The sequence below is a fragment of the Streptomyces spirodelae genome (assembly GCF_017676385.1).
In the GTDB taxonomy this organism is placed as follows: domain Bacteria; phylum Actinomycetota; class Actinomycetes; order Streptomycetales; family Streptomycetaceae; genus Streptomyces; species Streptomyces spirodelae.
This window is the reverse complement of the sequence record NZ_JAFFZN010000016.1, coordinates 1-115,343: the sequence shown is the minus strand read 5'-3', so window position 1 is coordinate 115,343 and position 115,343 is coordinate 1. Positions and strand designations below refer to the sequence as shown.

85 protein-coding genes, 1 tRNA gene and 4 pseudogenes are annotated in these 115,343 nt (G+C 71.4%); 53 read left to right on the top strand and 37 right to left on the bottom strand.

The window, feature by feature from the left end; translation table 11 throughout:
• Nucleotides 1-257: 257 nt before the first annotated feature.
• A complete protein-coding gene (locus tag JW592_RS18415) occupies nt 258-2,807 on the bottom strand; it encodes a bifunctional SulP family inorganic anion transporter/carbonic anhydrase (protein ID WP_209266222.1) in 2,550 nt (849 codons plus the stop codon).
• 260 nt (nt 2,808-3,067) lie between these two features.
• On the opposite strand from JW592_RS18415, the gene JW592_RS18410 reads away from it, so the two are divergent.
• A complete protein-coding gene (locus JW592_RS18410) occupies nt 3,068-4,336 on the top strand; it encodes a polysaccharide deacetylase family protein (RefSeq protein WP_209266221.1) in 1,269 nt (422 codons plus the stop codon).
• Nucleotides 4,337-4,476: 140 nt separating this feature from the next.
• On the opposite strand, the gene JW592_RS18405 is transcribed toward JW592_RS18410, so the two are convergent.
• Nucleotides 4,477-5,478, bottom strand: a complete 1,002-nt coding sequence (locus tag JW592_RS18405) for an ATP-binding protein (protein WP_209266220.1) — start codon at nt 5,476-5,478, stop codon at nt 4,477-4,479.
• A gap of 106 nt (nt 5,479-5,584) precedes the next feature.
• Here JW592_RS18405 and JW592_RS18400 point away from each other — a divergent pair, with 106 nt between their 5' ends.
• Nucleotides 5,585-6,460, top strand: coding sequence for a Fic family protein (locus JW592_RS18400; RefSeq protein ID WP_209266219.1), 876 nt, complete (start codon nt 5,585-5,587; stop codon nt 6,458-6,460).
• Nucleotides 6,461-6,966: 506 nt separating this feature from the next.
• Here JW592_RS18400 and JW592_RS18395 read toward each other — a convergent pair.
• On the bottom strand, nt 6,967-7,794 hold the full coding sequence (locus tag JW592_RS18395) for an HAD family hydrolase (RefSeq protein ID WP_209266218.1): 828 nt from the start codon (nt 7,792-7,794) through the stop codon (nt 6,967-6,969).
• 453 nt (nt 7,795-8,247) lie between these two features.
• Here JW592_RS18395 and ssd point away from each other — a divergent pair, with 453 nt between their 5' ends.
• From ssd to JW592_RS18360, 7 genes are all read left to right on the top strand, one after another.
• Complete coding sequence (ssd, locus tag JW592_RS18390) at nt 8,248-9,423, top strand: septum site-determining protein Ssd (protein WP_209266217.1); 1,176 nt, start codon at nt 8,248-8,250, stop codon at nt 9,421-9,423.
• Nucleotides 9,424-9,518: 95 nt separating this feature from the next.
• Nucleotides 9,519-10,892: a TadA family conjugal transfer-associated ATPase gene (locus JW592_RS18385; RefSeq protein ID WP_372446533.1), complete on the top strand. Its 1,374-nt coding sequence runs from the start codon at nt 9,519-9,521 to the stop codon at nt 10,890-10,892.
• Between the two features lie 20 nt (nt 10,893-10,912).
• Nucleotides 10,913-11,923 (top strand): type II secretion system F family protein, encoded by a 1,011-nt coding sequence (locus JW592_RS18380; RefSeq protein WP_209266216.1) that lies wholly within the window; start codon nt 10,913-10,915, stop codon nt 11,921-11,923.
• 203 nt (nt 11,924-12,126) lie between these two features.
• The gene (locus tag JW592_RS18375; protein WP_307805455.1) at nt 12,127-12,789 is read left to right on the top strand and encodes a type II secretion system F family protein; all 663 of its coding nucleotides are present in this window, start codon (nt 12,127-12,129) and stop codon (nt 12,787-12,789) included.
• Between the two features lie 142 nt (nt 12,790-12,931).
• Nucleotides 12,932-13,150, top strand: coding sequence for a DUF4244 domain-containing protein (locus JW592_RS32820; RefSeq protein WP_372446539.1), 219 nt, complete (start codon nt 12,932-12,934; stop codon nt 13,148-13,150).
• A gap of 49 nt (nt 13,151-13,199) precedes the next feature.
• Nucleotides 13,200-13,598 (top strand): TadE family type IV pilus minor pilin, encoded by a 399-nt coding sequence (locus tag JW592_RS18365; RefSeq protein ID WP_372446538.1) that lies wholly within the window; start codon nt 13,200-13,202, stop codon nt 13,596-13,598.
• Nucleotides 13,582-13,998 (top strand): Rv3654c family TadE-like protein, encoded by a 417-nt coding sequence (locus tag JW592_RS18360; protein WP_209266214.1) that lies wholly within the window; start codon nt 13,582-13,584, stop codon nt 13,996-13,998. Before JW592_RS18365 ends, JW592_RS18360 begins: the two co-directional genes overlap by 17 nt.
• Nucleotides 13,999-14,080: 82 nt before the next feature.
• Here the strand turns inward: JW592_RS18360 and JW592_RS33600 are convergent.
• Both JW592_RS33600 and JW592_RS33595 read right to left on the bottom strand, forming a co-directional pair.
• Nucleotides 14,081-15,486: pseudogene (locus tag JW592_RS33600) on the bottom strand (Zn-binding domain-containing protein); the annotation flags it as partial.
• Nucleotides 15,487-15,591: 105 nt separating this feature from the next.
• Nucleotides 15,592-16,632: pseudogene (locus tag JW592_RS33595) on the bottom strand (DEAD/DEAH box helicase); the annotation flags it as partial.
• A gap of 189 nt (nt 16,633-16,821) precedes the next feature.
• Here JW592_RS33595 and bldG point away from each other — a divergent pair.
• The 5 genes from bldG to JW592_RS18325 all read left to right on the top strand — a co-directional run bounded on the left by bldG (nt 16,822) and on the right by JW592_RS18325 (nt 23,593).
• A complete protein-coding gene (gene bldG, locus JW592_RS18345) occupies nt 16,822-17,163 on the top strand; it encodes an anti-sigma factor antagonist BldG (protein ID WP_016473000.1) in 342 nt (113 codons plus the stop codon).
• A gap of 137 nt (nt 17,164-17,300) precedes the next feature.
• Nucleotides 17,301-17,861 carry an ATP-binding protein gene (locus JW592_RS18340; RefSeq protein WP_209266213.1) on the top strand — a complete coding sequence of 187 codons (561 nt, stop codon included), beginning with the start codon at nt 17,301-17,303 and terminating at the stop codon, nt 17,859-17,861.
• Between the two features lie 587 nt (nt 17,862-18,448).
• Nucleotides 18,449-20,908, top strand: coding sequence for a sodium-translocating pyrophosphatase (locus tag JW592_RS18335; RefSeq protein ID WP_209266212.1), 2,460 nt, complete (start codon nt 18,449-18,451; stop codon nt 20,906-20,908).
• A gap of 268 nt (nt 20,909-21,176) precedes the next feature.
• Nucleotides 21,177-21,749: a small secreted protein gene (locus tag JW592_RS18330; protein WP_209266211.1), complete on the top strand. Its 573-nt coding sequence runs from the start codon at nt 21,177-21,179 to the stop codon at nt 21,747-21,749.
• A gap of 179 nt (nt 21,750-21,928) precedes the next feature.
• Nucleotides 21,929-23,593: a DUF7059 domain-containing protein gene (locus JW592_RS18325; RefSeq protein WP_209266210.1), complete on the top strand. Its 1,665-nt coding sequence runs from the start codon at nt 21,929-21,931 to the stop codon at nt 23,591-23,593.
• Nucleotides 23,594-23,652: 59 nt separating this feature from the next.
• Here the strand turns inward: JW592_RS18325 and JW592_RS18320 are convergent, their stop codons facing one another.
• On the bottom strand, nt 23,653-24,078 hold the full coding sequence (locus tag JW592_RS18320; protein ID WP_209266209.1) for a DUF2752 domain-containing protein: 426 nt from the start codon (nt 24,076-24,078) through the stop codon (nt 23,653-23,655).
• A 79-nt stretch (nt 24,079-24,157) separates the two neighbouring features.
• On the bottom strand, nt 24,158-24,550 hold the full coding sequence (locus tag JW592_RS18315; RefSeq protein ID WP_209266208.1) for a TM2 domain-containing protein: 393 nt from the start codon (nt 24,548-24,550) through the stop codon (nt 24,158-24,160).
• 244 nt (nt 24,551-24,794) lie between these two features.
• Here JW592_RS18315 and topA point away from each other — a divergent pair, with 244 nt between their 5' ends.
• From topA to JW592_RS18285, 6 genes are all read left to right on the top strand, one after another.
• Entirely contained in the window at nt 24,795-27,707 is a 2,913-nt protein-coding gene (topA, locus tag JW592_RS18310; protein WP_209266207.1) for a type I DNA topoisomerase, read from the top strand.
• 85 nt (nt 27,708-27,792) lie between these two features.
• Nucleotides 27,793-31,278, top strand: a complete 3,486-nt coding sequence (tmk, locus tag JW592_RS18305; RefSeq protein ID WP_229376319.1) for a dTMP kinase — start codon at nt 27,793-27,795, stop codon at nt 31,276-31,278.
• An 87-nt stretch (nt 31,279-31,365) separates the two neighbouring features.
• Entirely contained in the window at nt 31,366-32,577 is a 1,212-nt protein-coding gene (locus JW592_RS18300; RefSeq protein WP_209266206.1) for a DNA polymerase III subunit delta', read from the top strand.
• A gap of 100 nt (nt 32,578-32,677) precedes the next feature.
• Entirely contained in the window at nt 32,678-34,339 is a 1,662-nt protein-coding gene (locus JW592_RS18295) for an alpha/beta hydrolase (RefSeq protein ID WP_209266205.1), read from the top strand.
• A 75-nt stretch (nt 34,340-34,414) separates the two neighbouring features.
• Nucleotides 34,415-34,488 (top strand) — tRNA-Thr (locus tag JW592_RS18290).
• A gap of 188 nt (nt 34,489-34,676) precedes the next feature.
• Nucleotides 34,677-35,885, top strand: a complete 1,209-nt coding sequence (locus JW592_RS18285; RefSeq protein WP_209266204.1) for a cytochrome P450 family protein — start codon at nt 34,677-34,679, stop codon at nt 35,883-35,885.
• A gap of 58 nt (nt 35,886-35,943) precedes the next feature.
• Here JW592_RS18285 and JW592_RS18280 read toward each other — a convergent pair whose 3' ends face one another.
• The gene (locus JW592_RS18280) at nt 35,944-37,185 is read right to left on the bottom strand and encodes a cytochrome P450 (protein WP_209266203.1); all 1,242 of its coding nucleotides are present in this window, start codon (nt 37,183-37,185) and stop codon (nt 35,944-35,946) included.
• A gap of 693 nt (nt 37,186-37,878) precedes the next feature.
• Between JW592_RS18280 and JW592_RS33230 the strand changes: the two genes are divergently transcribed.
• The 4 genes from JW592_RS33230 to JW592_RS18265 are packed head-to-tail and all read left to right on the top strand — an operon-like array spanning nt 37,879 to nt 41,591.
• The gene (locus JW592_RS33230; RefSeq protein ID WP_267878039.1) at nt 37,879-38,001 is read left to right on the top strand and encodes a hypothetical protein; all 123 of its coding nucleotides are present in this window, start codon (nt 37,879-37,881) and stop codon (nt 37,999-38,001) included.
• Complete coding sequence (gene crtI, locus JW592_RS18275) at nt 37,998-39,596, top strand: phytoene desaturase family protein (protein ID WP_209266202.1); 1,599 nt, start codon at nt 37,998-38,000, stop codon at nt 39,594-39,596. Before JW592_RS33230 ends, crtI begins: the two co-directional genes overlap by 4 nt.
• Nucleotides 39,583-40,581 carry a phytoene/squalene synthase family protein gene (locus JW592_RS18270; RefSeq protein ID WP_209266201.1) on the top strand — a complete coding sequence of 333 codons (999 nt, stop codon included), beginning with the start codon at nt 39,583-39,585 and terminating at the stop codon, nt 40,579-40,581. The genes crtI and JW592_RS18270 overlap by 14 nt, the downstream gene beginning before the upstream one ends.
• Before the next feature lie 8 nt (nt 40,582-40,589).
• On the top strand, nt 40,590-41,591 hold the full coding sequence (locus tag JW592_RS18265; protein ID WP_209266276.1) for a Rieske (2Fe-2S) protein: 1,002 nt from the start codon (nt 40,590-40,592) through the stop codon (nt 41,589-41,591).
• A 57-nt stretch (nt 41,592-41,648) separates the two neighbouring features.
• Here JW592_RS18265 and JW592_RS18260 read toward each other — a convergent pair whose 3' ends face one another.
• Genes JW592_RS18260 through JW592_RS18250 form a run of 3 tightly spaced genes read right to left on the bottom strand, consistent with a single transcriptional unit; the run spans nt 41,649 to nt 45,191 of the window.
• Nucleotides 41,649-43,235, bottom strand: coding sequence for an FAD-dependent oxidoreductase (locus tag JW592_RS18260; RefSeq protein WP_209266200.1), 1,587 nt, complete (start codon nt 43,233-43,235; stop codon nt 41,649-41,651).
• Nucleotides 43,232-43,966 (bottom strand): methyltransferase domain-containing protein, encoded by a 735-nt coding sequence (locus JW592_RS18255; protein WP_209266199.1) that lies wholly within the window; start codon nt 43,964-43,966, stop codon nt 43,232-43,234. The genes JW592_RS18260 and JW592_RS18255 overlap by 4 nt, the downstream gene beginning before the upstream one ends.
• A gap of 7 nt (nt 43,967-43,973) precedes the next feature.
• Nucleotides 43,974-45,191: a lycopene cyclase family protein gene (locus JW592_RS18250; protein WP_209266198.1), complete on the bottom strand. Its 1,218-nt coding sequence runs from the start codon at nt 45,189-45,191 to the stop codon at nt 43,974-43,976.
• A 425-nt stretch (nt 45,192-45,616) separates the two neighbouring features.
• On the opposite strand from JW592_RS18250, the gene JW592_RS18245 reads away from it, so the two are divergent.
• A complete protein-coding gene (locus tag JW592_RS18245; RefSeq protein WP_209266197.1) occupies nt 45,617-46,159 on the top strand; it encodes a TspO/MBR family protein in 543 nt (180 codons plus the stop codon).
• A 186-nt stretch (nt 46,160-46,345) separates the two neighbouring features.
• Here the strand turns inward: JW592_RS18245 and JW592_RS18240 are convergent, their stop codons facing one another.
• From JW592_RS18240 to JW592_RS18205, 8 genes are all read right to left on the bottom strand, one after another.
• Entirely contained in the window at nt 46,346-48,517 is a 2,172-nt protein-coding gene (locus JW592_RS18240) for a DEAD/DEAH box helicase (protein ID WP_209266196.1), read from the bottom strand.
• On the bottom strand, nt 48,514-49,863 hold the full coding sequence (brxD, locus tag JW592_RS18235) for a BREX system ATP-binding protein BrxD (RefSeq protein ID WP_209266195.1): 1,350 nt from the start codon (nt 49,861-49,863) through the stop codon (nt 48,514-48,516). Before brxD ends, JW592_RS18240 begins: the two co-directional genes overlap by 4 nt.
• On the bottom strand, nt 49,860-52,718 hold the full coding sequence (gene pglZ, locus JW592_RS18230) for a BREX-2 system phosphatase PglZ (protein ID WP_209266194.1): 2,859 nt from the start codon (nt 52,716-52,718) through the stop codon (nt 49,860-49,862). Before pglZ ends, brxD begins: the two co-directional genes overlap by 4 nt.
• The gene (locus JW592_RS18225) at nt 52,718-56,770 is read right to left on the bottom strand and encodes a DUF6079 family protein (protein ID WP_229376318.1); all 4,053 of its coding nucleotides are present in this window, start codon (nt 56,768-56,770) and stop codon (nt 52,718-52,720) included. Before JW592_RS18225 ends, pglZ begins: the two co-directional genes overlap by 1 nt.
• Nucleotides 56,771-57,019: 249 nt before the next feature.
• Entirely contained in the window at nt 57,020-57,346 is a 327-nt protein-coding gene (locus JW592_RS18220) for a hypothetical protein (protein ID WP_307805453.1), read from the bottom strand.
• Complete coding sequence (locus JW592_RS18215; protein ID WP_209266193.1) at nt 57,343-57,690, bottom strand: DUF6247 family protein; 348 nt, start codon at nt 57,688-57,690, stop codon at nt 57,343-57,345. Before JW592_RS18215 ends, JW592_RS18220 begins: the two co-directional genes overlap by 4 nt.
• 62 nt (nt 57,691-57,752) lie before the next feature.
• Nucleotides 57,753-58,154, bottom strand: a complete 402-nt coding sequence (locus JW592_RS18210) for a hypothetical protein (RefSeq protein WP_209266192.1) — start codon at nt 58,152-58,154, stop codon at nt 57,753-57,755.
• A complete protein-coding gene (locus JW592_RS18205; RefSeq protein WP_209266191.1) occupies nt 58,154-58,549 on the bottom strand; it encodes a hypothetical protein in 396 nt (131 codons plus the stop codon). The genes JW592_RS18210 and JW592_RS18205 overlap by 1 nt, the downstream gene beginning before the upstream one ends.
• A 153-nt stretch (nt 58,550-58,702) precedes the next feature.
• On the opposite strand from JW592_RS18205, the gene JW592_RS18200 reads away from it, so the two are divergent.
• The gene (locus JW592_RS18200; protein ID WP_209266190.1) at nt 58,703-58,960 is read left to right on the top strand and encodes a winged helix-turn-helix domain-containing protein; all 258 of its coding nucleotides are present in this window, start codon (nt 58,703-58,705) and stop codon (nt 58,958-58,960) included.
• A gap of 27 nt (nt 58,961-58,987) precedes the next feature.
• Here JW592_RS18200 and pglX read toward each other — a convergent pair whose 3' ends face one another.
• From pglX to pglW, 5 genes are all read right to left on the bottom strand, one after another.
• Nucleotides 58,988-62,782 carry a BREX-2 system adenine-specific DNA-methyltransferase PglX gene (gene pglX, locus JW592_RS18195; RefSeq protein ID WP_307805452.1) on the bottom strand — a complete coding sequence of 1,265 codons (3,795 nt, stop codon included), beginning with the start codon at nt 62,780-62,782 and terminating at the stop codon, nt 58,988-58,990.
• A gap of 158 nt (nt 62,783-62,940) precedes the next feature.
• Entirely contained in the window at nt 62,941-64,416 is a 1,476-nt protein-coding gene (locus tag JW592_RS18190; RefSeq protein ID WP_209266189.1) for a hypothetical protein, read from the bottom strand.
• Nucleotides 64,416-65,813, bottom strand: coding sequence for a KGGVGR-motif variant AAA ATPase (locus JW592_RS18185; protein WP_209266188.1), 1,398 nt, complete (start codon nt 65,811-65,813; stop codon nt 64,416-64,418). Before JW592_RS18185 ends, JW592_RS18190 begins: the two co-directional genes overlap by 1 nt.
• Nucleotides 65,810-66,301 (bottom strand): hypothetical protein, encoded by a 492-nt coding sequence (locus tag JW592_RS18180; protein ID WP_209266187.1) that lies wholly within the window; start codon nt 66,299-66,301, stop codon nt 65,810-65,812. Before JW592_RS18180 ends, JW592_RS18185 begins: the two co-directional genes overlap by 4 nt.
• A 76-nt stretch (nt 66,302-66,377) precedes the next feature.
• On the bottom strand, nt 66,378-70,823 hold the full coding sequence (gene pglW / locus JW592_RS18175) for a BREX system serine/threonine kinase PglW (protein WP_209266186.1): 4,446 nt from the start codon (nt 70,821-70,823) through the stop codon (nt 66,378-66,380).
• A 991-nt stretch (nt 70,824-71,814) separates the two neighbouring features.
• Here pglW and JW592_RS18170 point away from each other — a divergent pair.
• From JW592_RS18170 to JW592_RS18155, 4 genes are all read left to right on the top strand, one after another.
• On the top strand, nt 71,815-73,860 hold the full coding sequence (locus JW592_RS18170; RefSeq protein ID WP_209266185.1) for an NADH:flavin oxidoreductase: 2,046 nt from the start codon (nt 71,815-71,817) through the stop codon (nt 73,858-73,860).
• A gap of 38 nt (nt 73,861-73,898) precedes the next feature.
• Nucleotides 73,899-75,173, top strand: coding sequence for an aromatic ring-hydroxylating oxygenase subunit alpha (locus JW592_RS18165; RefSeq protein WP_307805451.1), 1,275 nt, complete (start codon nt 73,899-73,901; stop codon nt 75,171-75,173).
• Entirely contained in the window at nt 75,170-76,276 is a 1,107-nt protein-coding gene (locus tag JW592_RS18160; RefSeq protein ID WP_209266184.1) for an FAD-binding oxidoreductase, read from the top strand. Before JW592_RS18165 ends, JW592_RS18160 begins: the two co-directional genes overlap by 4 nt.
• Nucleotides 76,277-76,469: 193 nt before the next feature.
• Nucleotides 76,470-77,384, top strand: a complete 915-nt coding sequence (locus JW592_RS18155; RefSeq protein ID WP_209266183.1) for a LysR family transcriptional regulator — start codon at nt 76,470-76,472, stop codon at nt 77,382-77,384.
• 92 nt (nt 77,385-77,476) lie between these two features.
• On the opposite strand, the gene JW592_RS18150 is transcribed toward JW592_RS18155, so the two are convergent.
• From JW592_RS18150 to JW592_RS18140, 3 genes are all read right to left on the bottom strand, one after another.
• Nucleotides 77,477-78,865 (bottom strand): SPFH domain-containing protein, encoded by a 1,389-nt coding sequence (locus tag JW592_RS18150; protein WP_209266182.1) that lies wholly within the window; start codon nt 78,863-78,865, stop codon nt 77,477-77,479.
• Nucleotides 78,862-80,592, bottom strand: coding sequence for an SPFH domain-containing protein (locus JW592_RS18145; protein WP_209266181.1), 1,731 nt, complete (start codon nt 80,590-80,592; stop codon nt 78,862-78,864). The genes JW592_RS18150 and JW592_RS18145 overlap by 4 nt, the downstream gene beginning before the upstream one ends.
• 187 nt (nt 80,593-80,779) lie before the next feature.
• On the bottom strand, nt 80,780-81,271 hold the full coding sequence (locus JW592_RS18140) for an FBP domain-containing protein (protein WP_209266180.1): 492 nt from the start codon (nt 81,269-81,271) through the stop codon (nt 80,780-80,782).
• A gap of 70 nt (nt 81,272-81,341) precedes the next feature.
• On the opposite strand from JW592_RS18140, the gene JW592_RS18135 reads away from it, so the two are divergent.
• From JW592_RS18135 to JW592_RS18100, 8 genes are all read left to right on the top strand, one after another.
• Nucleotides 81,342-81,911, top strand: coding sequence for a TetR/AcrR family transcriptional regulator (locus JW592_RS18135; RefSeq protein ID WP_209266179.1), 570 nt, complete (start codon nt 81,342-81,344; stop codon nt 81,909-81,911).
• 128 nt (nt 81,912-82,039) lie between these two features.
• A complete protein-coding gene (locus tag JW592_RS18130; RefSeq protein ID WP_209266178.1) occupies nt 82,040-83,221 on the top strand; it encodes a GDSL-type esterase/lipase family protein in 1,182 nt (393 codons plus the stop codon).
• A gap of 78 nt (nt 83,222-83,299) precedes the next feature.
• A complete protein-coding gene (locus tag JW592_RS18125; RefSeq protein ID WP_209266177.1) occupies nt 83,300-84,004 on the top strand; it encodes a DUF1326 domain-containing protein in 705 nt (234 codons plus the stop codon).
• Entirely contained in the window at nt 84,001-84,831 is an 831-nt protein-coding gene (locus tag JW592_RS18120) for a DUF2182 domain-containing protein (RefSeq protein WP_209266176.1), read from the top strand. Before JW592_RS18125 ends, JW592_RS18120 begins: the two co-directional genes overlap by 4 nt.
• 32 nt (nt 84,832-84,863) lie before the next feature.
• Complete coding sequence (locus JW592_RS18115) at nt 84,864-85,046, top strand: hypothetical protein (protein ID WP_209266175.1); 183 nt, start codon at nt 84,864-84,866, stop codon at nt 85,044-85,046.
• A 41-nt stretch (nt 85,047-85,087) separates the two neighbouring features.
• Complete coding sequence (locus tag JW592_RS18110) at nt 85,088-86,815, top strand: tannase/feruloyl esterase family alpha/beta hydrolase (RefSeq protein WP_307805450.1); 1,728 nt, start codon at nt 85,088-85,090, stop codon at nt 86,813-86,815.
• A 126-nt stretch (nt 86,816-86,941) separates the two neighbouring features.
• Complete coding sequence (locus tag JW592_RS18105; protein ID WP_209266174.1) at nt 86,942-88,327, top strand: hypothetical protein; 1,386 nt, start codon at nt 86,942-86,944, stop codon at nt 88,325-88,327.
• Between the two features lie 380 nt (nt 88,328-88,707).
• Nucleotides 88,708-89,118 (top strand): ANTAR domain-containing protein, encoded by a 411-nt coding sequence (locus JW592_RS18100; RefSeq protein WP_209266173.1) that lies wholly within the window; start codon nt 88,708-88,710, stop codon nt 89,116-89,118.
• Between the two features lie 69 nt (nt 89,119-89,187).
• Here the strand turns inward: JW592_RS18100 and JW592_RS18095 are convergent, their stop codons facing one another.
• Nucleotides 89,188-89,796 (bottom strand): hypothetical protein, encoded by a 609-nt coding sequence (locus JW592_RS18095; RefSeq protein ID WP_209266172.1) that lies wholly within the window; start codon nt 89,794-89,796, stop codon nt 89,188-89,190.
• Between the two features lie 445 nt (nt 89,797-90,241).
• Between JW592_RS18095 and JW592_RS18090 the strand changes: the two genes are divergently transcribed.
• The gene (locus JW592_RS18090; RefSeq protein ID WP_209266171.1) at nt 90,242-91,147 is read left to right on the top strand and encodes a SigB/SigF/SigG family RNA polymerase sigma factor; all 906 of its coding nucleotides are present in this window, start codon (nt 90,242-90,244) and stop codon (nt 91,145-91,147) included.
• 60 nt (nt 91,148-91,207) lie between these two features.
• Here the strand turns inward: JW592_RS18090 and JW592_RS18085 are convergent, their stop codons facing one another.
• A complete protein-coding gene (locus JW592_RS18085; protein ID WP_209266170.1) occupies nt 91,208-91,858 on the bottom strand; it encodes a phosphoribosyltransferase in 651 nt (216 codons plus the stop codon).
• A 119-nt stretch (nt 91,859-91,977) separates the two neighbouring features.
• Nucleotides 91,978-92,646 (bottom strand): dienelactone hydrolase family protein, encoded by a 669-nt coding sequence (locus JW592_RS18080; RefSeq protein WP_209266169.1) that lies wholly within the window; start codon nt 92,644-92,646, stop codon nt 91,978-91,980.
• A 328-nt stretch (nt 92,647-92,974) separates the two neighbouring features.
• Between JW592_RS18080 and JW592_RS18075 the strand changes: the two genes are divergently transcribed.
• The 3 genes from JW592_RS18075 to JW592_RS18065 all read left to right on the top strand — a co-directional run bounded on the left by JW592_RS18075 (nt 92,975) and on the right by JW592_RS18065 (nt 97,104).
• The gene (locus tag JW592_RS18075; protein WP_209266168.1) at nt 92,975-94,534 is read left to right on the top strand and encodes a CitMHS family transporter; all 1,560 of its coding nucleotides are present in this window, start codon (nt 92,975-92,977) and stop codon (nt 94,532-94,534) included.
• Between the two features lie 126 nt (nt 94,535-94,660).
• The gene (locus JW592_RS18070; RefSeq protein ID WP_209266167.1) at nt 94,661-96,397 is read left to right on the top strand and encodes a sensor histidine kinase; all 1,737 of its coding nucleotides are present in this window, start codon (nt 94,661-94,663) and stop codon (nt 96,395-96,397) included.
• A 5-nt stretch (nt 96,398-96,402) separates the two neighbouring features.
• Nucleotides 96,403-97,104, top strand: a complete 702-nt coding sequence (locus JW592_RS18065; RefSeq protein ID WP_209266271.1) for a response regulator — start codon at nt 96,403-96,405, stop codon at nt 97,102-97,104.
• A 119-nt stretch (nt 97,105-97,223) separates the two neighbouring features.
• On the opposite strand, the gene JW592_RS18060 is transcribed toward JW592_RS18065, so the two are convergent.
• Complete coding sequence (locus JW592_RS18060) at nt 97,224-98,588, bottom strand: ANTAR domain-containing protein (RefSeq protein WP_209266166.1); 1,365 nt, start codon at nt 98,586-98,588, stop codon at nt 97,224-97,226.
• 167 nt (nt 98,589-98,755) lie between these two features.
• Between JW592_RS18060 and JW592_RS18055 the strand changes: the two genes are divergently transcribed.
• Nucleotides 98,756-99,730: a LysR family transcriptional regulator gene (locus JW592_RS18055; protein WP_209266165.1), complete on the top strand. Its 975-nt coding sequence runs from the start codon at nt 98,756-98,758 to the stop codon at nt 99,728-99,730.
• 207 nt (nt 99,731-99,937) lie between these two features.
• Nucleotides 99,938-100,504, top strand: coding sequence for a MarR family winged helix-turn-helix transcriptional regulator (locus JW592_RS18050; protein WP_307805457.1), 567 nt, complete (start codon nt 99,938-99,940; stop codon nt 100,502-100,504).
• Nucleotides 100,505-100,537: 33 nt separating this feature from the next.
• Here JW592_RS18050 and JW592_RS18045 read toward each other — a convergent pair whose 3' ends face one another.
• On the bottom strand, nt 100,538-100,762 hold the full coding sequence (locus tag JW592_RS18045; protein ID WP_209266164.1) for a DUF2277 domain-containing protein: 225 nt from the start codon (nt 100,760-100,762) through the stop codon (nt 100,538-100,540).
• A gap of 115 nt (nt 100,763-100,877) precedes the next feature.
• Between JW592_RS18045 and JW592_RS18040 the strand changes: the two genes are divergently transcribed.
• Nucleotides 100,878-101,348 (top strand): Crp/Fnr family transcriptional regulator, encoded by a 471-nt coding sequence (locus JW592_RS18040; protein ID WP_209266163.1) that lies wholly within the window; start codon nt 100,878-100,880, stop codon nt 101,346-101,348.
• 22 nt (nt 101,349-101,370) lie between these two features.
• Here the strand turns inward: JW592_RS18040 and JW592_RS18035 are convergent, their stop codons facing one another.
• Nucleotides 101,371-102,540, bottom strand: a complete 1,170-nt coding sequence (locus JW592_RS18035; protein WP_209266162.1) for a rod shape-determining protein — start codon at nt 102,538-102,540, stop codon at nt 101,371-101,373.
• Between the two features lie 139 nt (nt 102,541-102,679).
• Nucleotides 102,680-104,617 (bottom strand): ABC transporter ATP-binding protein, encoded by a 1,938-nt coding sequence (locus tag JW592_RS18030; RefSeq protein ID WP_229376315.1) that lies wholly within the window; start codon nt 104,615-104,617, stop codon nt 102,680-102,682.
• Nucleotides 104,618-104,819: 202 nt separating this feature from the next.
• Between JW592_RS18030 and JW592_RS18025 the strand changes: the two genes are divergently transcribed.
• Nucleotides 104,820-105,059, top strand: coding sequence for a DUF397 domain-containing protein (locus JW592_RS18025; protein ID WP_209266161.1), 240 nt, complete (start codon nt 104,820-104,822; stop codon nt 105,057-105,059).
• Here the strand turns inward: JW592_RS18025 and JW592_RS32810 are convergent.
• Nucleotides 105,022-105,204 (bottom strand): annotated as a pseudogene (locus JW592_RS32810) (ATP-binding protein); the annotation flags it as partial. The gene JW592_RS18025 and the pseudogene JW592_RS32810 overlap by 38 nt on opposite strands.
• A 267-nt stretch (nt 105,205-105,471) precedes the next feature.
• A pseudogene (locus JW592_RS32805) lies at nt 105,472-105,900 on the bottom strand (ATP-binding protein); the annotation flags it as partial.
• A 279-nt stretch (nt 105,901-106,179) separates the two neighbouring features.
• Here JW592_RS32805 and JW592_RS18015 point away from each other — a divergent pair.
• The 6 genes from JW592_RS18015 (at nt 106,180) to JW592_RS17990 (ending at nt 112,905) form a co-directional block, all read left to right on the top strand.
• Complete coding sequence (locus JW592_RS18015) at nt 106,180-107,085, top strand: Sco1979 family transcriptional regulator (protein ID WP_372446532.1); 906 nt, start codon at nt 106,180-106,182, stop codon at nt 107,083-107,085.
• Nucleotides 107,086-107,141: 56 nt separating this feature from the next.
• Nucleotides 107,142-108,599, top strand: a complete 1,458-nt coding sequence (locus JW592_RS18010) for an aldehyde dehydrogenase family protein (RefSeq protein WP_209266159.1) — start codon at nt 107,142-107,144, stop codon at nt 108,597-108,599.
• A 134-nt stretch (nt 108,600-108,733) separates the two neighbouring features.
• A complete protein-coding gene (locus tag JW592_RS18005) occupies nt 108,734-109,402 on the top strand; it encodes a DinB family protein (RefSeq protein WP_209266158.1) in 669 nt (222 codons plus the stop codon).
• Nucleotides 109,403-109,493: 91 nt separating this feature from the next.
• Nucleotides 109,494-110,099: a PadR family transcriptional regulator gene (locus JW592_RS18000; protein ID WP_209266157.1), complete on the top strand. Its 606-nt coding sequence runs from the start codon at nt 109,494-109,496 to the stop codon at nt 110,097-110,099.
• Between the two features lie 160 nt (nt 110,100-110,259).
• Nucleotides 110,260-111,027 carry a MerR family transcriptional regulator gene (locus tag JW592_RS17995; protein WP_209266156.1) on the top strand — a complete coding sequence of 256 codons (768 nt, stop codon included), beginning with the start codon at nt 110,260-110,262 and terminating at the stop codon, nt 111,025-111,027.
• Nucleotides 111,028-111,252: 225 nt separating this feature from the next.
• Nucleotides 111,253-112,905 (top strand): threonine/serine exporter family protein, encoded by a 1,653-nt coding sequence (locus tag JW592_RS17990; protein WP_209266267.1) that lies wholly within the window; start codon nt 111,253-111,255, stop codon nt 112,903-112,905.
• Between the two features lie 77 nt (nt 112,906-112,982).
• On the opposite strand, the gene JW592_RS17985 is transcribed toward JW592_RS17990, so the two are convergent.
• The gene (locus tag JW592_RS17985) at nt 112,983-113,474 is read right to left on the bottom strand and encodes an inorganic diphosphatase (RefSeq protein WP_099883295.1); all 492 of its coding nucleotides are present in this window, start codon (nt 113,472-113,474) and stop codon (nt 112,983-112,985) included.
• 141 nt (nt 113,475-113,615) lie between these two features.
• On the opposite strand from JW592_RS17985, the gene dacB reads away from it, so the two are divergent.
• Nucleotides 113,616-115,304 carry a D-alanyl-D-alanine carboxypeptidase/D-alanyl-D-alanine endopeptidase gene (dacB, locus tag JW592_RS17980; protein ID WP_307805449.1) on the top strand — a complete coding sequence of 563 codons (1,689 nt, stop codon included), beginning with the start codon at nt 113,616-113,618 and terminating at the stop codon, nt 115,302-115,304.
• The last annotated feature ends 39 nt before the right edge of the window (nt 115,305-115,343 follow it).

Sequence of the window (115,343 nt, the reverse complement as noted above, 5' to 3'; positions counted from 1 at the left end):
TCCTGGCACCTCGGACCCTGCGGGGTACAGCGGCAATCAGGGAGTCGTTGCGTGTCGTTCCGCGCCACACCGGAGTGTTGCGCTTCGCCCTGCTCCACGGTTCGCCTCCGCAGGTGAATTGCCACGGAGACGAACCCGGTTGTCCACCTCGTCCACCTCGTCCACCTCGTCGGCCTCGTCGGCGGTCTCCGGCGGCTCTCGCACAGCCACAGGAAGGTCTTGGCGTCCTTGCTGGTCCTGGCTCCTGACGGCGCCGGTCAGGAAGTGACGGGGTCGGGTCTGACGGCGGCGAACACCGGCTCGGGCCCCGGGGCGCCGAGGGCCGGGGCGCCGAGGGCCGCGGTGTCGGGAGCTGTGGTGTCGGGAGCTGTGGTGTCGAGGACGTAGGTCTGTGCCTCACCGACGTGGAAGTACATCCCGTGCAGTTCCAGCGTCCCCTCGCGCAGCCGCCGGGCCACGCACGCGTGTGCCGCGAGGTGTTCCAGCTGCTGGACGACGTTGGTCAGACACAGCGCCTCCAGTTCGTCGGCTGTCTCCCGGTCTGCCAGCCGCGGTTCGGACCGGGGCGAGCTACGGGCCACGCTACGGAACCGCTCCAGGCTGGGCAGCCCGTGCCGCAACCAGCGGCCGAGCGGGGTGTCGTCGGAGCCCTGAGCCGCTGTCGCTCCGCTGTGCAGCGCCTGCATCGCGCCGCAGCCCGAGTGGCCGCAGACAGTCACCGATTCGACGCGCAGCACGTCCACCGCGTACTCGATCGCGGCCGCGACCGACTGGTCACCGCTCTCCTCGCCAGGTGGCGGGACAAGGTTGCCCACATTGCGCACGGTGAACAGATCCCCCGGTCCGCTAGAGGTGATCATGCTGGTGACCAGGCGGGAGTCGGCGCAGGCGAGGAACAGCTGGGAGGGCTGCTGCCCCTCACGTGCCAGCCTCGCCAGCTCGTCCCGTACCAGGGGGGCCGTGGTGCGCTGGAAGTTGCGTACGCCGCCGAGGAGTTGCCCTCGCCGCGAAGGGGTCCGGGGTTCCGCACCGTCCGAGCCGGCCGAGAAGGCTGAGCGATCGGCATGGCCCATGCGGTCGGCACCGCGGGGGCCGGTTGAGCGGCCTGACCCGTCCGAACTGTCCGAACTGTTCGAGCTTTCTGTGATTTCCGAGCTTTTCGAGCCGCCCGCGCTGTCGGTTCCGTCGGCCGGGGGGCGCGTGCACTGATGGTTGCGCCACGGCGTCCACGGGGTGCAGGCGTGAATCGTCGTAGGTTCCCCGATCTCCTGCCCCGCACGGCTCTTGACCTCTGTCTCACCGCCCGTCGCCGCACGGGCGGCCTTCCAGTCCTCCAGCGCCTCGAACGCCGCGTGGTCCACGAACGACCCCTCCAGTTCCACCACCGCCTTGGCCCCGTCCGGCACCTGGGCCAGCGCCCGGCTCAGCCGGGGCACCGCCAGGAACGTCAACTGCCCCCGTACGACGACCCGGTAACTCACGGGCGGAGAGGAGGCCGGGCCGCCGTCCGCCTCGCGTTCCACGCTGATCCGGGCCCAGGCCAGCCGGTGCAGCGCCACCACCACCGCCACCGCGATGCCCAGACCGACCCCCTCCAGTACGCCCAGCAGCACCACGGCGACTGCCGCCGTGCCGAACACCAGGGCCTCGCCGTGATGTGCCACCTTTCTGATGTGGCCGGGATTGATCATCCGCACGCCCACCACCATCACCAGAGCCCCCAGCGCCGAGAGGGGGATCAGCTCCAGCACGCCGACCAGCAACCCGGCTGCCAGCACCACCCAGATCCCCTGCAGCAGTGCCGAGTTCCGGCTGACGGCTCCGGCGGCGATGTTCGCCGAGCTGCGCACGGCTACCCCGGTCACCGGCAGCCCGCCCAGGGAGCCTGACACCGCGTTGGCCACGCCGTGGGCGCGCAGCTCCCGGTCCAGGTCACTGCGCGGCACCCGGTTCGCGGCTCCGCGCGCGGCCGTGAGCTTGTCGGCGGCCACCGCGGACAGGAGGGCCTGCACGCCGGCCACCAGAGTGAGCGTCAGCACCGCCGCGCCCAGCCCCAGCACCGGCCCCTCCGGTAGATGGGGCAGCGCGTGCGAGCGCCAGGAGGGGAGGTCGACGCGGGGCAGCCTCGCATCGGCCAGCACTGTGGCCAGCGTCGCCAGGCCGACCGCGGCGAGCGCGGCGGGCACTCTTCCGGTGACAGCGCCGAGCCATCCGCCCTGCTCCTTGAGCCGGGGCCAGGCCAGCAGCACCGCGACGGTCAGCACACTGACGGAGAGGGCGGCGGGCTGCACCGAGGTGATCCGCCCCGGCAGCTCCAGCGCATTGGTGAGCGGCGAGCTGTCGGGGTCGCCGCCAAGCATCACATGGAGCTGGGCGAGCGCGATGGTGGCCCCGATTCCCGCGAGCATCCCGTGCACGACCGCGGGGCTCACGGCGAGGGCGGAGCGGGCCACCCGCAGAAAGCCGAGTCCGATCTGGGCGAGCCCGGCCAGAACGGTGATCGCGCAGGTGGTCTGCCAGCCGTATGTCTGGATCAGCTCCGCAGTGATCACCGTCAGGCCCGCGGCGGGCCCGGTGATCTGGAGTGGAGCTCCGCCCAGCCTGCCGCAGACCAGCCCGCCGACCGCTGCGGCCACCAGCCCTGACTGGAGCGGGGCGCCCGCGGCCAGCGCGATACCGAGGGAGAGCGGGAGGGCGATCAGGAAGACCGTGACGGAGGCGCTGAGATCGGCTGACCAGCGCTGTTGGGCGGGGGAGCGGTTCGGGCGGGCGGTTGGACCGCTGCACACAGGGGTGCGGTGGGACATCGCGGCTCCTCCCCAGGTCGGCACCTTGCGTGATCGTCTGATTACTCCCAGCTGGAAGTAAAAGAACAGTAATGCCAAGTAAAGCCTTGGTGAAGCGCGGAGTGGTGTCTGGCTGCCCGTGTTCCACCCATCGAGTGAACGGTGCCTGAAAAGCCGCTTGTCCTATTTGTCTTATTAACGTCTCATGTCACTTTTATCCGCGTGGCAACGCGGTCCCGGCCGGTGACCGACGAGACAAGGCGTAAGGACGAGGTGAGCCGATGGCAGCCATGCGAAGAAGACCCGCTCTGACCGCCGTGCTCCCGGCGGCGCTGGCGCTGGCGCTGGCCTCCGCCGGCTGCTCCGGCGGCGACGGTGCGCACGAGCCGGAGGAGTCGCCCGCCGGGGCACCACAGGCCAGACCCGGGGCCAAGGGGCAACTGCTGGGGGACGGTTCCACCTCGCTGACGGGACGCCAGCCCTTCCAGCCCACCCCGCGCAGGCTCGCGCCCGGCAAGAAGCCGCCGCAGTTCGTGGTCTTCTCCTGGGACGGCGCCGGAGAGGACGGCAAGAGGCTCTTCTCCCGCTTCCGCAAGGCGGGCAAGAAGTACGGCGCGGCGCAGACCTACTTCCTCAGCGGCGTCTACACGCTGCCGGAGGATGAGGCGAAACGTTACTCCCCGCCCGGACACGAGCCCGGCGCCTCGGACATCGGCTACCTCAAGGACGAGAACGTGCGTGCCACCCTCCGGCAGGTCCGCAAGGCGTGGCTGGACGGCAGCGAGATCGGGACCCACTTCAACGGTCACTTCTGCGGCCCCGACGGCGTGGACACCTGGTCCGTCGAGCAGTGGAAGAGCGAGATCAAGCAGGCCCGTTGGTTCGTCCAGCACTGGAAGACGACCACCGGCTGGGAGAAGGCCAGGGCGCTCCCGTTCGACTACGAGCGGGAGCTGATCGGCGGCCGTACGCCCTGTCTGGAGGGCCAGGAGAATCTGCTGAAGGCTGCAGAGCAGATGGGCTTCCGCTACGACTCCAGCGGGAACGGCACCCAGGTGTGGCCGGGCAAGCGGCACGGCTTGTGGGACCTGCCGCTGCAGCAGGTTCCGGTACCCGGGCGAGGGTTCGAGACCCTGTCGATGGATTACAACTTCCTCGTCAACCAGTCAGGCACCGTCGACGGCGACGTGGAGAAGCGGCCGTACTGGCAGCGCCAGATGCGTGACGGCCTGCTGCAGGGCTTCGAGCGTGCCTACAAGGGCAACCGGGCACCGATGATCATCGGTAACCACTTCGAGGACTGGAACGGCGGCATCTACATGGACGCCGTCGAAGACGTCATGAAGACGGTTTGCCGCAAGGACGGGGTCCGCTGCGTCTCGTTCCGTCAACTGGTCGACTGGCTCGATGCGCAGGACCCGCGCATGCTCGCCAAGCTGCGCACCCTCGCGGTGGGGGAGAAGCCGTCCGGCGGCTGGCGCTCCTTCCTCAGGGGGACGGGCAAGTCCGGGAACCCCCCGGGAGAGGCCAAGGCAGCGAAGGCCGGCTGAGCTGGGCCCCGGTTCCGGGCTGGACGGCTCGGAACCGGGAGGTCCGCTCGATCCCCGGCCGGCGGGGTCGGCCGGGGATCAAGCGGAGGGCGGCAGGATCGGACGGGGGCGGGACGGAAGGCAGAGGGGGCAGGCCAGGGTCAGGCCGGCTGAGGAGCGGCAGCAGCGGCCTCCTGCCGGTCCTCGCTCAGGGTGAACGAGGGGTCCACCTGGGCCGCGAGGTCCGCGCCGGTCTTCGCGTTGCCCCAGCTCTCCGCGTTGCGCAGATGGAAGTGGACCATCTGCCGGGTGTAGCGCTCCCAGTCGCGCAGCTCGTAGGAAGCATCGGCCGTCTCGTACAGCGCGGCCAGCGAGCGGGAGTTGTCCTCCTCCAGTTCGGCGAACGGAAGCGGACGGCCCTTCTCCATGGCGCGCACCCAGTCCGAGTGGCCGAAGGTCACCAGCAGGTCGTCGCCCACTTCCTGACGCAGGAAGTCGACGTCATCGGCGCTCTGCACCTTGTTGCCGACGACACGCAGCGGAACCCCGAAGTCCCGGGCATAGTCCTTGTACTGGCGGTAGACGGAGACACCCTTGCGGGTCGGCTCGGCCACCAGGAACGTCATATCGAAGCGGGTGAACATTCCGGAGGCGAAGGAGTCGCTGCCCGCCGTCATGTCGACGACCAAGTACTCCTCGCGGCCGTCCACGAGGTGGTTCAGCAGCAGTTCCACCGCGCCTGTCTTGGAGTGGTAGCAGGCAACGCCCAGGTCCGACTCGGTGAACGGCCCCGTGGCCAGTAGCCGGATATCCCCGCCGTCCAGTGCGACAGGGTGCGCACAGGCGTCGTAGACCGGATTGTCCTCTTGCAGACGCAGCAGCCGGGACCCCTCGCCGGGCGGTGTCGTCTTGATCATCTTCTCGGCGGAGGTGATCCGGGGGTTGCTGCCCCGCACGTACTCCTTGATGAGTGGCAGGTGGGCGCCCATCGCCGGCAGCGCGGCGGCCTCCGCGTCGTCCAGCCCGAGTGCCGCGCCCAAGTGCTGATTGATGTCCGCGTCGACAGCGACCACGGGAGCGCCGCGGGCGGTGAGGTGGCGAATGAACAGCGAGGACAGCGTGGTTTTTCCGCTGCCGCCCTTCCCTACGAAAGCGATCTTCATGTTCAACAGCGTAAGCCGCCGCGAGCACCGGGTCGGCCGAGGTGAGTGAAGAAGACCACTCGATCGAGGGGTTGGGCCGCCCGGCCGGGTGCGTAGGGTCGTACGCATGAGTAGCACCGCTCGCCCCGACGACGGCGGCACTTCGAAGTCCTCGGCTCCCGGCGTCTCCGCGGCGGACCCGCTCGCGCCACTCGCCGCGCTGCCGGGTGTGCCGGAGGCAGTCGAATCCGTGCGCAAGTCGGTGGACCGGGCCTACGGGCACCGCATCATGCGCCGCCGCAGCAGCGAGGTCAGCGCGGAGGCCGCGCTGCGTGGAGCCCGTGGCACCGCGGCTGTGGAGGGCGTCGACTGGGCGCTCGAAGAGGTGCGCCGCCGCAGCGACTTCAGCGTCGACGAAGAGGCACGCACGGTGGGTGCAGCGCTGCGGGTGACGGCCGAGGCCGGTCAGCTGCTCGACATCTGGCCGCAGTCACCCCTGCGCGTGCTGGCCAGGCTGCACCTGGTGGCCGCCGGCGGCGTGTCCGCGAAGGACACCGTCGGCCGCCCGCGGCGCCCCGGGGAGCCGGTCCAGGGTCCGGACATCGGCGTGGACCTGCCGGGAGCCGACGAGGTCGCAGCCAGGCTGGACGGCCTGGCGCAGCTCATCAGCGGCAACACCTCGGCCCCCGCACTGGTCGCCTCCTCGGTGGTGCACGGTGAACTGCAGGTGCTGCGCCCGTTCGGCTCGTTCAACGGGCAGGTGGCGCGCGCCGCCGAGCGTGTCGTACTGATCAGCAGCGGCCTCGATCCGAAGGCCATCTGTCCGGCCGAGGTGGGCCATGCGGAGCTTGGGCACGAGGAGTACACGGCTGCCTTGGCCGGCTACGCCTCGGGAACCCCCGAAGGGATGAGCGAGTGGATCGCGCACTGCGGCCGTGCGGTTGAGCTCGGCGTGCGGGAGAGCACCGCGGTCTGTGAGGCGATGCAGCGGGGAGCGGCCTGAGCGAGCCCTCGGGTGAGCCCTGAGCGAGTCCTGAGGTGGGCTCCGGGGCGGGCCTGGGCGCTGGCGATCATCCGGAAAGCACCGCGCTGGAGGCGTCATGGCGGAGGGGTGACGGAGCCGTCATGAGAATGCGACGGCCCCGCCACCAAGGGCGAGGCCGTCACTGGCATGTCCACCGGGTTACCAGTGCGTGCTTCACGTCGTCCAGACATCAGGGTGGGATCGTTGCCCTTCCCTGAAGGGACCTACCCGATCGCGGGCTGTGCGTCGCGTGGGTGCCCGGTATTCATGCTTCCGGTCCGTGGGGCCATCTGCGTGATACGGAATCCTTTCGGATGCCGTTGGTCTCGCGGGCCGTGATTCCTTTGTACTCCGTGCGGGAGCCGAGCGGAAGTCCTCTCCCCGGCACGAACCTAGATCTTTACTGTTGCCCGCAACTACCGCCGTACGCCCAGAAACCGGGTGTTACCCCCGAAAGCGACATGCCATGCCTCCGGGGGGAGTCGTCAGCTCGGTCGGCGCCGGTTGTTGAACCAGACGAACCCCGCCGTCGCCGCCGCGGCGCCCACCGCCACGGCGGTCAGCGCCAGCGTCGGCCGGGACGGCATGGACAGCGAGGGGATGCGCTGCTTGAGCCGCACCGGCCGGGAGAACGTCAGTACGGGCCAGTCGCGCGCGAGGGCCTCCTTGCGCAGCGCACGGTCCGGGTTGACGGCATGCGGCTGGCCGACCGCCTCCAGCATCGGCAGGTCCGTGACCGAATCGCTGTAGGCGAAGCAGCGCGCCAGGTCATAGCCCTCCGATCGGGCCAGCTCCCGGATGGCCTCCGCCTTGGTGGGACCGTAGGCGTAGTACTCGATCTCGCCGGTGAAGCGGCCGCTCTCGACGACCATCCGCGTGGCCACAACCCGGTCGGCGCCGATCATCCGCCCGATCGGCTCGACCACCTCGGCCCCCGACGACGAGACGATCACCACGTCACGGCCCGCCAGATGGTGCTTCTCGATGAGCGAGGCGGCTTCGTCGTAGATGATCGGGTCGATCAGGTCGTGAATGGTCTCCGCGACGATCTCCCTGACCTGTTCGACATCCCAGCCGCGCGCCAGTCCGGAGAGGTACTCGCGCATCCGCTCCATCTGGTCGTGATCGGCGCCACCGAGGAGATATACGAACTGCGCGTAGGCGGTCCGCAGCACTGCGCGGCGATTGATCAGGCCACCCTGGTAGAAGGACTTGCCGAAGGTGAGCGTGCTCGACTTCGCAATGACCGTCTTGTCCAGATCGAAGAAGGCGGCTGTCCGAGGCATCGCGAGATTTTCCACGCCCATGAGCATAGGCGCCCACCATTCGGCGTAAGCTGGGGCGCGTGGGTTTGCCTGAGAAGGCTCTCGGGTACACCATGGAAGTCACGGATCGTTCGCGACCGTGCTAACCCGGCCCGACTCCTCCCCCCCCGAGTCGGCCGTGGGGACGACCCCCGCTCTCCCCCCCGGCGGGGGTCGTCGCATGTCCGGGGGGCTTTTCCCGCCTCGGCCCGCAGTGGTCGGGGCTTTTTCGATCTGTCAGGACCGGACTCCCGGATTCCTCCGAACCGTAACTGAGAGTAATCGAAGGGATGCTCTCCGATAGTCACTGGTTTGGGTGAGCGAGTTATTCACAGTCTCGGGGTTGTCCACAGTTTTCGACCATGATCCACAAGTTTTTCCGGTTCGCTGCACCGTGAATCCCGTCGGCGTCCGCAGCCGTTTGCGGACGCGAGTGCCCAACTGACGGGGAGGGCCCAGAGCATGGCCGAAAACATTCTGATTGTCACCGAGGACGAGGAACTCCTTGATGACCTACTGCGACTGTGCGCAGCCGCCGGAACCGAGCCGCAGGTCGCGCACGGCGGCCCGACGAGCCGGACCGGGTGGGCGTCCTGGAGCGGTGCCACCGCATGGGAACGAGCGCCCCTGGTGCTCGTCGGCGACGACTGCGCAAGCGCCTCCGGCTTCGGCGGTGGCCCGGCGCCCGATGTGGGGCTCGACCGCCAGGGCCCACCGAGCGCGGGCGGGACGGCGACACGGCGGCCAGGGGTGCTGCTGGTCGGGCGGGACTGGGACGACTCCGGCGTGTGGGAGCGCGGAGTCCGGATCGGGGCCGAGAGCGTGGTCCTGCTCCCCGACGCGGAGGGCTGGCTGACCGGCCGTATCGCCGACGCGCTGGAAGGAGTCGGCCAGGCCGCCCTGACCGTCGGCGTCATCGGCGGACGGGGCGGAGCCGGAGCCTCCACGCTGGCCTGCGCGCTCGCGGTCACTGCGGCACGTGCCGGGGAACGGACCATGCTCATCGACGCCGACCCGCTCGGCGGCGGGCTGGACATCCTGCTCGGCGCGGAACGGACGCCGGGACTGCGCTGGCCGGACTTCGCCGAGTCCCGCGGCCGGGTCGGCGGCGCCGCCCTCGCCGAGTCCCTGCCGCGTACGGACGAACTGACCGTGCTCAGCTGGGACCGGGGCGAACGCGTAGTGCTACCCGCCGACGCCATGAAATCGGTGCTCTGCGCCGCGCGGCGGCGTGGCGGCGTGGTCGTCGTCGACCTGCCCCGGCAGGCGGACGAAGCCGTCGCGGAGGCGCTGGTCCAGCTCGACCTCGGGCTGGCAGTGGTACCGGCGGAGCTGCGTGCCGTGGCCGCGGCGCACCGGGTGGCCGCCCGGACACAACTGGTCGTCCGCGATCTGCGGGCAGTGGTGCGCCCACCGGGCGGGCCGCAAAGTGCCCGTGGATACGGCTCCGGCCTGGACGACGCGGAAGTCGCCCGGCTGCTCGGGCTGCCGCTGGCCGGGGAGCTTCCCTGGGAACGCGGCCTGCTGGAGCACATCGACCGTGGCAGGCCGCCCGGCTCCGCGCGGGACGGTGCTCTGGCCCGCTTCTGCGACCGGCTCTGGGAGCGCGTGCTCAGCCAGGGAGCGATGGCGGCATGACGGGAGTGGCAAGGAGTCGGTGTGCCGCCACCGCGGCACCGGATGGGCCTCGTTTCCGAGTGGGCGAGGCTGCTGCGGACACATCGGGAGCGGGCGTGGGAGTCGGCTCAGGACCGACCGGAGAACGCCCAGGAGCCGGGGACGCGGGTCCGGAGGGGACGGGGGCCGGTGCCCGGTTGCTGGACTCGGTCCGGCGCAGCCTCGCCGAGGCCGGAGCGGAACCGACCCCCGCGCGGGTGGCGGCCGCACTGCGGGCTCAGGGGCGGCTGATGGGGGACAGCGCGGTGCTGGGCGTGGTGGAAGCCCTGCGCTCCGAACTGGTCGGCGCCGGTCCGCTGGAGCCGCTGCTGGCGGATTCGGAGGTCACCGACGTCCTGGTGACCGCCCCCGATCAGGTATGGGTCGACCGGGGTCACGGACTGGAGCTGACCGGCGTGCGCTTTCCCGACGCCGCCGCCGTCCGCAGGCTCGCCCAGCGGCTGGCGACCTCGGCAGGACGCCGCCTCGACGACGCCCGCCCCTGGGTCGACGCCCGGCTCCCCGACGGCACCCGGCTGCACGCTGTGCTGCCCCCGGTGGCCGTGGGCTCAACCTGCTTGTCCCTGCGGGTGGTGCGCCCCCGGGCCTTCGGCCTCGACGAACTCGTCGCCGCCGGAACTGTGCCGCCCGGAGGGGAGCGGCTGTTGCGGGCCGTGCTGGACGCGCGCCTCTCCTTCGTCGTCAGCGGCGGCACCGGCTGCGGCAAGACCACACTGCTCTCCACGCTGCTGGGACTGGTAGGCCCGGACGAACGCATCGTCCTCGCCGAGGACTCGGCGGAGCTCCGGCCCGACCACCCGCACGTCGTAAGGCTGGAGGCACGCCCAGCCAACCAAGAGGGCGTGGGCCGTGTGGAACTGCGCGACCTGGTACGGCAAGCGCTGCGCATGCGGCCCGACCGGCTTGTCGTGGGCGAGGTACGAGGACCCGAAGTCACCGACCTGCTGGCCGCTTTGAACACCGGCCATGAAGGAGGTTGCGGCACCGTTCATGCGAACGCCGCTGCCGATGTCCCGGCCCGGCTCGAGGCCCTGGGTACCACGGCCGGGCTCGACAGGGCCGCGCTGCACAGTCAGTTGGCGGCGGCACTGGATGTGATCGTGCACCTGGTGCGAGGGCGGGACGGCAGGAGGCGGGTCGCTCAGATCCATGTGCTGGAGCGCGATGCCGACGGGTTGGTGACAACGGTGCCGGCTGCCGTGTGGAACGGTGCGGACGGTCGCCGGAGGGGAACCGTCGGCAAGACCGCGAGTGGATTCGCACGCGAGCGCGGCTGGCGGCGGTTGGAGGAGCTGTGCATGCGGCGCCACGCCGACGAGTTCGGGGGAGGTGCCGAAAGCCGCCTGTCGGCAGGCGCTAAGTGGGCCGAGGACGCGGCGGCCGGGGCGTGGCCGTCGTGGTCGGTGCCTGCCGAGAGGGGTGCTCGGTGACCACGGCGACAGGTTCTGGAATGGCGGGGACCGAGCCAGCAGTGGCCTACGCCGCGTACGCAGCGGTGGTGTGTGCCGGAGCGGCGGCCTGGCTGATGACCGGGCGGCAGGACGGGGCACGGCGCGCCAGGCTGCTGCTCGCGGGCGGAGCACAGGCGGTGGCGCGATGGCCGGCCTTCGAGCCCCCTGGCTGGTGGCTGGACGCCATCGAAGGGGTGCGGCGACGCCTGGGCGGGCGGGCCGGAACCGAGTGGTGGTGCCTGCCGGTGGGCCTCGTGGTGGGGTTGCTGGGGCAGTCAGTGCTGCCGCTGGTTGCCGGACTCGCGGCGGTCCCTCTCGTCCGGCGTCGGCTGCGGCGCCGTGCTGCCGATCAGGCAGCCCGCGAACGCGAGACAGCTGTGGTGGGGCTGTGTGCGGCCGTGGCGGGTGAACTACGGGCCGGCCGCCAGCCGGACGGGGCACTACTCGCGGTCGACCGCGCCGTGGTGCGGCGCTTCGGCGAGCCGGGAGCCGCCGTGCTGGCAGCGGCCCGGTTCGGCGGAGACGTCCCCGCTGCGCTGCGGGAAGCGGCGCTGCTGCCCGGTGGCGAGGGGTTGGCCGGAGCCGCCGCCTGCTGGCAGGTGGCGGTCGAAGGCGGAGCGGGACTGGCCGAGGGCCTGGAGGCAGTGGCCGGTTCGGTGCGTGCCCGCATCGAGCAGCGGGAGGAGCTGCGGACTCAGCTTGCCGGTCCCCGCTCCACCGCCCTGGTGCTCGCACTGCTGCCGGTTTTCGGGCTGGCCATGGGCGCGGCCATGGACGCCGATCCGCTGTGGATTCTGCTGCACACCCCGGCCGGTCTCCTCTGCCTGGCGGCAGGGCTGCTGCTGGAGTGGGCCGGGCTGGCCTGGGTCGCTCACATCGTGCGCGCGGCCGAGGGAGCCGACGAGCCCCGGAAGGCGAGGGAGGTGGCGCGGGCCGAGCGCCGTACGCAACCGGGCGAACGGGTGGCGGAGCCGGTGCGGAGTCGGGCGAGTGGGAGTTGGTCGAGGTGAGCGGTGGAGGTGCGGAGCTGGTCCCCGCCCGGTGGGCGGAAGCGGCAGAGGTTGTCCCCACCCTGTGGATGTGGGCTCCGGCGGCGGTGGCGGTGCTGGCCGCGGCTTGGTGCGTGGCGACAGCTGTGGACACGGCCCGTCGGGAGGGGGCCGCGCGGCGACGCGTGAACCTTCTGTGCGGGGTTGCGGGCAGGGGAGGGGTGGTGGATCAGCCGCCGGGCCGTTGGGCGGTGGCCAGGCGGAAGTGGGAGGGGGTCCTGCGGACAAGACGGGCCCGGGAGGGCATGGGCGTGGCCGGTGCCGGGGTGCTGGGCGTGGTGCTGATCGGCGGCCCGGTGGGGTGGCTGGTGGGCGGAGCGGCTGCGTGGGGCACCTGGCGGTGGCTACGGCGGCAGTCCGCAGCGGAGGACCCACAGGGCGCGGGGGAGCGGGCTGCCGAGGAGCAGCTTCCCCTGGCTGCCGAACTGATGGCCGCGTGCCTCGCGGCAGGTGCGGGCCCGGAGCGTGCGGCGGAGGCGGTCGGTGGCTCGGTGGGCGGGCCGCTGGGGGAGCGGCTGGCGGGTGCGGCGACGGAGCTGCGGCTGGGAGCTGAACCGGGCCTGGTGTGGGGACGGTTCGCGAAGCAGCCGTGGGGCGTGGAGTTCGCCCGGTGCATGGAGCGGGCCGGTGTGGCCGGGGTGCCTGCGGTGGAGTCCGTGACCCGGCTGGCGGCCGAGTTGCGTGGCAGCCGTGCGCGCGCCGCGAGCAGCCGAGCCCGCCGGGCGGCCGTACTGGTCACAGGACCCTTGGGGCTGTGCTTCCTGCCGGCCTTCCTGGCAGTGGGTGTGGTGCCCGTACTTCTGGGGCTGGCGCGGTCGCTGTGGTGAGGGGAGCAGTGCTGAGGGAGGAAATGCCCAGGGAGGAAATGCCCAGGGAGGAAATGCCCAGGGAGGAAGAGCTGAGGGACGAGTGAGTGGCCGGGCCAGGTCGGAAGCAGGAAGAGGGAGCGAAGTGGACGTGGGTACTGCGGTGTTGGTGAGGGTGCGGCTGTTGACGCGGCTGTTGTGGAAGGGCACGCGGGCGCGGCGGAAGCTCTGCGGGGACAGGGGGATGAGTACGGCCGAGTACGCAATGGGCACGCTGGCGGCGGTCGCACTGGCGGCGGTGCTCTACAAGGTCGTCAACAGCGGTGCGGTGGGCGCGGAGTTGCAGGGACTGGTCGAACGGGCGCTCCGTGCACCGTTCTGAGCGGTCCGCGGCGGCGGGCGCGGGCCCGGAACCGCGTTCGCCCTCGCGCCTGCGCCCTCGCCCGCGTCTGTGGGGCGGTAGATGGAGGGGCGGCGATCCGTGCGCGGGCTATGTCACGGCCGAGGCCGCCGTGGTGATTCCGGCTCTGGTGCTGCTGGTCGCGGGGCTGTTGTGGGGGCTGATGGCCGCGGTGGCGCGGATTCAGTGCGTGGACGCCGCCCGGGCCGGGGCGCGGGCGGCGGCGCGCGGCGAGCCCGAGGCAGGGGTGTCCCGGGCCGCGCGGTCGGCAGCGCCGCACGGCGCCCGGGTGCAGATGACGAGGGAGGGCGAGCTGGTGAGAGTCGCGGTGCGGGCGAGGACGGCCGGTCCGGGGCCGCTGAGTGTGGAGCTGCGGTCGGAGGCGGTAGCGGCGGACGAGAGGCGGGCGGGTGGTGGACAGGCTCCGTAGCGACCGCGGGTCGGCCTCGGTGTGGGCGGCGCTGAGTGTGGTGGTGCTGTGCGGGGTGTTCGCGGGGGTGCTGGGGTTCGGCCAGGCGGTGTACGTACGGCACCGGGCGGGTGCCGTCGCCGACCTGGCGGCGCTCGCGGCGGCCGACCGGGCACTGGAGGGCCCAGGGCCGGCGTGCGCGGCGGCGCGCCGGGTGGCGCGGGCACAGGATGCGCGGGTGGTCCGGTGCGCGGTCCGGGGAGAGATTGCTGACCTGGACGCGGGGGTGCGCTGGGGCGCCTACACCGCACGCGTACGGTCCCGCGCGGGCCCGGCCGACCACCCGGTGGCTCGTCCGGCCGCCCATTCGGCGATTCCCGTGGCGGCTCGTCCGGTGTGGAGGGCCCGTCGGGGGAGGTGAGGCCGCTCGGAGGCGGGCCTGATGCCTGGCCGCGGTCGGGGTGGAAGGGGGGCCATGGCCGTGGGGCCCGTGACGGCAGGTGTCAGGTGGCGGAGCGGAGGAGTTCGGTGAGGAGGCGGATGGCGCCGCGTTTGTGAAGCGGGTCGTTGGCGTTGCCGCACTTGGGGGACTGGATGCAGGAGGGGCAGCCCGCCTCGCATTCGCAAGCGGCGATGGCGTCGCGGGTGGCGGTCAGCCAGTCCCGGGCGGTGTGGAAGGCGCGCTCGGCGAAGCCGGCCCCGCCGGGCTGGCCGTCGTAGACGAAGACGGTGGGAAGGAGGGTGTCGGGGTGCAGGGCGATGGAGACGCCGCCGATGTCCCAGCGGTCGCAGGTGGCGAACAGCGGCAGCATGCCGATCGCGGCGTGCTCGGCGGCGTGCAGTGCGCCCTCGAGGATCTCCGGGTTGATCCGGGCGGCGTCGAGCTGGTCGTCGGTGACGGTCCACCAGACGGCCCGGGTGCGCAGAGTGCGGGGCGGAAGGTCCAGCTTGGTCTCGCCGAGGACCTCGCCGGTGATCAGACGGCGGCGCAGATAGGAGACGACCTGATTGGTGACCTCGACGGAGCCGAAGCACAGCCGGGCCTCGCCCCAGGGGACCTCGGCCTCGGTCTCCAGTACGGCCAGCGAGGTGGTGTCGCGGGCCATCGTCGTCCAGGGCGGGGAGGCTTCGTCCACCAGCGCTGCGGAATCCTCCAGGTCGAGCCGTCGCACCACATAGGTGCGGCCCTGGTGCAGGTGGACGGCGCCCTCGTGGACGGTGGTGTGTGCGGCTCCGGCGTCGACGGTGCCCAGCAGGCGGCCGGTGTCCGCTTCGACGACCTGTACCGGTTTTCCGCCACTGCCCCGGATGTCGGTCAGATCGGCGGCCCGCTCCTTGCGGGTCCAGTGCCAGCCGGAGCTGCGGCGGCGGAGCAGCTTGCGCTTTTCGAGCTTGCTCAGCAGCTGGGGGGTCTGGGGCCCGAAGAGGTCGAAGTCGGCCTCGGTGAGGGGGATCTCGGCTGCGGCTGCGCACAGGTGTGGAGCGAGGACGTAGGGGTTGTCCGGGTCCAGAACGGTGGACTCGACCGGGGTGTGGAAGACGGATTCGGGGTTGTGGACGAGATAGGTGTCCAGCGGCTCGTCACGGGCGATCATGATGGCCAGCGCGCCCTGACCGGCCCGGCCCGCGCGGCCGGCCTGCTGCCAGAGGGAGGCGCGGGTGCCGGGATAGCCCGTGATGAGGACGGCGTCCAGCCCGGAGATGTCGATGCCGAGTTCCAGCGCGTTCGTCGCGGCCAGGCCCAGCAGCTCGCCGGTGTGCAGGGCGCGTTCGAGGGCGCGTCGCTCTTCGGGCAGGTAGCCGCCGCGGTAGGCGGCGATCCGTGAGGAGAGACCCCCTCGCCGGCCAATCCCGTGCTCACGCCCACGCTCACGCCCGTGCCCACGCCCACGCTCGCGTCAGTCTCCGCGGCGTCCGCTCCCGCCGCCCCAGGGGTGTCCTCGGGCGTCCCCTCGGGCGCGTCCTGGTGCCGGTCCTCGGTTGCCCCGGGGCTTCGAGGGGCCGGGATGGCGGCGAGGCGGTCCTGGGCGATGAGGGAGATCAGCTCGGCGCCGCGCCGGGAGCGGACGAAGGCGACGGTGCGTACGCCTTCGGCCGCGAGGTCGGTCAGAAGCTCGGCAGCCTCCGCCGTGGCGGTGCGGCGGACGGGGGCGCCGCGTTCGCCCTCCAGCTCGGTCAGCGGCGGCTCCCACAGGGCGAAGACCGTCTCGCCGCGCGGGGAGGTGTCCTCGGTGATCTCGACGGGCCGTACGCCGGTCAGCCGGGCGGCGCCCTCGCCGGGCGCGGCGGCGGTGGCGGAGGCGAGGAGGAAGACGGGCTCGGAGCCGTAGCGGGCACACACCCGGCGCAGGCGGCGCAGGACCTGGGCGACGTGGGAGCCGAAGACGCCGCGGTAGGTGTGGCACTCGTCGATGACGACATAGCGCAGTGCGCGCAGGAAGGAGGACCACCGGGTGTGGCCGGGCAGCAGGCCCCGGTGGAGCATGTCCGGGTTGGTGAGCACGTAGTTGGCGTACAGCCGCACCCATTCGCGCTCTTCCATCGGCGTGTCCCCGTCGAAGACCGCGGCTCGTACGGCCGTGCCCAGCGGGGCGGCCAGATCGGTGACGGCGCGCCGCTGGTCGGCGGCGAGGGCCTTGGTGGGAGCCAGGTACAGCGCGGTGGTGCCGCGGCCGTTCGGGGCCTCGGAGCCGTCCAGCAGGGTACTGAGAACAGGAGCGAGGTAGGAGAGGGATTTCCCGGAGGCGGTGCCTGTGGCGATGATCACCGAATCGCCGTCGAGGGCGTGTGCGGCGGCGCGGGCCTGGTGCTCCCAGGGGCGGTCGATGCCGGCCTGCTGTACGGCCTCGATCACTTCTGGCCGGATCCGGTCGGGCCAATGCGCATGGCGACCGTTTCGCGGGGGCAAGTGCTCCGTATGGGTGACACGCCCGGCGCGGTCCGGCCCCTTGGTGAGACGAGCGAGCACGTCGCGAGGGTCGCCGCAGGAAGCCGAGCGGTGGGGCTCGACTCGCGGGCGTACGCTCGCGGACCGGGTGTGCTGTTCGTTGGCCATCGGTACCGAGTGTGTCACTGGCGAGGCGGACAATGACCGCAAGGCGTCGTCCTAGCCTGCTGGTAAGTGATTGAATGCCTCTGCGGCTGCCGATCCGTCCCCTGCCTTTGGGGGTACCTCCCTCCGTCAGGGCAGGGGGAGGGAGAACCGAGGGGGCTGACCGCTCGATAGCAAGGTGCTGGAGGATCCGTGGACCTGTCCCTGTCGACCCGTACCGTCGGCGATCGCACGATCGTCGAGGTCGGTGGCGAGATTGATGTATACACCGCGCCCAAGCTGCGCGAGCAACTGGTCGAGCTCGTAAACGACGGCAGCTACCACCTCGTCGTGGACATGGAGGGTGTCGACTTCCTCGACTCCACCGGGCTCGGCGTGCTCGTCGGTGGGCTCAAGAGGGTGCGTGCCCACGAGGGCTCGCTGCGCCTGGTCTGCAACCAGGAGCGCATTCTCAAGATCTTCCGGATCACCGGACTGACGAAGGTGTTCCCGATCCACTCCTCGGTCGACGAGGCCGTAGCGGCCACTGACTGATGTGCCGGGCCGTCGGTCCGCCCCGCGTGGGGTGGCCCGACGGCTTACCGGTTGACTGTGAGGCGGGCGCCGGGTCCCGGATCGTTCCGAGCCCCGGACGGGCGCCACAGACACTCAGGGAAACCGAGGGGGATGGCATGGCCACCGTTGAGCTGCTCTTCAGTGCGCTGCCGGAGCACGTCCGTACGGCGCGGCTGGTGGCCGCCGCCGTGGCGCGGCGGGCCGGGGTCGACGAAGCCGTGCTCGACGAGGTGCGGCTGGCTGTCGGCGAGGCGTGCACGCGCGCCGTCGGCCTGCATATGAGCCACGGCCTCAGCAGCCCGGTGCGGGTGTCGCTCATCGAGGACGAGAAGAAGTTCTCCATCGAGGTGGGGGACGACGCGCCGCACCGGCGTTTCTCGCTGCCCGGCGGCACTCTCGGTGCCGGCGCGGGTTCCGGTGCCCGGAGTGAAGCCGAGGCCAACGGCAACGGTCCCGCAGGCGGTGGCGGTGGCGGTGGCCTGGTCGAGGCGGAGGGGAAGCTGCTGCCCGGAGCGCGGGACGAGATTCCCGAGCCGGTCCCGGAGGAGGAAGAGGGCGACGGCGAGATGGGTCTCGCGGTGATCAGCGGGCTGGTGGACGACGTCGAAGTGACGACCGACGAGAACGGCGGCGTGATCCGCATGAGCTGGCCCACGACGGAGCCGGTCCTCCCCTGAGCCGCCCCCTGGCCCGGGGCACCCACGCGAGAGCGCGCCTGGCGCGTTCTCCCCGCGACAGACGTGCTCGCCCCGCGCCGGGCGCCTCTTGCCCCGCAACAGGAGCTTTCTGGCCTCGCGACAGACGCATCACGCCCCGCGACAGCCGCGCCTCGCCTCCAACGGGGGCAGCTCGTCCCGCCTCCCCCGAACTCCCCCTGAACCTCCACACCCTCACACGTGCTGGCCCATCACATCTGGTCGGGGTTCTCGATCTTTCGGGGAGCCTGGCCGGGGCCTTTCGCGATCTTCTTTTCCGATCTTGTGATCGCCGCGGTCGACATTTGTGACCAGCGCCTAAACCCACCGCTCGGGCTTTCTTCGTTCACTCGATAGATCGTTTTCCCGGTGTCAGTTGAATTTGCGCATTCCCTCATGCGAGCGAATTATCCGCTTCCGGTGCGGCTGATCTTCGCCGTTCCCGGCGAATTCTCGCTGCTGCGCTCTGTTTTGATCTAGTGGCGCTCCCTACAATCCGTCCACATCTTTGCAGCAGGACGCCTGAGCGTGCTTGCGCGCGCCCATGTGCCAAACGTCAAGGAGGACGAATGGCGGGGCATCTCAGCCCACTTCACCACCCCCAGCACCTCGCGGACGCCGCAGAACTGACCAGTGGCAACCGGGGACTCGCGATCGTGATCGCGGTTGTCGCGCTCGCAGCGCTCGGCGTCGCCATGGTGTTGGTACGACAAGTGCTCGCCGCGGGCGAGGGCACCGACAGCATGAAGAAGATCGCCGCGGCCGTGCAGGAGGGCGCCAACGCCTACCTGGCGCGGCAGCTACGCACCCTCGGTGTATTCGCGGTGGTTGTCTTCTTCCTGCTCATGCTCTTGCCGGCCGACGATATGAAACAGCGGATCGGCCGTTCGTTGTTCTTCCTGGTCGGTGCCGCTTTCTCGGCAGCGACCGGCTATATCGGTATGTGGCTCGCGGTGCGCAGCAATGTGCGCGTGGCTGCCGCGGCGCGTGAGGCGACCCCGGCGCCGACCCCCGCGGGGTCGGAGAAGGGTGAACCGGGGGAGATCCCCGTGGACCTCACCGCTGTTTCGCACAAGGCGATGAAGATCGCTTTTCGTACCGGCGGGGTCGTCGGAATGTTCACCGTCGGTCTCGGCCTGCTGGGCGCCGCCTGCGTGGTGCTCGTCTACGCGGCCGACGCGCCGAAGGTACTGGAGGGCTTCGGTCTCGGTGCCGCGCTGATCGCGATGTTCATGCGAGTCGGCGGCGGCATCTTCACCAAGGCGGCCGATGTGGGCGCCGACCTCGTCGGCAAGGTCGAACAGGGCATCCCTGAGGACGACCCGCGCAACGCCGCCACCATTGCGGACAACGTCGGCGACAACGTCGGTGACTGCGCCGGTATGGCGGCCGACCTGTTCGAGTCGTACGCGGTGACTCTGGTGGCAGCGCTCATCCTGGGCACCGCCGTCTTCGGCAACGACGGGCTGGTCTTCCCGCTGCTCGTGCCCGCCATCGGGGTGCTCACCGCCATGATCGGCGTGTTCGCCGTGGCCCCGCGCCGCGCCGACCGCAGCGGGATGACGGCGATCAACCGCGGCTTCTTCATCTCGGCGCTCATCTCGCTGGCCCTGGTGGCCATCGCCGCCTTCACCTACCTGCCGTCCAGCTACGCGGACCTCAAGGGCGTCTCCGGTGCCGACGCACAGGAGATCCTCGGGCACAGTGGTGACCCGCGGGTGCTGGCCGTCGTGGCCGTGGCGATCGGCATCGTGCTGGCCGCCGTGATCCAGCAGCTGACCGGCTACTTCACCGAGACCACCCGCAAGCCCGTACGGGACATCGGCAGGACGTCGCTGACGGGCCCGGCGACCGTCGTGCTCTCCGGTATCTCCATCGGTCTGGAGTCGGCCGTCTACACGGCGCTGCTGATCGGTCTGAGCGTCTACGGCGCCTTCCTGCTGGGCGGCGGCACGGTGATGCTGGCGCTGTTCGCCGTCGCGCTGGCCGGCACCGGTCTGCTGACGACCGTCGGGGTGATCGTCGCCATGGACACCTTCGGGCCGGTCTCCGACAACGCGCAGGGCATCGCGGAGATGTCCGGCGACGTCGAGGGCGCGGGCGCGCAGGTCCTCACCGACCTGGACGCGGTGGGCAACACCACCAAGGCGATCACCAAGGGCATCGCCATCGCCACGGCCGTGCTGGCCGCCGCAGCGCTCTTCGGGTCGTACCGCACCGAGCTGGCCGAAGCGCTCGCCGACGCGGATCAGAGCGCGGGCAAGATGCTGGAGCTGGTGGACATCGCGCAGCCCAGCACCCTGGTCGGGCTGATGTTCGGAGCCGCGGTGGTCTTCCTCTTCTCGGGGCTGGCCATCAACGCCGTCTCGCGTTCGGCCGGTTCGGTCGTCTTCGAGGTGCGGCGGCAGTTCCGCGAGAAGCCGGGGATCATGGACTACTCCGAGAAGCCGGAGTACGGCCGGGTCGTGGACATCTGCACCAAGGACGCGCTGCGCGAGCTGACGACACCCGGTCTGCTGGCCGTGATGGCGCCGATCCTGGTGGGCTTCACCTTCGGGGTGGGAGCGCTGGCGGCGTTCCTGGCGGGCGCGATCGGCGCCGGCACCCTGATGGCCGTCTTCCTCGCGAACTCGGGAGGCGCCTGGGACAACGCGAAGAAGCTGGTGGAGGACGGCCACCACGGCGGCAAGGGCAGCGAGGCCCACGAGGCCACCATCATCGGCGACACGGTCGGCGACCCGTTCAAGGACACCGCGGGCCCGGCCATCAACCCTCTGCTGAAGGTGATGAACCTGGTGGCGCTGCTCATCGCGCCTGCCGTGGTGCAGTTCAGCTACGGCCAGGACAAGAGCGTCGGCGTGCGGGTGGTGGTCTCGATGGTGGCCGTCGCGGTCGTCGTCGGCGCCGTCTACGTCTCCAAGCGCCGGGGTGTCGCCGTGACGGACGAGAACACCGCCGAACGGACCGTCAAGCCCTCGGGCCCCCCGGCAGATCCGGCCGATCCGGTGGACCCGGTGGCGGCCTCGTAGCCGTCGGGGCCACGGGAGCCGTGCGGCACCTGTAGCCGTCGGGCAGTCGATCAGTGGACGGGCGGGACGCGTTGCGTCCCGCCCGTCGGCGTGCGGTCACCGGCGACCGGACAGGGGGTTCTTGGTGTCCTGTGCCCCCGGGGGGTACGGAGGGATGTCTGTGATGTCGCACTGCACTGTTGGTGCAAATGGCTGCAATAGTAGGCATAGGGTTCTTCCGGCTCGCCGCCACTCCCTCCCTGGCGTGTATGTTCCGGGCCGAACAGCCATGGAAGGGACCGATCCGGTGAACAAGAAGCTCGCGGCGACACTGTCCGGCGGTGCGGTGCTCGTGCTCGCGCTGACTGGTTGCAGCGACGACAGTGGCAAGACGGACGACTGGGCCAAGCAGGTCTGCGACGACCTCCAGCCTCAGCTCAAGAAGATCGACCAGGCCAACACCTCGATCGCCGAGGCGTCGAAGGGCGGCAAGCCCCAGGAGGAGGTCAAGAAGGCCGACGCCGCCGGCTTCCAGAAGGTCTCCGACGCGTACAAGGCGATGGCCCAGTCCGTCAAGAAGGCGGGTGCTCCGCCCGTGGACGCCGGGGAGAAGCTGCAGCAGGACGCCGTCAAGGAGCTGAACCGGATCTCCCGCGAGTACCAGGAGCTCAAGACCACCGCTGAGGAGATCCCCACCGGCGACAAGTTCGGCGAGGGTCTCGACAGTCTGGCGGCCAAGCTCAAGGCCCTGGGGCAGAGCGGCGACAAGGCACTGCAGCAGCTCCAGAAGGGCGAGGTCGGCAAGGCCATGGCCAAGCAGGACAGCTGCAAGAAGACGGGCGTCACCAACGGCGGGTCCTGAGGTCCGAGAGGAAGCCCCGGGCCTGAGGGGAGGTCTCAGGCCGAACGGTGGCCTCAGGTCGATCGGTGGCCTCAGGCCGAACGAAGGTCGGGCGGCGGAACGGGGTCCGGGGCCGCGGCCACCCGTACGCCCGAACCGGGGCGGCCCCCGGCGCGGGGGCGGCCCGGGAGCGAAGGAGAATGGCGCGGGTGAGCACTGACGCACTTCCCGAGCCCACGACCGAGAGCACCCGCAGGCTGCGGGAGGCGCTGACCGCGGCCGGTTTCACCGCGGACGGCCTCCTCGAACTGCTGGGCGCCCCCGCCTACGCGGCACTCGCCCGCGGGGAGACCGTCCCGGCCCTGCGCGCCACACGCGGCGAGGGCGCGCTGCGGACGCTGACAAGGCTCTTCCTGTTGCGGCAGACGGTGCCCTACGGCAGCGCGCGGGCCGCGCTGCCCGTGGACGAGGCGCTGGCCGACCGCTGGCTGGAGCGCGTGCCGGGCCGGAACGGAGCCACGCCGACTGGAGACGCTTCGACCGGCGACGCGCCCACCGGCGACGCGCCCACCGGCGACGCCGTTCGAGCCACCGTCGACGTACGCCCCTACAGCGGTCCAGAGGGCCAGGACTGGTGGATCGTCAGCGACCTGGGATGCGCCGTCGGCGGCGCCGGCGGAGTGGGCGGCCCCCGCGAGTCCGCCCGGCGGGAGCCCGCCGCTCAAGAGGCAGCCGCGTACGAGTCCGCCCCGCACACGGCGAGCCCCGGGGAGGATGTGGTGCTGGGTGTCGGCGGTGCCTCGACCACCCTGGCCGGGATCATGGTGCCCACCCCTGCCGCCCGCGCGCTCGACCTCGGTACCGGCTCAGGCGTCCAGGCGCTGCACGCGAGCCGGTTCGCGACGCACGTCACCGCCACGGACGTCAACCCGCGCGCGCTGCACTTCGCACGCCTGACCCTCGCGCTGTCGGGCGCCCCGGAGCCGGAGCCGCGCGAGGGCTCGCTGTTCGCGCCGGTCGCGGACGAGGAGCCGTACGACCTGATCGTCTCCAACCCGCCCTTCGTGATCTCACCGGGTGCCCGGCTCACCTACCGCGACGGCGGCATGGCGGGTGACGACATCTGCCGCACCCTCGTCCAGCAGGCGGCCCGCCATCTGGTCCCGGGCGGCTACTGCCAGCTGCTGGCCAACTGGGAGCACCGGGACGACGAGGACTGGCGCGAGCGCGTCAGTGCGTGGGTGCCGTCCGGGTGCGACGCGTGGATCGTCCAGCGGGAGGTCCAGGACGTCACCCAGTACGCGGAACTGTGGCTGCGTGACGCGGGGGACCACCAGGGCGATCCGACCGCGTACGAGGAGCGCTACGACGCCTGGCTGGAGGAGTTCGCGGCACGCGGCACCAAGGCCGTCGGCTTCGGCTGGGTCACCCTGCGGCGTACGGACGCCGAGCGGCCCTCGGTGCTCGCGGAGGAGTGGCCGCACCCGGTCGAGCAGCCCCTGGGCGAGGTGATCAGGGCGCACTTCGAGCGGCAGGATTTTCTGCGCCGTACGCACGACGCCGCGCTGCTGGAGCACCGGTTCGTCCTCGCTGACGAGGTGGTGCAGGAGCAGGTCGGTCCGCCTGGTGCGGAAGACCCGGAGTACGTGGTGCTGCGGCAGAACCGCGGGATGCGGCGGGCGACGACGGTGGACACGATCGGGGCCGGATTCGCCGGAGTGTGCGACGGGACGCTGAGTGCGGGGCGCATCCTGGACGCCATCGGGCAGCTGCTGGGCGAGAACCCGGCCGAGCTGCGGGCGCGGACCCCGGAGGCGATCAGGCTCCTGGTCGAGCAGGGATTCCTGATGCCGGTGCTGGACTGACGCCGCGGCAGCTCACATGCGGCCCCACATGCGGCCCCTGGCCCCTCACACGCGGCCCGTCACAGCAGGTTGCGAGCCACCGTCCAGGCGACGGCCGCGCTCAGTACGGCCACTTTGCCGCGGGTGCTCATCCGGGGCGCGTAGCGGCGTCCGCGCAGTCCCTCGTAGAGCCAGCGCCCTGACAGATAGCAGGCGACGGGCAGGCCGACCGTGAGCAGTGCGGCGTTGTCGTGCAGTGCCGCGGTCAGGTCGCCGTGCATCAGGTCGTAGGCCATGCGCGTGCCCCCGCAGGCCGGGCACAGCAGCCCGGTGGCCCAGTTGAAAGGGCAGCGGGGGAGCCAGGAGCCCGACTCATGGGGGTTGGTGCCCCACAGGTAGCAGGCGCCTGCCAGCCCGGCCGCCGCTGTCGCCAGCGGCGGCGCTGCCGGGTGGGAGAAGGCGGCACGGAGTCGGCCCACGGCAGCAGGGACGTTGGACATCGCCATGTGGCCAGTGCCTCCCCTCGTGTCGCGCCGCCCTCTCCCGGGGCTCCGCGTGGCATCGGCCGCGCGGAATCGCGAAGCCTCAGCCACGCAGAATACGGCCCTGGGCGTCGGTGCGGCTGTCGCTGGTCAGGAACATGATTCCGTCCACGAGCGACCAGATGCCCAGACCACCGCAGGTGAACAGCTGGGCTATGCCCATGCCGGTGTGGCCGGTGTAGAAGCGGCCGATGCCCAGGCCGCCGATGAACAGCTGGAGCACCCCCGCGACGATCTTGGACTTGTCGGAGAGCGGACGCCCGTACGGGTCGTAACCGTACGGCGCGTTCGGGTCCCCGGTGTACTGACCAGGGGCACCGGCCATCGGCTGCTGCTGCTGCGGATAGCCGTAGCCGGGCTGGCCGGGCTGCTGCTGGTAGGGGTTCTGCCCCGGCTGCTGCGGGTAGCCGTAACCGGGCTGATTCGGGTCGGACACAAGACCTCCGAGGTCGAGCGGTACCTGGTGATGTGCCCCGGACATGTTGCCAGAGCCTTCGGGCGGCGGGACGGCTGGTTGTCGGGTTACCGTTCGAGTGGCGTTGCCGACTTTTCCCGTTTGACATGGGGGCGGGAGGTACCGTCACACTCCGCAGCGATAGCAATGCAGCGATATTGATACCGACTGCTACCGAACCTGATACCCAACCGGACCAGATACCGACCGGAGAGAAGAGCAGAAGTTGTCCCCGACCCACGAGACAGCAAATGGTGGGCGCCGACTTGTGATCGTCGAGTCGCCTGCCAAGGCCAAGACGATCAAGGGCTATCTCGGCCCTGGCTACGTTGTCGAGGCCAGCGTCGGGCACATCCGTGACCTCCCGGGCGGTGCGGCCGAGGTTCCCGCGAAGTACAAGGGCGAGTCCTGGGCCCGCCTCGGCGTCAATGTCGATCACGACTTCGAGCCGCTGTACGTCGTCAACAGCGACAAGAAAGACCAGGTCAAGAAGCTCAAGGAGCTGCTGGCCGAGTCGGACGAACTGCTGCTGGCCACTGACGAGGACCGCGAGGGCGAGGCTATCGCCTGGCATCTGCAAGAGGTGCTCAAGCCCAAGGTCCCGGTCAAGAGGATGGTCTTCCACGAGATCACCAAGGACGCCATCCAGAACGCCGTCCGCAACCCACGCGGCCTCAACCAGCGCCTCGTCGACGCGCAGGAGACCCGCCGCATCCTCGACCGGCTGTACGGCTACGAGGTCTCGCCGGTGCTGTGGAAGAAGGTCATGCCGCGGCTGTCGGCGGGCCGGGTGCAGTCGGTGGCGACCAGGTTGGTCGTGGAGCGGGAACGGGAGCGCATGGCGTTCCGTTCCGCCGAGTACTGGGATCTGACCGGCACGTTCGCGGCGGGGCAGGCGGGGGATGCCTCGGCGGGAGCGGGTGCCGGCCCGGGTGCCACGGGCGATCCGGCCACCTTCGGAGCCCGGCTGACGACGGTGGACGGCCGCCGCGTCGCACAGGGCCGCGACTTCGGCTCCGACGGGCAGCTCAAGGACCCGTCCGCGGTGCTCCACCTGGACGAGGAGGGCGCCCGCGCGCTGGCGGCGGCGCTGGAGAACACCGACTTCGCCGTCCGCTCCGTCGAGTCCAAGCCCTACCGCCGCTCCCCGTACGCGCCTTTCCGTACGACCACCCTCCAGCAGGAGGCGAGCCGCAAGCTCGGATTCGGCGCCAAGTCGACCATGCAGGTGGCGCAGAAGCTGTACGAGAACGGCTTCATCACCTATATGCGTACGGACTCCACGACGCTCTCCGACACCGCCGTCGCCGCGGCCCGCGCGCAGGTCACCCAGCTCTACGGCGCCGACTACCTGCCGGACAAGCCGCGTACCTACGCCGGAAAGGTGAAGAACGCGCAGGAGGCGCACGAGGCGATCCGCCCCTCCGGCGACCGCTTCCGTACGCCTGCCGAGACAGGTCTGACGGGTGACCAGTTCAAGCTGTACGAGCTGATCTGGAAGCGGACCGTCGCCTCTCAGATGAAGGACGCGGTTGGGCAGTCGGTGACGGTGAAGGTCGGCGGCCGCTCCGCCGACGGCCGGGACGCCGAGTTCAGCGCCACCGGCAAGATCATCACCTTCCACGGCTTCCTCAAGGCATATGTGGAAGGCGCCGACGACCCCAACGCGGAGCTGGACGACCGCGAGCGGCGGCTGCCGCAGGTCGCCGAGGGCGACCCGCTGCGCGCCGAGGAGATGTCCGTCGACGGCCACGCCACCAAGCCGCCGGCCCGCTACACCGAGGCGACGCTGGTCAAGGAGCTGGAAGAGCGCGAGATCGGGCGCCCGTCCACCTACGCCTCGATCATCAGCACGATCCTGGATCGGCGCTACGTCTTCAAGAAGGGCACCGCGCTGGTGCCGTCCTTCCTGAGCTTCGCCGTTGTCGGGCTGCTGGAGAAGCACTTCGGTCGGCTCGTCGACTACGACTTCACGGCCAAGATGGAGGACGACCTCGACCGCATCGCCGCGGGCAGCGCCGAGGCAGTGCCGTGGCTGCGCCGCTTCTACTTCGGCGAGGGCGGCGAAGGCGGCGAGGCCCAGGCCGGTGAGGCCGCGGCTGCGGGCAACGGCGACGGCGACCACCTCGGCGGGCTCAAGGAACTGGTCTCCGACCTGGGCGCGATCGACGCCAAGGGCGTCTCCTCCTTCCCCGTGGGCGAGGGCATCACGCTGCGCGTCGGCCGCTACGGCCCGTACGTGGAAGGGCCCAGCGAGAAGGAGGGCGAGCCCGGCCGGCGTGCGGACGTCCCCGACGACCTGCCGCCGGACGAGCTGACCGTCGACTACGCCAAGGAACTGCTGGCCAAGCCCAGCGGCGACTTCGAGCTCGGCACCGACCCGGAGAGCGGACGCCCGATCGTGGCGCGGGACGGCCGGTACGGTCCGTACGTCACCGAGGTGCTGCCCGAGGGCACGCCGAAGACGGGCAAGAACGCGGTCAAGCCGCGTACCGCCTCGCTGTTCCGCTCGATGTCGCTGGACACCGTCACGCTGCAGGACGCGCTCAAGCTGCTGTCGCTGCCGCGGGTCGTCGGCGTCGACCCGGAGTCCGGGAACGAGATCACGGCCCAGAACGGGCGGTACGGCCCCTATCTGAAGAAGGGCACGGACTCGCGCTCGCTGGAGAGCGAGGAGCAGATCTTCAACATCACGCTGGACGAGGCGCTGGAGATCTACTCGAAGCCCAAGCAGCGGGGCCGCGCCGCGGCCAAGCCCCCGCTCAAGGAGCTGGGGAACGATCCGGAGACGGACCGTCCCGTGGTGGTCAAGGACGGCCGGTTCGGTCCGTATGTGACGGACGGCGAGACGAACGCGACGCTGCGGCGGGACGACGACGTCGAAACGATCACTCCGGAGCGGGGTTTCGAGCTGCTGGCCGAGAAGCGGGCGAAGGGACCCGCGAAGAAGAAGACGGCGGCGAAGAAGACCACCGCGAAGAAGACCGCGGCGAAGAAGACGACTGCCAAGAAGACGGCAGCCAAGAAGACCACGGCGAAGAAGACCACCGCGAAGAAGTCGGCCACCAAGAAGACAGCAGCCACGAAGAAGTCGGCTGCCGAGGAGTCCGCTTCTTCGGACATCTCTTCGCAGGAGTAGCCCGAAGACGTTCCTGAACAGCGGCGCGCACACAGATGTTCGGGTACGGAACCGGGTTGTCGGTCACTCCCTATACGCTGGCGGGATGAAGTCTTCGCCCCCAACTGCCCCGGACGACGCCCTCGCCGCGGAATCCCGCGAGGGTGCCGTGACCGCGTTGCTGCGTTTCCCCCCGCTGCGGCGGCTGTGGACCGCGCAGTTCACCAGTGGGATCGGCGACATGCTGGGCCTCCTGGTGCTGCTGTTGCTGGCGATGCAGGCGGCGGCCGTGCGCGGCGTGGCGGGGGACCCGGTCTTCGGCGGCGGGTACCGCGGCATGGCCCTCGTGGTCGCCGTCGTCTTCGGGCTGCGGCTGCTGTCCACGCTCCTGTTCGGCGCCGTTCTGCTGGGCCCGGTCTCCGCGCTGGTCAGCGGCGGCCCGCGGAAGGCGAAGGGCCGCCAGGACAGTGACGCGAGTGACGCGAAGGCCCACCAGGGCCGTGCGGACGGCAAGGACCCCGAGGACGCGGGGGACGGGAAGAACGCCGAGGACGGGAAGAACGCCGAGAGCGGGAAGAACGCCGGGGACGGGCAGAGCGGGCCCGGCACCAAGCCTCGTGGGGGCCGTGGCAGCGGCGACGGCGGCGCTGGCAAGGTGCTCGACCGGCGGTGGACGCTGTTCGGCGCCGACGCGCTGCGCGCCCTCGCGCTGATCGTCGCCCCGCTGTGGATCGACTGGACACCCGGCAGCGCGTTCTTCGTCCTGCTCGCCACCGTCTTCGTGACCGGAACCGCCGAGCGGATCTCCACCGTGACGAGGGACAGCGCGGCTCCCGCACTGCTGCCGGCCGCGCCGCCCGAGGGCGCCGCCGTGCGGCCGCTGCCCGACCACCACGAGGCGCTGCGCCGACTGTGGCTGCGCTCCGGCTTCGTGGCGCTGCCCATCGCGGCCGCCGGGCTCGTGCTCGTCACCCTGATCAGCAACCTGCTCGGCGTCGGCATCGACTGGTTCGGTTCGCACCAGGCCGCGCTCGCCTCGTATGTGGCCGCCGGCCTCTTCGCGGGGGCCGCCGCCATCGTCTACTTCCTCGAACTGCCGGACGTGCAGACCCCGCGGCCGCGCTCCCCGCTGGAGGGACTGCGCAGGCCCAGGACCCCCGAGGGAGGACCGGACAAGGGCCGTACCGGCGCCGTGCCGCTCCTGGTCGCAGCGGGCGGGGCCATCGGCGGAGCCATCGCGGCCGCTGTCGCGCTCGCCCCGCTGCACGCCGCCGACCTGGGCGGCGGGCCCGTCGCGTTCGGACTGCTGGCGCTGATGCTGACCGGCGGCACCGTCGCGGGCATCCGGCTCGCGCCGCACACGATGCCGTCGCTCTCCAGGCGGCGGCTGCTGGCGCTCGTCCTCGGGCTGACCGGTGTGCTGCTGCTGGCGGCCGGGCTCGTGCCGGACACCGCGACGGTCATCGGTTTGTCCCTGCTGGCCGGGACCGGCGCCGGTGTCACGGCAAACACCCTGCACACCCTGCTCGACCAGGAGACGGAGGACTTCCGGCGCGCCCGAACAACCGAGCACCTGCAGGCGGTCGTACGGCTGTCGCTCGCCGTGGGCGCGATCGTCGCCCCCGTGCTGGCCGCGCTCATCGGCCCGCACCGGGTGGAGAACGGCTCCTTCGTCTTCGACCACGGCGGCGCCTCCTTCACGCTGATGCTGGTGGGCGCGCTGCTGCTGCCCGTCGCCGCGATCCTGCTGGGCCGCACGGACGACCGGGAGGGCGTACCGCTGCGGCGCGACCTGCTGGAGGCGTTCGGCGGCGGCCACCCCCGGCAGGCACCGGCCGGCAACGGCTTCTTCCTCGTACTGGAGGGCGGCGACGGCGCCGGCAAGACCACGCAGGTGGAAGCGCTGGCCGAGTGGATCAGGGCCAAGGGTCATGAGGCCGTCGTCACCAAGGAGCCCGGCTCCACACCGGTGGGCAAGCGACTGCGGTCGATCCTTCTGGACGTCTCCTCGGCTGGGCTCTCGCACCGCGCGGAGGCGCTGCTGTACGCCGCCGACCGCGCGGAGCACGTCGACACGGTCGTCCGTCCGGCGCTGGAGCGCGGAGCCGTGGTGATCTCCGACCGCTACATCGACTCCTCGGTCGCCTACCAGGGCGCCGGACGCGATCTGTCACCCACGGAGATCGCCCGCATCAACCGCTGGGCCACCGAGGGGCTGGTGCCGCATCTGACGGTGCTGCTCGACGTCTCGCCCGAGACGGCACGCGAGCGGTTCACCGAGGCGCCGGACCGCCTGGAGTCCGAGCCGGCCGAGTTCCACCAGCGGGTGCGCGCCGGTTTCCTGGCCCTCGCCGCCGCCGACCCGGCCCGCTATCTGGTCGTCGACGCCGGGCAGGAGCCCGAGGCCGTCACCACGGCCGTCCGGCACCGTCTCGACCAGGTGCTGCCGCTGTCCGAGGCCGAGAAGAAGGCCCAGGAGGAGGCCCGTAAGCGGGCCGAGGAGGAAGCGCGCAGGCGGGCGGAGGAAGAGGCTCGCCGCAAGGCCGAGGAAGAGCGCAAGGAGCGCGAGCGCAAGGAACAGCTGGAGAAGCTCCGCCGCGAGGAGGAGGAGCGCCGGCGCCGCGAGGCCGAGCTGGCGCGCCAGCTCGAAGAGGCCAGGCGCGCCGAGGAGGCCCGGCGGCGGGCGGAGGAAGCCCGCCGTATCGAGGAGGAGCAGCGCAAGCGCCGCGAGGCCGAGCAACGTGCCTACGAGGAGGAGCAGGAACGGCTGCGCAAGCGCGCCGAGGAGGAGAAGCGGCTGCGCGCCGAGGCCGAGGAGCGTCGCCGCGAGCGCCAGCGCAAGGCCGAGGAGGCGCTGCTGAAGGCCGAGCAGGCGCGCGCTGCGGCAGCCGCTGAGGCGGCGGCCGCCGAGGAGGCCGCTGCTGCCGAGCGGGCCGCTGCTGCCGAGCGGGCCGCCGCTGAGCGGGCGGCTGCTGCCGAGGAGGCGGCTGCTGAAGAGGCGGCTGCTGAAGAGGCGGCGAAGGGGCAGGCGGCGGCTGAGACGGCGGAGGCCGCAGAGACGGCAACGGGTGCTGCGGAGGCGGACGGGGTCGCTGGGTCCTCTGAGTCCTCCGAGCCCTCTGTGTCCTCTGAGCCCGGGGCCGATGTCTCGCCCGACGGTGCTGAAGCCGACACGGCGCAGATCCCCCAGGTGCGGCCCGGCGAGGCGGCCGACGGCCCGGACGCGGAGGACACCACGCAGTTGCCGCGTCCCGGGGCTGCGGCGTCGGAGGCGTCGCCGGAGGACGAGACGACGGTGCTGCCGAAGGTCACCGAATCCGGACCGGAGGACGAGACGACGGCTCTCCCGCGGGTCTCCGAAGCCGAGGACACCCAGGAGACGGCCGTTCTCCCACAGGTTCCGGAGTCGGCTGCTGAGCCCGAGGACCGTACGCGGGAGCTCCCGCAGGTGGAGGAGGGCGCCCCGCGCCCCCGCCCCTCCTGGGCGGAGGAGACACCGCTGGACGACGCACCCACCCTGGCCGACAAGCTGCTGGGGCCGCGCGAGGACGAGGGCGAGGGCGACGAGGGCGGTCGCCGCGGTCGCAGCTAGGCGCGTCCGGCGGGCCCGTGCCGGGCAGGGAGTGCCCCTGTCCATGCCGGGCAAGGGCTGTCAGTGGCGTCCGCGACAATGGTCCCCATGGCGGTGTGGGACGACCTGGTGGGCCAGGACAGGGCAGCGCGGCAGCTCACCGCTGCCGCGCGCGATGCCGACGCGTATGTGACGGCCGAGGCGGAGGCGTCCGGCTCCGCCGACCTGTCCGGCTCCGCGATGACCCACGCCTGGCTCTTCACCGGCCCGCCCGGCGCCGGCCGTGAGCAGGCGGCCCGCGCCTTCGCCGCGGCCCTCCAGTGCGTGAGCCCGGACCGGGCGCTGGGCGGCAGCCCCGGCTGCGGTTTCTGCGAGGGCTGCCATACGACGATGGTCGGCACCCACGCGGACGTGGAGGTGGTCCGTACGGACCTGCTGACCATCGGCGTCAAGGAGACGCGCGCGCTGGTGCGCGGGGCGCAGATGTCCCCGTCGGGCGGGCGCTGGCAGGTGATCGTCCTGGAGGACGCCGACCGCCTGACGGAGGGCGCGGGGAACGTGCTGCTGAAGGCCGTCGAGGAGCCGGCGCCGCGCACGGTGTGGCTGTTGTGCGCGCCGTCGACGGAGGATGTCCTGCCGACGATCCGATCGCGCTGCCGGCATCTGGCGCTGCGTACGCCACCGGTCGACGCGGTGGCGGACCTGCTGATGCGGCGGGACGGAATCGAGCCGGAGATGGCCGCGTTCGCCGCACGGGCCACCCAGGGGCACATCGGCCGGGCGCTGCGGCTGGCCACCGACGAGCGGGCCCGTGCCAGACGGCAGGCGGTGCTCAAGCTGCCGACGCGGGTGGACGACGTGGGCAGCGCGCTGCGGGCCGCGCAGGAGCTGATCGACGCCGCGACCGAGGACGCCAAGCAGGTCGCCGAGGAACTGGACGCCAAGGAGACCGAGGAGCTGCGGGCCGCGCTGGGCGCGGCGGAGGGCAAGCGCCTGCCGCGCGGCACGGCAGGCGCGATGAAGGAGCTGGAGGACAAGCAGAAGCGCCGCTCGACCCGTACCCAGCGCGACTCGCTGGATCTGGCCCTCACTGATCTGACGGCCTTCTACCGGGACGTGCTGGCCCGCCAGTTGGGCTCCTCCGTCGCCCTGTCGCACGACGAGGCGGCCGGCTCGGTCGGACAACTGGCCGCCACCTCGCGCCCGGAGCAGACGCTGCGCAGGATCGAGGCGGTGCTGGAGTGCCGCCGAGTGCTGGACCGCAACGTCGCCCCGCTGCTGGCGGTGGAGGCGATGGCGATGGCGCTGCGCGCGGGCTGACGTGCTGCGCGGCTGACCCGCCAAAAGGCCCCCTGCGGGCGACGGCCCGGCGCTCGGCTGGGTACGCTCCCAGCAGGTGCCGCCGGCGGAGGGATGCCCCATGAGCCAGTCACACGCCTCCCGTGTCCGACACGGAGGCGCGTCCCGTAACCGATACGGGTTCCGTATCCGGTACGGGGGCGCGGCGGCGCTCACGGCCGTCGCCCTGCTGCTCGCGGGCTGCTCCTCCGACGGTGACTCGTCCGGGCAGCCGGACACCGACCCCTCGGCGAAGAGCAACCGCGCTGGTGCCGACGCGCCCCCGCTCGATCCGCTGCCCGCCAAGGTCCCCGAAGACCTGCGCCCGTACTACGAGCAGAAGTTGTCCTGGCGCGGCTGCGGCCTGGCCGAGTTCGAATGCGCGACGCTGCGGGTTCCGCTGGACTACGACAAGCCGGCCGGCGACATCAAGGACGCCGCCGGGACCGTGGGCCTGGCCGTCACCCGTACCAAGCCGCAGGGCGGCGGCGCGCCCAAGGGCGGCTCGCTGCAGATCAACCCGGGAGGGCCGGGCGGCTCGGCGATCGAGTACGTGCAGCAGTCGGCGGCCCTGGCGTACCCGCCCGAGGTGCGTGAGCACTACTCGCTGGTGGGCATGGACCCGCGCGGCGTCGGCCGCAGCGAGCCCGTCGAATGCCTGAGCGACAAGCAGATGGACGCCTACACGCGCGTCGACCAGACACCGGACGACGCGACGGAGGCGGACGCGCTCACCACCGCGTACGACAAGTTCGCCGAGGGCTGCGAGAAGCGCACCGGGAAGCTCCTCGGTCATGTCTCGACGGCCGAGGCGGCCCGCGACATGGACGTGCTGCGCGCCGTGCTCGGCGACAAGAAGCTCAACTACGTCGGCGCCTCCTACGGCACCTACCTGGGCGCCACCTACGCGGGCCTGTTCCCGGAGCGCTCCGGTCGGCTCGTCCTGGACGGCGCCATGGACCCCTCGCTCTCGGCGCGCCGGGTCAACCGTGAGCAGACGGCAGGATTCGAGACGGCGTTCAAGGCGTTCGCGCGCGACTGCGTCACCATGTCCGACTGCCCGCTGGGCAAGGACGGCGTCCGGCAGGCGGGCAAGAACCTCAGCGCCCTGTTCACCAAGATCGACCGCAAGCCCCTCAAGACCGACGACCCCTCCCGCTCCCTGACCGAGTCGCTGGCCACCACGGGTGTGATCCGGGCCATGTACGACGAGGGCTCCTGGCCCGTGCTGCGCGAGGCGCTGACGGCGGCCAAGAAGGGCGACGGCGCCCAGCTGCTGGCGCTGTCCGACGACTACTACGAGCGCGGCCCGGACGGCTCCTACAGCAACATCATGTTCGCCAACCCGGCCGTGAATTGCCTCGACCTGCCCCCGGCCTTCGCCGACGCCACCGCGACCCGCAAGGCCGTGCCCTCCTTCGAGAAGGCCAGCCCCGTCTTCGGCCGCGGCTTCGCCTGGGCGGCCCTGAACTGCGGCGAGTGGCCCGTCGACGCGACGGGCGGCCCCCACCGGATCGCCGCCAAGGGCGCCGACCCGATCGTGGTCGTCGGCACCACCCGCGACCCGGCGACCCCCTACCGCTGGGCCCAGGGCCTGGCGGGCCAGCTGACCCCGGCCCGCCTGGTCACCTACAAGGGCGACGGCCACACCGCCTACCTGCGCGGCAGCGACTGCGTGGACAGCGCAGTCAACGCCTACCTCGTCCAGGGCAAGCCCCCCAAGAACGGCACCACCTGCGGCTGACCCCCGTCCGGACCACCCCCACAAACCCTGTAGACTTATCGCCGCAGCGGCCCCCACACTGGCCGCACGCACATTGCCGCCTTAGCTCAGTCGGCCAGAGCGACGCACTCGTAATGCGTAGGTCAAGGGTTCGATTCCCTTAGGCGGCTCTCTTTGAGCCCAGGTCACACGCCGTGTGACCTGGGTTTTTTATGCCGTGCACGGTATCGGCAGTCGCTTCGTGTCCCACGTGCGTGCCGCCTGCTCCAAGGGGAGCCTCAGGGGTGCCCGGTCTGTTCGTGACCCCGCCCGGCTCCTAGGGTGAGTTCCCCGCCGCCGTCCTGTGCCGGAGGTTTCCATGCTCGATGCCCGTCCGGTCAACCTCCTGGAGCTGCACCCGGACTTCGCGACCGATCCGTACCCTGCTTACGCGGCGCTGCGGGAGCGGGGGCCGGTGCACCGGGTGACCACCGACGGGGAGGAGTCCTTCTGGCTGGTCGTGGGCCATGAGGCGGCTCGGGTCGCCTACACACATCCCCGGCTGAGCCGGGACTGGCGACGGTACGGCGCCCTGGCCACGGGCCTGCCGACGCCGACGACGCTGGAGAGCCCGGGGAACGCGCACATGCTGCTCGCGGACCCGCCCGACCACACCCGGCTGCGCCGCCTCGTCTCGCGGGAGTTCACACCGCGCCGGGTCGCGGCGCTGGCCCCGGGCATCCAGGTACTGACCGACCGGCTGGTGGACGCGATGCTGGAGGCGCCGGAGCGGCGCGGCGATCTCGTCGACGCCGTGGCCTTCCCGCTGCGGCTTACCGTGATCTGTGAGCTGCTGGGTGTCCCGGACATCGACAGGGACGCGTTCCGTCGATGGTCGGACGAGGTCGTCGCCCCCACGAGCGGCGACTCCGCCCGCGCCGCACACCGGGAGGCGGTCGCTCATCTGACGGGCCTGATAGCGGCGAAGCGCACGGTTCCGGGGCCGGATCTGCTCAGCGCGCTCATCCACACGGTGGACGACGAGGGCGACAGGCTCTCCGAGGACGAACTGCTCTCCACCGCCTTCCTCCTCCTGATCGCCGGGCACGAGTCGACGGTGAACTTTCTGTGCAACGGGATCAGCGCTCTCTTCTCCCATCCGGAGCAGCTGGCTGCGCTGCGCTCCGGTCCTGACACCCTGTTGGAGGGGGCGATCGAGGAGATGCTCCGCTACGACAGCCCGGTGGAGACGTCGACCCCGCGCATCGCGGTCGGGGACGCGGACATCTGCGGCAGCGTAGTACCGGCTGGCGGCGTGGTGCTGATCGCCGCGGCGGACGCGGGCCGCGATCCGGCCCGCTACGACCGGCCGGGATGTTTCGACATCCGCAGGGGCGGCCGGGGGCACCTGAGCTTCGGCCATGGGGCACACTTCTGCCTCGGCGCTCCGCTGGCCCGGCTGGAGGGACGCATCGTCCTGCGTACGCTCCTGACCAGGTTGCCCGGGCTCGCGCCCGACGGACCGCCGGCCGACCGGCTGTCCAGCCTGGTGTCCCGCAGCATCCGGCGACTGCCCATCCGCTGGTGAGCGGCGTGGAGCGGCGTGGAGCGGGGTGGAGCGGGGTGGAGCGGGGTGAACGAGACCGTCACCGGGCGGTGACGCTCATGGTCAGTCCCGCCGGCAGCAGGGTGGTGCGGACGTCCGGCCGGGTCGCCATGCCGGTGACGGTGAAGCGGAGCGAGCCGGCCAGGACGCTCACCAGGGTCGAGAGCTCGACATCGGCCAGCGCCTTGCCGACGCACCAGCGGGTGCCCATGCCGTACGGCATATAGGTGCCGGCTTCCGGTTTCAGATCCTGCCAGCGCTCCGGGCGGAAGCGGTCGGCGTCGTCGCCGAACGTCGCCGTGCTCCGGTGCAGCACGTACGGGGAGATCAGCACGGCGGCGCCCTCGGGTATCCGCCAGCCCGCGGCCTCCTGCTCGCCTCGCGCGGTGCGGACGATCAGCCAGTTCGGCGGCCAGAGCCGGAGCGTCTCGGCGAGCGTCCACCGTACGTACTCCGGCACGCTCCCCTCTTCCGCCGAGTGGAGTGCGTGCGCACATTCGTCGGCCGTCCGAGGGTGGTCGGCCAGGGCGACCAGGCACCAGGTGACGGCGGCCGCGGGCACCCGGTAGGAGGCCAGACCGCTGGAGACGAGGATGCGCACCACGGCTTCCGTGCCGAGCCCGGAGGCGGTGAGCGCGTCGACGAGTCCACCGCTGCCGGGCCTGGCGAGCGCGCTGCGCAGCTCGTCCTCCAGAGCGCTCTGCGCACGCACCGAGCGGCGGTAGCGCGGGAGAAACCGCCGGAGCGCCCGCGGCAGCTGGAACGGGCTGGCGATCAGCGGGGTGATGGACGCCAGCAGTTCGGCCGTGTGGCCGGGGACCGGGCCGGCATCCCGCGAACCGAAGCAGTAGGTGGTGAAGGACCGGGCAGTGAGCTGTTCCAGGCTCAGGAGGGGGTCAGCGATGTCGCCCGCCGTCCGCCACTGCCGGCACAGCGCGTCGGCCGCGGAGGTGAGCCACCGCCGGTGCTCCCGCAGCGGGTCGGGAGACATGCCCCGCTGGGTGGCCCGGCGACCGCGCATCCACTCCTGCGTGGCCGGATCGTCGCGCACACCGCTCACCTCGTCGCGCCGGATGGTGCTGGTGACGAGGAAGTCGGTGTTGGTGCGGCGCAGCACCTCCTGCGCCGCGGCGGGGTCGTTGACCAGCACGGTGTCCTCGGCGAGCTGTACGACCGGGCCGTGCTGCCGGACGGCGGAGCCGAGCGTGCCGAGGCGGTCCTGCTCGTATCTCTCCAGGAATTCGGCGGGTGAGAACCCCGTGGGCGCGGGGGGACGGAGCACGGATCCCTCTCCTTCGGACAGTGCCGGCAGTCCTCCGGACAGTGCTGGCAGAGCTCAGGCGCGGGCGGCCCGGCCCCGGTGGGTGCCAGGGCCGGGCCGCCGTGGAACTGCCAGTGGCGCGATGCCTAGGGGGTCAACAGGTGTCTACGTCAACAGATGTCTACGGAACCCAGGGGTAGGCGCCGGCCGCCCCCTTGACGGTGATGCCCAGCTTGGTCGCCGCCTTGAACAGCATGCGCTTGGCCATGAACGTCCCCGTTCTGCGCGAAGTTACCGGCCGAGGGCCGGTCCGACGCGCAGCAGCTAACCACAAGCGTCCGCCCGCCGCCAGAGAGCGGAAGTATGCTGCTCACCCCTCTGCCCTACGGCCAACAGGCTCCCGTTACAAGGTGGTTGGCCGACGACCGGGCCCTTCAGGTCTGCGGAGGCGAGCCCAGCACGTCGGCCTGTCTCCACTCCGACCGCCACCAGCTCCGTGGTCGCCCACCAGTAGACGGGCCGGCCTCGCATCGTCAGACGGCCCCTGGGCTTTTTCGTGTCCCGGGGTCGGTGCCCATGGGCCTCGGGCTGTTGGGCCACTGGGGTGAGACAACCCGGCACGAGTGCCGTACCGGGCAGGAATCGCATGCGTATCAGGACACTCGGCGCAAGCACCTGTGCGCAGGTGACCGGGAGTGAGAAGGGGTTGTGCGCATGCCCACGATGCCGCCGAGGGTGGCCACCCAGGTCGACCGCCCGGCCGTACGCCGGGAGTTCGGCGCGCCGGTCCGGCGCGCGGCCGGCGTGGCTCCGCGCCGTGCGGAGGAGGTCGCGTGAAGCGGGTGCCGGGGCCGACCGACCATGTCGTCGTGGTGGGTGCCGGGCTGTCCGGACTGGCCTGCGCCCTGCACCTGCTGGGTGCGGGCCGCCGGGTCACCGTCGTCGAACGGGACGCCGGTCCTGGCGGCCGGGCCGGACGGGTGCGCCTGGGCGGATACGAGATCGACACCGGCCCGACGGTGCTGACCATGCCGCACCTGGCCGACGAGGCGTTCGCCGCCGTCGGCGACAGCCTCCACCGCCGCGTCGAGCTGACGGCTCTTCATCCGGCCTACCGGGCCTGCTTCGCGGACGGGTCCGCGCTCGACGTACACACCGACGGTGCGGCGATGGAGGCGGAGGTGCGGCGCTTCGCCGGACCGGCACAGGCGGCCGGCTACCGCGAGCTGCGGCAGTGGCTGGGGCGGCTGTACCGGGCGCAGATGCGCCGCTTCATCGACACGAACTTCGACTCACCCTTCCAACTCCTGCACCCGGATCTGGCGCGGCTGGCGGCGCTGGGCGGGTTCGGACGGCTGGACGGCCGTATCCGCCGCTTCCTCTCCGACGACCGCCTGCGCCGCGTCTTCTCCTTCCAGTCGCTGTATGTCGGCGTGGCCCCCGCCCGGGCACTCGCGGCCTACGCGGTGATCGCGTACATGGACACCGTGGCCGGCGTCTGGTTTCCGAAGGGCGGCATGCACGCGCTCCCGCGCGCCATGGCCGACGCTGCCGCACAAGCGGGCGCCGATCTGCGCTGGACCGCCGAAGTGTGCACACTGGAGCGCTCGGCAGACCGTGTGCGTGCTGTCCGCCTGACCTCTGGCGAGCGAATCCCCTGCGACGCGGTGGTGCTGACGTGTGAGCTGCCCGCTGCCTACGGACTGCTGGGACGCCGGCCACGGCGTCCGGCACGGCTGCGTCACTCACCGTCCGCTGTGATCCTGCACGCGGGCACGGACCGTACCTGGCCCCACCTCGCCCACCACACGATCTCCTTCGGCGCCGCGTGGGAGCGCACGTTCGACGAGCTGACCCGTGCGGGCGAGCTGATGAGCGACCCCTCGCTGTTGATCACCCGCCCCACCGCACACGATCCCGCCCTGGCGCCGCCGGGACGCCACCTCCACTATGTCCTCGCCCCCTGCCCCAACACCACTGTCGGTCCCGCGGCCGCCACATGGCGGGAGCTCGGCCCCCGATACCGCGACCGCCTGGTCGAGGAACTGGAGCGCCGGGGCCTGGGCGGGTTCGCGGACAGCGTCCAGGAAGAGCTCCTGGTGACGCCGCTCGACTGGGCAGGGCAGGGCCATGCGGCCGGCAGTCCCTTCTCGGTCTCCCACACGTTCGCCCAGACCGGACCGTTCCGCCCGCGCAACCTCCCACGAGAGGTGGAGAACGTGGTACTCGCCGGATGCGGGACGACTCCGGGCGTCGGCGTACCGACCGTACTCATCAGCGGCAAACTCGCGGCCGCGCGCGTCACCGGCGGCACAGGCGTCACCGGTGGCACAGGCGTCACCGGCCGCCGGTCCGCACGAGCGCGCCCGTCCCTGGCCACGGCGGACACATCTGCGGCTCCGGCTCCGGCGGGTACTGATGTCCCGTCGTGAACTGGACGCGGCCCGGATCACCGACCCCGCGCTCCGTGCTGCCTACGCGCAGTGCCGTCGGCTCAACGCCCGCCACGGCAGGACCTACTTCCTGGCCACCCGTCTCCTGCCGCTCGAACGACGCTCGGCCGTGCACGCCCTGTACGGCTTCGCCCGCTGGGCCGACGACATCGTGGACGACCTCGACCGGCACCATACGACCGAGGAGCGCGACCGGCTGCTGCGTCGTCTGGAGGACGATCTCGCTGACGGACTGCGTACCGGCGCCGGCAGCGGCGAACCGGTGGTCCGGGCCGTCGTCGACACCGCCGACCGGTTCGACATCGGTCATGCGCTCTTCGCCGACTTCCTGTCCTCGATGCGTGCCGACCTGACCGTCACGGACTACCCCACCTACGCTGATCTGCAGAGGTACGTGCATGGTTCGGCGGCAGTGATCGGTCTGCAGATGCTGCCGGTCCTCGGCACTGTCACGGCCCGGGAGGAGGCGGAACCGCACGCGGCGGCGCTCGGTGTGGCCTTCCAGCTCACCAATTTCCTGCGCGACGTGGGTGAGGATCTCGACCGGGGCCGCGTCTACCTGCCCGGCGATCTGCTGGCGGCAAACGGTGTGGACAGGCCCCTGCTGGAGTGGAGCCGACGCACTGGACGCCGTGACCCCCGGATCCGGGCCGCTCTCGTCGCGGCGGAGGCCATGACGCGAAAGATGTACCGGGCGGCGGAGCCGGGCATCGCCATGCTCGATCCGCGGGTGCGTCCCTGCATCCGTGCCGCGTTCACCCTCTACGGCGGGATTCTCGACGCGATCGCCGAGCAGGACTACACCGTGCTGCACCGTCGTGCGGTGGTGTCCCGTCGGCGTCGTGCGACCGTCGCCGCGGCGGGTGTGCTGCGCGTGGCCGGTGCCCGGTGGCACGCTCGCGCACGCGCCGGGCGGTTGTGGCAGCCCCGTCGAGCAGCCGAGGAGAAGGGCGCGGCGCGGTGAGTGAGCGAATGGGCGGCAAGCGCTGGTCCCCGCCGTTGCGACGTCGGCCCTCCGGCCCGGACTGGGCGGCGCAGGCACCGACCTGGCGTCAGGCGCGGCCGGCACTCGTCGCCGACGCGCTCGAGCGGGCGTCGGCCCGGCCGTCCGGCAACTGGTTCGTGGTCGGCGCCTCCCGGGAGGTGCGCGCGGGCGACCGCCCGTACGGCAGGACGGTCGGTGGCCTGGAGGTCGTGCTGTGGCGTTCGGACGACGGTGGGCTGCGCGCGGGGCCGGGCGTCTGCCCGCACCTCGGGGCTCCTCTGCGCGACAGCCGGGTGGTGTGCGGCACTCTGGTGTGCCACTGGCACGGCCTTGCCCTGGACGGTTCCGCGTCCGGTGGCTGGCAGCCGTTCCCCGTGCACGACGACGGCGTACTCGTCTGGGTACGGCTGGACGAGGTGGGCGGGGAGGAGCCCACTGAGCTCCCGGTGGTGCCTGAGCGCCCCGTGGCAGGGAGCGGTGTGGACGCGGTGTTCACGGCGGTGGGGCGGTGCGAGCCGCAGGACGTGGTGGCCAACCGGCTCGATCCGTGGCACGGCTCGTGGTTCCACCCGTACTCGTTCGTCGACCTGTCGGTGGTGCGGGAACCCCGTGGCGGGGAGGACGACGACGCCTTCGTCGTCGATGTCTCCTTCCGGGTGGCCGGGCGTCTGGTGGTCCCGGTGCGGGCCGAGTTCACCGCGCCGGAGCCGCGCACGGTCGTGATGCGCATCACCGGCGGCGAAGGCAGCACGTCCGTGGTGGAGACGCACGCGACACCGCTGACGAGGCTGAACCACGATCATCCGCGCACCGCCGTGGTGGAGGCGATGGTCGCCACTTCCCAGCGGCCGGGCTTCGCCCTCGCCCGAGCCGTGGCCCCCGTGCTGCGACCACTCATGCGCCGTACGGCCGGGCGCCTGTGGCGCGACGATCTGGCCTACGCCCAACGGCGCTGGACGCTGCGCAGCACCGGGCGGTTCCCTGGATGAGCCCGCACCGGTGGCATCCCACACCGGCGTGCGGGATGCCACGGGTCAGGCGGAGGGTCAGGAGGAAGGGCGGCGTCCCGCGACCGCCCCGAGCGCCCGGAGCAGGGCGGAACGGCCCGACCGCGGGACCGTCCACAGCACTTGCCCCCGTACACCCCGGTCGGCGAGCAGTGCGTTGGCCGCCAGGAAGCCGGTGGTGGCTGCCCGTTCCATGAGGGCGACGGGCAGGTCGCAGCGGATCGTGTCACCGGCCAGGGTCAGCCATGGGTGGGGAGTGCGCACGGTGGGGCGCTGTTGGTGGGAGCCGACTTCGAAGAGCGGGCAGTCCGAGCGCCACTCGTGCCGGGAGTCGACGATGCGCGCCTCGCGGGTCTCCGGGTACACCTGGTGGAGTCGGTCGATGAGCATGTCCTGCACGTCCTTCTGCTCGGCCGCGGGATCGACGGCGTAGGCGTGCAGTTCCACGACTGATCCCCCGGACCGCGCGGCCCAGCGGGCGGCCTCGCCCTCGTACCGCTCCAGAGTGCTGATGTTGTCCAACCCGCCGTAGCCGCTGGTGCCGAGGAATCCGGGCCTCTTGGAGCGGACCGGCCGGTCGAGCCAGAGCCGGGAGACGAGGAAGGGCGGTGCGGTGCGCAGTGCGGCGATGCCGTCACGCCAGGCAGAGGTGCCGAGGCGGGGTGACGCGGCGACGATCTGCCGCAGCCCCCCGGTGTCGAGAGCGAGCACCACTGCCTGGTGGAGGTCGGTACCGGCGTCGGTACGCACCTTTGCACCACCGCCGTCGTGGGGAACGATCTCGTGCACGGAGGTGCCGGTGCGCACGTCCGCGCCGAGGTGCTGGAGGTAGTCGCCGAGCGGGTCCCAGAGCGCCTGGGGGAAGGGCTCGCTCGGCACGTCGAAGAGCAGGCCCTCGGCCGATCCGAGAAAGTAGATGTGGAACATCAACAGCAGTTCGGCGGCCGACAGTTCACTCGGGTCGGCGAAGAAGCTGCGCGAGAACACCTCGAAGGCCAGGTGGTGCGCGGCCTCCGGGAAGCGCACCGCTTCCAGGATTCGGGTGGCGGTGACACTGTCGAAGCGTGCGTAGACCTCGGGTACGCGCACGTCGAAGAGCGGGAGTGCGGCCCGGGCGTCCATGGTGGCCAGGTCCCGCAGACGGAAGGTAGGGCTGAGGGCGGCGAAGCCGAACGCGCTGAGGGGTGGGGTCCTCGGGATGTGGGCGAAGCTGTCGGTCAGGCCGCCGCTGTGCCGCAGGGGGTAGTCGGGCAGCGGGATGAGCCGTGCGAGGCCGGGGTCGGTGCGGCGGAGCAGGCCGCGGAGGTTGTAGTACTGACGGAAGAAGGCGTGGAAACCGCGGGTCATGGTCACCGCGGAGCCGTCCGCCAGCCTGGTGCGCCGACCGGAGAGCCGGCCGCCGAGCGAGCCCTCCTTCTCGTACAGGGTCACGTGGGCGCCGCGTTCGGCCAGCAGGGTGGCCGCGGCCAGACCGGCGATTCCGCCACCGATCACCGCGACGGACGGCTCGTCCCCACGTCGGAAGCGCTCCGCGCCGGGTGCGGGGAACAGGATCTCCGCCTTGCGGTCCCGGCCCCGCCGGGCGGCAGGAGTGCGGCGGGCGGCAGGAGTGCGCCGGGCGGTCATTGCTCGTCCTTTCTCGCGGTGGGCGTGCCGCCGTTGCGGGCGAGGAAGGTGTGCACGATGCCCGTCTGCCATCCGGCGACGGGAGCGACACGCACCGAGGTCAGGCCGGTACGGCCCAGCCGGGCGGCGAAGGCGGGGGCGGTGTCGAAGGCGAGGACGCTGTGCCACAGATGGCGGTACAGGGCACGGTCGCCGAGGAGCGTGCCCGCGGGGATGACGAGCCCGTGGCACACCGCCGTCCACAGCGCTCGGTGCACCCGCGAGCCGCTGAGGCTGTACTCGTGGGCGGTGAGACGCCCGCCCGGCCGCAGCAGACTCCGAACGCTCCGCAGGACCGCGTCCGGATCGGTGACGTTGCGGAACAAGTAGGCGGCGAAGACGGCGTCGAAGGGGCCTTCGCCGGCCGTCGCGAGTTCCTCGGCGGTCAGGTGGAGAAAGCGCACACGCGCGGGCCACGGCTTGGCCAGCGCGCGACGCAGCATGCCGGCGGACGCGTCCACGGCGGTGATCCGGGCCCGCGGCGCGGCCCTGAGCAGAGCCCGGGTGGAGGCGCCGGTGCCGCAGCCGATGTCGAGGAGATGCAGTCCGGCTCCGCCGTCGGGGAGCCCGAGACGGCGGGCCGAGCGCAGGAGGTCGGTGTGGTAGCCGGGGTTGAGGGAGGTGAGGCTGTCGTAGGTGCGGGAGGCGTGGTCGAAGGCGCGGGCCAGGTCGTGGTCGCGCAGCAGGCTCATCGGTGGCTTACTCCGATTCGTACGGCAGGCCGGGAACGGCAGGCCAGGAACGGCGGGGCAGGAAAGGCAGTTCGGCCGCGGTGCAGAGCATCGGCCGAACAGGAGTGCGCAGTCCGATGCGCCACTTCTCCCGGGACGAGGTCGTACCGTCGAGAAAGCGCAGGAGGCGCTCGGCCGGGACGCGCCGGAACAGGTTGGTGAAGAAGTCAGGGCCGTTGATCCGCCCGGTGTCCAGAGCACGCAGCAGGATCGCGTCCATCGCCAGCGCGCGGCGCCCGTAGGGCGCGGGCACGGTCTCGTGCCCGTCGCCCAGGGTGGCGGCGATGGCTCTGCTCTGTCGCTGCACCGCGGCGAAGGTGTAGCCCGTGGCCGGCCGAGTGGCGCCGCCCGCGGTCCCGATGCGGAACACGGCGGCTCCGACCCGCCGCGGAAAGCGTGCGTCGGTCATGGGGATGGCCCCCTGCTCCGGCTGCTCCACCGTGAGCGCGCCGAGTCCCAGGATGTCGCGGCAGTAATGACCGAGTGCCGACTCGTACGCCTTGGTGCTCACCACCGCGCCGGAGAACTCGGTGTACTCCACGAGCGCCCGGTCCGGCGCCAGCGGCAGCACGTAGCCGAAGGCGAGCCCGTGCGCCGGCTGCGGGACCCGGAAGTCCATCAGGTCCGCGACCGCGGGATCGAACCGGTCGGTGTCGGTGCGCACGAACCAGCCGCGGAAGTGCTGGAGCAACCGCGTACGCGCCGGCGGCAGGGCGGGCAGCGGTCGGGAGTCGAACACGCGTCGGGCGCGCAGCGTCAGGGACGAGCCCCCCGGCAGCGTGCACCGGACCTCCGCTCCTTTGCGCAGGGCGCACACCGTTTCCACCGTCGCACGCAACAGACGCCCGCCGTCCGACCGGGCCAGCCGGCCGTGGACCATGCGTTCCAAGTCGGTCGACCGCACCATGCGGTAAGTGAACGGGGCCGGCTCGACGGTGACAGGGCGGCCGTCGGCGCCGTGTACCCGCAGCTTCGACCATGACGCGCTGACGACCTCTTCGAGGCCGTCGACGCCCGACTCCCAGTAGCACCAGGTCCGCTCCGCAGGGCGCAGCGGACCGTCCGGCGGCTCGACCACGGTCACGGGGGAAGCGCCGGCCTCCGTCAGCCGGTGCGCCAGGCTGAGACCGGCCGCACCCCCTCCGACGACGACGGTGTCGTGCGCTTCGGCGTCGCGGGGGGTCACCGTGCTCGCCGTTCGACGACGGGTGTTCCGTCCGGGGCCGTGCGCTGCGGCTCGGTGTCCGGCGGTGTTCGTCGGTCCATGGTGCTCCTCGGTCGACGCGATACCTGTGGCGCACGGAGGCCGGGGACGGCTTGCTCGCTCTGCGCTCCCGGCCGGACCCTGTCCGAACGTGGCAGCCGCGGGGGGTCGACGACGAGTGGCGCAGCCGCGACCGCCGGTCCAGCGGACCACGTTCCACTGGCCGATGCCAGGCGCCACGGCCAAGTACCCCCAACGACAGGAGGCCGGCCTCTCCCGGTCGTTCGATCACACCTCGCGACCAGGTGTCACCGGTGTGGAGCAAGCGGAACGGCGACGCCGACGCGCACGCCGTGTACCAGCCCCGCGCTCAGGCACCCTGGCCCGGTGATCGATCGGAGGAAACAATGGCCGAGCTGACGGGCGACGACGGTCGCGAGCCGACGGGCCGGGAGCCGACGGGCCGGGAGCCGACCGGCCGGCCGCGCGCGGGCTGGCCGACGCTGCTCCTGCTGCTCGCGGTGTGTTACGCGGTGGCCGCGGCAGGTGGTTTCGCCGCCGCCGACTCCGCAGAGACCTACCAGGCGCTGACCAAACCGTCCTGGGCTCCACCGGGATGGCTCTTCGGCCCTGTGTGGACCGTGCTCTACGGCACGATCGCCGTCGCCGCCTGGCTCGTACTGCGCTCTCGGACAACCGGCCACGTCGTGGCGATGACCTGGTGGTCCGTGCAGCTCGCTCTCAACCTCGCCTGGACCCCCCTGTTCTTCGCAGCCGACGCCTACGGACTGGCCTTTGTCGACATCTGTCTCCTGCTCGTCGCCCTGGCCGGCACCGTCGCCGCCTTCGGCCGGCGGCGCCGGGCCGCGGCTGTGCTGCTCCTGCCCTACATGGCATGGGTCGCGTTCGCCGCCGCTCTCAACCTCTCCATCTGGCTGCTCAACACGTGATCCGGTCCACGCCGTCCGGTTGGGGCAGCCGTGAAACGAGGACCGCGAGGTCGCCGGAGGCTCGACCGGTGCGGATTCGGTGGTTGCCTGATGCGGCGCCGCTTCCAGGATGACGGCGTCCAGCACGGCTTCACGTCGTGACCGCCCGCCACGATCGCCAGGCCGGGCCGTGGCATCCGACGCCGGCTACTGGCGGGCGAGTGTGGTGAAGCGCACTGGTGCGGCAAGGACCGCACGGGCCCCCTCCTCGTCGGCGGTGCGCGCGGCGAGTGTCGCCTCGGCCAGACGGGGAGGAAGCGCTTCCCCGAACTTGAGCCCACGCACCGCACGCGCGTCGACCTCCGGAAGACACATCCCAGCGGCGGCATCCGCGACGGCGGTCTTCCAGCGGGCCGGGGTGACGTCGTCCCGGAGCCGGATCCAGTGGTCGGCGAATCGTCGCTGCGGGGCGACGACGGAGGGCAGTGAGGCGGCCAGTGTGGCGTTGGCTCGGTGGCCGGCCCACGTCCACCAGCGGATGTCGCCGTCCGGGAGACGGGTGACAACGGTTCCGTCCGGGTGCACCGAGTCCGTGTGTGCGTCGCGGGCCTTGGTGAGTCTGACGGCGGCCCGTTTCGTCAGGCTTACGGGAGGGTCCGCACCGAGCAGGACATCGCGGGCGGCTCGGGTCAGGGCGAAGGAGCAGACCCGGTCTCCGCCGAAGCCGCTCCAGCGGGCGCGTCCGCCTTCGTCGGTCGGTTCCACGAAGCAGCGCCTGCGGCTCCAGTCGATGTACGTCACCAGCCAGCTCCGTCCCGCGAGCAGCAGCTTGCGCGGACCGGCGACTTCCTCGGTCAGCAGGTCGGGATCGGTGCGGCCGATCTCGGAACGACCGTTGTAGACGGCGAACTCGGGGGGCGCGGTGAAGACCGCCGTAAGGTTCATGAAGTGCCGGTGCCCGTAGCGGCGTTCGGCCTCGGGCCCGATGAACAGGACTCCACCGTCCTGTTCCAGATATCCCTGCTCGACCAGGTGGCGCACGACGGGTGCCGCTCCGGGCCCGAAGGGGCCGATTCCGCCCCACCACTCCCGCCACAGGTTCTCTCCGACACGGTGTTCCTGCAGGCACAGGGCGAGCAGTTGCTGGGTCACCAGGTGACGGGGCTCGGGTGGGGCCACGACGGGTTCGACCCAGCCCCGCGACCACTGCAGCAGAAGGGCCGCCGCGGAGAGCAGCCCGGCTTCGTCGAGCGCGAGGAACAGACAGTTGCGGGAGGCTCCGGGGCGGCGTCCCGTGCGGCCGAGGCGCTGGAGGAACGAAGCCACGGTGGACGGTGCGTCGAGCTGGATGATGCGGTCCAGGTCGCCGACGTCGATGCCGAGTTCCAGAGTGCTGGTGGAGACGATGACGCAGTCGCGGGCTTCGGCGAAGGCATCCTCGGCGCGGCGACGTTCGGCCACGGACAGCGAGGCGTGGGAGAGGAAGGTGGTCACGCCTTTGCGGCGCAGTTGCTCGCCCAGCTCTTCCACCGTGCGGCGGCTTTCGCAGAAGACCAGGCGCTTCTCCCCCCGGTGCAGGGCGGCGATCACCGTCGCCGCGTTGGCGACGGAGCCGACGTAGTCCAGTTCGATGTCGCCGGAGGGGGAAGGTGCGGCTGCTGTGGGCGGCGCTGCGGGCGCGGCTGCTGTGCCGGGTTCGGTTTCGCCGAGGTGGGGGGCGATGACCCGGGCGGGGCGACGCCCCTGTCCCGAACCCTGGAGCCAGGTCAGCAGCTCGTCGGGGTTGCCGACGGTGGCCGACAGTCCGACCCGTTGGAGTGGGCGCCCGACGACATGGCTCAGGCGTTCCAGGACGGCCAGCAGGTGCCAGCCCCGGTCGTCGCCCGCGAAGGCGTGCACTTCGTCGACGACGACGGCGTGCAGCCCCGAGAAGAAGACCCGGTGGTCGACATGGGTGCTCACCAGCATGGACTCCAGGGACTCCGGCGTGGTGAGGAGGATGTCGGGCCGGTGGGAGAGGATGCGGCGGCGCCGGGGCGTTGTGACGTCGCCGTGCCACAGCTCGACCGTACGGCCCAGCCACTCCGCATACGTCCGCAGCCGGGGGTGGAGGTTGTTGAGCAGCGCCTTGAGCGGGCACACGTACAGCACGCTGGTGCCCTTCCAGCCGTGCCGGTTCATGCGCGTCAGCAGCGGGAAGACGGCTGCCTCGGTCTTGCCCCCGGCCGTGGGGGCCAGCAGGACGGCGTCCTCGCCGCCAAGAAGCGGTTCCACGGCCGCTTCCTGGAGCGGACGCAGGGAGCGCCAGCCCAGCGCGTTGACGATGTGGTGTCCGAGGACGGGGTCCAGGAGGTCCAGGACCTCGACCGGTTGCCTCATGACGGGTCCAGGTCCGGGTCCACGTCCAGTTCGACGTCGCCGGCGCCGACGGCCGCGCTCCGTTCGGTCTCGGTGAGTTCGGCGCTGTTCAGGGTGAGGGCGTAGTGGGTGCGGGGATCGAAGTCCGCGAACTCGTCGACCCGGTCCAGGACATCGGCGACGAGTTTGCGCAGGTACAGACGCGGGGCGATACCGACCTTGCCGCCGAGCGAGCCGGTGAGCGCGCGGGCCAGCTCGTCGAGATAGGCGTCGTCGACGCGGGCCGCGAGCCGCTCGGGGTGACGGGCGGCTCCCGCGTAGAGGTCACGGACTTTGCGTCCCAGTTCGCCGAGGGCCGGCAGGTCGAATCCGGGAAGGCGCAGTTGTACGGCGCGGGGGGAGTCGAAGCGCGGGTCGGTGGTGAAGTCGGTGGCCAGCCGCTGGGCGAGGGGAGCGAGGCGCTGCACGCCCTGCTGTCCGTCGTAGAACGCGGGGGTGCCGGTGATGACGAGGAAGAGCCCCGGGAAGCGGCCCGCGTCGATCTCGTCGAGGAGCTGGCGCAGAGCGTTGAGGGACTTCTCCCGTACGTCCGAGCGCACCCGCTGGAGGGTCTCCACCTCGTCGAGGACGAGCAGCAGACCAGGGTGCCCGCAGTCCCGCAGCACGGTGAGGAGGCCCTGGAGGAAGCCCAGCGCGCCGAAGTGGTCCAGGTCGCCCCGCACGCCCGCCGCGCGTTTGGCGGAGGCCGCCACGGAGCGCTGCCCGCCGAGCCAGGCGATGAGGGACTCGGCGTGTGCCCCGTCCCCTGCCGCCACCGCTTGCCGGTAGCCGCGCAGCGCCGCGGAGAAGGCGGGCGTGGTGCGGGCGACGTCGGCCAGTCGCCGCTCCAGAAGTTCGTCCACCGCCTGTGCCAGTGCTGCCTCGTCGTCGTCGGCGATGGCGCCGTCGGCCAGGGCCTCCTCCTCCAGCGCGAAGAACCAGGAGTCGATGACCGCCCGGAGGGCGGAGGGCCGGTGTGTGGCCGTGGTGAGACGTTCGACGAGTCGCCGGTAGACGGTCTCCAGCCGGTGCAGGGGCGTCTCGGTTTCGGAGATCTGCACTTCGCTGACGGCGAGCCCGCGACGTTTGGCGCGTTCGGCGAGCCAGCGTGCGAAGAAGGTCTTGCCGGAGCCGTACTCGCCGCGCAGGGCGTGGAAGGCCGAACCGTCCCGGGCCACGGTGGCGAGGTCGTCGTCCAGGGCGGTCTCGAAGCGTTCGAGACCGACGGCGAACAGGCCGAGACCGGCTTGCGGAACGGTGCCGCGCCGCAGTGCGTCGACGACCTCGCGCCGCCGCGCGGCACTCACCTCGGACACGGGGGTGCTCATTCGACGTCTCCCAGGAACTGCTCTTCGAGAAGCGCCTTGTTGAGTTGGACGGTGCGCCCGGACTCGACGAGTTGGAGCACGGGGTAGCCGTCGACGTTGAGCAGGCGTTCCAGGACGGTGGCGAACCTCTCCGGGTTGCGCTGCGACCGGCCCGTGGCGGACTGGGCCGCGGCGGCCACCGCACCGGGTGACAGCTTCCCGCCCGCCTCCACCAGCGCGTCGAGCGCGGCGGCGACGGCTGTGTCCCCCTTGTCGCCCTGGATGCCCCGGACGAACTTGCGCTGTGCCTCGTACGGGTCGGAGCGCACGACGCGCTCCCCGAGGCTGTTTCGGCCAGGTGTCGGGGAGGCGGGCTCGGCTCGGGGCTCCGTTCGCGGCCCGCGCGTTCCCTCTGCGGCCTCGCTGTCGACGGCGGCGACCGGCACCTCGACGAGGGGAGGTGCGGATGCCGCAGGGCTCCCGGTGCCCGTGGCGGCGGTGGCCTCGAAGGTGGCGGGCGGCTCCGAGTCGGGCGCGGGGTCCTGCTCGCCGCGCCACCAGCCCGGTGCAGTGCCCTCGGCCGGCAGCAGTGTCCACCCGTCGGGGATCAGCGCTGCGGACGGGACGAGAGTGATCACGGGGACGGTGACCTCGGCGAGTGAGGCGCCGCCGTGGTAGCCGGCCTGCCGGGCCGTGTAGCGCAGGTCCTCGCGCCAGGGGAGGACGGCCCGGCCGCCGGGGGCTCCGACTCGGGGACCCGCCAGCAGGATCTCGCCGTCCTCGGGGGTGCCGGTGCGCCACCGTGCCCCCTGCACACCGTCGGCCGCGGTCTGCTGATGCGTGCGCGGAGTGCGGTCCAGGACGTGGCCGTGGTCGGAGACGAGCAGGACCGGCCTGCCGTAGTCGCGGGCGGCGTTGAGCAGGTTGGGCAGTTTGGCGATGTCGCCGATCCTCCACCGGCCGGCGATGCCTTCGCGGCCGTCGGCCAGCGCGTCGTCGATGGTGTTGAGGACGACACCGACGATGTCGTCGGAGGCGAGAGTCTGGAGCAGTTCAGGCGCCAGCCCGTGACCGGGGGGCCCTTCGTAGCCGCCCTTGTGGAAGAGCTGTGCCTCACGGCGTCGCCGCTTCCAGAAGGTGGCGAATCCGGTCCGCTCCTTGTTCTGCCCGCCTTCCTCCGCACGCGCGCACAGCAACGACGCCCGGCTGATTCTCGTCACCGAAGGCACCATCGACACGGCGGCCTGCCGCGCGGGCTGCCGGCCGGGCCCGGGTTTGGGTACCACCTCGGTCCACACCCGCCGGTCCAGCTCTCCGGCGAGCTGGACGGCCACGTCGGCGCTCATCCCGTCCAGGACGAGGATCAGCGGTCTGCCGCCGTTGCGGGCGAGTGGTGCGGCCGCCTCCGTGAGAACGTCCTCGATGAGCAGGGCGCCGCCCGGTGCCTGCTGTGAGGCGCCTTCGGTCCACACGGCGAGCCGCTGGGCGAATGCCTCGTCAAGGCGCGCACGCCGCGCTCGTACGGCTGTTATCAGCTTCTCGTAGGCGCCCGCCACGGCGGCGTCCCGCGAGCTGTCCCCCTCGGCGAGGATGCTCACCGCCAGATCGGCCCACCCGGACGAGGCCATGTGCGCCCGCACCGCTCGCCCCACCGATTCGACCGGCGGCAGTGGGCGGTGGAGCCATCGCACCAGCCGCACGGCGGCACGGGCCGTTTCCGTGGAGTCGGCGTAAACGGTGCTGAGCTGGTGCTCCGTGAGGTGGCGCAGGGCGGTCTCCGCCGGCCCTGCTGGTCCGCCGAGCAGAGCGGCCAGGTCGCGCAGCCGCTGCCGGTAGCCGGACGGCAGGAGCCGGTCGGTGCCGATCAACGGGCTGAGCTTGGCCTCCGTCGACAGCCGGTCGGCGTGCTCGAGGACGTCGAGGACACGACCGCGGGCCTCCTCGCGCTGCGGTCCGCTGCTCTCGGCCTGTGCGATCCAGCGGGTGAGGACGCCGGTCGCGGCGTCCGCGAAGGGCCGCAGCGCCTCGAAGGAGGAGAGCGCCGGGCCGAAGAGGGTGCCGAGCGCGAACCCGGCTGCCTCGGCCGCCTCCGAGGAGAGTGCCGCGGAGGCGAGTGCCCCCAGCGGCAGCGCCTGCTCACCCCGCCCGTCGGCCGCCAGCGCCATCAGGGTGGCGGCGGCCGGTCCCGCGGCCTGTGCGAGCCACTCGGCGATCCCCTCGCGTTCGGCGAGGGGGAGCGCCGCGTACGTGGCGGGGCCGGTCGGCGTACGGGACCAGGCGAACAGCGTGTCCGCGTCGAGGTCGAGAGTGTCGGAGGTGGTGTCGCCCAGTCCGAGCCGCTGGGCCAGCAGCGCCCGCACCGCGCGGTCCCGGGTGAGGACGGCGCCGGCACGTGGCCAGCCGCCGTCCACCGGCTCCGCCTCCAGCAGCGCGTCGAGGAGCCAGCGCTCCCCGGACATACGGGGGTCCAGGTCGGTGGCTCCGAAGAGCTGTTTGACGATTTCAGCCCGGTCCACGGGCAGGGGACGGTGCCGCACGGCGTGGGCACGCAGATCCCAGCCGAGCTGCTCGGCTGGGACCCGCCCGGTCACGACGAGCACCCTGTCCTCGTCCTTGTCCCCGTTCTCGCCGTTCTCGTCTTCGTCTGCCTCGGCCCGGTGCCGTTGCCAGGCGTCGACGACTCCCAGCAGCGAGTCGTGGTCGCTGATCCGGACGTGCCGGCTTGTGCCGTTGATCTGGACGGTGAACTCGGCTTCCCGGCCGCGGTCCTCGTAGGCCGCGTCGACCAGGACGAGCCGTTCTCCCTCGGACTGCGGCAACTCGACCTGGAGCAGCATCTCGATGGCGCGGCGGCCTACGACAGGGTGGGCGGCCATCAGCGACCGCCTTCGCCTTCGTCGCCCGCGGACTCCCGGGCCGTGCCGCGAGCGTCATCGTCACGGCTCCCGTCCCCGGGCGCGGCAGCGGTGCCGTCTCCGGTCCTGTCCCCGGTCCCGTCCGTGGTCGGCTGCCGTTCCTCTACGGCCCGCCAGATGATCTCCACCGCCGTGTGCGGGTGCCCCGCGCGGAACGTGTGGATCTCCTGCCTTATGGCGGCCAGTTCGGTGGCGAGCAGCGCCTCCAGTCCACTCGGTGCGTCACCGATGATCCTGCGGGCGGCGCGCGCCGCCGGGCCGGTCCCTGCCGTGGCCGCGTCGTCCGTCCCGCCGGTCCTGTCCTGGCCGGTTTCCGGCTTGGGTGCCGCCGATTCACCCGGCTCGTCCGGCTGCGAGGGAACGGGCGGGGCACCGTGCTCCGTCAGCGGGATCTGTTCGGGGCCCGGGGCCGGCGGCTGGGGCGGCATCGGGGTCGTCCGCTCCAGTTGGAGCGCCGCGTCCACGATGGCCATGCCGGTCTCCCGCACGGACGTGAGCACCGGTACGAGAGAGCGCTCGAACTCCGACGCACGGGCCGCCTCGGCGATCCGGTCCAGGAGCCGCCCCGCGCGGTCTCCCACGCTGTCGTCGCGGTCACGAAGGCCCTGGACGCTCCGCAGCAGGTGCCAGTCCGTCCCGTCCAGAGCCCGGAGCACCGCTCCGGCACTCTCCATGGTGTGGGCCAGCTCCCGGGCAGGCGTCTGGTGCGAGACGGCGGCAAGTTCCTCGACCAGCGCTGTCGCGTCGTTGCCGTGCCGGCTCAGCCGGGCCAGCAGCCCCAGCGCCTCGCGCAGCATCGCCGTACGGGGAGCGGGCTCGGACCCGTCCAGGCCGAGCAGCGCGGCGTGCCGCTCCAGCGTGGTGCGCACGCCCGAGACGTTCGTCTCGCACTCCTCCACCTTGCCGCGGACGGCCTCGGCCAGGCTGCTCACGTTCCGTGCGTACGGCTGCGGCTTGGCGGCCACGCCGAAGAGCCGGCCGGCGTGGTCGCGCGCGGCCTCGTACACCTCCGCGTCCGGCAGCGGCTGGGAACGCAGTGCCCAGCCGGGGCCGATCGACGGCAGATCGGGTGCCGTGGTCTCCGGCCCGGAGTGGTACGTCCAGGCGCGGTCGTCGAGCAGCGCATAGGCGGCGATGAGCAGATTGACGATGTTCGCGTCCAGGCCCGCGTATCCGAGGGGCTCCTGGGTGATCCAGCGGCGGATGTCCTCGACCCGCAGCAGCTCCCGCTCGCCGTGCTGGGCGGCGGCCTGGTTGATGCGGGTGCGCCAGTCGGCCCGCAGCACCAGCGGGCCGTCGTGCACGGTGCCCAGCTCCAGCGGTTCCACGATCCGCTTGACCGTGCCCAGTTGGTTGTTGTCGACCTCCACCCGGCCGCCCTCGTCCATCGCCCGGGTGATCCACTCCAGCGTGGTCCGCAGCTCCCTCACCGAGACGGCCTCGGGCTGGCCCGCGCGGATGGCGCTGAAGTCGGGGTGCTTGCGGTACAGCGCGGCGAACATGCCGTCGGCGAGGCGGGCGAGGTTGTCGGCGAACGTCTTGCCGCCCTCGACCTCGGGGCGGGAGAACTCCGGCTGGAGCGAGAGCACATGGCGGCCCTCGGCCACGGGGACGGACGTGGTGCCTTCGGTGGGCGCGGAGAGCCCGTAGACCTCGCCGAGCGCCTCGACGAGCGTGCCGGTGAGGCCGTCGCGCCCAAGCTCCAGCGCCCGCCGGGCCTTGGCGCGGTCGTCGGGGGCGTAGTTGCGGGTGTACTCGTCCAGCCGGTTCCGCTCCAGCAGGAAGGTGATCCGCATCAGCCGTCCGAGCTGGGCGTTGCGCTCCTCGGAGAAGAAGTGGGGCAGCCACACCAGGGTGGGCGCTACGAGCCCTTCGCTTTGCAGCTTCATGACGCGCTGGAAGTCGTCCGAGGGATAGCGGTCGTCCTCGTCGAAGGGGTAGTCGACGATGAAGCGGATCCTGCCGTCCGTGCTCGGGGTGAACTGCTCGTCCGGGAGCTTGGGGGCGTCGGCCACGTTACCGAAGACGAACTCCGCGGTGCGCTTCGTGCCCCGCCAGACGAGCTCCTTCTCGGCGAGCAACTGCCCCTTCTTGACACCGAGCAGCTCCCACAGGCGGTCGTTCACCCACACCCTGCGCGCCCCGCCCTTGTCCTCTCCGGCCACCGCCTTCAGCAACGGCTCGATGTCCAGGTCGGACAGGTGGAGGGAGAAGACCGGATCGTTCTCGCCCTCGGTGCGCAGCTCGGAGGGGAAAGCGCCCTGCAGCGCTTTCAACCGCTCGGTGACCTTGGTGCCGACGGGCACCGTCCGGGAGTGCACGGAGCCGTGGTTGAGGGCGGCCAGCCGTGCCCCGGTGAGCCTGCGCAGCGCCGGCACCTCGGGGGCGAGCGCGGCGAGCAGCAGCGTCTTGACGAAGCGGTCGTCGGCGACGAAGTCGGAGTGGTCCGCCCCGCCGTACTTGCTCAGCAGATACTGGCGGGCCTTGTCGTAGAAATCCCTGGCCGCCTTGGCCTCGTGCTTGAGCTCGTCGGTGAACGCGACGCCGTTGCCGTCCACGAGGACGTCCCACAGGTCGCCGAGCGGGACGAGCCGGCCCAGCGGGGCGTGCGCGTTCTTCTCCAGCAACTGCTGGACCAGCTTGAGGCCGCTGCGCTCCCGCTGGAGCGCCCCGGACAGCGCCACCAGCACGTTCAGCAGGGCGGGCGAGAGCGGGTAGACGGCGCGGAAGTCCTCCCAGCCCGCGCCGGTGGCGCCGCCGCCGTCCAGCAGGATGTCCTTGACCTGCTGGTTCGACGCGTCGATGCCCTTGAAGGCGGACCGGAGCAACTCCTCCTTGCCCTCCCTGGGCTTGAGCACCCGCTCCCTGATGATCTCCGGGAGGTTGCGGTCCTCCAGGTTGATGATGGTCAGGCGCTCCTTCAGATACTCCAGCGCCTGCTCCATGTTCTGCACGTCGGAGCCGAGGATGTCCTTCCCGACGAGCTGGGAGAGGTCGCGCTGGCGGGAGATGAAGGAGACGATCGGCACCGGCCGGTCGGCGTTGCCGGATTCGATCAGCTTGACCAGCTTCTGGATCTCCTCGTTGACCCAGGTACGTTCCCGCATCCGGGCCTGGAGCCAGAGGATCAGCTCGTCGAGGAAGAGCACCACGCCGTCGTAGCCGAGCGTCCGCGCGTGCTTGCTGATCTCGCTGAGCCCGTCGTCCAGCGATACGTATGCGTCCGGGCCCCCGGCGGCGCTCGCCGCGTACGACTTCATGGGCCCGCTGATGAGCGCCGTCACCAGGCTCTCGCGCCCCGTGTCCCCGGCCGGTGCGGCGAAGGCCGCGTCGAGTTCCTCACCGGCCCACGCGGTGGGGCCCGCCGTACCGATCGGCGCGAGCCCGTCGCCCCCCGCGGGTGCCGAGCCGATGGGCGCCAGCCCGTCACCCGTGCCCGGCGCATCCGGGCCCGCGGTGGGCAGCAGCCGGATGAACGCCTCGTCGCCCACCGACTCCCGCAGGGCACGGGCGTCGGCCAGCAGCGCGTCCGCCTTGAAGACCGACGGCGTGGGCGCGTCCGGGTGCAGTTCGCGTACGACCTTCACGTAGCCGCCGAGCAGCGCCGACTCCAGGTTGGCAGCGCCCACCAGGTGGTAGGGCACCATCAGGAACTTCCGGTCGGACAGCCAGTCGTCGTGGTCGGCGACCACCTCTCGCAGCCGGCGCTTGTCACGGACGGCCGCGTCGCCGTTGAGCACGGCGTGCAGCACGGTCAGGAAGTGGCTCTTACCGGCGCCGAACGAGCCGTGCAGATAGGCGGCGTACGACGTGTTCTTCCGCACAGCGCCACGGACCAGCCGCAGTGCCTTGTCGAACTCCTTGGCCAACTGCTCGGTGACCACATAGTCCGCCACCGAACCGGCCGCGTCGTCCCCGAACCCCTGTGACAGCGCGATCTTGTAATCGCCGGCGTGGGCGTCCTCCCTGATCTCGAGGACGTCCCTCAGCACGACCTTGCTGTCCCTGGCCATCAGCCGCTTCAGCTCCCCACACCCCGACGAGACCCCGCCCGGCCACCCGCCGGGCACCTTCACCCGGCCGTTCGGCCGGCATTTTGTCCGGCTCTGTGACCGGGCACTTCACGCAGCGCGGCCCGGCGGTCACCCGCAGCGCGCACGCAACCCCTCCATCCTGCCATTTCGGCCAGGATGGAGGGGCGGGGTGCGCGAGGTCGGGACCGCTACGTGGTGCGGGGCGTCACTGGCGTGACGGGCTTCGGGTCACTGCCAGAAGAGCTCCTCCACAATGATCTGCGGATCCTCGGTACGCCGAATGAAGGTGTAGGTCATCCAGCCGTGGCCGCTGTCGAAGAGAAGGACGTGGGCGCCCTTCGGCTCGGTGGACTGAACCGGCTGGACTTTCATGCCATCGGGAAGATCCACATCGGTTTCGATGCCGCGGAAGTAGGGATCCTTCGCCGTGACCAGCTCGGCGCGGGCTGCGTCGACCACCTTCCGCACGTGCTCCGGGAGCGAGTCGCGGGCAGCCTGGGCCTTGAGTGTCCAGTCCATCTGCCACGGCGGACCCATGAATCCGTTGTCGGTCACTGGCCGGGCTCCAGCCTCCGTACGTGGTAGCGAATGTTTGAAGCCTCCTCCAGGAGCGCCTTGGCCTCGGTGATGTCGGTGGATTCCGAGGCGCGGCGGTGGAGGTCTTTCATATGGGCGTCGAGCTTCGGATCACGGGCGATCGCGTACTCGCCCCACCAGCGGGCCATGAACGCAGGCACGGTGCTGATGTCGAACGCGTCGGCCACCGCCCACCTCCAGTGCTCGTCGAAGTCGGGGAGGAGCTGGGGGGTGTGCTGGGCGATCGCCGCGCGCAGTGCCTTCGGGTTCCGCTCGGGCATGGGCGGGACAAGTGGTGAGGGATCAACGGCGTGGGCGGTCATGGCCTCGATTACTCCTTCCCTGACGCGTCGACGACGTGTCGTGCGTACGACCATAGCCCGCGTCACCGACCTTCCGTGTGCGGTCCGCGGCCGGGCTTCGGTTCCGCGGTGTCCGTGGTATTCGGGGAGTCGTCGGGTTCCCCAGCGTCTCGTGCGGAGAGGCGCAGGCCGCGGGATTCGGCGACGCGCAGGGCGTCGGTCAGGCACTCGGCGAGCCGGATACCGGCGTAGCGCACCTCGGTGTACGGGGAAGCCGGGTCGTCCAGCACTTCGCGGGCGAGCCCGAGCACGTCGGTGCCCGTGGTCAGCAACTCCTCCTCCATCTGGTCGGCCAGGCGTGAGAGGTACCCGCCCTCCTCGTCCGGGACGAGGTAGCACGGCTTCCCCTCCGGGGACGGCCAGGGCAGTAGCCGGAGCGTGGTTGTGTCGTCCGTCGGGTGCCACTTCGGGTGTCCGTGCTCCATCAGGCGGCCCTGCCTTCCAGGCCACCTGCGCCGATCAGGTGCTGGTCCAGATCGATCCCGAAGTCGGCGGCGAGGACGAGCGTGCGGCGCCGGTGCCGTTGCTGCTGCGCCTGCCTTCGCTGTCGCTGCGCCCGCTGCTGTTCTTCCTCGTGCGCCACGAGGTACGGGCGCACCAGAGGGATGGCCTCGCCGTCGAGTACGGGTACGGGGCTCGCTTCGCCGAGCCCGGCGAGCCTGAGCCGTGCGTATGGGGTGCGGTGAGAGGGGAGACGGGCGGAGGTGGGGCGAGTGGTGAGGGCGGGCCGCGCCTTGCGGGGGCCCGCGCGGTGGGTTCCGGTGCCGGGGGCGAGCAGCAGGCTCAGCCGGTGGACGGTGCGGCGGATAAGGTTGTGCATGTTGGACGCTCCTTGACAGCGTTCGGCCGTGCCCCCGGACGGTTGCAGCCGTCGCGGGGGTCTGTGTCGTATGTACCACGGTACGCCATGGACGCCATTGGTGCACCATGGGCTGCCAATGCGGGGTCTGGCGCACCAGGTGAAGCTTCAGGTATGGCCCAGTACGAATGGCAGCGGATCGCGCGTGTCCTCGAGGAAGAGATCAGGTCGGGACACGTGCCGCCTGGGGGAGCACTGTCCAGCATCACGCGGCTGGCTGAGACTTACGGTGTCGCCGACCGCACTATCCGGCGCGCACTGCGGGACCTGCGTGAGCGAGGGCTCATCGAGACCTTGCCGCACAAAGGCTCATACGTGGTTGATGTGCTGCCGCCCGCCGACGTGCCCGAGAAAGACGAAGGCACGGACTGACGGTCCCGACGCGGGACCGTCGTACCGCTATTCGGCAGCCGTGCGCCCGCGCCGCTTCTTCTCGGGGCGCCAGTCGCGGAGGTCGGATTCCGAGAGGCGACGTTCAGTACAGGCGTGGTTGAGCGCGGCCTGGAACTCCTGGGCCGGGTTGTCGCCCCACTCCGGGTCGTACTCGTCGTACCACTGGTGAACCCACGGCATGACCTCTCGGAGCCCGGCCAGCAGCGGAATGAAACGCGGGTCCTCGTGGCTCCAGCCGTCCACTGAGGAGCGGTCGTTGATGAGATTGACCAGCGCCTCGGCCTGGTCGCGGTGGTTCCAGCCGGCCCAGCCGAGCAGGAGGGACGGATCGCCGTCCGAGGAAGCCCCCGGGTAGGAGATGAACCGCTCCTTCGGCACGTCGAGCTTGCCACGGTTGGACCAGTACGAGTGCTTGAGGAAATCGGCGCTCGTGTACTTGGGAGGGACTTTGATGTCCTGGCGCTCCCCGGTGCGGTCCTCCTCGCGCTGCTGCTCCCACACCTGCTCCCATTGGGCGCGCTTGCGCAGGCCGGGCTCCTTGTAGCGGAGTGCGGCGAGGTAGGGGACGTGCTCGGGTTCGATGACCGCTGCGAGGACGGTGGCGAGTGAGGCGTCGCTCTTGCCGAGATGGTCGGCGGCGTAGAGCGCGGCGACGGCTTGGAAGTCCTCGTCGTGGCGCAGTGCGTCGGCGAGTTGGAAGACGGTGAGCGTGCGGGGCGCGGTGTACTCCCCGCGTTCCTCGAACCACAGCTCCTCCCGCTCGGCCGCGTCCAGGAGCCAGGTGCGAAGGGCGGCGGCCTCGCGCTTCTCCCAGGGCTCGGTGGACCAGCGGCGCTTGTACTCGGGGCGCTCGATCAGCCGGATGTCCCGGTGGGAACCGATGACGTCGAGCCGAGCCTTGACGACCTCCTTGTACGGGTCGGGCCAGCCCTCCGGGACCTTGGCGACGGCGGTCTCGGTGGAGCCGTGCCGGTCGAACCAGGCGGTGTCAAGCTCACCGGCGTCGACCTTTTGCTTCATCACGATCTCGAAGGCTCGCTGACCGAGTTGGAGCTGCGGTACGTCGGTGTCGTTCAGTTCGGCGGGATCACCGGAGAGCGTGGTGCGGGCGACCTCTTTGGGGGTGAGCAGCCCGTACGCTCCGTACACGGTCCAGTCCAGCTCCTCCTGGAGCAGCACCATGCGAGAGCGGATGCGCTCCTGAGCGGCCTTCGCTTCGTCGAGGGCAGCGCGGGTGGGGGTGCTGGCGGTGGCGACGGCGGAGGGCTCGTGCTGGGCCAGCTCTTGGGCTAGTCGGTCGAGTTCGCGAGCGTGGGCGAGGGGGAGGGCTTCGGGGAGGGGGAATTCTTGGAGTTTGGTGCCGGTGAACTCGTAACGCTCTTCCCACTCCTCGTCCTGCACTCCGCGCCCGAGGCCGCTACCTCCCCTGCCCTGGCTGACCTGCTTCAACCAGAAACACGCCCCCGAGGAATTCAGCACCCCCAGCAATTCGAGATGCTGCTCCTCGCTTGCCTCTTCCGGCACCTTGATCACCGGTGCAGTACGGTTGAATACCTTCCCGCCCCGGTCCAGGACGAAATGGTTGTGCGTGGCGACAAAAGCGAAGGCGATTGACAGCGGTGTGGTCAGCTTACTCGGATACAGCTCCTGCCATTCATGCCATGACATCCCTCGCTCGAGCATTGGCACGCCAAAGCGTTTGCGCGACGAGATGGCAGTACGGAACGGGTCTAGTAGTTGCCCAGTTGCGCCGATCGAACCCCAGCTCACCGTCCTGAAATTCCCGTCGTACACCCAAATTGAGTCAAACTCGGGTTCTAGTCCGTAGTCGCGGATCACTTCTCCCGTCACCAGAGGACGTGTTCTGGCGACCCGAAGACGTGCTGCGGCACCGTTGCGAGGAAGAAGATACAGGTCGTCCTCCCCAGTGACCGACGTGATGCCGATCGACGTGGCCCGGCTCGACAACCTGTGCGGCGCAGCCGATTCGATCGCCTCCATGAGCGAACCGGCCCCACCTCCGCTCAGTGACCAGGGGTGCTCCGCGAAGCCTGCCCGCTCCACATCCTCGACGCTCACCCACTCCGACTCGCTCCCCGGCTTCCGCACCTGCTCGACGATCGCCCGCCACACCGGACCAAGGGCGCCCTCTTCCGGAATGCTGGCCTCGCCCCGAATCCCCAGCACTGCCCGAATCGGCATCGCCTGCCGTGCCATCTGGTGCCGTCCGATGAGAATGACCGTCGGCGTCCCATGCCCGGGGATGTATGCACCCGAGGTGTCGATGACGTGAGTCAGTTCCACGCCGGAGTAGTTGTCCTTGCGCTTTGTTCCCGGGTCCTTGTACGGGCCGCCGTGGAAGAACGACTCGATGAGGACCTTGCCGAACTCCCGCTTCATGAATGAGTTCGCCGTGATCTGCCCCGTGAAACCGCCGTCCCGGTGGCTGCCACCGGCCCGAACCGCGAGCTCGAAAATCCGCTGGGCGAACGGTACCGACAGCGCGTACTTGCCCGAGCAGGCCCAGTACGCCTTCCGATAGTTCTCGTTCTCCTGCTTGTCCTTCACGGTGATGTACGGCGGGTTGCCCACCACTACGTGGTACGAGCCGCGGCCCAGCAGGTCCACCTCGTCCACGTACTGCTTCACGTCCTCCGTCCGGTACGTGAAGACCTCACCGCCCGCCGGGTCATCCAGCGTCTGGCCCGCGCCCCGGCCCGCTTCCCGGCCGTGCAGCAGTGAGTCCGCGACCGCCACCCGGACCGGCATTCCGGGGGCGCGGCGCAACTCCCGTACGCCGCCTTCCTTCAGGGCCGCCACCAGGAGCCGGAACCGGGCGATGGAGACGGCGTAGGGGTTCTTGTCGGCGCCGTGGACGGACTCCAGGGTGCGGCGGATGAGCAGCCACGCATCCGTGCCGGGTTCCAATTCGCGCCACTTGGCCAGCAGCCGCTCGAACAAACCCAGCAGGAAGTGGCCCGAGCCGCACGCGGGGTCGATGCAGCGCAGGCCGCGTACGTCACCGTCCTGGTCCGTCTCGCCGCGCCAGCGGGGCGGGCGGTGCTTCCAGACCGGGTCGAGGCCGAACTCCTCGACGGCCGGTTCCAGCGTCAGGTCGAGGATGAACTCCTCGACGAAGACAGGGGTCTGGAGCAGCGCGTAGGTCTTGCGTGCGTGCTCGGAGAGATCCTGGTAGAGGTCGCCGAGGAAGCGGGTGTTCAGCTCGGGGTCGGTGAAGTCGTAGCGGATCTCACCGTCCGGACCGCGCTCCCGCCAGAAGGCCAGCAGCCGGGCGGCGGCTCCGTAGGAGGGGGTGACCTCCCGCATCGGGTTGTGGCGCTCGTCGAAGAGGGCCGCGGCGGTGGAGTGGGCGTCGGCGAGGGCCTGGAAGGAGGCGAACAGCCAGTCGCGGTCGTTGTGCTCCGGGTGGGTACGGAAGTGGTCGTCGTGCCGGTCCTGGGCCTCGGCCAGCCGTGCGCCGGGGCCGGAGAGCCAGGCGTCGGGGAGCAGTCCGTTGTCCTCGCTGAACCTCACGAAGACGCAGCCCAGCACCCATGCGGCGGCGACCTGGACGAGGCGTTCCTCAAGCCAGGACTCGTAGTGCTGCGGTGCGGTGCGCTCCTGTTCCACAGCGCGGTCGTACTCGGTCCGCAGCGGCCCGTCGAACTCCTCCAGTGCCGCCCGCTCCCTGAGGTCCGCCACCAGCAGGGTGACCTGCTTCTGCAGGTCCTTGAGCAGCGCTTCGTGCTTCTCGCGGTCCATCGACGCACCCGCCTCAGTGCGGGCTTCCTCGAACGTCACCGGTGGAACCTCTCCATCCCCTACTGGCTCGCCGTACTACCACGGCGTATCCGCCCATCCTGCCAGCCCGGCGCTGTGCGCAGGCAATGACCGTCAGCCTGGTCCGGGCCGTATGGGGCAGGGCCGCGGGGCTCCCGGCTCCCGGAGGCCGGTCGTCGTTACGACGTCGGGCGCGGGACTCCTCCCTTGCGGCCCAGGCCGAACGCGATCCGGTACACATCGGGCAGGTCCAGGCGGCCGTCGCTGCGCGGCTGAGTCATCACGCCCAGTTCGATCAGCTCGGTGATCACCCGGGGGAGGTCTTCCGGCTGGCGTGGTCCCATGCGGACGCGTTCGGGGGTGTCGGCTTGTACGTACCCGGAGGTCTCCTCGGCCAGCGACGCCGACAGGTTCGCCTCCTTCCACAGGCGCAGCACCGTCTTCTCGGCAACCGGTACCTGGTAGCCGGCGAGCGGCTCTATCGCCAGCCGTACCCAGTGGGTGTCCTCCTTGACCTCGTCCACCCGCCGCTTCGACGCCTTCTGCACGCCTGCGCGGATTCCCTCATGGTGCAGTGCCCGGTCGTGTCCGGGGTGGCGGGCCCGGGTCGTCTCGGCGGCGGTGGACAGGGCCTCCAGGAAGCTGCGGGGGCTGACCTGCCCGCACCCGTCCATGAGGTGGTTCGGCAGCCAGGTGTAGGTCTTCCCCCTCCGGACGTTGCTTCCCATGAAGGGGTCGGCGATCTCGTCGAAGTGGCGTCGCTGGGTGTTCTCGTCGACGGACAGCAGCCGGGGCGGGGCCTGGCGAGCACCGGCGTTCTCCGGTTTCCAGCCACCCGTGAGCATCCGGAACCGCTCGGATTCCTCGCCCTGCTCGTTGCCGAGATACTGGAACAGCAGGCCGTACAGATCGGTCTGGGTCCACTCCAGCCGGGCCGAGTAGGCCGACAGTTTCGAGGCGTCGGCGAAGTGGTTGCCGGCCGCCTCGAACATGTCGGGGCGTACGAACACCTTCAGCCGGATGTTGCGGGTGGCGAGGCGCATCTGGAGGGCCAGCCGCAGGATGCCGCCGACCAGCCGGTCCGCCTGCCCGCGGTCGCTGACCAGATGCTCCAGCGCGTCGAAGAGCAGCAGGTGCACGATTTTCTCCTCGTACGCCTGACTGTCCGCCTGCTCGATGGTGCGCTCCGCCGGGCCGGGGTGGGCACGGACCCAGGCCATCTTGTCGGCCCACTCGGTCAGGCCGGACAGATCGGGCTGGCCGAGGGCGTTGAGGAGGACCGTGTACCAGATGTCGTACGGGTCCTCGCCCGCCGCCAGCAGGCTGCCCAGCACCAGCGGGCCCGGGTAGTGCCCGGACCGCATCGCCAGGCCGTATCCGGGGTGGACCCGGAGCCTGTTGAGGCGGTTGATGCGGTACTCCTGGGCAGCGAGGTCGCGCAGTTCGTCGTCGAGGAGCGACCAGTACCAGAACGTCTTGCCGACGCCCCGGCCGCCCTGCACCACCACGTTGTCGACGTACAGCGCTTGCCGGTGCGAGTCAGGGGTGAACAGCGTGCGGGCCGTCGGGGGGCGGGCGTCGGCCGCTGTGGCGTCCTCCAACGCCGCCGACAGCAGGTCCCGGTACTCCTGTGCGGAGAGGGAGACCTCGGTCATCACGTTCCTTCCTGGTCCGCGCGGTCGCCCAGCGCTTCCTCGATCAGTGAGGTGACGGTGGGCAGGAAATCACGGTACGCGGCCTGGACGAAGGCGCGGTCCCACCAGTCAGGGGCGTTGAGCGAGTCCATGCCCACCAGCCCCTGGTCGAACAGGATGGGGATGGGTGTGTGCGGGGCCCAGTCGTCGTGCAGGGACGGGGCGAAGGGCTCCTCGGGGGACGGTCCTGCGCCCGGTGCGACCTCGTCGTACAGCACCGAGAAGTGTTCGAACGCATGGGCGCGGAAGGTCTCCAGATAGCCCCGCATCGGGTAGTGGACCGAGTCCGGCACCATCGACGCCACCATGTGCAGCTTCTCGCGGATGAGGGGTGCCTGGCCCAAGGACTGCCAGGCGGCGAACAGGTCGCCGTAGCCCGCCCAGGTCTGGGTGTTGTCGGCACCGAAGAGCAGTGCTGTGTCGCACAGTTGGGAGATCGTGACGGCGGCGATGTCGTGGATGCCGGCGCGGCTGTCCAGCAGTACGACATCGGGGCGGCGAGCGGTGTCGCTGTCGCGTTCCATGGCGTCCTCGCAGGCGTGGACGGCCTGCTCGAGGCGGGCCGCGAAGTCGGTCCCGGGGAGGTCGGAGTAGACGCGGTTCAGCTTGTCGACGTAGGCGTAGGGCACGTCGGTCTCGGTCCGGCCCCGGGCGGGGGCCACCCACAGCTCGCCCCAAAGGCCCTCGTAGGGGGCGCGGGGCTCGTAAGGGGTGCGGGTCACCAGTTCCAGGCCCTCGGCGTTGTCCACGGCGGCCTCGACGAGATGGTCCACGATCCCGTGCCGGGGAAGGTTCCGGCCCGCCAGCAGGGGGCCCGCACCGGGCGACTCCAGGTCCAGGTCGACGACCAGGACGGCATGGCCCCGGTCGGCCAGATGCCGGGCGAGCACGGCGGTCGCCGTCGAACGGCCGACGCCGCCCTTGAAGCCGTACAGCGCGGTGCGGTGGGCTCGGGAGCGGGATGCGAGGGAGCCGGCGTCCGGCGTGGTCACCTTCGCCCAGTCCTCGCCGACCACCGTGTTGTCGAGCAGGCGGACCGAGCCGGCGGGGGACGGCCCGGCGGGGTCGGCCACGGCGCGCGGTGAGGTGAACACCGCGTCGGCGGAGAACATCTGCGAGGCGAGCAGCACCGGCTGGTCCGAGTGGTACCGGCCCAGGCTGCCGGTGAACTCCGCCTCCCAGGAAGCCCGCAGGCGGGCCGCGTCCTCCTTGCCGGTGTCGTCCACGACGAGAGTGAAGCGGCCCAGCACGTCCCGGACGAGCACGACGTCGAAGCCCTGACCGGCCACGGAGCGGGCGGACTCGAACGCGTACTCCCGTGCTTCGCTGAAGCGGACGGAGGAGGGCGAGCGCATCATGGGAGCTTTCTGTTGAGCTGGGCCTGCTCGTGCAGGCTGAGTATGTTCTGCGCGGCGGTCCGGCGTCTGGTCACCACGTCCGCCTGAGCGTAACCGCCGTCGTAGTAGCGGAACTTCACGTGCCACCTCCTGAAGACCCGCAGGTCGCCTTCGAGCGCCGCGTGGAGGGAGGCACCTGCACGGCCGTGCGCCAACAATGCGACCTCCTTGACCAGTTCGTTGACGTGACCGAACTCGATCAACGGTCTGTGGTGGTCCGGGTCCGGATTCTCGACCCACGGCTTCGAGGACGGTGCGTCCTCGCCGGGCTTGGGGTCCATGGTCACTTCGGTGAACCGCAGCAGCAGGCTCTTCGTCGCACACTCCGCCGCGAACCCGTAGAGGTGGTCCGCAGCAGGGAGGCGTCCGTCGTCGCGGAGGTAGTCGGCGTCCCGAAAATGCCGCCCGGCGGCCGAGGCGAAGTGGTCTTCCTGCTTGAGTCCCAGCACCCGGCGATCGTAGGCCGACTCGCGGCCGCAGGGGCGGGGAATTCGGACAGAACCCGCTGGCCCGCCAAAGGAATTGTCAGCCCGGGGCCGGTGTGTGCTCCCCGTCCCTCTCCGGGCTCTGTGCCCTCACCCCGTCGCCCTTCAGCTCCTTGAGGAACAGGCCGCCCAGCACCACCCACTCGCTGGCACGGTCGATGATGTCCACCGTGCGGCCGTCCAGCGACGGCGAGACCTGCGGGTCCTCCATCGGGGCGAGCAGCCACAGGCCGTGCGGGTAGCCCGCCGGGCGGCGGGCGGCCTCCTGGAGCGTGACCAGGGCCTCGCGGGCGCCGGATGTCCAGTAGCGGGCGGCGAGTGCGGTCTCGTGGACGAGCAGTACCGTGCGCGGCCCCGCGCTTTCCGCGAGCGCGGTGGCGCGGGCGACGACCCGCTCGGAGGCCACCCGTGCGTACGACGCCAGTCCCGCGCCGATCGTGCCGGACGTGGTCAGGGTGGCGTCCGCCGTCAGCAGCGCCTGCCAGGGCGCCCCGTGCTCTGCGGCCAACTCCCGCAGGACGGAAAGGAACAGCTCGTCGAAGGAGACCGGTACGACATCGAACCGCTCTGCGAGTCGCTCGGCCACGTACGGCAGTTCGAGTCCCTTGACGGTGATCGCCAGGAAGCCGCCACGCCGGCGGGCTGTCTCCAGGCGGGTGGACATCACCCGGCGCGGGTCCCGGCCCAGCGCGAGGTCGCTCTGCGCTGCCGCGATCAGGGAGCCGGTGCTGGTCAGGTTCGACGCCGACGGCTCGATGTGGGTGCCGGACGTCTTGGCAGCGCGTGGGAGGAACTTCTTGCGCTGCTGGTCGTACTCCAGGGGGAAGTCGGCCTGCTTCAGCGCCTCTTCCAGCTCCACGTAGGTGACATCCGTCAGCGCGGACAGGCCGGGGAAGCGTGCGCGGATACGGGCCACCAGGTCCGCGGTGCTGATGCCGGACTCCGCGCGCACCCCCGCCGGAGCCTGCGAGATCCGCAGCGCGCGGGCCAGACCGAGGCCGAGCGGAAACAGCTCCAGGCGCGGGGAGACGGCGACGCCGTGCGCCATGGCAGCGGCGAGGTCGACGAGCCGGGTGTCGGCCAGCGACTCGGGCGCGGGCACCGCGCGCAGTTCACGCAGCACCGTCGCCCTGCCCGGCAGCGGCTCGCGGGCGGCCAGTTGCTCCGCCGCCGCCCCGAGGGCTGCCGCGTAGTCGGCCAGTTCGGCGGGCGTCGGGTCGTCGGAGCCGGGCTGGTCCTCCAGGGCCAGCACGACCCGGCCGCCGCGGCGCAGGACGTCGAGCCGGGCCGGGGGTTCGCCGTCGTCGGCGTTCCCGTCCCGCTTGCGGGCTTCGGTGTCGGCCGCCGCCCGCACCACGGCGAGCGCCTGGGCCAGGGCGGCGGCGGGATCGTCGTCACCGGCACCGTGCCGTGCGCGCAGCTCTCCGGCCAGCTCCTCGGCGGTCATGACCCTGCCCTGCTCGGACAGTATGGCCACCAGTTCGTTACGGACGCGCGTCAGCCACGGCAGGGCCGCCCACTGCTCGACCGCGGCCAGTTGGTGCTGCGAGACGGTGGGCTGGCTGATGCCGAGAGCCTGTGCGATGGCGGGCTGCGCCGGCCACGGTTCCAGTGGTGTGCAGCCGGGGAGTTGCAGCGTGGCGCGTACGACGTCGGGACGCGGCCTGGTACGGCGCCTGCCGTCGGCCGGAGTCAGGCGCGCGGCCAGCGTCTCCACCGACTCCAGCTTCTCTTCGGGCGCTTCGTCCGGAATCGTCACCGGCTTGCGGACGGCAGGGCGCTTGCGCAGGGCCTGCGTCCACTGGCGGTGGCGCCGGTTGAGTTCCTTGCGGATCACATTGCCTGCGCCGCGTGCCCGGGAGATCGTGTGCGGAGGGATGTCCAGCAGGGCCTCGACGGTCGAGGCGCCGAGACCGGCGGCCACGGATACAGCGCGCGGCGAGAGTCCCGCTGCGTCCAGCGACGTGTCCAGCGCTGCCGCGGCGGCGGCCTGCTCGCGGGCGTCCTCGATGTCCTCGGCGGTCATGCCGAGGGTGGCGGGTGTGGTGGCCGGACGTGTCGAGTCGGCCTTGCGGAAGATCCGGCGCCACGCCTCCTGCATGTCCCGGAGACTGTCGTAGCGCTGCTCGACATCGCGGTGCAGCGCCCGTTCGAAGAACTCGGTCAGACCGTCGCTCAGCGCCGCGTCGAACAACTCGCTTGCGACGTACAGCTTCGCGCTCAGGACCGTGCGTGGATCGGCCTGGCCGTTGCCCCACACCGGTCGCTCGCCCGAGGCCATCTCGTGGAGGGTGACCGCGGCGGCGTACCACTCGGCGTGGTCGTCGTAGCGTTCGCGCCGGCCGTCGCCCAGGAACGGGTCGAGGTAGGCGCGGGTACCCGCCTGAAGTTCCCGGTCCGGGGCGTCGGTCAGCGAGAAGTCGAACAGCATCAGTTGCCAGGAACCGTCGCTGCGCTTGAACAGCCCCAGGTTGTCCGGCTTGATGTCACGATGGCGCACGCCGCGGGCGGCCAGGCTGTCGAGGGCGTCGAAGAGGTCGTTGCCGAACCGCTCCAACTGGCCGTAGCCCAGCGCACCCTCGTTGCGCAGCCGGGACCCGAGGCTGACCGGGTCCCGGTCCGTGGGCGGGCGGAAGCCCCCCGCGTACTCGAGCTCCAGCATGGTCCGGCCGCCGAGTTCGCGCGGTTCGGCCAGCAGTTTCACGATGTGCCCGCCGCCCACCTCCTTCAGCGCCCGGGCCTCCTCGTACAGGCGGGCGTCCTTGTCGTGGTCGAGCGCGACCTTGAAGACGCGGAGGGAGTCCGTGTCGTCGCCGGTCTCGTCCGGGCTGCGGCGCACCAGGAGCGCTCGGGCGGTCGCGCCGGTGCCCAGCACGCGGGCGACTGTCCAGGTGCCGTCCAGCGGCTGGCCGGGCTGGACGGTGAGAGGGTCCGGGACCGCCACGCCGGCCGCCTCGGGGGTGGTGGCGTCGGCCTCCGCCTCGTCGAGGAGGCGCAGGAACTCCTCCGCGGACGGCAGCCGGTCCTGGACGTCCGCCGCGGTGGCGTGGAAGACGAGGCTGTCCAGGGCGGTCGAGACACCGTCGGCCACCGCGTACGGGTGCAGCCCGCCCTCGGTGGCCAGCCGGTCCACGAGGGCGCTGCGCCGGTCGGCCGGGGGGCGTCCGGTGAGCAGCAGGTAGGCGAGGCTGCCGAGCCCGAAGACGTCGAGGTCGACCGGGTCCGCGTGTTCCTGGTCCGTCTCGGGGGCGAGATACACCTGGGCGACATCGGCGATCAGATCGGCGTCGAGGGGTGTGTCCCCGAGAGTGCGGTGCAGGGTGGTCTCGAAGTCGCGTGCGGCTGTCTGCCAGTCGGCGATCCTCAGGACGGGGTCGCTCCCGTCCTCGCGTGCCGAGACGTAGACCGAGCGCGCGGACAGCGCTCGGTGGTAGAGGGAGCGGTCGTGGGCGTAGCGCACCGCTTCGGCGAGCTGGCGTACCAGGTCGAGGCGGGTCTCGGGCGTCAGCCGACCGCCGTAGGCGTCGAGAAAGGCGTCGAGCCGCAGATCGGAAGCGCGGTGGCGGAAGAGGATCGCGGGACCGCCCACGTGCTCGCGGATCTGCACGGCCTGGACGATGCCCCGGTGGTTGATGCCCTGCAGCACCTGATACTCGCGGCGGGCCGCCCGGTCCACCGCTTGGCGCTGATCGGGGGAGGGGGCTTCGCCGGCCAGGTAGATCCGTACCCGGCCGCTCTCCTTGGCCAGGCCGTCCTCCCGCTCGGCCAGCCGGTCCTCCCAGCCGGGGCCCGCGTCCAGGGCACGCGGCTCCAGGCGCCAGCCGTCCCCGAACCGCAGGTGAGCCGTGGAGTGGCTGATACCGATGCGCTTCATCAGCTCCTCGAGGAGCTGGCTGTCCTGCGGGGTGACGCGGTGGCTCTCACGCTCGGGCGGCAGGTTCAGCAGTCCGTCCCAGATGCCGGGCAGCCCGCTGTTGCTGTCGTTGCGCCCGAACACCGAGGTCCGCTGGAACTCGTCGAGCGCGCTCACAAGATCCGGGTCGTGCAGAAAGACCGCGGGCTTGATGAAAGGCACCCGCCGGGGGTTGACGCCCATGCCGCGGGCGGCCCGCTCAAGCTGGCCCTTGAGCTCCTTGGCCTTGAGGTTGGTCAGATGGAGGGGGTTCTTGAGGGTGCGGACCCGGTCGGCGTGGAACTGCCAGGTGTCGCCGTGGTTCACCACCCGGCCGGGGTGGCCCTTCAGCTCCAGCAGATACAGCCCGCCAGGCACGGCGATCAGCAGGTCGCATTCGCTGACGCGGCCGGAGGCTCCCGTGAACTGGAACGTGGCCCACGCCCGGTACGGCTCGGCGTCCGGCAACAGTTGCCGTACGTGATCGAGTCCCTCCTGCTCCCACTTGTAGCCGGAGCGCCGTGGCTGGAACCAGCGTGTGCGACGAGGGGGAGGTCCGGGCTTCGGCGAGGATGGCCGCGCGGTACGTGCCACCGAACCTCCTTCAGCTGGTTGTGCGGTGTGAGGCAAGAACAGGACCGGCACTCAACGACGCTTACAGGAAGATGGTCAGGGATCTTCGAGCGCAGCCGTTCTTGCGTGGCTGCCGGTTTGCGCTGGCTCCGTGCTCTGGAGAGGAATCCTAGATGATTGGCTGTGACCCAGCGTCGCCGTCCACAGGGTTTACCAAGGTCGCGGCGGTGCTCATGCGTCCGCGGTCGCCCTTTCCGCCTGGCCCGCTGGTGCGCTCAACGGTCGGGTACGGCTTCACTGGTGGCACTGTGTGTGCCTGGCCGGCAGTGACGACGCTTCCTTTGGCAGGAAGACGGAAACCTCCTGGTCCATACAGCACTGTCCCTTTCCTCGGTTTGAGTGGATAGCGGTCGGACAGAGCCTTGTGGGACGTGCCACACCAAGGCGAGCAGCCCGGACGCGTACACGTGTTCTATTCAGGCGTGATGTCATTCCGCGGCACCTGTGAAGACGCTCCGGCGGGAATCCCTGTGACCTTTGTGATGTCCTCGTCAAAGATTCTGACCCCCTTGGGCGGCTCTCTTGGGGCCCGGGGCATGGCGCCACCACGTGGCAGCCACCACATGGCGCCGGTTGACTCCGTAAGGCGTCACCCGGCGCCGTTCTCTTCCCCGCACCTCCGCCGGTCGGCTGCGGCCGGTGCGGCCGGGCCGGGTGGCTTCGGGGTAGCAGGGATCGGGGGATGGGGGAAGGGGCGCGACGGCTGTCGATCTTGCAGGTGGTTTGCGCGGTTCCCTGCGACTTCGCTTGATTGTGCGCGTCGTACGGGGGCTCCACGCTTGTGGTGTACCGCACGAGGGCTTCCGGCTCCCGTGTGCGGGGGCCGGACGAAGACCGGTTCCTGTCTTTCGAGTTTCGAGCAACTGCTGCGGCGCAGCACCGTGCTGCCGTGACGGCGCCGTAGGCGAGGACCCCATTCCCCAGGCCGCCTGGTCGGTTCAGGAGGAGCGCCATGCGTACGTCAGTGACGGATCCCTTGCTCCAGCCTTTCACGATGAAGAGCCTCACCTTGCGCAACAGGGTGGTCAGTACGTCGCACGAACCGGCGTTCGGAGAAGGCGGGCTGCCCCGGGACCGGTACCGGAGGTATCACCTGGAGAAGGCCCGGGGCGGGGTGGGGCTGACGATGATCGGGGGCTCGGCGGTCGTGTCGCCCGACAGCCCGCCGTCGTTCGGCAATCTGCTGCTCTACCGCGACGACGTGGTGCCCTGGCTGCGACGGTTGGCCGACGACGTGCACGCAGCCGGGGCCGCGGTCATGTGCCAGGTCACTCATCTGGGACGGCGCACCAGCAACTACGCGGGCGACTGGCTGCCCGTCCTCTCGGCGTCACCGTTGCGGGAGCCCGCCCATCGGGCCTTTCCGAAGGAGGCCGAGCCGTGGGACCTGGACCGTGTCGTGCGGGACTACGCCGACGCGGCCGCGCGCTGCGCGGAAGGCGGGCTGGACGGGATAGAGATCCAGTCGTACGGGCATTTCCTGGACAGCTTCCTCTCCCCGGCGACCAACGAACGCAGCGACGCATTCGGTGGGAGCCTGGCGAACCGACTGGCTTTTCCGCGGCGGGTGATCCGGGCGATCCGCTCCGCGGTCGACGACGCGTTCATCGTCGGTATCCGGATGTCGATGGACGAGGATCGGCCGGGCGGGTTGGCTCTCGACGAGGCGCTGGCCGCGGCCCGCAGGTATATCGAGGACGGCATCGACTTCGTCAGCACCGTCCGGGGCTCGATCGAGAGCGACGCGTCCCTGGCGCGGGCGATTCCGTCCATGGGGACGCCCTCGGCGCCCTTCCTGGAATTCACCGCCGGGATCAAGCGCGCGCTCGATGTCCCGGTGATGCACGCGGGCCGTATCGCGGACGTCGCCACCGCGCGGCATGCCGTGCGGGAAGGTCTGCTCGACCTGGTCGGTATGACGCGGGCCCAGATCGCCGACCCTCATCTGGTGGCCAAGGTGGCGGCCGGGGCCGAGGACCGTGTCCGGCCCTGCGTCGGCGCGAGTTACTGCCTCGATGCGATCTACGACTCCGGCGACAGCAAATGTGTGCACAACCCTGCCACGGGGCGGGAGCTCCAGCTGCCGCACACGGTGGCGCGCGCTCCCGAGCGGAAGAAGGCGGTGGTCGTCGGCGCCGGGCCCGCCGGGCTGGAAGCGGCTCGGGTGCTGGGCGAACGCGGGCACGAGGTCGTCGTCTTCGAGGCGGGCGAGTCGCCCGGTGGCCAGATCCGCATCGCCGCCGCGAACAGCCGGCGGCGGGACCTCCTCGGCATCGTCGACTGGCGCGTCGACGAGTGCAAGGTGCTCGGCGTCGAGCTGCGGCTCGGGGTGCTGGCCGAGGCGGCGGACGTGCTCGCGGAGGACCCCGACATCGTGCTGATCGCCACGGGCGGACTGCCCAATGTCTCCGTCCTCGCGGAGGGCGCCGAGGTGGTGGCCGACACCTGGGATGTTCTGGGCGGAGCTCTGCGCCCCCGGGGGCGGGTGCTGGTCTACGACGACAACGGCGCCTATCCGGGCCTGGACGCGGTGGAGGTGCTGGCGCGTCAGGGCGTCCCGATCGAGTATGTGACGCCGGAGCGCATGCTGGCCCCCGATGTGGGCAGCATGAATTCCCCCGCCTACCTGCGGGTCTTCGCCGAGCACGAAGTGAGCACCGCCCTGGGGCACCGGCTGCGGTCCGTGCGCCGTGCGGAGGACGGGCGCCTGGTCGCGACGCTGCGCAGCGAGTACGCGGATACCGAGGCGGAGCGCGTCGTGGACCACGTGGTGGTCGAGCACGGGACGTTGCCCAACGCGGATCTGTACCGGGACCTGCTTGCCGGGTCGAGCAACCACGGCCGACTGGACCACCGCGCGCTGCTGGCCGGCGCACCGCAGCGGGAGGTCGCCGATCCGGCGGGCCGCTACCAGCTGTTCCGGATCGGGGACGCCGTCACCAGCCGCAACATCCATGCCGCGGTGCTCGACGCACTGCGGCTGTGCCTGCCGATGTGACCCGGAACCGCGGTCCGCACCATCGAGAGGGGAAGAGCGTGACAGCACTGGCACTGGTGAACACCGAGTCGGCCGAGAAAGCACGGACGTGGAGCGCGGTGGCGCGGCGGGTCGCCGGCCACAGCCTGGAGAGGTCGTTCTACACCGACCGGAACTTCTTCGATCTCGACATCGCGGCGGTCTTCGCCCGACAGTGGATCTTCGTGGCCGTGGACGCCGAGCTGCCGGAGCCGGGTGATTACGCCACGGTGGAGGTCGGACCGTACTCGGTGATCGTCCTGCGGGACGACGAGGAGGAGCTGCGGGCGTTCCACAACGTCTGCCGGCACCGTGGCGCCCGCATTCTGGAGGCGGGGAACGGTTCGGTCGGAAACCTGGTCTGCGGTTACCACAAGTGGACGTACGGAACGGACGGCGCGCTCCGGCACGCCCCGTCGCAGCCGCCGGGGTTCGACCGCGGCTGCTTCGGCCTCAAGGCGGTGCATGTGCGCAGCGTCGGCGGGCTGGTGTTCGTCTGTCTCGCCGAGGAGCCACCCGCCGACTTCGCCGAGGTCGCCGCCCGCGTCGAGCCGTACCTTCTCCCGCACCAGCTGCGCCGGGCCAAGGTGGCGGCCCGCACCGACCTCGTCGAGGACGGCAACTGGAAACTGGTGATGGAGAACAACCGGGAGTGCTACCACTGCGACGGCCACCCCGAGCTGCTGCGTTCCTTCTTCCCCACGTACGGCTACACCGAGGAGAACCTGCCCGCGCGGCTGCGTCCGGCGCACGAACGCTATCGGCGGGCCGACGCGGAGATGCGGGAGACGTACGAGAGGCTCGGCCTGCCGTACGCGCTCATCGAGGAACTGGACGGCCGCACCACCGGGTTCCGCATCCAGCGGGACGCGCTCGATCTGGCCGGCGAGTCCTTCACCCCGGACGGCACAGCTGCATGCCGGCGCCTGCTGGGTGATCTGCCCACACCCCGGCTCGGGCATCTGGCCCTGCATCTGCAGCCCAACTCGTGGTTCCACGTACTCGGTGATCACGCGATCACCTTCAGCGTCCTCCCTCTCGCCCCGGACAGGACGCTGCTGCGCACCACCTGGCTCGTCCATCCGGAAGCCGAGGAGGGCGTGGACTACGACCTGGACACGCTGCTCAAGGTCTGGACGGCGACGAACGAGCAGGACGCGCGCCTTGTCGCCCGTGCTCAGCAGGGTGTCAGCAGCCCGGCGTACGAGCCGGGCCCGTACGCCGAGACGGAGTACCAGGTCGAGGCGTTCTGCGCCTGGTACATCGACCGCCTCCGTGAGGAGTTGCAGCGATGAACGACGTACTCACCCTCCCCGGCCCCGACCTCTCGCGGTCGGCCACGGCGCTGGGCGAGGAGGACGGCGCCGTGGACCATGTGCTGGTCTGCAAGCGGATCCACCAGGTCACGGGCGATATGAAGACGTTCGTCTTCGAGCCGACCGGGCCAGGTCTGTTCCGGCACGACCCGGGCCAGTACCTCGCGTTCACCTTCGACATCGACGGCCGGGAGAGCAACCGCTGCTACACGCTCTCCTCCCCGCCGTCCCGTCCCGACCTCGCCGCGATCACCGTGAAACGGGTGCCGGGGGGACGGGTCTCGAACTGGCTGCACGACCAGCTGGCTGTGGGCGACGTGGTCCGTGCCCGGGGTCCGCTGGGCCGGTTCTCGACGGTCCGGCACCCGGCGCCCGCGTATCTGTTCCTCTCGGGCGGAAGCGGGGTGACGCCCTTGATCTCCATGACCAGGACGCTGTACGACCTCGCCGCACCGGTGGACGTGGTCTTCGTGCACAGCGCCCGCACCCCCGAGGACATCCCCTTCCGGCACGAGTTGGAGATGTTCGCGGCGACCTCGCCGAACATCCGGGTCACCCACGTCTGCGAGGACGACGGAGCGCAGGAGCGGTGGAACGGCTACCGGGGCCGCCTCACCCTGGGCATGCTGCGGGAGATCGCCCCGGACTTCCGTACGCGCGAAGTGTTCACCTGCGGCCCACCGGGCTATATGCGGGCGGTGCGCAAGCTGCTCCTCGGGGCGGGTCTCCCGGAGGGCCGCTACCACCAGGAGAGCTTCGAGGCCCCTGGCCCCGCCCCTGGCCCCGGCTCCGGCCCGGGTTCGGGCGCGGGTCGGGGCGCCGGGTTCGCGGTGGAGCTCACCCGCAGCGGTACGACCATCGAATGCGACGCCGGCACCCCGGTGCTGGAGGCCGCGGCCCGAGCGGGCCTCACCCTGCCTTCCTCCTGTGGGCAGGGCATGTGCGGCACGTGCCTGACGACTCTTGAGAAGGGGTCGGTCGACATGCAGGACAACGGCGGCATCCGCCCCCGGGACAGAGCACGGAACAAGATCCTGCTGTGCTGCTCGACGCCGTTGGAGGACCTGGTGATAGACGCCTGAGACGGGCAACGCCCGCCGCCGGACCCGGTGCAGCGCGGAGACGGCGGTGACGGCCCGGGCAAGGAACCCGTTGAGCCCTGCGACACCGAACGCCGTGCGAACCGGACGGCTGTTCAGCACGTCAGCCAGTGTGTGGGCGACGAGGGGAGAAGAAAATCAAACGGTCTTTGGGTCAACCGTGCAAAGTGTTCGCATGATTGATTCCCGGCTCCGCATCCTGCAGATGGTCGCCGAGCACGGCACGGTGACCGCTGCTGCCCGGGTGCTGCACTACACGCCCTCGGCCGTCTCCTATCAGCTGCGCCAGCTCGCCGCCGAGGTCGGTGCGGAGCTGGTGGTGCAGCAGGGCCGGGGCATCCGGCTGACGAACGCGGCCCGTGTACTGCTGCGCCACGCGGAACGCCTCCACGAACAGTGGGAGCTCGCCCGCGCCGAGTTGGCCGCCGTGGGGATCGAGCCCACGGGCCAGATCACGCTCTGCGGCTTCTCCACCGCCGCCAGCCGGCTGCTCCCGCCCGCCGCGGCCGGACTCCGCGACACCCATCCGCACCTGACGGTCCGGATCATCGAGGCCGAGCCGGACCGCTGCTTCGACCTGCTGCTCTCGGAAGAGGCCGATCTCGCGCTGCTGGTGGTCACCGCCGACTCGCCGCCGATGACCGACCACCGCTTCGACCAGCAGCCCCTGCTGGACGACCCGCTGGACCTGGTGGTGCCGCGGGACCACCCGCTCGCCGGGCAGCAGCGGGTGACCCTGGCCGACGCCGCGCGGGAACCGTGGATCCTGGGCAATCCGGGCACCACCTACCACCAGTTGGTGCTCGCCGCCTGTATGAGCGCGGGCTTCACCCCGCACATCGCCCACTACGCGGACGAGTGGGACACCGGTACCGCGCTGGTGGCCCACGGCTTCGGCGTGATCCTCGTACCCCGTCTGGCGCAGTTGCGCGAGGACTCACCGGTGGCGCGCCTTCCGCTCCACGGGGAGCCGGCTCCGGCCCGCCGCATCATGTCCGTCACTCGGCTCGGCGCCCGGCAGATCCCCACTCTGACCCGCGCGCTGGAGACCATCACCGCGACCGCCACCCAACTGCTTCCGCGACAGTGACCGGGGCCGCCCGACGGAAGGAGCGGCCCCGCGCCACCGGAACGTGGCCCCGCGCTGTCGACACGGCCCGGTGCGGTCGCTACGGCTGAGCGCTAACGGCGCGGCCACACCCCCTCGACGACTCCCTCCACCGCGGAGTGCAGTACGTCACCGGAGTGGTCGGCTTCGGTGCCGGCCTGGGAACGGGGCGAGGCGCCCTGGCTGTGGCGCGCGGACGGCACCGCCGCGGCGCCCGGCAGCAACTGGGCGGCCAGCAGGGTGGAGAGGGCCGAGGTGTCGGTTCCGGTGTTGGCGTCGGTCCGCAGGACGACGGGGCGGGGGGCCCGGCCGGCGAGGGACGCGCCCACCTCCAGGCGGCGCCGGGCCAGTTCGTACTGGAGGACGGCGCGGTTGTCCCGGTATGCCTGGGCCAGCCGGCGCTGGGCGCGGGCTTCGTTCTCGGCGGCGATCAGTCCGCTGCGGCCGCGGGTCTCGATCTCGAACCGCACCTTCTGGGCCTGCGTCTCCTGCTCCTCCAGCAGTTGGGCGACCTGTTCGCGGGCCTTGTTGAGGGCCGCCTTGACCTCGACGAGCCGCGCGTCCCGCACCTTCTTCGCCCGCTCGATGTCCATCTGGAGGCTGTCGATGCGGCGCTTGCGGGTCAGGCCCCACTCCTGCTCGTAGGCCGTGTACTCCTTGGCGACGCGCTCCCGGGTGGCCAGGTGCTGCTGGTACTGGGCCGGCAGTTGGACGTCGGGGATGTTGGCGCCGGTGATGCGTACGCCGTAGCGGGACAGCTGGCGGTTGAGCAGGTCCTGCATGTCGGCGACGTCGGAGCCGCGCAGGTCGTAGGCGCGCTCGGTGCGCACCCGGCGGCCGCGCTGGCGGATCGCGTCCTGGACCGCGCTGGAGAGGACGAGGTCGAAGTTGCCCGCGCCGATGGTGCGGACGAACAGCACCGCGTCGGTGATGCGGAACTTCATGAAGAAGTCGATGGCCCGCAGCGGCACATTCTCCTGCGTCGGGCAGGCGACGACGGGGGCCGAGTAGGGGATCTCGGTGGCGGTGTCCACCACGAAGTCGACGCGGGACCAGGGGTGCCACAGGTAGTGCCGGCCCGGGTCAAGGGTGCCCGCGACGGCGCCGTAACGGGTGAGGATGCCGGTGGTGCCCTGTTCGATCTCGACGATTGACGAACGCCACCACCACAGCGCGCCCGCGACGAGGAAGAGCAGGCCGAGGACGTAGCTGGTGCCGGCGAAGGCGCTCCAGGCCGCGCCGGTGGCCCCGCCGTCGTCCCGGACCGTTGCCATGACGCCCGCGGTCACCGCCAGCAGCCCCAGCCAGAACGGGACCAGCCACCAGACGCGGCGGCGGTGCCGCGGGATGATCACCGGCACGAGGGTGCCGGCCTCACCGCCGCGCAGCAGATGGGGGATGTCGCTCCACTGGGCGACCTCCTCCGTGATGACGGACCTGTGGTTCGTGCGTGCGCTGCTCACTGACCGGCCTCCCCGTCGATCTGGTTGTTGTGCGTGTGCCGGCCGGGTTCGTCGTGCCCGGGTGCGTGCTGTTCGGCCGGGGCCGTTGCGTCTGCTGAGCCGGGCGCGTCTGCTGAGTCGGGTGCGCCTGCCGGGACGGTCGGTTGCTCCGCCTCGCGCAGCGCGCTGATCTCCGCCTCCCGTTCCGCGATCCGGGCCGAGACCTCGACGAGCCGCTCCCGTACCGCGGCCACGTCCTGAGCGGAGAACAGCTCGGTGTCGCGTTCGCCCACCAGTTCCCTGGCCAGGGCGAGGAAGTCGACACCGGCGGCGGAGCTGTTGCCGGCGCCGTCCCCGCCGCCGACCCGGACCAGGCGCGGCAGATGGTCGGCGACCTGCTCCAGGGTGTCGAGCACCTGCTGCTCGTAGCGGTACTCCAGGATCTCGGGAGCCTCGGCCGCGGTCACCGCGCGGATGTCCAGCGCCTGCGCCTCCAGCAGCGCCGCGTTGGCCTTCGCCTCCGACTCGGCCTGTACGTAGCGCTGGCGGGCCAGGGCCTCGGCGCGGTTGGTCTCGCGTTCGACGGCTGTGTCCATCTGCGCCTGGTACTGGGCGATGTCGGCCTGGATGGCGGACAACTCCTCCTGCCGGGTCGCCAGTTCCTTGCTCAGGTCGCCCTCGTCCTGCTCCTTGCGCAGCTGGAGCGCGTACTCGTGGGTGTACGCCTCCTTGGCGACGCGCACCATCTCGGGTGCGGCCAGGTCCATCCGGTAGCCGCGGTCGGACGGCTCGGCGTGCGTGATGTTGGCGTTGGTCAGTTCGACCGCGGGACGGAACTGCTGGTTGAGCTGTTCCAGCAGCCGCCCGGTGTCCTCGCCCACCATGTCGTAGATGCCCGCGGCCTCCTGCTCGTAGATGAGGCTGCGGATCGTCTCGCTGACCGCGTTGCCCAGCTTCTCCTCGAAGCCGCGCACCGCGCCGAGCGTGTAGACGAACTCCACCGGGTCGCTGATCCGGAACTGGATGAACAGGTCGATGGACGCCTTCACCCCGCCCCGGGTCGGCGCCTCCCGCACGGGCGCGTTGAAGGGGTACTCGCGCGTGGTGTTGAGGATGTACGAGACGCGCTTCCACGGGTTGAGCAGGATCACCCTTCCTGGGCCCACCACCTGTTCGAGCTTGCCGAACCGGGTGATCAGCGCCTGGCAGCCGTCGGGGACCATCACCATCCCCTGCCGCCACCACACGAACGCCACCGCGCCGACCGCCAGCACCCAGTAGTGGATTCCGAACAGCGGGTTGGTCAGCGCGTTGCCGCCGGTGAACGACGACAGGGCCGAGGTGATGGCCAGCCCGATCGCGCCGACCACCAGCAGCATCGACACCGGCAGCATGCTCAGGAACGAACGGCCACGCGGCAGCACCATCGGACAGATGGTGTGCACCTGCTGCAGCCCCTCGCGGCTCTGGCCGCTGTGGTTGAGCTCCTCGCCCGCCTCGTCCAGCGGTACGGACTTCTGCTCCATGACCGTCTCGATGGAGCCGCCCTGTTCGCGTGCGGCCGGGAAGTCGGACGGGTCCATGCCGTCCTCGCGCTGCTGCTCACCGGCCTCGCGTCCGTCTCCCGCGGCGCGCTGCCGCACTTCCTCCTCCGCCGCCTCGCGTATGTCGCTGCCGGAAGCGACGGCGCGGGCGGCTCTGCGCACACTCTCTCGAGCACTTCCCGCGCGCCGCGGACCCTGTGCCATGGGTTCCCCCTTCGTCGACCGGACCGCGGAGGACCGCGTCCGGGCCTTGCCGTACTGCGGGCGATCCCTGCCCGCGATCGTGCAGACCGTATACGTGGGGGACACGGCAGCAACCGCCCCGGTTCCCTGCCGGATACCGGCAAGGTTCCGGCCCTGGTGCGTGCGGACTGCGCGGGCACGTCGGAACCTATGCGGTCACCTTGGTGAGGAAGGCGGCGAGGTTGTCCGTGGTGCGCCGGATCTTCTCCTCCGTGGTGAGGGACTCGTGGTACCGGGCGAAGAGGCCGGTGTCCTTCTTGCCGCGTACGTAGAGCGAGCACGAGAGGTCGTCGCAGAGGTAGGTGCCCACCGAGTTGCCCTGCTGGCCGGCCTTTCCGGCTTTGGGGGCGACCATCAGGGTCACGCCGTTGGTGTGGTCGGTCAGGCATATCGAGCACATGCTGCGCCGGGTCTGCCACGGTGCGGGCGCGGGGCAGCGCAGGGCGAGGGCCTGCGGCCGGCCGGCCAGCTCGGTGACGAGGTAGGCCCGGTCGGGGGCCTGCGGGTCCCGCCAGCCGAGGAAGTCGAGGTCGTCCCAGGGGCGGTCGGCCAGATCGCGGGGCACGGCCAGGCGCTTTGCCTCGCCCTTTGTGCAGTTCAGGAAGGCGGAACGGATTTCCCGCTCAGTCAGAGGTCGCATAAGCCCGAGGCTAAGTTGCCTAAAAGGGTTAGGCAACTGCATAATTCTTTAGGTAGGAAGGGAGGTCGATATGGCGCGTGCCGGACTGAGTACCGAACGGCTGACCAGAGCGGGAGCCGAGCTCGCCGACGAGGTCGGCTTCGACCAGGTGACCGTCTCGGCGCTCGCCCGGCAGTTCGACGTCAAGGTCGCGAGCCTGTACTCGCACCTGAAGAACTCGCAGGACCTCAAGACGAAGATCGCGCTGCTGGCCCTGGAGGAGCTCGCCGACCGGGCCGCCGAGGCGCTGGCCGGGCGGGCCGGCAAGGACGCGCTGACCGCCTTCGCGAACGTCTACCGCGACTACGCGCGGGAGCATCCCGGCCGCTACGCCGCCGCCCAGACCAGGCTCGACCCGCAGACCGCGCGCCTCAGCGCGGGCGTACGGCACGCGCAGCTGACCCGGGCGCTGCTGCGCGGCTACGAGCTACCGGAGAACCAGCAGACGCATGCGGTCCGGCTGCTGGGGAGCGTCTTCCACGGGTACGTCAGCCTCGAGATGGGCGGCGGGTTCAGCCACAGTGCCCCCGATACGCAGGAGACCTGGTCGCGGGTGCTGGACGCGCTCGACGCCCTGTTGCGGAACTGGCCCGATTCCTGAGACTGCGGCAAGTGCGGGCGCGTGCACCTGCTGTCCGCGCGACGCGTTGACACGTGGACACGTGAAGCCTGCGCCTGACGCCCGCCGCATGGCCCCGAACGCCGACAATGACAGGTTGTTGATGTTGTATGTCCCCCGAGGAGCAGTTGATCACTACGCCCGTCACCGCTGAGCTGCTGCGCGGCGCCCTCGATCTGGAGCGCACCGAGCGCGGGCTGCTGCCGCACCGGCTGCCCGGGTGGGCCCGCGCCCAGTGCGCGGACGGGCAGCTCGCCATGGCCGAGTCCCAGCCCTCCGGCGTACGGCTGGTCCTCCGTACCCGGGCCACCGTCGTCGAGCTGGAGACGCTGCCCACCAAGCGGGTCCACGCGGGTCTGCCGCCGCGCCCCGACGGGGTCTACGACCTGTTCGTCGACGGCCACCTGGCGGACCAGGCCGGGGTGCCCGGCGGCGACACCATGACCATCGACATGGTCACCGGCACCGTCCGGACCGAACCGGGCCCGACCGGCACCCTCCGCTTCACCGGACTGCCCGGCCGGGAGAAGGACGTCGAGATCTGGCTGCCGCACAACGAGCGGACCGAGCTGGTCGCGCTGCGTACCGACGCGCCCGTCGAGCCCGTACCGGACCGGGGCCGCAAGGTGTGGCTGCACCACGGCAGCTCGATCAGCCACGGCTCCGACGCGGCGAGCCCCAGCACCACCTGGCCCGCGCTCGCCGCCGGGCTCGGCGGGGTGGAGCTGATCAATCTGGGGCTGGGCGGCAGCGCGCTGCTCGATCCGTTCACGGCCCGCGCGATGCGGGACACCCCGGCGGACCTGATCAGCGTCAAGATCGGCATCAACCTGGTGAACGCCGACCTGATGCGGCTGCGTGCCTTCGGTCCGGCCGTCCACGGGTTCCTCGACACCCTGCGTGAGGGGCACCCCACCGCGCCACTGCTGGTCGTCTCGCCCATCCTGTGCCCGATCCACGAGCACACGCCCGGCCCGTGCCTTCCCGATATGAGCGCCCTGCGCAGCGGGCGGCTGAGTTTCCAGGCCGCGGGCGATCCGGCGGAGCGCGCGAACGGGAAGCTGACGCTCGACGTCGTACGCGAGGAGCTGTCCGGCATCGTGCGGCAGCGGGCTGCCGACGACCCGAACCTGTACCACCTCGACGGCCGTGACCTCTACGGCGAGGCCGACACCGTCGAGCTGCCGCTTCCCGACCGGCTCCATCCGGACGCCGCCACCCACCGCCGGATCGGCGAACGCTTCGCCGAGCTGGCGTTCGCGGCCGGCGGCCCGTTCGCCGCCGAGCGCTGAGCCGACTGGGCTGACAGGGCCGGGCGGGCGGGAGCAGACTGGAAGTATCGGACATGCACGCCATGGGAAGTGGTCGCGATGACGACCTCCAGCACACAGAGCGCGCCGGACACCCAGGGCGCGCAGAGCACGCAAACCATTCCGGAGTGGCACCTCAAGGGCGAGTGGTTCGACGCCTGCAAGTGCGCGGTGCCGTGCCCCTGCTCCTTCGCCCAGCCGCCGACCTACGGTGACTGCAACGGCATCCTCCTGTGGCAGATCCGCGAGGGCTCCTACGGGGACACCCGGCTGGACGGCCTCAACGTCGCCATGCTCGGCTCCTTCACCGGCAACCCCTGGGCGGGAGGGGCCAAGGACGCGTACGCCGCCTTCTTCATCGACGACCGCGCGGACGACACGCAGCGCGCGGCCCTCCAGGCGATCTTCGGCGGCGAGGCGGGCGGCTGGCCCGAGCAGTTCGGCGCCATGCTGAACCCTGAGATGAGGGGGCTGGAGACCGCCCCGATCGAGGTCTCCATCGATGACGACCTCGGCACCTGGCGGATGCGCATCCCCGAGAAGGCGGAAGCCGTCGTCGAGGCGCTGACCGGCCCCACGACCCAGGAGGGCGAACGGGTGCAGGTCCACCACCTGCCCGGTTCCGAGACGGGACCCGGCCAGGGCCCCGCCACCTGGGGCAAGGCCACCACCGACCGGGCCGACGCCTACGGCTTCGAATGGGACCGCTCCGGGTACTCCAGCAAGCTGATCCCGTTCGACTGGTACGGCCCGGACGGCGCATGACCACCGCAGGTGTGCGTCCGCGCTCGGGCAGGGGCATGCGCCCCGGTCCGGACGCACCGCGGGGCATCCCGGCGCCCCGCACCTGGACGCGGCTCGAACTCCTGCTCGCCGGGCTGCTCCTCGCCCTCGCGGGGACGGCCTGGCTGGTGACCGGCGCGCTGGCCATGCCCGACATGAGTTCCGGCATCCTCACCGGCATGCGGCCGATGGGGGGCGGCGCGGTGATCCCGCCGACGGCCTTCGGGTTCTTCCTGCTCACCTGGGTGGTGATGATGGCGGCGATGATGCTGCCCGCCATCACCCCGTTCATGGTCGGCATGCGTCGGCTGCTCGGGGCACGCGCCACCACCGGCACCCTCGCCGCGCTGACTGCCGGATACCTTGCCGTTTGGGGCGTGGCCGGCCTCCTCGGTTACGCCGTCGTACGCGCCTTCGAGGCCACCGCGATGGGCGGCGGCCCGCTCGCCGTACAAGTGGGCGCCGTGGTGCTCCTGGTCGCCGGCGCCTACCAGTTCACCCCGCTCAAACGCTGGTGCCTGGTGCGCTGCCGCTCCCCGCTCGCTCTGGTGATGCGGTACGCCGAACCCACTGCGGGCAGCCGCTTCGGCGCCTTCTCGGTCGGCGTACGGCACGGCGGTTACTGCCTTGGATGCTGCTGGGCACTGATGGCGGTACTGCTGGCCGCCGGTGTGATGAGCCTGGCCTGGATGGCAGCTGTCGCGGCGGTCATCACCATCGAGAAGACAGTCCCCCGCCCCACCCTGACCGGCCGCCTCTTCGGAACCGCCCTCCTGGCCCTGGGTGCCGCCCTCCTGGCCCTGCCGTGACCCCGCGGCGCCCCGCCAGGCGGGGGAACCGCGTGAGCAACCAGGACGTGCGGGCGGTCGGGCAAATCCGCGACGTACTCATGGCGGGCCGTCGTGGGCACCGCACCACCGGTCCCGCCCGCGCGGGCTGCGTCGGCCCCCGGGGGGCGGAGGCCACAGCGGTGGGGCGCGCCGTGTGGCGCGGCCACATGGCCGCGACCGGAACCACCCCCTAGCGTGCCAGCACTCGAAGCTGTCAAGGGGGGAGGGCGGGCAGGTGCGAAGACGAACTGCGACGGTCGCCATGGTGGCGGCCACACTGGCGGCCGTCACCATGGCACCCACGGCACCCGGCGCCACCGCCGACGGCAAGAGCGGCGGGAGCGGAAAAAGCGGCACAAGCGGCGCCACCCCGTGCGCCGGCCTCCGCGGTCTGGACATCCCACGCGCCCGGATCGGCCTGCCGACCCGCGGCGGCACGGTCACCTCCGCGCAGCCAGTACCCGCCTCCGGCGAGGGGGCCACCGCACTCGTCCCGTACTGCCGCGTCGACGCCGAGATCCGCCCGGTGGACCGCGCCGCGCCGGCCATCAGGCTGCGGCTCGCGCTGCCGGACCGCGAGCACTGGAACCACCGGGCGATGATGCTGGGCGGAGGTGGCTACAACGGCACGGTTCCCGACGTCACGGGAAACGTGCCGTTCGCCCCCGCGGGCAAGCGCACCCCGCTCGGACGGGGCTACGCCGTCTTCGCGAGCGACTCGGGGCACCAGGCGCCGCCCGGCCACAAGCCGACACCGTCCCTTGACGGCTCGTTCGGCGCGAACGACGAGGCCCTGCGGAATTTCGCCGGGGACGCGCTGAAGAAGACCCGGGACGCGGCACTCTTCGTACTCGGTGAGCACTACTCCGGGCAGCAGCCGCGGCGCAGTTTCTTCGCGGGTGGTTCGACCGGCGGGCGGGAGGCGCTGGCGGTCGCCCAGCGCTGGCCGCGCGATTTCGACGGGGTGCTGGCCGTCTACCCGGCGTGGAACGCGGCGAGCCTCGACCTGTTCTTCGGGTACGCGGCCCGGCTGCTCTCCCGCCCGGGCGCGTTCCCCGGCCCCGCGCAGCAGCGGCTGCTGCACCGCGCGGTGCTGGACGCCTGTGACGGTGACGACGGGCTGCGGGACGGGGTGGTGTCCGACGAGGCGGGCTGCCGCTTCGACCCGCGTACGCTGCGCTGCCCCGAGGAAACGGTCAGCGGCACCGGCCGCGCGGGCCATCACACCGGCGCCCCGCACTGCCTGACCGGCCGGCAGATCCGCACCGTGGAAGCGCTGTCGTCCCCGCTGCGCTGGAAGTATCCGCTGGGGAGCGGGGAGCGCGGTTACCCCGGTTTCCCGTTCCTGTCCGGTGCGGACATGACCACCCCGCTGCTGGGCATGGGCAGTTCGGCCCCCGCGAATCCGATGCCCCTCGACAGCGGCTACGGCGTCCAGTTCTGGGAGCAGTGGGTGCGCTATTTCGTCACCCGGGACCCCGATTTCGACTCCCTCTCCCTCAACCCCCGGCACCCCGGCCGTTGGCGGCACCGGGTGAGCGAGCTGGCGGGTCTGCAGGACGTCAACGACCCGGATCTGCGGCCGTTCGCGCGGGCCGGGGGCAAGTTGCTGCTGCTGCACGGAACGGCGGACGAACTGGTCAGTCACCGTTCGACCGCCGAGTACTTCCAGCGGGTGCGGAAGGTGATGGGCGAGCGGGCCACGGAGCGGTTCGCCCGGTTCTATCTCGTGCCCGGAGCCAACCACGCCAACGTCGCGCCGGCTTTCGCGGCCGGCTGGGACGCGGTGGGCGCGCTGGAGGAGTGGACGGAGCACGGGAGGGCGCCGCACCGGCCGGTCGTCACGGACACCGGTCCGGGTGCCGACGGCCGGACCCGGCCGCTGTGTGCGTATCCGGAATGGCCCCGGTACGACGGTTCGGGCGACCCCGACCAGGCGCGCAACTTCACCTGCCACCGGTAGCGGCTCCCCCAGCAGCCCGGCGGGCGGCTGCGCGAGCATCCGCGCGAGCACTCGCGTAAGCGCTCGCGCAAGCACCCGCGCAAGCACCCGCGCGGCAAAATGTCCGGTTTGAGCTACTGTGATCGTATGAAGACCGTACGACGGGTCTTCCGTCTGACCTCGGTGCTCGCGACGGTGGTGGCCGCGCTGCTGCTGGTGGTGGCCGCTGCCGCGGTCCCGCGTGCAGCGGACGGCGGCGGTGTCGACGAGGCCGCCGCCGCGCTGCGGGACGGCCCGGTCTACGTCGATCCGCGCGCCCGGGACACGCTGCCCCCGTCCGCAGCCGACACGCTCGAGGACAGGATCAAACGCGCCGACAAGCCGGTCCTCGTCGCCGTGCTGCCTGCCGACGGCGGGTTCGACCGGCAGACGCTGCTGCAGGACCTGCGGACCGAGACCGGCATCACCGGCGTCTACGCCGTGGCTCTCGGCGACCGCTTCGACGCGGGCGCCGACCAGCAGGTGATGACGCGCGACGCGGTGCGCAACACCGTCGACGCGGTGGAGCGTGCCCACTCCGGTGATCCGAGGGCGATGGTCACCGACTTCGCCGAACAGGCGATCGCACAGGCGGACGGCGACGCTCCGGCGGCCTGGGACGGCGGTGGAGCGTCGCAGGACGGCGGCCGTAACGGCGGCGGCACCGGAGCCATCGTCACGCTCGGCATCCTGGTGCTGCTGGCCGCGTGCTGTGCCTTCCTGGTGAGCTGGGGCGGGCGCAGGCGGCAGGCGCGGCTGGACCGGGCAGGACTGGAGAGACTGCGCCCGGTCGTGGACGAGGACATCACCGCGTTCGGCGAGGAGCTGGGCCGGATCGGCTTCGACCCGGCCTCCGCGGCGCCCGGGATGGTCCGCGAGGACGCCGACGCGGCGCGCGAGGACTACGCGCGGGCCCTGGACGCGTACGAGGACGCCAAGGCGACGATGGCGTCGGCGCGCCGCCCGCAGGAGGTGCGGAAGGTGAGCGAGTCCCTGGCCGAGGGTCGCTTCGCGCTCACCGTGCTGGAGGCGCGGCTGCGCGGGGAGCCGCTTCCCGAACGCCGTCCGCCCTGCTTCTTCGACCCCCGGCACGGTCCGTCGGTCGAGGACGTGGCGTGGACGCCGCCCGGCGGCACGGAACGGATGGTTCCGGTGTGCGCCGCCGACGCGACCCGGCTGGCCGACGGCGAGGAACCGCTCGTCCGCCAGGTGGGCACCCCGCAGGGAGCCCGCCCCTACTGGGAGGCAGGACCGGTCTACGCCCCCTGGGCCGCCGGTTACTTCGGCGGGGCCTTGCTGCCCGGCCTGCTGATGGGCACCATGCTGGGTGGCGCGCTGGGCGGCCCGTACGCGTACGGCGCCGAAGGTTACGGCGATCCGTCGGGCGGCGACTTCTCGGACGGCGATTTCTCCGGCGGGGACTTCGGCGGAGGTTTCGGCGGCGGTGACGGTGGCGGCTTCGGTGGCGGCGACTTCGGCGGCGGAGGGTTCTGACGGACTCTGACGAACACCGAGCGGGTCGGGTCGCTGCTCTCGGATCGGGTCACTGCTTTTGGAGGGGTTTGGAGCTGCCGGCCGAATTCGACGAGCGTTCACCCTCCGGGGTCCACTCCGCCGTCGAGCGGACGGACAGTGGTTTCACCAGCCGCTTTCGTGGATACGTGCACAGTGCGCGGGAGTGAGCTCGCCCTGCGTAGGCGCCGGTGGGTTGGGGACACAGCCCCCGGTGCCGTTTTTGCGCGGAATCGCGCGGAACGGGCGGGGTTGCTGGTTTGGGGGCAGTGGGTTCAGTCTCGGAAGTGTCCGGAGTGCGGGAGCTTCTGCAGGCAGCGGCTCCTCGCATTGAAGGACCGTCCGAGCGCTGGGAGACGTCGATGAGTGCCGCAACCGGCTTTGTGCGTACCTCTGTGGCAGAGGAGTGTTCGCAGCGCAGAGCCGTGCCGCCGGATGATGCCGCTCCGGCGAAGGGCGAGGGCACGGCCGACCCGGAACGGGAGCTGCTGGCCGCGCGCGTCGAGGAACTGAGCGCCGAAGTGGGGCAGTTGCGGCAGGCGCTGGAGACCCGCCCGGTCATCGACCAGGCCCGGGGCATGGTGATGGCCCTCGCGCCGTGCGACGCGGAGACGGCTTGGCAGGTTCTGGTACGGGTCTCCCAGCACTCCAATGTGAAGCTGCGGAACGTGGCGGCCGCGCTGGTCGCCGGAGCCGAGGGGACCCCGGTCCCCAAGCCGGTGCGCAAGAATCTGGCCGCCGCCCTCCACAGCGTGCGATCCGCGCGAGGCTGACCGCACCGCACCGCACCGCACCGCATCCCGCCGTCGGCGGTTCGCCGGGGCCGCCCGCGGCTGGGACCGTTACTCGGCCGCGTACTCGGGCGGCCGCTGAGCTGTCTCCGGACCGCCCTGGTGCTGTCCCGGCTGGTGCTGACCGTGCTGGGGCTGTCCCGGCTGGTGCTGACCGTGCTGGGGCTGAGCGTGCTGGTGCTGCCCGTCTTCGGCCTGCCCGCCGTGCGGCCGCCCATGCTGCGGTTGGCCGTGCTGCGGTCGGCCCTGCGCCGGCTGTCCGTGCTGCTGCGGTCCGCCTTGGGGCTGTCCGCCCTGAGGGTGCCCCGGCTGCTGCCCTCCCTGCGCGGGTCCGCCCTGGGGCTGTCCGAGCTGATGGGGCCGGACCGGCCGTCCGGGCCGGCCGGGGCCGCCGGACTGGAGCGGGTTCCGGCCGGGCAGCGCCGCGGGTGCCTGCGGCCGGTGCTGCTGCCCCTCGGGGCCCGGCGCGGGCGCGGGAGGCTCGGAGGACTCCGGTCTGCCGGTACTGGGGTGCCGGTGGTGCACGGGGGAGAAGTCCACCGCCTGCTCCGCCTCCTGCTGGAGCTCCTCGGCGGCCTGGCGCACGTCGCCGGGCACGTCGCCGTGCTCCTCGATCAGGCTGTCGTAGATGGGCGGCCCGGTGCTGTTGTCGATCGGCATGACGAAGATCTCCTGGCGAGGGTACGGACATACAACCGGCCACCCGCAATGGTGCCTGCGGGCGGCCAGACGCCGACCTTACGCCTTCATCCGGGACCGCCTCCGGGTGGGGCTGCCGCCTCCCTGTACCCGGGAAGCGGCCATCCGCAACTCAACAGTTGTCCGGAGGGCTGTTTGCCGAGGCGGCCGAGCGGTTACGCGGTCGGATACGCGCGGCGACGTCGCCCCGCGGAGGCACCGGCAGGTTGGCGGAACAGCCGCCGGTGCCGCCCTACCCGATCGGGGGGTTTACCGATTCCCGGGACGGTTACACAAGAGACCACGTGCTTGGGAGGACAGGCACATCCGCGGGAGGCGACCGCAGAAGGTCACCCCGGGTGTGTCACCCGAGCCGCTTCTCCCGCGGTGGTCCACGTGTCAGCGACACCGGGAGGAGCCCGATCCCATGTGCCCCGTACGGTACCGGCCGCAGCGAGCCCGCCACAGTCACGACGACGCTCCTGACACGGCGGAGGACTTCGCACGGCTGGCCGCGTTGCCGGAGGGTCCCGAGCGGGAGGAGCTGTGCGGCCGCCTGGTCGAGGCGTGGCTGCCGATGGCCCACCGGCTGGCCGCCAAGTACCGCAACCGCGGCGAGTCCCTGGAGGATCTGGAGCAGGTCGCCGCGCTCGGTCTGGTCAAGGCCGTCGACCGTTACGACCCGGCGATGGGCGCCCCGTTCGTGCCGTTCGCCGTGCCGACCATCACGGGCGAGATCCGCCGTCACTTCCGCGACCACACCTGGGACGTGCATGTGCCGCGCCGGGTGCAGGAGCTGCGCAACAAGGTGCGGGCCGCGGTGCGGGACCTGAGCACCACGGTCGAAGACCGCGCCCCCTCCGTCGAGCGGATCGCCGAGCACTCCGGAATGTCCGAGGAGGACGTGGCCGCCGGACTGGAGGCCCTCGGCAGCTTCCGTTCGCTGTCGCTGGACGCCTCCCTGGGAGCCGACTCCGGCGACGGCTTCTCGTTGGCCGACACCTTCGGCGAGCCGGAGCCCGAGTACGACACGGTGGTGGCCCGCGAGGCGGTCAAGCCGTGCCTGCGCGAACTGCCCGAGCGGCAGCGGCGCGTGCTCTACCTGCGCTTCTTCCGCGACATGTCGCAGTCGCGCATCGGCCAGGAGCTGGGCATCTCCCAGATGCATGTCTCCCGGCTGCTGTCCAAGAGCTTCGAGCGGGTGCGCCGACAGGTCGAGCACGACCGCCGAGCCGTCCGCCACCCCGCAGGCGCCGAGCGCCCGGCCCACCGTGCGGCCGGGCACCCCGCGCGGAGGCACCCGACCGTTCCCGGCGGGGCGGCAGCCGCCTGACGGCTTCCTCAGCGGGCTGCCAGGGCCGTCAGTGGGTCGTCGGGGCCAGGCGGTGGGCCGTCAGTGGGTCGTGGTCATATGGAGGGCTTCGGTCACCTCTTCGTCGGAGATCTGGGGGAAGTCCTCGTACCAGAGGCCGACCGCCTCGAAGACGACGGGCTGGTGCAGGCAGACCACCGTGTCCGCCTCGTGGCCGAGCGAGGTGACGGCCTGTGGCGAGCCCACCGGGACAGCCAGCACGAGGCGGGCGGGCTGCTGGCGGCGGATGTACCGCAGCGCGGCCCGCGCCGTCACGCCGGTGGCCAGCCCGTCGTCGACGACGATGACGGAGCGGCCCGCGACGCGCGGCTCCGGTCGGTTGCCCCGGTAGAGGTCCTGGCGGCGGTGCATCTCGGCCCGCTCGCGCGCCACCGTCGAGGCGAGCCGGTCCTCGGTGAGGCCGAGCATCTCCAGCGCGGTCGCGTCGTAGACGGGCGGGTCCTCACCGGCGATGGCTCCCACTCCGTACTCCGGTCGGCCCGGCAGCCCGATCTTGCGGGCGACGAGCACGTCCAGCGGGGCGTGCAGCGCGCGCGCCACCTCGGCGGCGACGGGGACGCCGCCGCGCGGCAGCGCCAGGACCAGGGGGTCGGGCAGGTCTTCCGTACGCTGCATCTCACGCAGGGCCGCGGCCAGATCGCGGCCTGCCTGGATGCGGTCTGCGAAACGCATCGGGGGCTCCCTTCTGCGGTGCTCGTGTCACGCTCGGGGCGGGGCGCTCTTCCGGGCGCTGGTGGCGCGCTCTTCCGGGCGCTGGTGGCGCACCCTTCCGCGGTGCGTGGGCCGCGTCCTCACTCGCCGTCCGTCGTGGGCGGGAGCGCGAACCACCCAGCCGCCTCCCGCGCCGCCTCCTCCAAGGTGCCCGGCTCCTCGAACAGGTGGGTGGCGCCGGGGACGACATGGATGCGGTGCGGGGCGCGCAGCCTCTCCGCCGCGGCCTCGTTCAGCCGCAGCACCTGGTGGTCGTGGCCGCCGACGATCAGCAGCACCGGGGCCAGCACCTCCGGCAGCGCCTCGCCCGCCAGGTCGGGCCGCCCGCCGCGGGAGACCACCGCGTAGACGGTGCCGGGTCGCTCGGCTGCGGCCGTCAGCGCCGCCGCCGCGCCGGTGGACGCTCCGAAGATGCCGACCGGCAGTCCTGCGGTCCGCCCGTGCCGTGTCAGCTCGTCGACGGCCGCCACCAGGCGACGGCCCAGCAGTGGGATATCGAACCGGTGTTCCGCTGTCGCCGCGTCGATCTGCTCCTCCTCCTCGGTCAGCAGATCGAGCAGCAGCGTGGCCAGCCCCTCCTCGCGCAGCACCGCAGCGACCGCGCGGTTGCGGGGGCTGAACCGCGAGCTGCCGCTGCCGTGGGCGAACAGCACGGCTCCGGTCACCCGGTCAGGCACCTGAAGATCGCCGGTCAGCACCGCCCCGTCGCCGGTCCGGATGTGGACGGTTTCCATGGTTGCCGTAGCCATGGGTCATCACTTCCCTCGCACCTCGGGCTGTCCCCCGGGTGCCCATGGCCGCGCACGTCCAACCAGCGGCAGAGCACCCATCCGGGTGGCGCGCCCGGTGGCGCCCAGCCGCTACCCCTACCTTGAGCTGGGGTTTCGCTCATATTGCTCGCGGATGACGCTCTTGTGACGGGTGTGCCGCGCTGCTTACGGTCGGGCGACCGCAGGGCACCGGGGCCCCGTCGCAGGGCAGCCGCGTGCTGTGTCACCGGGCACCGGGTCCCCGCCGCGACGGCGGGGGTCCGGGCGGGTCCCCGCCGCGTCGCGGCGGGCGAGAGATTGGGTTTCCATGCTGACGATCCTCGGCTTTGTCATGATCGCTACCTTCCTGGTGCTGATCATGACCAAGAAGATGTCCCCCATAGCGGCGCTGGTGCTCATCCCCGCGCTGTTCTGCGTCCTGGTCGGAGAGGGCGCCCACCTGGGGAAGTACGTACTCGACGGCGTCGGCGACCTCGCGCCCACGGCCGCCATGCTGATGTTCGCCATCATCTACTTCGGCATCATGATCGACGTCGGCCTCTTCGACCCGGTGGTGCGGGGCATCCTGCGCTTCTGCAAGGCGGACCCGCTGCGGATCGTGGTGGGTACGGCCGTGCTCGCCTCGATCGTCTCGCTGGACGGCGACGGCTCGACGACCTTCATGATCACCGTCTCCGCGATGCTGCCCCTGTACCGGCGGCTGGGGATGAGCGTGGTCGTACTGACGGGAGTCGCCGCCACGGCCAACGGTGTGATGAACACCCTGCCCTGGGGCGGCCCCACCGCGCGGGCTGCCACCGCGCTGCACCTGGACGCGGGCGACATCTTCGTCCCGATGATCCCCGCGCTGGCTGTCGGGCTGCTCTGCGTCCTCGTCCTGTCCTACGCGCTCGGCCTGCGCGAGCGGCGCCGCCTGGGCACGCTGACCTTCACGGGGGCGACCGAGCGGAAGCAGGGGACGGAGCCGGAGCCGGGCTCGGGGTCGGAGTCGGAGAGCGAGACCGTGCTGGTGGGCGCGGGCTCCGGGGCCGATACCGGTGAACGGCGAGGACGGCTCTCGCTCCGCAAGGGCGGGGACGCCGGTGCCGGAGGCGGCGGCCGGGTCACGACGGCAGACGGCGATGACCGGACGTGGGACGACCGGACCCCGGACGGCCGGGCCTCGGAAGGCCGGTCCCCGGACGGTCAGGGCGCTGCGGAGCCGGTGTCGGGCCATGGCGCGGAGTCGGCGGTCCTGGACCCGAACCGGTCCACGCTCCGGCCGAAGCTGTACTGGTTCAACGCAGCCCTCACCGTCACCCTCCTGGTCCTGCTGATCACCCAGCTACTCCCCATCCCGGTGCTGTTCCTGCTGGGCGCCGCCCTCGCGCTGACGGTGAACTTCCGGGACATGGCCGAGCAGAAGGCCCGGATCGCCGCGCACGCCGAGAACGTGCTCAATGTGGCGGGGATGGTCTTCGCCGCCGCCGTCTTCACCGGCGTACTGACCGGTACCGGCATGGTGGACGAGATGGCCCGCACCGTGGTGGGCGCGATCCCCGACGCGCTCGGGCCGCACATGGCGCTGGTGACCGGCATCCTCAGCATCCCGTTCACCTATCTGATGTCGAACGACGGCTTCTACTTCGGCATCGTCCCGATCCTCTCCGAGGCTGGGGCCGCGCACGGGGTGGGTTCGCTGGAGATCGCCCGCGCCTCGCTCATCGGCCAGCCGCTGCACATGTCGAGTCCGCTCGTCCCGGCCGTCTACGTCCTGGTCGGGATGGCGAAGGTGGAGTTCGGGGAGCACACCAGGTTCACGATCAAGTGGGCGGTGCTGACCTCGCTGGTGATCCTGGGCGCCGGACTGCTGTTCGGCATCCTGTAGCCGGGCTTTCCCGGACGGTTGACGCCGGCGGTCCTCTACTCTTCCTGGCAGGAGCTGACCGGAACGGGAGATTCCAGACAGCCCCGTCCGGCGCGGGGCGACAACGGCCGAGAGGAGACCTGGCCCATGCGCGTAGGTAAGCCCCGCCGCGTCTCCTCCCATGTGCTGGCGGCCCAGCTTGCCCTCGTCGTCGGAGTGACGGCGCTGGTCAGCGGCCTGTTCCTGGCGCCGCTGAGCGACCAGCTCGACCGGCAGGCCATGCGCCGCGCCCTGGCGATCGCCCAGACCACGGCGGCCCGGCCCGGCCTGGCGGCCGAGCTGACCTCGGCCGCACACCGCGCCCAGCAGCCCACCGCTCGCGGGCCGCTGCAGCGGGAGGCCGAGCGCATCCGGCACGCCACCGGCGCCGAGTACGTGGTGATCATGGACGAGCGCGGTATCCGCTGGGCCCACCCCTCGCCCTCGGCCCTCGGTCACCACGTCTCCACCGACCCCGGCCAGGTGCTGGCGGGCCACGACGTCACCAAGATCGACGTAGGCACCCTCGGCCGCACCGCACGCGGCAAGGCCCCGCTGCGCGACTCCGGCGGGCGGATCATCGGCGCGGTCTCCGTCGGCATCGACTACGCCAACGTCCGCGAGGGCCTGCTGGCGCTCGTCCCCCGACTGCTGACCTACGCGGGCGGCGCACTCGCCGTCGGCGCGCTGGCCGCTTACCTGCTGGCCCGGCGACTGCGCCGCCGCACCCACGCCCTCGCCTTCTCCGACATCTCCGCGCTGCTCGCCGAGCGCGAGGCGATGCTGCACGGGCTCGCCGAGGGAGTCGTCGCGCTGGACGCGGACGGCAGGGTACGGCTCGTCAACGACGAGGCCCAGCGGCTTCTTGGCCTCGGCCCCGAAGCGCTGGGCCGCCCGGTGACCGAGGCGCTGGGCCCCGGCCGTACGGCGGACGTGCTCGCGGGGCGGGTGACGGGGCGCGACCTGGTCACCGTCCGCGGTGCCCGGGTGCTGGTCGCCAACCGGATGCCCACCGCGGACGGCGGCGCCGTCGCCACCCTGCGCGACCGGACCGAACTCGAACGCCTCGGCCGCGAACTGGAGGGCACCCGCGGCCTGCTGGACGCGCTGCGCGCACAGGACCACGAGCACGCCAACCGGCTGCACACCCTCCTCGGCCTGCTGGAGCTGGGCCTGTACGAGGAGGCCGCACAGTTCGTCACCGGCGCGCTGGGCGTACGCCGCGCCACCGCTGAAGAGGTCACCGAACGGGTGCACGACCCGCTGGTGTCGGCGCTGCTGGTGGGCAAGGCGGTCGTGGCCGCCGAGCGCGGCGTCGCACTGCGCCTGGCGCCCGACTCGTTCCTCCCGGACCGGCTGGTCGACCCGAGCGGCCTGGTCACGGTCGTCGGCAATCTGGTCGACAACGCGTTGGACGCGGCGGCGGGGAGTGCGGGAGCGGCGGTTGAGGTCGACCTGCGAGGTGAGGACGGCCGGTCGGTCGTCCTCACCGTTCGGGACACCGGGCCCGGTGTGCCGCCCGAGCACCGGGCGCTGGTGTTCGAGGAGGGCTGGTCGACGAAGGCCGTGCCGATTGCCTTCGGCGAGGGGACGGGGGAGGGGGATCGTGAGTCGGGTGAGGGCGGTGGGGCTCATCGGGGTCTCGGGCTCGCCCTTGTGCGGCGGTTCGCGGAGCGCGCTGGTGGTGAGGCCCGGATCGGTGAGTCGGCTCAGGGAGGTGCCGAGTTCCGTGTGGTCCTTCCGGAGGCGCTGGAGGCGTTGGAGCCGCTGCAGTCGCTGGAGTTGGACGCGACGGGTGTGAGTGAGGCGGAGGGGACGAGGGTGTCGGAGGTGAGGGGCGGGTGACGGACGTGATCGAGGTGCTTGTTGTCGACGACGATCCCCACGTGGCCCGGATCAACGCCGCGTACGTCTCGAAGATCCCCGGCTTCCACGTCGCCGGGTCCGCCCACAGCGCTGCCGAAGCCCTGCTCTTCCTGCGGCAGCACGCGGTCGATCTGGTGCTGCTCGACCACTATCTGCCGGACGAATCGGGGCTGGCCCTCCTACGCCGCCTGCGCAGCAGCGGCATGGAGACGGAGGCCATCATGGTGACCGCCGCGCGCGACACCGCCACTGTCCGCGCGGCCCAGCGCCACGGTGCCCTCCAGTACATCGTGAAGCCGTTCACCTTTGCCCATCTGCGCGGCAAGCTCGACGGGTACGCCGCACTGCGCCGCGAGTTGGCGACGGCGCCCCGGGCCGGTGCCACGCAGGAGACGGTGGACCGGCTGTTCGGCGCCGCCGCGCGGGGCGCCGCCGCGTGGGGCGGCGGCGGTGAGACCTTGCCCAAGGGACACTCGGTGCTGACCGCCGATCTGGTGAGAGAGGTTCTGCAGGGGGCTGCGAAGGCGTTCTCGGCGCAGGAGGTTGCCGATCGGGCCGGGCTCAGTCGGCAGACGGCCCAGCGCTATCTCAAACTCTTGGAGAGCGCTGGGTTGGTGCGGCACCGGTTGAAGCACGGTGAGACGGGACGTCCTGTACACCTCTACCACTGGGCCGGCCCACCCTGATCCCCCCTCTCTTCGGGTGCCGTGGGTTGTGGACGCACGCCCCCGTTCGTGTCCCGGCTGCCGCCGACAACGAGAGCGAGTCAGAGGGCTGAGCCCTCAGCCGTGGGTGGTGGGGTCAGTCAGGGGTGGCGCCAGGTGCTGCCGGTGAAGTGGAGGTCTTCAAGGGCGTCGAGGACAACGGTGCGCTGGTACCACTCCAGCCACCGCCCGGCCTGCACCCCCATCTCATCGAGCGCACGGGCCTGCGCGGCGGACAACGCGCGGACGGGCCGCTCGTGGTGGGTGGAGACGACACCCTCCACCTGTCCGGAGGGCACGGTCAGCGGCGTGCTGTGGCATCCCCGACTGCCGGCGGCGAGCACCGCGTCGCGCGACGCCTCGTCGAAGAGGTCGTCGGCGGCGACGTCCGTGACGGTGACGCGGGTGACCTGCTGGGATGCCTGAGCGCAGGCGGTGCCGTCCTTGCCGACGCGGTCGAAGAACTCCAGGAAGTCGTCGTCGAGGCCATGGTGTTTCTCGATGCGCAGGTCACCGGTGACCGGGTCGACCAGTTGGACGTTGCCCATGCCGGTCTCGGCGACCTCCATGCTGTGGCGCAGTACGGCGGAGAGGACTTCCGCGGTGTTGGCGGTGGCGGCGCGGAGCTGGGGGGCGAAGGCCAGCGGGGGAGCGGTCAGCCGTTCGCGGTGGGGGAACCATTCGTGGTCGTAGGAGCGCGGCGGCGGGACGGTGACGACGGCACTGGCGAGGGTGCGCAGCCGAACGTTGAACCGCTGCGAACTGGCCTCCAGGAGGGCGAAGGCGGCGCGGTCGTCGGGCAGCCGGTAGCGCTCTTCCAGGATGCCCTGGGCACGGGAGATCAGCGGGTGGGTGCGGACCTTGGCCCGCAGATTGCGTACCTCTTCGCGGAGCCGGACCAGTTCGGCGGGCGGCGCCGAGGAGGCGGAAGAGGCCGAGGACGCGCCGGACGCGCCGGACGCGGGGGACGCGGATGACGCAGGGGAGAGGGCCGGGGCCGGGCCCGGAGCCTGGGGGGCGCTGGTGACGACCAGTTGCGCCGAGCCGGTTCCACCGGTCTGTTCGGGGCGCCGCGGTGAGGGCACGGTGACGTCGAGTCCGGGTTCGGGGGCGCTGCACAGGGTGGTCGCCTCGGCGACGGACCCTACGACGGTCAGCGCGCCGTCGGCGGCCAGGACGTGGGCGAGCCGGGGGTCGGTGGTGGCCGGCAGCAGCGTGGTGCCGTCCTCCTGGAGGGTGCGCGCTGTGGCGACCAGCGTGCGGACGGCGGCCGCCGAGACGTGCGGGACCAGGGCGAGGTCGACGACCACTGCGGTGCAGCCGGGGGCGGGCTGCGCGGCCGTACGGAGCGCGGGGTGGTCGGCGTCGGTCACGCCGCCCTCCGCGCGTACCACCCACAGGCCGTCCCCGCCCGGCAGCCGCACCACTTCCGCGCGTGCTGAACCAAGACCGCCTGTAGTGCTCATTCCGCGTCCCTCTTTCTCCCCGGAACATTTGCAGCATGACAAAGGTACTCACCGGTGGGGCCGGACGGCAGTTCGGTCCAGGTGGGACGAGCGGGGAGCGCCCGGTGTTTCAGCCGAGCGGTGTCCGGTGTCTTGTCGGCGGTCGGCGGGCGCCCCACCGTACTGGTATGGACCTGGAACTCCGACACCTCAAGGTCGTCGCGGCCATCGCCGAGGCGGGGAGTCTGACGCGGGCCGCGACCGGGCTGGGGCTGGCGCAGCCCGCGTTGAGCGCGCAGCTCAAGAGGATGGAACGGGCGCTCGGGGGTGAGCTGTTCATCCGGGGCCCGCACGGGGTGCGCCCCACCGAGCTGGGGGAACTGGTGCTGGAGCGGGCCCGGGTGCTGGTGCCCGCGGTGACGCAGTTGCAGGAGGAGGCGCGCCGGTTCAGCCGGAAGCGGGCGGCGGACGGGGCGGAACAGCCCGCCCGGTACCGGCTCGGGGGCACGCACGGACCGCTGCTGGGCGGCCTGGTCGACCGGCTGGCCTCGGCCTGTCCGGGCGCCGCGGTGACGACGTACACGTCCTGGTCGACCCGCGAGCTGACCGGGCTGCTGGCCGAGGGCCGGATCGACTATGTGCTGGCCGGGGTGTGCGGCCAGAGCCGGCCGCCCTCCGCCGGGAGCGGCGGTGCCGCGGTGGTCTGGCGCCAGGTGGCCGTCGACCCGGTGTTCGTCATGCTGCCCGAGGACCATGCGCTCGCCTCCTGCGAGGAGGTGCAGCTGGGGGAGTTGGCGGGGGCGCGCTGGACCAACGTTCCGGGGGACGGCTGTTTCGCGGACTGCTTCGCCGCCGCGTGCGCGCGGGCCGGCTTCACGCCGGAGGCCGTGTACGAGACGGACACCGCCTCCTGTGTGCATCTGGTGCAGGTGGGACGCGCGGTGGGGCTGTGTCGGGCGACGTTTCCGCCGACGCCGGGCCTGGTGACGCGCCCGCTGCTCGGCTCCCCGTTGCTGTGGCGGCACCTGCTGGGCCGGCACCGCGACGCGGCCGACGCCGGGGCGGCGCGGACCGTCCTGGCACACGCCCGTGCCGTGCACGCCGACGCCGCCGGACTGAGCCCCAGCTACTCCCGCTGGCTGCGGAAGCACCAGGCGCCATAACGCCGTGGCAGGGGCAGCCCGACTGGAACCCCAGGACGCGCCGTCCCTGTGGAGCAGGGTGTGAGCTGACCCGCCCTTACCGGAGAGTCCCGCCGGACGCCACGTGCGCCCGGCGGGACCCCGCTCCCGTACCGCCCCGTCCCCCGGCTGCAGAATTGGGCGGTGTACGGGAGAGACGAGCTCGGGTGAGAGGGGCAGCGCGTGCCGGTGGAAGACGCACCCGGCGACAGAGCGGGCGGGGCGGACAGAGCGGACGGAGTCGAGGGGGATGTCGTCGCGCGGGTCCTGGGCCAGTGGCGGCAGGTGCTCCCCGACCTCGACACCGAGCCGATCGGGGTCATCGGCCGCCTCACCAGATGTGCGGCCCTGCTGCGGCAGGCTTCCGACGCGCCGCTGGCCCGCGAGGGGTTCTCGCGCCCGGAGTTCGACATCCTCAGCGCGCTGCGCCGCGAGGACCGGGAGCTGACCCCTGGCCGGCTGGCGCGGGAGACCTACGCCTCGGCGACGGCCGTCACCAAACGGGTGCGGACGCTGGAGGAGCGGGGCCTGATCGAGCGGCGCCCGGACGCGCGGGACCGCCGGGTCGCCCATCTGTCGCTGACGGCCGGCGGCCGCGAGCTGGTGGACAGGATCATGCCGGAGCAGGTGGCGTACGAGCGGTCGCTGCTGGTGGGCCTGGGCGAGGAGGAGCGCGACGGGCTCGCCAGGATGCTGGGCGAGCTGCTGCGACTGCTGGAGAGCCGTCAGGAGGCGACCGCGGGCGCCCGCCGCTGACCGCCGGCGTCGACGATTGCGCCGTCGGCCGTCTCAGCCGTTCCCGCCGGGCGATCCCTTGACCACCAGGCTCTCCAGGAGTTCCCCGGTCGCCGCGGTGATCCGTTCGACGGCCAGGTCGAAGGCCGCCTGGTTGTGCGCGGCCGGGGCGCGGAACCCCGAGACCTTGCGGACGTACTGGAGCGCTGCGGCCCGCACGTCCTGCTCGGTGACGGCCTCGGCGTAGGGCGGACGGAGCGTCCGGATGTTTCTGCACATACCGCCGACGGTACGGCGTGTCGTGCAGGACTCGCCTGTCCGAGTGAGGCGAGGTACCTTGAAAAAGCCGTGACGTGGCAGTACGTCGCTCCGTTCCCGGAAGGGAGGGCGGGCCATGCAGACCACGACGGGGCTGCTCGGCGAACTCACACCCGAGCAGCGAGAGCGGGTGCGCTCCCTAGGCCACGAAGTGCGCTTCGAGGCCGGGGAACGGATCTTCGAGGAGGGCGCGAGAGCCGACCGCTTCTGGATACTGCATACCGGCTCGGCGACGCTGGCCATGCACATCCCGGGCCATCGTGACGTGGCCATCGACCACGTCCGCCACGGGGAACTGCTCGGCTGGTCCTGGATGTTCCAGCCGTATGTGTGGTCGCTCGCCGCTCAGGCGGACAGCCCGGTGCGCGCTCTGGAGTTCGACGCGCTCTCGGTGCGGGCGCTGTGCGAGGAGGACAAGGCGCTGGGCCTGGCCATGACCAGGACCGTCGCCGCGGTCATGGGGGACAGACTCCAGCGCTGCCGCGCCAGACTGGTGGATCTGTTCGGCCCCTACGCTCCGCACGACCGCGCAGTCGGCCCCATCTGAGCAGGAGGCGCTCCGCGGGCCGCTAACCGGCCTCCTGCTCCGGTACGGGGACAGCCGCCTCAGCGGCCGCGACAGCGCTCGGTCCGCCGATGACCTCCCGGCCGCCCGACAGCGGGTCGGCCCGGGTGGGGTCGGGCTGCCATGGCGCGGCACCCTCGTCGGCCACTCCGGCGCCGTGCGTCATCATCGCGGCGAGCCCGTTGATGGCGCACAGGTCCGGTTCCTGAGCCACGTGGACGGTCATCCCGGTGTGCTCGCGCAGCTGCTCGGCGAGGCCGGGCAGCAGCGCCGTGCCGCCCGCCAGCACCATCCCGCGCTCGGCGAGGTCGGCCACCAGGTCGGGCGGGCACCGGTGCAGCACGGCGCGGATGGTGTCCAGCAGCCCCGTGAGCGGGGTCTGGACGGCTCCGCGCAGCTCCTCCGGGTCGACGGTCACGGTGCGGGCGAGTCCCGAGACCACGTCGCGTCCCTGTACCTCGAGCGTGTTGCCGGTGCCCCCGCCCCGGCGGTCGCCGACGCCGCCGCTGCCGAGCAGGGCCAGGTGGAGCGGGCGGACGTCCTGGCTGGGCAGCAGCAGCTCGTGCCGGTTGCGCAGGTACTGCACGACGGAGTGGTGGACGGTCTCCCCGCCCAGGTTGACGGTGCCTCCCGCCACGACGGCGCCCAGCGAGACCACCGCGATCTGGGTGGTCGTCGTACCGCACACCAGCACCATGGCCCCCTCGGCGCGTACCACCGGCAGTCCGCAGCCGATCGCGGCGGCGATCGGGGCCTCCACCAGTTCGACGTGGCGTGCCCCCACTCCGGTGAGCGTCTCGACGGCGGCACGGCGCATCAGCGGGTCGGCGTCGTGCGGGACGACGGCCAGGGCGCGCTGCATCGTGCGGCGCCGCTTGAGGCCGCGCAGCCTCTCGCCGATGAGCGTGCGCACCATTCGCCGGGCCATCTCGATGTCCACCACGTGGCCGTTGGAGACGGGCCGGATCACCTGGATGTGCTGCGGAGTGCGCCCGGCCATCCGCTCCGCCGCCTGGCCGACCGCGATCAGGGCGCCGGAGTGGGTGTTCACGGCGACGGCGGACGGCTGGTCGACGACGAGCCCCGCACCTTTCGCGTAGACGCGGGTCCTGGCAGCCCCCAGGTCGACGGCGACGGAACAGCGGGTCAGGGCCTCAAGGCTGGAGCAGCTCATGGGCTCGTGTCCTTCCGGGAGCGGCGGCGCGGACCAGGGGACCGGCCCCCGGAAGCTGCCGGGGGAGCGGTCCACAGCTCAGCCTGTGCCCGTGGCGGGCCCGGCGCGCGCCGAGCGCGTCCGGGAGGGTGATCTCCGCTCAGGCGACGGTCCCGATCCCCGCGTCCTGCGGCGTCCCGGCCGTGTCGACCTGGGGCGTCCCTGCCGTGTCGCCGTCCGACTCGCGGAACTGTGTCCTGTACAGCTGTTCGTACCGCCCGCCCGCTGCCAGCAACTCCTCGTGGGTCCCCCGCTCAACGATCCGGCCCTCTTCCAGGACCAGGATCTGGTCGGCGGCCCGTACGGTGGACAGCCGGTGGGCGATCACCAGCGAGGTGCGGCCCTGGAGCGCCTCGCCGAGCGCCTCCTGCACGGCCGCCTCCGAGGTGGAGTCCAGGTGTGCCGTCGCCTCGTCCAGCAGGACGACACGGGGTTTGGCCAGCAGCAGCCGGGCGATGGTCAGCCGCTGCCGCTCGCCCCCGGAGAGCCGGTAGCCGCGCTCGCCGACGAGGGTGTCCAGTCCGTCGGGGAGCGAGGCGACGAGCCCGTCGAGGCGAGCCCTGCGCAGCGCGGACCACAGGTCCTCGTCGGTGGCCCCCGGGCGGGCCAGCAGCAGGTTGGCGCGGATGGTGTCGTGGAAGAGATGGCCGTCCTGGGTGACCAGGCCCAGGGTCTGCCGCATCGAGGCCGCGCTCAGCTCGCGTACGTCCTTGCCGGCGAGCCGGACGGCGCCGCTGTCCACGTCGTACAGGCGTGGGACCAGCGAGGCCAGCGTGGATTTGCCCGCGCCCGAGGAGCCCACGAGGGCGATCATCTCTCCTGGTTCGGCGCGGAAGGAGATGCCGTGCAGCACCTCTTCACCGCCGCGGGTGTCGAGCGTGGCGACCTCTTCGAGGGAGGCGAGCGAGACCTTGTCGGGTGAGGGGTAGCCGAAGTGGACGTCGTCGAACTCGACGGAGACGGGTCCGGCCGGCACCTCTTCGGCGTCGGGCTCGTCCTCGATCAGCGGTTTGAGGTCGAGCACCTCGAAGACCCGCTGGAAGCTGACCAGCGCGCTCATCACCTCGACCCGGGCGCTGGCCAGTGCGGTCAGCGGCGCGTACAGCCGGGTGAGCAGCAGCGCGAGGGAGACGACGGCGCCGGGGTCGAGACTGCCGCGCAGCGCGTAGTAGCCGCCGAGCCCGTAGACGAGGGCGAGCGCGAGGGCCGCCATCAGGGTCAGCGCGGTGAAGAAGACCTCCTGCACCATGGCGGTGCGCACCCCGATGTCCCGCACCCGGTCGGCGCGGGCCGCGAAGGCGGCCGATTCCTCGTCCGGGCGCCCGAACAGTTTGACGAGGGTCGCGCCGGGGGCGGAGAAGCGCTCGGTCATCTGGGTGCTCATCTGCGCGTTGTGCTCGGCCCGCTCCCGCTCCAGCCGGGCGAGCCGGGCGCCCATCCGCCGCGCAGGCAGCACGAACAGCGGCAGCAGCACCAGGGTGAGCAGGGTGATCCGCCAGGAGAGGTTGAACATCACCACGAGGGTCAGCAGCAGCGTGACGATGTTGCTGAACACCTGCGAAAGAGTGGAGGAGAAGGCGCGCTGGGCGCCGATGACGTCGTTGTTGAGACGGCTGACCAGAGCACCCGTACGGGTGCGGGTGAAGAAGGCCACCGGCATCCGCTGCACATGGTCGTAGACGGCGGTACGCAGATCGAGGATGAGGCCCTCCCCGATGCGCGCGGACAGCCAGCGGGTCAGAATGCCGACCCCGGCCTCCGCCAGGGCGATGGCCGCGATCAGCCCTGCCAGCACCAGCACGGTGCCGGTGGAGGACTTCTGGTCGATCGCGTTCATCACCTGCCCGGCGAGCAGCGGTGTGGCCACCGTGAGCACCGCGAGCACGCTGCTGAGCAGCATGAACGCGATCAGCTTGCGGTGGTGGCGGCGGGCGAAGCGGATGATGCGGCCGACCATGGCCGGCGAGAAGGGGTGCTGGTCCTGGTGGGCGTGGCGCGCGTTGTAGAGCGCGTGCCAGGCGGTCATCTCCATGCTCATAACGGGAAGCTAGAACTTGAAGAGAACTTCAAGTCAAGGGGCTGACCGGTAGTGATGGCCTCGCGACATGCGGTCGTGCACGTGCATCGGCACATGCATCCGTACGTGAACGAAGTTATGATCCCGGGAAGTTGGCAGTTGACGGCTGCACGACCCTGTCCACTGCGGCGAGCCGCACATCCGACCATCTCAGGAGATCCAAGTGCCCGACGCGTTCAACGGCATGGCCGCCAGGGACCTGGAGGGGGTCGTATGGCGGAAGAGCCGGTTCAGCAACTCGCAAGGGGCGTGTGTGGAGTTCGCCAGGCTGCCAGGCGGTGACATCGCCGTGCGCAACTCGCGCTTCCCCGACGGGCCCGCGCTGATCTATACGCCCGCCGAGGTGCGGGCCCTGATCCTCGGCGTCAAGGACGGCGAGTTCGACGACCTGGCAGCTCACTGACGACCGCCCCCTCGCGGGGCTCGCCGCCGGTGCGGAACAGCGCCCAGACGATCTTCCCGGAGAGCGGACCGGAGAGCGGGTGCCACCCCCAGGCGTCGCTGAAGGAGTCGACCAGGCACAGACCGCGTCCCGACTCCGCCGTGAAGCCGGGCGCCCCGAACCCCCCGAAGTCCTCGAAGTTCTCGAGTTCCTCGGAGTCCCAGGCGCCCAACGCGTCGAACGCGTCAACGGCTCTCACGGCGCCCCCGTTTCCCCCGTGACCCCCGTTTCCCCCGTGTCCGAGGGACCCCTCGCAGTCGAGAGACCCCCCGCGCCCAAGGGGGTTCCCGGCGGGCGGGACACCCCCTCGATCCATGGAGCCCCCGTACTCCATGGAGTCCTGACAGGCCGTGCGGCTCCCGTGACCGCCGAACCTTCCGTGCTGTTCCCCGAATCCCCCGTGGGCCTCCCGATGCCCGGCGGCACGTCGTACGGCCGTGACATCGGGCGGCTGGTCGCTGGGGTCGCGTACGGCACAGACCAGCCGGGCCGACCAGCGCATCAGATGCAGCCGGACCGGCGGGTCGCCCTCGTCCCCCGACGCCGCCCCGTGATCGGCGCCGGGGGTGAGGCCGTGCCGCATGGCGTTGGTCACCAGTTCGGAGACCACCAGCGCCACGTCGTCGAACTCTTCGGTCAGGCCCCAGCGCTGGAGCGTCCTGCGGGTGAAGTTCCGGGCGCTGGAGACGGCTTCGTAGTGGGGCGGCAGCGCGCAGGAGGCGGAGCCGGAGACCGAGAGGGCATCCGGCGTGGGGAGCCCTCCCCATAAGGGCTCCAGCACCGTCGATCCTTCGGTCCCCAACAAGGGCCACTCCTGGCGTCAGCGGCAGTTGATGATCCTGCGCGGATCCTGTCGGCCGTGCTACCCCGCCTGGTGCGGGCGCCACAGCGCAACCCGCGCAGCCAACTTCCGTGCCAGCGGGTCCACTTGTGCCATCCCCATGGTTCCCAATGCCCACAGCAGATGCAAGGGCAGATGCACGTGCACGAGCGACTTTCGATCGTGTGTAATCGGGCGGGCACGCAACGGAGCGCGGGGATGGCACACTTCCCTTCAAGCAGGGGTGGAGGGCTGATCGGAATGACAACAGAATCGGCACAGACCAGTACCGGAGGGGCGAAAGGGGTGAACAGCTCCAGTGGCTCGATGGTCCGGCGCATCCTGCTCGGATCCCAGCTCAGAAGGTTGCGCGAGGCCCGTGGCGTCACCCGCGAGGCCGCCGGCTACTCGATCCGGGCCTCCGAGTCCAAGATCAGCAGAATGGAGCTGGGCCGGGTCAGTTTCAAGGCGCGGGACGTGGAGGACCTGCTCACGCTCTACGGCGTCACCGACGACGCCGAACGCGAACCACTCCTCGATCTGGCCCGGGACTCCAGCGTCGCCGGCTGGTGGCACAACTACAGCGATGTGCTGCCCGGCTGGTTCCAGACGTACGTCGGGCTGGAGGGCGCCGCCTCACACATCAGTACGTACGAAGTCCAGTTCGTGCACGGCCTCCTGCAGACCGACGAGTACGCACACGCCGTCGTCTCCGCCGGGCACCGCACCCCGCTCGCCGAGGAGGAGGTCGAACGCCGCGTCGCGCTCCGCCTGGAGCGCCAGAAGCTCCTCCTCGGCGAGAACGCCCCCGACCTGCTCTGCGTGCTCGACGAGGCCGCGCTGCGCCGCCCGTTCGGCAGCAAGGCCATCATGGAGGCGCAGCTGGACCACCTCGCCGAAGCCTCCGAGCGGCCCAACGTCCACCTGCACATCGCCCCCTTCGAGCTGGGCGGGCACCCCGCCGAGGCCGGTGCCTTCACCCTGCTGCGCTTCCCCGAGTCCGACCTCAACGACATCGTCTACCTCGAACAGCTCACCAGTGCGCTGTACCTGGACAAGCGGGACGAGGTGGCACAGTACGACCAGGCGCTGCGGCGGCTCGTGGAGCTCAGCCTCTCCCCGGAACACAGCCGGGATCACCTGCGCCAAATCCGCCAACTCCTGTGACCCGCCGGTACGATGACCAAGCAGCAGCATCTCCTTCAACCCCCAGAAGGAATGGCATGTCCTACTTCACGGATCTGGCACTCCAGTGCATAGACGGCGAGTGGCGTCCCGGCACCGGCTCCTGGGACATCATCGACTTCAACCCGTACAACGGGGAGAAGCTCGCCTCCATCACCGTCGCCACACGCGACGAGGTGGACGAGGCGTACCGCGCGGCCGAGCGTGCCCAGCGTGAGTGGGCTGCCACCAACCCCTACACGCGCAGACGGGTCTTCGAGCGGGCGATCCGGGTCATCGAGGAGAGCGAGCCGCGGATCACCGAGGCCATCATCGCCGAGCTGGGCGGCACCCGGCACAAGGCGGCCTTCGAGATCCACATGGTCAAGGAGTTCTTCCGGGAAGCCCTTCAGCTCTCGCTCAACCCGCTCGGCGAGATCCTGCCGTCCTCGGTCCCCGGCAAGGAGAACCGCGTCTACCGGGACCCGGTCGGGGTCGTGGGGATCATCTCCCCGTTCAACTACCCCTTCCTGCTGGCGGTCAAGTCGGCCGCGCCCGCACTCGCGCTGGGCAACGCCGTCGTCCTCAAGCCGCACCAGTCGACACCGGTGTGCGGGGGCACCCTGGTCGCCAAGGTGCTGGAGGACGCCGGGCTGCCGCCGGGCCTGGTGAACGTCGTCATCACCGACAGCGCGGAGATCGGCGACACGCTCATCGAGCACCCGGTGCCCAAGGTCATCTCCTTCACCGGCTCCGACCGCGTGGGCCGCCACGTGTCCACCGTCGCGGGGCGCAACTTCAAGCGCGTCATCCTCCAGCTCGGCTCCAACAGCGGGCTGGTGGTGCTGGACGACGCCGATGTCGACTACGCCGTGGACGCCGCGGTCTACAGCCGCTTCGTCAACCAGGGCCAGCTGTGCATGGCGGCAAACCGGATCATCGTGGACCGGCGCCTGGAGCCGGAGTTCACCGAGAAGTTCGTGGAGCGCGTCAGCAGGCTGGTGGTGGGCGACCCGGAGAACCCTGAGACCCATATCGGTCCGCTGATCAACTCCCGCCAGGCGGAACGGGTGACCGCCATCGTCGAGCAGGCGCTCGCCGAGGGCGCCACGGCCCTGCTGCACGGCGAGGTGGACGGCAACCTGGTCTCGCCCAGCGTGCTGACGGACCTGCCGGAGAACTCCCTGCTGCGGCACGAGGAGATCTTCGGACCCGTCGCGCTGATCATCCCGGTGGACGGCGAGGAGGAGGCCGTACGCGTCGCCAACGACACCCCCTACGGGCTCGCCGGCGCCGTGCACAGTGCCGACATCGAGCGGGGCATCGCGGTCGCCCGCCGGATCGACGCGGGGATGGTCCACGTCAACGACTCCACCGTCGCCGACGAACCGATCGTCCCCTACGGCGGCGAGAAACTGTCCGGCCTCGGCCGCCTGAACGGACCTCAGGTGGTCGAAGCCTTCACCACCACCCGCTGGGTCTCCATCCAACGCGAACGCAGCGAGTTCCCTTTCTGAGAACAAGCTGCGCTTGGGCAGTCTGGCTGAGTGGCCTGCTTCTTGAGGACAGAACCTGACCGCAAGGGCTCATAGTTTGGGGTCATCAGCCGGGGGCACGGGCCTCCGGAGCGATCCGAGAGGTGGCGAACCCCATGCCGGTAGTCGTCAAGGCGGAACAGCGCGGTGACGAGCGCGGAGTGCTCCTCGCCTACCTGGAGGCCCAGCGGGGCGGCATCCGCCGCGCCCTCCACGGCCTCACCGAGGAGCAGGCCCGCAGCACCCCCGCGGCCAGCGCCCTCTCGCTGGCCGGACTGCTCAAGCACGTCACCGTGGTCGAGGAGGGCTGGCTCCGCACCTTCCGCGGTATCGAGGCCAGTGAGGAGAAGAAAAAGGAGGAGTGGGAGCACAGCTTCACCCCCACCGCCGACGAGACGATCGACGCGCTGCTCGCCTACAGCGAGCGGGTCGCCGTCGAGGTCGAGAAGGCGGTCGGTGAGCTCTCCTCGCTCGACGCGACCTTCGTCGTCCCGCCGGCCCCCTGGGACAAGGGCGGCGAGTTCTCCTGGCGCTGGGGCCTGCTGCACCTGATCGAGGAGTACGCGCGGCATGCCGGGCACGCCGACATCATCCGCGAGACGATCGACGGCAAGGGCGCCTTCGACCTGGTTTTCGAGACCGGCGCGATGCCCGAGCCGGACTGGTCCGCGTTCGGCGGCGCCGACCAGAGCGGCGCCGACCACAGCGGCGCCGACCAGAGCGGCACCGACCACAGCGGCACCGACCAGAGCGGCACCGACCAGAGCGGCGCCGGTCAGGACTGACCCCACGCGGCTGCTCCCCTGCCCCGGACCCGCATAGGGTGTGGCTTGACAACGCAACGGCGGTATGACCGGGCAGGGGAGCAGGGAAGCGATGTCGGCGATCCGGCTGCTGGTGCTGGGGGATGTGCGCCTGCGCGGGCGGGCGCACGGCTACCAGGTCCGCAACGACCTGGAGTTCTGGGGCGCCCACCAGTGGTCGTCGGCCAAGCCGGGGTCGATTTACCACGCGCTCAAGCAGCTGGCCAAGCAGGGCCTGCTGCTGCCGCACGAGACGGCCCCGAGCACCGCGGGCGGCCCGCCCCGCACCGAGTACGAGATCACCGAGGCGGGCGAGGCGGAGTTCTTCCGGCTGCTGCGGTACGCGCTGACCGCCACCCAGGAGAAGCAGGAGCTGCTGACCTCCGCCGTCGGCTTCCTCGTCGACCTGCCCCGCGCGGAGGCCGTGGCGCTGCTGGAGGAGCGGGTCGCCGCACTGGAGTCCTGGCGTGACGAGGTGACCCGGAACTGGGCCCCGGACGGTGGCGTTCCACAGGAGTGGGGCCACATCGACGAGATCATGAAGCTATGGGTGCACACCGCCGACAGCGATGCCGCCTGGGCCCGCGAGCTGATCTCCCGGCTGCAGGCCGGCGCCTTTGTGATGGCCGGCGAGGGCGAGCGCGATCTGAGCGTACTGACGGACCGCCCACCGCTGTGAGGGCGGGCGGCGGTGACACCGGCCGGCGGTGACACCGGCGGCGCCCGGACGAGGATCGCCCGCCGGCGCGGAAATGCGGCTTGCACCTCACGTGACGTGAGGCAGCACCGTGGATGCCCGTAAGCGACCGCAACGAGCGATGGCAGGCAAGGAGGCGGTGGTGAGCCACTCCGTCGGGCAGGTCGCCGGTTTCGCCGGGATCACGGTGCGCACGCTGCACCACTACGACGAGATCGGGTTGCTGGTGCCCTCGGCCCGTACGACGGCCGGGCACCGGCGGTACACGGACGCCGACCTGGACCGGCTGCAGCAGATCCTCTTCTACCGGGAGCTGGGTTTCCCGCTGGAGGAGATCGCCGTCCTGCTGGACGACCCCGCAGCCGACCCGGTCAGCCATCTGCGCCGCCAGCACCACCTGCTGACGGCGCGGATCGACCAGCTGAAGGAGATGGCCGCCGCCGTGGAACGCGCCATGGAGGCACGCAGAATGGGCATCAACCTCACCCCTGAGGAGAAGTTCGAGGTGTTCGGGGACTTCGACCCGGACGAGCACGCGGAGGAGGCCGAGCGCCGCTGGGGCGACTCCGCGCAGTACCGCGAGGCGCAGCGCCGCGCTGCCACCTGCAGCAAGGAGGACTGGAAAGCACTCAGGCGCGAGATGGACGAGATCCACGGCGCCGTCGCCGACCGGCTGGCGGCGGGCGACCCGCCCGACGCGCCCGCGGTCACCGCCCTCGCCGAGCGGCACCGGCTGTTCATCTCCCGCTTCAGCTACGAGTGCGACCATCAGATGCACTGCAGGCTCGGCGAGATGTACGTCCAGGACGAGCGCTTCACCGCCACCTATGAGGCGATCAGGCCGGGACTGGCCCGGTACATGCGGGACGCGATCGCGGCGAACGCCGCACGGGCCGCCGACGCCGGCTGAAGCGCCCACCGTCCGTTCCTTCTCCGGTGTCCGGTCCTTCTCCGGTGGCCACACCCCCTTTCGACGGCCCCCTGTACAGGTCCTGTACAGGGGGCCTTTGGGGGGAGGTTTTCCGCGCATGCTCCACTGTGAGGTAGCACGCTTCCGTTCCGTGGAACGGTCCTCGTCGGACACGGCGTTGCTCGTGTGACACTGCTGGAGAGCGAGGGAAGGAGCGAACAGAGCGTGGTGGGGCAGCCCAAGGGAAACGGCGACGCCGCGGAGCAGGGTGGTGAGCCGGAGGACACCAAACCGGTGTCCGACGAGTCGCACAGCGCCTTCACGGCGCCCCTGGGCGTGCCGCTTCCGCCCGTTCCCGAGGAGGAGCACCCGACTTCCGAGTTCACCATTCCGGAGGGACTCGTCACACAGCCGCCGCCCGAGCCGGGCAGCGCGTTCACCCCGCCCGAGGGCATCCCCGTCGTCGGCCCGCTGGCCAAGCCGGGTTCGCCCTGGCAGGACCGGATGCGCTCGCTGGTACGGATGCCGCTGGCCGAGCGCCCCGTGCCGGAGCGGGCCGCGCGCGGCGACGAGGGCGCGGAGAGCGGCCCTGCCGTGCCCCGCGTCCTCGACCTGACGCTGCGAATCGGCGAGCTGCTGCTGGCGGGCGGCGAGGGGGCCGAGGACGTGGAAGCCGCCATGTTCGGTGTCGCCCACGCCTACGGGCTCGACCGCACCGAGCCCGAGGTGACCTTCACGCTGCTGGCCATCACCCACCAGCCGTCGCTGGTCGACGACCCGGTGACGCTCAGCAGGACCGTCCGCAGGCGCGGCACCGACTACACCCGGCTGTCGGCCGTCTTCGCGCTCGTCGCCGACATCACCCAGGGCGAGGTGTCCCTGGAGGAGGCGTACCGGCGGCTCGCGGAGATGCGCCGCAACCGGCACCCCTACTCCAAGTGGGCCCTCACCGTGGCCAGCGGCGCGCTGTCCGGTGCCGCCTCGCTGCTGGTGGGCGGCGACGGGCTGGTGTTCGTCCTCGCCGCACTCGGCGCGATGCTCGGTGACCGGCTCGCCTGGCTGTGCGCGGGACGCGGGCTGCCGGAGTTCTACCAGTTCGCCTCCGCGGCGATGCCGCCCGCCGCGATAGGTGTCGGCGTCGCGCTGCTCTCCCAGCACACCGATACCCGTATCCAGGCGTCGGCCGTCATCACCGGTGGACTCTTCGCGCTGATCCCGGGGCGGGCGCTGGTCGCGGCGGTGCACGACGGGCTCACCGGCTTCTACATCACCGCGGCCGCGCGCCTGCTGGAGGTCATCTACCTCATCGTCGGCATCGTCTGCGGCGTGCTGCTGGTGCTGTACGTGGGCGACCGGCTGAACGCCCGGCTGACGCCCGACATCGTCAGCCACGTCGACCGTCCCGTCACCCAGTTGCTGGCCGGCATGCTGCTGGCGCTGGCCTTCTGCGTGCTGCTCCAGCAGGAACGTCACACCGTGCTGCCGGCCACCCTCAACGGGGGCGTGGCCTGGCTGATCTTCGGCGCGCTGACCAAGGCGGATCTGACACCTGTACCCGCCACCGTGGTGGCCGCCGGGCTGGTCGGCCTCTTCGGCCAGTTGCTCTCCCGCTACCAGTTCGCCTCGTCGCTGCCCTACATCACGGCGGCGATCGGGCCACTGCTGCCGGGTAGCAACACCTACTTCGGGCTGCTGAACATCGCCCAGGGCGATGTGAACAAGGGCTTCGAGCACCTGGCCACAGCGGGTGCGCTGGCACTGGCCATCGCGATAGGGGTCAACCTCGGCGGCGAACTGGCCCGCCTGTTCATCAAGACCCCGGGCCAGGAGACCCCGCTGCCGGGCCGCCGCGCCGCCAAGCGCACCCGCGGCTTCTAGCTGATCGGCTCATTGCCGGCAGACGCAAAGCAGACGGAGGGGCCGAGACGCTCAGCCCCTCCGGGGAGTGGACGGCCTCAGTGGCCGCCCTCGGCTGCCAGCCGCTTGATGGATGCCTCGACCTCGGCCTCCGCCTCGGCGCGGCCCACCCAGTTGGCGCCCTCGACCGACTTGCCGGGCTCCAGGTCCTTGTAGACCTCGAAGAAGTGCTGGATCTCCAGCCGGTCGAACTCGCTGACGTGGTGGATGTCGCGCAGGTGCTCCATCCGCGGGTCCGAGGACGGCACGCACAGCAGCTTGTCGTCGCCGCCGGCCTCGTCCGTCATCCGGAACATGCCGATGGCGCGGCACTTGATGATGCACCCGGGGAAAGTGGGCTCCTCCAGCAGCACGAGCGCGTCGAGCGGGTCGCCGTCCTCGCCCAGGGTGCCGTCGACGAAGCCGTAGTCCGCCGGGTACACGGTCGAGGTGAACAGGTGCCGGTCGAGCCGGATGCGGCCCGTCTCGTGGTCCACCTCGTACTTGTTCCGCGAGCCCTTCGGGATCTCGATGGTGACGTCGAACTCCAAGGGAGGCTCCTCCGTATAGATCATGATGAGATCAGTCTCATCAGCACTCGTGTGCCCTGGGGGCCGTCCCCCAGAAGAACTCCAGTCTGGTGATTAAGTGTCCCCCACGCACATGTGTGCTCGCGAAAGGGGCTGGTCGAGGTGCATGACACCAAGGCGAAGGTGCGTGACACCGCGAAGCGGGCATACCGTTCGGCAGCCCGAGTGGCCCGCACCGCGGCAGCCCGCACCCGCACCGCGCCGGCCCTCACCCGGAAGGCGGCGGCACACACCCGGACGGCGGCCGTACGGGTGACCGACCGCGCCCGCGAGGCGGCACGCGCGGCCCGGCGTCGTTGGCGGGCAGCCGCTCCGCAGCAGCGGCAGACGGCCCGGCTCACCGCCGCCTCCGCCGCACTCGGACTCGTGGTCGCACTGGTGACGGTGGCCGCTGCCGGACCGTGGGACTCGGGTCAGCGTACGGCCGAGCGCGTCCGGGCAGCCCGCCAGGAGGGCGGAAGTGGCGGGGACCACACCCGGCCCGGCACCGACAGCTACCCCATGGCCCCCCAGGTGCTGGCAGCGGCCGGGCCGCTGCCGAAGCGGGCAGCGGGCGAGGGCGGCCCGCGCACCGACGCGCGCGGCCGCGGCGGCACCCGCCCGGACCAGCTGCCGCCGCCCACCGCCTCGGCACTCGCCGACACCCTCGAACCGCTGATCGAGGACGGTTCGCTGGGCGCCGTACGGCACGCCTCGGTGGTGGACGCCGTCACCGGACGGCAGCTCTTCTCCCGGGACGCCGAGGCCGTCTCGGCGCCCGCCTCCACGGTGAAGCTGGCCACCGCCGTCGCGGCGCTGACCGCCCGCGGCGACACCTACCGGATCGCCACCCGCGCCGTCGGCAAGGGCGACCGCGTCACCCTCGTCGGCGGCGGCGACCCCACCCTCACCGAACGGGACCTGGCCACCATGGCCGAGCGGACGGCACGCGCCCTCGACAAGCGCGACGTCCACGAGGTCGGCCTCGGCTACGACACCTCCCGCTACACCGGCACCGACCGGCACGTCATCGGCCCCAACGAGAACCTCGCCCGGGTCACCCCGCTGATGGTCGAGGAGGGCCGTACGGACAACAGCCACCACGGGCCCGCACCCCGCGCCGCCGACCCCGCGCTGGAGGCGGCCAAGATCTTCGCCCGCGAACTCGCCGACGAGGGCGTCACGGTCGAGGGCACCCCCGAGGAGCGCCGAGCGCCCGAGGGGGCGGCGGAACTCGCCGTCCACCGCTCGGCCACGCTCGGCGCGCTGGTCGAGCGCATGCTCACGCACAGCGACAACGACCTCGCCGAAGCGCTCGCCCGGCAGACAGCCCTCGCACAGGGGGAGCCCGCGAGCTTCCGGGGCGCGGGCCGCGCCGTCCGCCACACCCTGAAGGAGCTCGGCCTGCCGCTGAAGGGCGCCCGCTTCGCGGACGGCAGCGGGCTGGACCGCGCCGACCGGGTCTCGCCCGTGCTGCTCACCCGGCTGCTCACTCTGGCGGCCGATCCGGACCGGCCGAAACTGCGCCCCGTACTGACCGGGCTGCCGGTCGCCGGATTCACCGGAACCCTCGGCGACCGCTACGGCGGCGAGCGCGGCGAGCCGGGCGCGGGTCTCGTACGGGCCAAGACCGGCACCCTCACCGGGGTGAACACTTTGGCCGGCACCGTGGTGGACGCCGACGGGCGGATGCTGGCCTTCGCCTTCATGACGACGGGGGCCTCCGGCCGGGATGCCGCCCAGCAATCCTTGGACCGGCTCGCTTCGGCGCTGGCCAACTGCGGCTGCCGCGATTCGCCTTCGACGGGATGAGCCGCCTTTGCTGATGAGGGGGTGTCCCTTGCCCGCCGC

Bases quoted from the DNA above. Each gene is read 5' to 3' on its own strand.
- JW592_RS18415 (WP_209266222.1), bottom strand. From the start codon at position 2,807: ATGTCCCACCGCACCCCTGTGTGCAGCGGTCCAACCGCCCGCCCGAAC.
- JW592_RS18410 (WP_209266221.1), top strand. From the start codon at position 3,068: ATGGCAGCCATGCGAAGAAGACCCGCTCTGACCGCCGTGCTCCCGGCG.
- JW592_RS18405 (WP_209266220.1), bottom strand. From the start codon at position 5,478: ATGAAGATCGCTTTCGTAGGGAAGGGCGGCAGCGGAAAAACCACGCTG.
- JW592_RS18400 (WP_209266219.1), top strand. From the start codon at position 5,585: ATGAGTAGCACCGCTCGCCCCGACGACGGCGGCACTTCGAAGTCCTCG.
- JW592_RS18395 (WP_209266218.1), bottom strand. From the start codon at position 7,794: ATGCTCATGGGCGTGGAAAATCTCGCGATGCCTCGGACAGCCGCCTTC.
- ssd (WP_209266217.1), top strand. From the start codon at position 8,248: ATGGCCGAAAACATTCTGATTGTCACCGAGGACGAGGAACTCCTTGAT.
- JW592_RS18380 (WP_209266216.1), top strand. From the start codon at position 10,913: ATGGCGGGGACCGAGCCAGCAGTGGCCTACGCCGCGTACGCAGCGGTG.
- JW592_RS18340 (WP_209266213.1), top strand. From the start codon at position 17,301: ATGGCCACCGTTGAGCTGCTCTTCAGTGCGCTGCCGGAGCACGTCCGT.
- JW592_RS18335 (WP_209266212.1), top strand. From the start codon at position 18,449: ATGGCGGGGCATCTCAGCCCACTTCACCACCCCCAGCACCTCGCGGAC.
- JW592_RS18330 (WP_209266211.1), top strand. From the start codon at position 21,177: ATGGAAGGGACCGATCCGGTGAACAAGAAGCTCGCGGCGACACTGTCC.
- JW592_RS18325 (WP_209266210.1), top strand. From the start codon at position 21,929: ATGGCGCGGGTGAGCACTGACGCACTTCCCGAGCCCACGACCGAGAGC.
- JW592_RS18320 (WP_209266209.1), bottom strand. From the start codon at position 24,078: ATGGCGATGTCCAACGTCCCTGCTGCCGTGGGCCGACTCCGTGCCGCC.
- tmk (WP_229376319.1), top strand. From the start codon at position 27,793: ATGAAGTCTTCGCCCCCAACTGCCCCGGACGACGCCCTCGCCGCGGAA.
- JW592_RS18300 (WP_209266206.1), top strand. From the start codon at position 31,366: ATGGCGGTGTGGGACGACCTGGTGGGCCAGGACAGGGCAGCGCGGCAG.
- JW592_RS18295 (WP_209266205.1), top strand. From the start codon at position 32,678: ATGAGCCAGTCACACGCCTCCCGTGTCCGACACGGAGGCGCGTCCCGT.
- JW592_RS18285 (WP_209266204.1), top strand. From the start codon at position 34,677: ATGCTCGATGCCCGTCCGGTCAACCTCCTGGAGCTGCACCCGGACTTC.
- JW592_RS33230 (WP_267878039.1), top strand. From the start codon at position 37,879: ATGCCCACGATGCCGCCGAGGGTGGCCACCCAGGTCGACCGCCCGGCC.
- JW592_RS18270 (WP_209266201.1), top strand. From the start codon at position 39,583: ATGTCCCGTCGTGAACTGGACGCGGCCCGGATCACCGACCCCGCGCTC.
- JW592_RS18265 (WP_209266276.1), top strand. From the start codon at position 40,590: ATGGGCGGCAAGCGCTGGTCCCCGCCGTTGCGACGTCGGCCCTCCGGC.
- JW592_RS18260 (WP_209266200.1), bottom strand. From the start codon at position 43,235: ATGACCGCCCGGCGCACTCCTGCCGCCCGCCGCACTCCTGCCGCCCGG.
- JW592_RS18255 (WP_209266199.1), bottom strand. From the start codon at position 43,966: ATGAGCCTGCTGCGCGACCACGACCTGGCCCGCGCCTTCGACCACGCC.
- JW592_RS18245 (WP_209266197.1), top strand. From the start codon at position 45,617: ATGGCCGAGCTGACGGGCGACGACGGTCGCGAGCCGACGGGCCGGGAG.
- JW592_RS18240 (WP_209266196.1), bottom strand. From the start codon at position 48,517: ATGAGGCAACCGGTCGAGGTCCTGGACCTCCTGGACCCCGTCCTCGGA.
- brxD (WP_209266195.1), bottom strand. From the start codon at position 49,863: ATGAGCACCCCCGTGTCCGAGGTGAGTGCCGCGCGGCGGCGCGAGGTC.
- pglZ (WP_209266194.1), bottom strand. From the start codon at position 52,718: ATGGCCGCCCACCCTGTCGTAGGCCGCCGCGCCATCGAGATGCTGCTC.
- JW592_RS18225 (WP_229376318.1), bottom strand. From the start codon at position 56,770: ATGGCCAGGGACAGCAAGGTCGTGCTGAGGGACGTCCTCGAGATCAGG.
- JW592_RS18215 (WP_209266193.1), bottom strand. From the start codon at position 57,690: ATGACCGCCCACGCCGTTGATCCCTCACCACTTGTCCCGCCCATGCCC.
- JW592_RS18210 (WP_209266192.1), bottom strand. From the start codon at position 58,154: ATGGAGCACGGACACCCGAAGTGGCACCCGACGGACGACACAACCACG.
- JW592_RS18205 (WP_209266191.1), bottom strand. From the start codon at position 58,549: ATGCACAACCTTATCCGCCGCACCGTCCACCGGCTGAGCCTGCTGCTC.
- JW592_RS18200 (WP_209266190.1), top strand. From the start codon at position 58,703: ATGGCCCAGTACGAATGGCAGCGGATCGCGCGTGTCCTCGAGGAAGAG.
- JW592_RS18190 (WP_209266189.1), bottom strand. From the start codon at position 64,416: ATGACCGAGGTCTCCCTCTCCGCACAGGAGTACCGGGACCTGCTGTCG.
- JW592_RS18185 (WP_209266188.1), bottom strand. From the start codon at position 65,813: ATGATGCGCTCGCCCTCCTCCGTCCGCTTCAGCGAAGCACGGGAGTAC.
- JW592_RS18170 (WP_209266185.1), top strand. From the start codon at position 71,815: ATGCGTACGTCAGTGACGGATCCCTTGCTCCAGCCTTTCACGATGAAG.
- JW592_RS18160 (WP_209266184.1), top strand. From the start codon at position 75,170: ATGAACGACGTACTCACCCTCCCCGGCCCCGACCTCTCGCGGTCGGCC.
- JW592_RS18155 (WP_209266183.1), top strand. From the start codon at position 76,470: ATGATTGATTCCCGGCTCCGCATCCTGCAGATGGTCGCCGAGCACGGC.
- JW592_RS18145 (WP_209266181.1), bottom strand. From the start codon at position 80,592: ATGGCACAGGGTCCGCGGCGCGCGGGAAGTGCTCGAGAGAGTGTGCGC.
- JW592_RS18140 (WP_209266180.1), bottom strand. From the start codon at position 81,271: ATGCGACCTCTGACTGAGCGGGAAATCCGTTCCGCCTTCCTGAACTGC.
- JW592_RS18135 (WP_209266179.1), top strand. From the start codon at position 81,342: ATGGCGCGTGCCGGACTGAGTACCGAACGGCTGACCAGAGCGGGAGCC.
- JW592_RS18130 (WP_209266178.1), top strand. From the start codon at position 82,040: ATGTCCCCCGAGGAGCAGTTGATCACTACGCCCGTCACCGCTGAGCTG.
- JW592_RS18125 (WP_209266177.1), top strand. From the start codon at position 83,300: ATGACGACCTCCAGCACACAGAGCGCGCCGGACACCCAGGGCGCGCAG.
- JW592_RS18120 (WP_209266176.1), top strand. From the start codon at position 84,001: ATGACCACCGCAGGTGTGCGTCCGCGCTCGGGCAGGGGCATGCGCCCC.
- JW592_RS18105 (WP_209266174.1), top strand. From the start codon at position 86,942: ATGAAGACCGTACGACGGGTCTTCCGTCTGACCTCGGTGCTCGCGACG.
- JW592_RS18100 (WP_209266173.1), top strand. From the start codon at position 88,708: ATGAGTGCCGCAACCGGCTTTGTGCGTACCTCTGTGGCAGAGGAGTGT.
- JW592_RS18095 (WP_209266172.1), bottom strand. From the start codon at position 89,796: ATGCCGATCGACAACAGCACCGGGCCGCCCATCTACGACAGCCTGATC.
- JW592_RS18090 (WP_209266171.1), top strand. From the start codon at position 90,242: ATGTGCCCCGTACGGTACCGGCCGCAGCGAGCCCGCCACAGTCACGAC.
- JW592_RS18085 (WP_209266170.1), bottom strand. From the start codon at position 91,858: ATGCGTTTCGCAGACCGCATCCAGGCAGGCCGCGATCTGGCCGCGGCC.
- JW592_RS18080 (WP_209266169.1), bottom strand. From the start codon at position 92,646: ATGGCTACGGCAACCATGGAAACCGTCCACATCCGGACCGGCGACGGG.
- JW592_RS18075 (WP_209266168.1), top strand. From the start codon at position 92,975: ATGCTGACGATCCTCGGCTTTGTCATGATCGCTACCTTCCTGGTGCTG.
- JW592_RS18070 (WP_209266167.1), top strand. From the start codon at position 94,661: ATGCGCGTAGGTAAGCCCCGCCGCGTCTCCTCCCATGTGCTGGCGGCC.
- JW592_RS18060 (WP_209266166.1), bottom strand. From the start codon at position 98,588: ATGAGCACTACAGGCGGTCTTGGTTCAGCACGCGCGGAAGTGGTGCGG.
- JW592_RS18055 (WP_209266165.1), top strand. From the start codon at position 98,756: ATGGACCTGGAACTCCGACACCTCAAGGTCGTCGCGGCCATCGCCGAG.
- JW592_RS18045 (WP_209266164.1), bottom strand. From the start codon at position 100,762: ATGTGCAGAAACATCCGGACGCTCCGTCCGCCCTACGCCGAGGCCGTC.
- JW592_RS18040 (WP_209266163.1), top strand. From the start codon at position 100,878: ATGCAGACCACGACGGGGCTGCTCGGCGAACTCACACCCGAGCAGCGA.
- JW592_RS18035 (WP_209266162.1), bottom strand. From the start codon at position 102,540: ATGAGCTGCTCCAGCCTTGAGGCCCTGACCCGCTGTTCCGTCGCCGTC.
- JW592_RS18030 (WP_229376315.1), bottom strand. From the start codon at position 104,617: ATGAGCATGGAGATGACCGCCTGGCACGCGCTCTACAACGCGCGCCAC.
- JW592_RS18015 (WP_372446532.1), top strand. From the start codon at position 106,180: ATGACAACAGAATCGGCACAGACCAGTACCGGAGGGGCGAAAGGGGTG.
- JW592_RS18010 (WP_209266159.1), top strand. From the start codon at position 107,142: ATGTCCTACTTCACGGATCTGGCACTCCAGTGCATAGACGGCGAGTGG.
- JW592_RS18005 (WP_209266158.1), top strand. From the start codon at position 108,734: ATGCCGGTAGTCGTCAAGGCGGAACAGCGCGGTGACGAGCGCGGAGTG.
- JW592_RS18000 (WP_209266157.1), top strand. From the start codon at position 109,494: ATGTCGGCGATCCGGCTGCTGGTGCTGGGGGATGTGCGCCTGCGCGGG.